At 70.9% G+C, this 115,343-nt stretch carries 92 protein-coding genes and 4 pseudogenes (2 of these 96 running past the window's edge); 59 read left to right on the top strand and 37 right to left on the bottom strand.

Features of this window, described 5'->3' with window-relative positions; genetic code table 11:
* From grpE to BLW82_RS09395, 3 genes are all read right to left on the bottom strand, one after another.
* A protein-coding gene (gene grpE, locus BLW82_RS09405; protein WP_093498353.1) for a nucleotide exchange factor GrpE crosses the window boundary here: on the bottom strand, positions 1–590 show its 5' portion. Its footprint begins 19 nt before the window's first position; 590 of the gene's 609 nt are visible here — the first part of the coding sequence; the start codon lies at positions 588–590; the stop codon falls past the left edge of the window.
* 8 nt (positions 591–598) lie between these two features.
* Positions 599–2,500 (bottom strand): molecular chaperone DnaK, encoded by a 1,902-nt coding sequence (dnaK, locus tag BLW82_RS09400; RefSeq protein ID WP_093498352.1) that lies wholly within the window; start codon positions 2,498–2,500, stop codon positions 599–601.
* Positions 2,501–2,583: 83 nt separating this feature from the next.
* On the bottom strand, positions 2,584–3,105 hold the full coding sequence (locus BLW82_RS09395) for a YflT domain-containing protein (protein WP_177232894.1): 522 nt from the start codon (positions 3,103–3,105) through the stop codon (positions 2,584–2,586).
* Positions 3,106–3,593: 488 nt separating this feature from the next.
* Here BLW82_RS09395 and BLW82_RS09390 point away from each other — a divergent pair, with 488 nt between their 5' ends.
* Positions 3,594–4,256: an SDR family oxidoreductase gene (locus BLW82_RS09390; RefSeq protein WP_093498351.1), complete on the top strand. Its 663-nt coding sequence runs from the start codon at positions 3,594–3,596 to the stop codon at positions 4,254–4,256.
* Between the two features lie 146 nt (positions 4,257–4,402).
* A complete protein-coding gene (locus tag BLW82_RS44350; RefSeq protein ID WP_177232893.1) occupies positions 4,403–4,567 on the top strand; it encodes a hypothetical protein in 165 nt (54 codons plus the stop codon).
* On the opposite strand, the gene BLW82_RS09385 is transcribed toward BLW82_RS44350, so the two are convergent.
* Positions 4,564–4,788: a hypothetical protein gene (locus BLW82_RS09385; protein ID WP_093498350.1), complete on the bottom strand. Its 225-nt coding sequence runs from the start codon at positions 4,786–4,788 to the stop codon at positions 4,564–4,566. The genes BLW82_RS44350 and BLW82_RS09385 overlap by 4 nt on opposite strands.
* A 507-nt stretch (positions 4,789–5,295) precedes the next feature.
* Between BLW82_RS09385 and BLW82_RS09380 the strand changes: the two genes are divergently transcribed.
* The 4 genes from BLW82_RS09380 (at position 5,296) to BLW82_RS09365 (ending at position 8,848) form a co-directional block, all read left to right on the top strand.
* Complete coding sequence (locus BLW82_RS09380; RefSeq protein WP_093507954.1) at positions 5,296–5,994, top strand: HAD family hydrolase; 699 nt, start codon at positions 5,296–5,298, stop codon at positions 5,992–5,994.
* Between the two features lie 130 nt (positions 5,995–6,124).
* A complete protein-coding gene (locus BLW82_RS09375) occupies positions 6,125–6,346 on the top strand; it encodes a hypothetical protein (protein ID WP_093498349.1) in 222 nt (73 codons plus the stop codon).
* 205 nt (positions 6,347–6,551) lie between these two features.
* Positions 6,552–8,333 (top strand): PucR family transcriptional regulator, encoded by a 1,782-nt coding sequence (locus BLW82_RS09370; protein ID WP_093498348.1) that lies wholly within the window; start codon positions 6,552–6,554, stop codon positions 8,331–8,333.
* Positions 8,334–8,467: 134 nt separating this feature from the next.
* On the top strand, positions 8,468–8,848 hold the full coding sequence (locus BLW82_RS09365) for a DUF2267 domain-containing protein (RefSeq protein WP_093498347.1): 381 nt from the start codon (positions 8,468–8,470) through the stop codon (positions 8,846–8,848).
* 47 nt (positions 8,849–8,895) lie between these two features.
* Here the strand turns inward: BLW82_RS09365 and BLW82_RS09360 are convergent, their stop codons facing one another.
* A complete protein-coding gene (locus BLW82_RS09360; RefSeq protein WP_093498346.1) occupies positions 8,896–9,804 on the bottom strand; it encodes a LysR family transcriptional regulator in 909 nt (302 codons plus the stop codon).
* A 407-nt stretch (positions 9,805–10,211) separates the two neighbouring features.
* Here BLW82_RS09360 and BLW82_RS09350 point away from each other — a divergent pair, with 407 nt between their 5' ends.
* The 3 genes from BLW82_RS09350 to BLW82_RS09340 all read left to right on the top strand — a co-directional run bounded on the left by BLW82_RS09350 (position 10,212) and on the right by BLW82_RS09340 (position 12,978).
* Positions 10,212–11,405 carry an MFS transporter gene (locus BLW82_RS09350; RefSeq protein WP_093498345.1) on the top strand — a complete coding sequence of 398 codons (1,194 nt, stop codon included), beginning with the start codon at positions 10,212–10,214 and terminating at the stop codon, positions 11,403–11,405.
* 102 nt (positions 11,406–11,507) lie between these two features.
* The gene (locus BLW82_RS09345) at positions 11,508–12,353 is read left to right on the top strand and encodes an aldo/keto reductase (RefSeq protein WP_093498344.1); all 846 of its coding nucleotides are present in this window, start codon (positions 11,508–11,510) and stop codon (positions 12,351–12,353) included.
* A gap of 13 nt (positions 12,354–12,366) precedes the next feature.
* On the top strand, positions 12,367–12,978 hold the full coding sequence (locus BLW82_RS09340) for an NADPH-dependent FMN reductase (protein WP_093498343.1): 612 nt from the start codon (positions 12,367–12,369) through the stop codon (positions 12,976–12,978).
* Between the two features lie 56 nt (positions 12,979–13,034).
* Here BLW82_RS09340 and BLW82_RS09335 read toward each other — a convergent pair whose 3' ends face one another.
* A complete protein-coding gene (locus BLW82_RS09335) occupies positions 13,035–14,090 on the bottom strand; it encodes an LLM class oxidoreductase (protein ID WP_256215728.1) in 1,056 nt (351 codons plus the stop codon).
* A 405-nt stretch (positions 14,091–14,495) separates the two neighbouring features.
* Between BLW82_RS09335 and BLW82_RS09330 the strand changes: the two genes are divergently transcribed.
* Both BLW82_RS09330 and BLW82_RS09325 read left to right on the top strand, forming a co-directional pair.
* On the top strand, positions 14,496–14,945 hold the full coding sequence (locus BLW82_RS09330; protein ID WP_093498342.1) for a DUF1931 family protein: 450 nt from the start codon (positions 14,496–14,498) through the stop codon (positions 14,943–14,945).
* 117 nt (positions 14,946–15,062) lie between these two features.
* Positions 15,063–15,629: a type 1 glutamine amidotransferase domain-containing protein gene (locus tag BLW82_RS09325; RefSeq protein ID WP_093498341.1), complete on the top strand. Its 567-nt coding sequence runs from the start codon at positions 15,063–15,065 to the stop codon at positions 15,627–15,629.
* A 146-nt stretch (positions 15,630–15,775) separates the two neighbouring features.
* Here the strand turns inward: BLW82_RS09325 and uvrA are convergent, their stop codons facing one another.
* Positions 15,776–18,244 (bottom strand): excinuclease ABC subunit UvrA, encoded by a 2,469-nt coding sequence (uvrA, locus tag BLW82_RS09320; protein ID WP_093498340.1) that lies wholly within the window; start codon positions 18,242–18,244, stop codon positions 15,776–15,778.
* Between the two features lie 437 nt (positions 18,245–18,681).
* Between uvrA and BLW82_RS09315 the strand changes: the two genes are divergently transcribed.
* From BLW82_RS09315 to BLW82_RS09300, 4 genes are all read left to right on the top strand, one after another.
* Positions 18,682–19,857: a glutathione-independent formaldehyde dehydrogenase gene (locus BLW82_RS09315; RefSeq protein WP_093498339.1), complete on the top strand. Its 1,176-nt coding sequence runs from the start codon at positions 18,682–18,684 to the stop codon at positions 19,855–19,857.
* Between the two features lie 315 nt (positions 19,858–20,172).
* Complete coding sequence (locus BLW82_RS09310) at positions 20,173–22,344, top strand: FUSC family protein (RefSeq protein ID WP_093498338.1); 2,172 nt, start codon at positions 20,173–20,175, stop codon at positions 22,342–22,344.
* Between the two features lie 558 nt (positions 22,345–22,902).
* Positions 22,903–23,826 (top strand): permease, encoded by a 924-nt coding sequence (locus BLW82_RS09305; RefSeq protein WP_093507952.1) that lies wholly within the window; start codon positions 22,903–22,905, stop codon positions 23,824–23,826.
* Positions 23,823–24,569, top strand: coding sequence for a TIGR03943 family putative permease subunit (locus tag BLW82_RS09300; protein ID WP_093498337.1), 747 nt, complete (start codon positions 23,823–23,825; stop codon positions 24,567–24,569). The genes BLW82_RS09305 and BLW82_RS09300 overlap by 4 nt, the downstream gene beginning before the upstream one ends.
* Before the next feature lie 239 nt (positions 24,570–24,808).
* On the opposite strand, the gene BLW82_RS09295 is transcribed toward BLW82_RS09300, so the two are convergent.
* Positions 24,809–25,252, bottom strand: a complete 444-nt coding sequence (locus BLW82_RS09295) for a hypothetical protein (protein ID WP_256215727.1) — start codon at positions 25,250–25,252, stop codon at positions 24,809–24,811.
* Positions 25,253–25,705: 453 nt separating this feature from the next.
* On the opposite strand from BLW82_RS09295, the gene BLW82_RS09285 reads away from it, so the two are divergent.
* The 6 genes and pseudogenes from BLW82_RS09285 (at position 25,706) to BLW82_RS09255 (ending at position 33,647) form a co-directional block, all read left to right on the top strand.
* The gene (locus BLW82_RS09285; protein WP_093498336.1) at positions 25,706–26,479 is read left to right on the top strand and encodes a GNAT family N-acetyltransferase; all 774 of its coding nucleotides are present in this window, start codon (positions 25,706–25,708) and stop codon (positions 26,477–26,479) included.
* Positions 26,480–26,647: 168 nt separating this feature from the next.
* Complete coding sequence (locus tag BLW82_RS46240; RefSeq protein WP_371131482.1) at positions 26,648–27,103, top strand: transposase; 456 nt, start codon at positions 26,648–26,650, stop codon at positions 27,101–27,103.
* Between the two features lie 362 nt (positions 27,104–27,465).
* Complete coding sequence (locus tag BLW82_RS09270; RefSeq protein ID WP_093498335.1) at positions 27,466–28,974, top strand: CoA-acylating methylmalonate-semialdehyde dehydrogenase; 1,509 nt, start codon at positions 27,466–27,468, stop codon at positions 28,972–28,974.
* Between the two features lie 469 nt (positions 28,975–29,443).
* Positions 29,444–30,448 carry a GlxA family transcriptional regulator gene (locus tag BLW82_RS09265; protein WP_177232892.1) on the top strand — a complete coding sequence of 335 codons (1,005 nt, stop codon included), beginning with the start codon at positions 29,444–29,446 and terminating at the stop codon, positions 30,446–30,448.
* A gap of 247 nt (positions 30,449–30,695) precedes the next feature.
* Positions 30,696–31,830, top strand: a pseudogene (locus BLW82_RS09260) (IS630 family transposase).
* 110 nt (positions 31,831–31,940) lie between these two features.
* Positions 31,941–33,647, top strand: coding sequence for an IS1182 family transposase (locus BLW82_RS09255; RefSeq protein WP_256215724.1), 1,707 nt, complete (start codon positions 31,941–31,943; stop codon positions 33,645–33,647).
* Between the two features lie 131 nt (positions 33,648–33,778).
* Here the strand turns inward: BLW82_RS09255 and BLW82_RS09250 are convergent, their stop codons facing one another.
* Positions 33,779–35,173 carry an outer membrane protein assembly factor BamB family protein gene (locus BLW82_RS09250; protein ID WP_093498334.1) on the bottom strand — a complete coding sequence of 465 codons (1,395 nt, stop codon included), beginning with the start codon at positions 35,171–35,173 and terminating at the stop codon, positions 33,779–33,781.
* A gap of 558 nt (positions 35,174–35,731) precedes the next feature.
* Positions 35,732–35,929, bottom strand: a pseudogene (locus BLW82_RS09245) (CorA family divalent cation transporter); the annotation flags it as partial.
* 441 nt (positions 35,930–36,370) lie between these two features.
* Here BLW82_RS09245 and BLW82_RS09240 point away from each other — a divergent pair.
* Complete coding sequence (locus BLW82_RS09240) at positions 36,371–37,180, top strand: COG4705 family protein (protein ID WP_093498333.1); 810 nt, start codon at positions 36,371–36,373, stop codon at positions 37,178–37,180.
* Between the two features lie 109 nt (positions 37,181–37,289).
* On the opposite strand, the gene BLW82_RS09235 is transcribed toward BLW82_RS09240, so the two are convergent.
* Together BLW82_RS09235 and BLW82_RS09230 are read right to left on the bottom strand one after the other, a co-directional pair.
* Positions 37,290–37,484: a hypothetical protein gene (locus tag BLW82_RS09235; RefSeq protein WP_093498332.1), complete on the bottom strand. Its 195-nt coding sequence runs from the start codon at positions 37,482–37,484 to the stop codon at positions 37,290–37,292.
* A 107-nt stretch (positions 37,485–37,591) separates the two neighbouring features.
* A pseudogene (locus BLW82_RS09230) lies at positions 37,592–37,831 on the bottom strand (DUF302 domain-containing protein); the annotation flags it as partial.
* A 181-nt stretch (positions 37,832–38,012) separates the two neighbouring features.
* Here BLW82_RS09230 and BLW82_RS09225 point away from each other — a divergent pair.
* From BLW82_RS09225 to BLW82_RS09215, 3 genes are read left to right on the top strand one after another with little or no spacing between them, the layout of a single operon-like run.
* Positions 38,013–39,374 carry an MBL fold metallo-hydrolase gene (locus BLW82_RS09225; RefSeq protein ID WP_093498330.1) on the top strand — a complete coding sequence of 454 codons (1,362 nt, stop codon included), beginning with the start codon at positions 38,013–38,015 and terminating at the stop codon, positions 39,372–39,374.
* 52 nt (positions 39,375–39,426) lie between these two features.
* Complete coding sequence (locus tag BLW82_RS09220; RefSeq protein ID WP_093498329.1) at positions 39,427–39,813, top strand: rhodanese-like domain-containing protein; 387 nt, start codon at positions 39,427–39,429, stop codon at positions 39,811–39,813.
* Positions 39,810–40,556: a sulfite exporter TauE/SafE family protein gene (locus BLW82_RS09215; protein WP_093498328.1), complete on the top strand. Its 747-nt coding sequence runs from the start codon at positions 39,810–39,812 to the stop codon at positions 40,554–40,556. The genes BLW82_RS09220 and BLW82_RS09215 overlap by 4 nt, the downstream gene beginning before the upstream one ends.
* 19 nt (positions 40,557–40,575) lie before the next feature.
* Here BLW82_RS09215 and BLW82_RS09210 read toward each other — a convergent pair whose 3' ends face one another.
* Positions 40,576–40,863: a metal-sensitive transcriptional regulator gene (locus BLW82_RS09210; RefSeq protein WP_093507948.1), complete on the bottom strand. Its 288-nt coding sequence runs from the start codon at positions 40,861–40,863 to the stop codon at positions 40,576–40,578.
* Positions 40,864–40,944: 81 nt separating this feature from the next.
* On the opposite strand from BLW82_RS09210, the gene BLW82_RS09205 reads away from it, so the two are divergent.
* The gene (locus BLW82_RS09205) at positions 40,945–41,532 is read left to right on the top strand and encodes a rhodanese-like domain-containing protein (protein ID WP_093498327.1); all 588 of its coding nucleotides are present in this window, start codon (positions 40,945–40,947) and stop codon (positions 41,530–41,532) included.
* Between the two features lie 49 nt (positions 41,533–41,581).
* On the opposite strand, the gene BLW82_RS09200 is transcribed toward BLW82_RS09205, so the two are convergent.
* The gene (locus BLW82_RS09200) at positions 41,582–41,848 is read right to left on the bottom strand and encodes a thioredoxin family protein (protein WP_371131317.1); all 267 of its coding nucleotides are present in this window, start codon (positions 41,846–41,848) and stop codon (positions 41,582–41,584) included.
* 96 nt (positions 41,849–41,944) lie between these two features.
* On the opposite strand from BLW82_RS09200, the gene BLW82_RS09195 reads away from it, so the two are divergent.
* The 6 genes from BLW82_RS09195 (at position 41,945) to BLW82_RS09175 (ending at position 46,434) form a co-directional block, all read left to right on the top strand.
* Positions 41,945–42,760 (top strand): NAD(P)/FAD-dependent oxidoreductase, encoded by an 816-nt coding sequence (locus BLW82_RS09195; protein WP_256215723.1) that lies wholly within the window; start codon positions 41,945–41,947, stop codon positions 42,758–42,760.
* Positions 42,761–42,816: 56 nt separating this feature from the next.
* The gene (locus BLW82_RS45300) at positions 42,817–42,942 is read left to right on the top strand and encodes a hypothetical protein (RefSeq protein WP_256215722.1); all 126 of its coding nucleotides are present in this window, start codon (positions 42,817–42,819) and stop codon (positions 42,940–42,942) included.
* A gap of 283 nt (positions 42,943–43,225) precedes the next feature.
* Positions 43,226–43,453, top strand: coding sequence for an SHOCT domain-containing protein (locus tag BLW82_RS09190; protein WP_093498326.1), 228 nt, complete (start codon positions 43,226–43,228; stop codon positions 43,451–43,453).
* 146 nt (positions 43,454–43,599) lie between these two features.
* Positions 43,600–44,928, top strand: coding sequence for a multicopper oxidase family protein (locus tag BLW82_RS09185; RefSeq protein WP_218162359.1), 1,329 nt, complete (start codon positions 43,600–43,602; stop codon positions 44,926–44,928).
* A 108-nt stretch (positions 44,929–45,036) separates the two neighbouring features.
* Positions 45,037–45,222, top strand: coding sequence for a hypothetical protein (locus BLW82_RS09180; protein ID WP_093498324.1), 186 nt, complete (start codon positions 45,037–45,039; stop codon positions 45,220–45,222).
* A 423-nt stretch (positions 45,223–45,645) separates the two neighbouring features.
* Positions 45,646–46,434 (top strand): Scr1 family TA system antitoxin-like transcriptional regulator, encoded by a 789-nt coding sequence (locus tag BLW82_RS09175; RefSeq protein ID WP_256215721.1) that lies wholly within the window; start codon positions 45,646–45,648, stop codon positions 46,432–46,434.
* Between the two features lie 19 nt (positions 46,435–46,453).
* On the opposite strand, the gene BLW82_RS09170 is transcribed toward BLW82_RS09175, so the two are convergent.
* A complete protein-coding gene (locus tag BLW82_RS09170; protein ID WP_177232891.1) occupies positions 46,454–47,638 on the bottom strand; it encodes a magnesium and cobalt transport protein CorA in 1,185 nt (394 codons plus the stop codon).
* A gap of 203 nt (positions 47,639–47,841) precedes the next feature.
* On the opposite strand from BLW82_RS09170, the gene BLW82_RS09165 reads away from it, so the two are divergent.
* Together BLW82_RS09165 and BLW82_RS09160 are read left to right on the top strand one after the other, a co-directional pair.
* Positions 47,842–48,984: a winged helix DNA-binding domain-containing protein gene (locus BLW82_RS09165; protein WP_093498323.1), complete on the top strand. Its 1,143-nt coding sequence runs from the start codon at positions 47,842–47,844 to the stop codon at positions 48,982–48,984.
* Positions 48,985–49,183: 199 nt separating this feature from the next.
* The gene (locus BLW82_RS09160; protein ID WP_371131481.1) at positions 49,184–49,378 is read left to right on the top strand and encodes a tautomerase family protein; all 195 of its coding nucleotides are present in this window, start codon (positions 49,184–49,186) and stop codon (positions 49,376–49,378) included.
* Between the two features lie 52 nt (positions 49,379–49,430).
* Here the strand turns inward: BLW82_RS09160 and BLW82_RS09155 are convergent, their stop codons facing one another.
* The 3 genes from BLW82_RS09155 to BLW82_RS09140 all read right to left on the bottom strand — a co-directional run bounded on the left by BLW82_RS09155 (position 49,431) and on the right by BLW82_RS09140 (position 54,212).
* Positions 49,431–50,222, bottom strand: coding sequence for a S1 family peptidase (locus tag BLW82_RS09155; RefSeq protein ID WP_093498322.1), 792 nt, complete (start codon positions 50,220–50,222; stop codon positions 49,431–49,433).
* A 204-nt stretch (positions 50,223–50,426) separates the two neighbouring features.
* Positions 50,427–53,228 carry a helix-turn-helix transcriptional regulator gene (locus BLW82_RS09145; protein ID WP_093498321.1) on the bottom strand — a complete coding sequence of 934 codons (2,802 nt, stop codon included), beginning with the start codon at positions 53,226–53,228 and terminating at the stop codon, positions 50,427–50,429.
* A 144-nt stretch (positions 53,229–53,372) separates the two neighbouring features.
* A complete protein-coding gene (locus BLW82_RS09140; RefSeq protein ID WP_093498320.1) occupies positions 53,373–54,212 on the bottom strand; it encodes a helix-turn-helix transcriptional regulator in 840 nt (279 codons plus the stop codon).
* Between the two features lie 128 nt (positions 54,213–54,340).
* Between BLW82_RS09140 and BLW82_RS09135 the strand changes: the two genes are divergently transcribed.
* Together BLW82_RS09135 and BLW82_RS09130 are read left to right on the top strand one after the other, a co-directional pair.
* Entirely contained in the window at positions 54,341–56,023 is a 1,683-nt protein-coding gene (locus BLW82_RS09135; RefSeq protein WP_093498319.1) for an AMP-binding protein, read from the top strand.
* Positions 56,020–57,648, top strand: coding sequence for an AMP-binding protein (locus BLW82_RS09130; protein ID WP_093498318.1), 1,629 nt, complete (start codon positions 56,020–56,022; stop codon positions 57,646–57,648). The genes BLW82_RS09135 and BLW82_RS09130 overlap by 4 nt, the downstream gene beginning before the upstream one ends.
* Positions 57,649–57,694: 46 nt before the next feature.
* Here the strand turns inward: BLW82_RS09130 and BLW82_RS09125 are convergent, their stop codons facing one another.
* Positions 57,695–58,372, bottom strand: a complete 678-nt coding sequence (locus BLW82_RS09125; RefSeq protein ID WP_093498317.1) for a hypothetical protein — start codon at positions 58,370–58,372, stop codon at positions 57,695–57,697.
* A 233-nt stretch (positions 58,373–58,605) separates the two neighbouring features.
* Between BLW82_RS09125 and gcl the strand changes: the two genes are divergently transcribed.
* Positions 58,606–60,390, top strand: coding sequence for a glyoxylate carboligase (gcl, locus tag BLW82_RS09120; protein ID WP_093498316.1), 1,785 nt, complete (start codon positions 58,606–58,608; stop codon positions 60,388–60,390).
* 199 nt (positions 60,391–60,589) lie between these two features.
* Here the strand turns inward: gcl and BLW82_RS09115 are convergent, their stop codons facing one another.
* The 4 genes from BLW82_RS09115 to BLW82_RS09100 form a co-directional block, all read right to left on the bottom strand.
* Positions 60,590–60,832: a hypothetical protein gene (locus BLW82_RS09115; protein WP_093498315.1), complete on the bottom strand. Its 243-nt coding sequence runs from the start codon at positions 60,830–60,832 to the stop codon at positions 60,590–60,592.
* Between the two features lie 352 nt (positions 60,833–61,184).
* Complete coding sequence (locus BLW82_RS09110; RefSeq protein ID WP_093498314.1) at positions 61,185–62,642, bottom strand: catalase; 1,458 nt, start codon at positions 62,640–62,642, stop codon at positions 61,185–61,187.
* 172 nt (positions 62,643–62,814) lie between these two features.
* Entirely contained in the window at positions 62,815–63,705 is an 891-nt protein-coding gene (locus tag BLW82_RS09105; RefSeq protein ID WP_093498313.1) for a 2-hydroxy-3-oxopropionate reductase, read from the bottom strand.
* Positions 63,706–63,848: 143 nt separating this feature from the next.
* Complete coding sequence (locus BLW82_RS09100) at positions 63,849–64,688, bottom strand: TIM barrel protein (RefSeq protein ID WP_093498312.1); 840 nt, start codon at positions 64,686–64,688, stop codon at positions 63,849–63,851.
* Positions 64,689–64,821: 133 nt separating this feature from the next.
* Between BLW82_RS09100 and polX the strand changes: the two genes are divergently transcribed.
* The 8 genes from polX to BLW82_RS09060 all read left to right on the top strand — a co-directional run bounded on the left by polX (position 64,822) and on the right by BLW82_RS09060 (position 72,336).
* Entirely contained in the window at positions 64,822–66,561 is a 1,740-nt protein-coding gene (gene polX / locus BLW82_RS09095; protein ID WP_093498311.1) for a DNA polymerase/3'-5' exonuclease PolX, read from the top strand.
* Between the two features lie 47 nt (positions 66,562–66,608).
* A complete protein-coding gene (locus BLW82_RS09090) occupies positions 66,609–66,863 on the top strand; it encodes a YkoF family thiamine-binding protein (RefSeq protein ID WP_093498310.1) in 255 nt (84 codons plus the stop codon).
* Complete coding sequence (locus BLW82_RS09085) at positions 66,860–67,228, top strand: helix-turn-helix domain-containing protein (RefSeq protein WP_093498309.1); 369 nt, start codon at positions 66,860–66,862, stop codon at positions 67,226–67,228. Before BLW82_RS09090 ends, BLW82_RS09085 begins: the two co-directional genes overlap by 4 nt.
* Before the next feature lie 128 nt (positions 67,229–67,356).
* Positions 67,357–67,869 (top strand): 2-oxo-4-hydroxy-4-carboxy-5-ureidoimidazoline decarboxylase, encoded by a 513-nt coding sequence (gene uraD / locus BLW82_RS09080; RefSeq protein WP_093498308.1) that lies wholly within the window; start codon positions 67,357–67,359, stop codon positions 67,867–67,869.
* A gap of 4 nt (positions 67,870–67,873) precedes the next feature.
* Positions 67,874–68,269 (top strand): hydroxyisourate hydrolase, encoded by a 396-nt coding sequence (gene uraH, locus BLW82_RS09075; RefSeq protein WP_093498307.1) that lies wholly within the window; start codon positions 67,874–67,876, stop codon positions 68,267–68,269.
* Positions 68,270–68,275: 6 nt separating this feature from the next.
* Entirely contained in the window at positions 68,276–69,199 is a 924-nt protein-coding gene (gene pucL / locus BLW82_RS09070) for a factor-independent urate hydroxylase (RefSeq protein ID WP_093498306.1), read from the top strand.
* A 123-nt stretch (positions 69,200–69,322) separates the two neighbouring features.
* Positions 69,323–70,699, top strand: coding sequence for an 8-oxoguanine deaminase (locus BLW82_RS09065; RefSeq protein WP_093498305.1), 1,377 nt, complete (start codon positions 69,323–69,325; stop codon positions 70,697–70,699).
* A gap of 230 nt (positions 70,700–70,929) precedes the next feature.
* Positions 70,930–72,336, top strand: a complete 1,407-nt coding sequence (locus BLW82_RS09060; RefSeq protein WP_093498304.1) for a nucleobase:cation symporter-2 family protein — start codon at positions 70,930–70,932, stop codon at positions 72,334–72,336.
* Positions 72,337–72,364: 28 nt separating this feature from the next.
* Here BLW82_RS09060 and BLW82_RS09055 read toward each other — a convergent pair whose 3' ends face one another.
* The gene (locus BLW82_RS09055) at positions 72,365–73,162 is read right to left on the bottom strand and encodes a helix-turn-helix domain-containing protein (RefSeq protein WP_093498303.1); all 798 of its coding nucleotides are present in this window, start codon (positions 73,160–73,162) and stop codon (positions 72,365–72,367) included.
* A 93-nt stretch (positions 73,163–73,255) separates the two neighbouring features.
* Between BLW82_RS09055 and BLW82_RS09050 the strand changes: the two genes are divergently transcribed.
* Positions 73,256–74,119, top strand: a complete 864-nt coding sequence (locus tag BLW82_RS09050) for an SDR family NAD(P)-dependent oxidoreductase (RefSeq protein WP_093498302.1) — start codon at positions 73,256–73,258, stop codon at positions 74,117–74,119.
* Between the two features lie 43 nt (positions 74,120–74,162).
* On the opposite strand, the gene BLW82_RS09045 is transcribed toward BLW82_RS09050, so the two are convergent.
* Positions 74,163–75,596 (bottom strand): MFS transporter, encoded by a 1,434-nt coding sequence (locus BLW82_RS09045; protein WP_093498301.1) that lies wholly within the window; start codon positions 75,594–75,596, stop codon positions 74,163–74,165.
* A gap of 131 nt (positions 75,597–75,727) precedes the next feature.
* Here BLW82_RS09045 and BLW82_RS09040 point away from each other — a divergent pair, with 131 nt between their 5' ends.
* Entirely contained in the window at positions 75,728–76,129 is a 402-nt protein-coding gene (locus BLW82_RS09040; protein WP_177232890.1) for a winged helix-turn-helix transcriptional regulator, read from the top strand.
* A gap of 33 nt (positions 76,130–76,162) precedes the next feature.
* Here BLW82_RS09040 and BLW82_RS09035 read toward each other — a convergent pair whose 3' ends face one another.
* The 5 genes from BLW82_RS09035 to BLW82_RS09015 all read right to left on the bottom strand — a co-directional run bounded on the left by BLW82_RS09035 (position 76,163) and on the right by BLW82_RS09015 (position 79,801).
* Entirely contained in the window at positions 76,163–76,585 is a 423-nt protein-coding gene (locus BLW82_RS09035) for an acyl-CoA thioesterase (RefSeq protein WP_093498300.1), read from the bottom strand.
* 57 nt (positions 76,586–76,642) lie between these two features.
* The gene (locus tag BLW82_RS09030) at positions 76,643–77,260 is read right to left on the bottom strand and encodes a hypothetical protein (RefSeq protein ID WP_093507944.1); all 618 of its coding nucleotides are present in this window, start codon (positions 77,258–77,260) and stop codon (positions 76,643–76,645) included.
* A 156-nt stretch (positions 77,261–77,416) separates the two neighbouring features.
* Positions 77,417–78,016 (bottom strand): histidine phosphatase family protein, encoded by a 600-nt coding sequence (locus BLW82_RS09025; RefSeq protein ID WP_093498299.1) that lies wholly within the window; start codon positions 78,014–78,016, stop codon positions 77,417–77,419.
* Positions 78,017–78,019: 3 nt separating this feature from the next.
* Positions 78,020–78,535, bottom strand: a complete 516-nt coding sequence (locus BLW82_RS09020) for an HAD domain-containing protein (RefSeq protein WP_256216194.1) — start codon at positions 78,533–78,535, stop codon at positions 78,020–78,022.
* A 57-nt stretch (positions 78,536–78,592) separates the two neighbouring features.
* The gene (locus BLW82_RS09015) at positions 78,593–79,801 is read right to left on the bottom strand and encodes a pyridoxal phosphate-dependent aminotransferase (RefSeq protein ID WP_093498298.1); all 1,209 of its coding nucleotides are present in this window, start codon (positions 79,799–79,801) and stop codon (positions 78,593–78,595) included.
* Between the two features lie 82 nt (positions 79,802–79,883).
* Here BLW82_RS09015 and BLW82_RS09010 point away from each other — a divergent pair, with 82 nt between their 5' ends.
* On the top strand, positions 79,884–80,510 hold the full coding sequence (locus tag BLW82_RS09010; RefSeq protein ID WP_093498297.1) for a winged helix-turn-helix transcriptional regulator: 627 nt from the start codon (positions 79,884–79,886) through the stop codon (positions 80,508–80,510).
* 54 nt (positions 80,511–80,564) lie between these two features.
* Here BLW82_RS09010 and BLW82_RS09005 read toward each other — a convergent pair whose 3' ends face one another.
* The 3 genes from BLW82_RS09005 to BLW82_RS08995 form a co-directional block, all read right to left on the bottom strand.
* Positions 80,565–81,392, bottom strand: a complete 828-nt coding sequence (locus BLW82_RS09005) for a hypothetical protein (RefSeq protein ID WP_093498296.1) — start codon at positions 81,390–81,392, stop codon at positions 80,565–80,567.
* Positions 81,392–82,654: a VWA domain-containing protein gene (locus BLW82_RS09000; RefSeq protein WP_093498295.1), complete on the bottom strand. Its 1,263-nt coding sequence runs from the start codon at positions 82,652–82,654 to the stop codon at positions 81,392–81,394. Before BLW82_RS09000 ends, BLW82_RS09005 begins: the two co-directional genes overlap by 1 nt.
* 74 nt (positions 82,655–82,728) lie before the next feature.
* Positions 82,729–84,234: an IucA/IucC family protein gene (locus BLW82_RS08995; RefSeq protein ID WP_093498294.1), complete on the bottom strand. Its 1,506-nt coding sequence runs from the start codon at positions 84,232–84,234 to the stop codon at positions 82,729–82,731.
* Positions 84,235–84,327: 93 nt separating this feature from the next.
* Between BLW82_RS08995 and BLW82_RS08990 the strand changes: the two genes are divergently transcribed.
* Both BLW82_RS08990 and BLW82_RS45295 read left to right on the top strand, forming a co-directional pair.
* Complete coding sequence (locus tag BLW82_RS08990) at positions 84,328–85,830, top strand: IucA/IucC family protein (RefSeq protein WP_093498293.1); 1,503 nt, start codon at positions 84,328–84,330, stop codon at positions 85,828–85,830.
* A 54-nt stretch (positions 85,831–85,884) separates the two neighbouring features.
* A pseudogene (locus tag BLW82_RS45295) lies at positions 85,885–86,107 on the top strand (SDR family oxidoreductase); the annotation flags it as partial.
* A gap of 432 nt (positions 86,108–86,539) precedes the next feature.
* Here BLW82_RS45295 and BLW82_RS45290 read toward each other — a convergent pair.
* The gene (locus tag BLW82_RS45290; protein WP_143063653.1) at positions 86,540–92,659 is read right to left on the bottom strand and encodes a LamG-like jellyroll fold domain-containing protein; all 6,120 of its coding nucleotides are present in this window, start codon (positions 92,657–92,659) and stop codon (positions 86,540–86,542) included.
* Between the two features lie 510 nt (positions 92,660–93,169).
* Here BLW82_RS45290 and BLW82_RS08975 point away from each other — a divergent pair.
* From BLW82_RS08975 to BLW82_RS08950, 6 genes are all read left to right on the top strand, one after another.
* Entirely contained in the window at positions 93,170–99,811 is a 6,642-nt protein-coding gene (locus BLW82_RS08975; protein ID WP_256216193.1) for an RHS repeat domain-containing protein, read from the top strand.
* A 206-nt stretch (positions 99,812–100,017) separates the two neighbouring features.
* Entirely contained in the window at positions 100,018–100,173 is a 156-nt protein-coding gene (locus BLW82_RS44340; RefSeq protein ID WP_177232889.1) for a hypothetical protein, read from the top strand.
* A gap of 529 nt (positions 100,174–100,702) precedes the next feature.
* Positions 100,703–107,740: a polymorphic toxin-type HINT domain-containing protein gene (locus BLW82_RS08965; protein WP_093498290.1), complete on the top strand. Its 7,038-nt coding sequence runs from the start codon at positions 100,703–100,705 to the stop codon at positions 107,738–107,740.
* Between the two features lies 1 nt (position 107,741).
* Positions 107,742–108,050 carry a nitroreductase family protein gene (locus BLW82_RS08960; RefSeq protein ID WP_093498289.1) on the top strand — a complete coding sequence of 103 codons (309 nt, stop codon included), beginning with the start codon at positions 107,742–107,744 and terminating at the stop codon, positions 108,048–108,050.
* 461 nt (positions 108,051–108,511) lie between these two features.
* Positions 108,512–109,417, top strand: coding sequence for a HipA family kinase (locus BLW82_RS08955; protein ID WP_093498288.1), 906 nt, complete (start codon positions 108,512–108,514; stop codon positions 109,415–109,417).
* Positions 109,414–109,701 carry an Rdx family protein gene (locus BLW82_RS08950; RefSeq protein ID WP_093498287.1) on the top strand — a complete coding sequence of 96 codons (288 nt, stop codon included), beginning with the start codon at positions 109,414–109,416 and terminating at the stop codon, positions 109,699–109,701. The genes BLW82_RS08955 and BLW82_RS08950 overlap by 4 nt, the downstream gene beginning before the upstream one ends.
* Before the next feature lies 1 nt (position 109,702).
* Here BLW82_RS08950 and aceB read toward each other — a convergent pair whose 3' ends face one another.
* Both aceB and BLW82_RS08940 read right to left on the bottom strand, forming a co-directional pair.
* Positions 109,703–111,325, bottom strand: coding sequence for a malate synthase A (aceB, locus tag BLW82_RS08945; protein ID WP_093498286.1), 1,623 nt, complete (start codon positions 111,323–111,325; stop codon positions 109,703–109,705).
* 184 nt (positions 111,326–111,509) lie between these two features.
* Positions 111,510–112,109 carry a nucleotidyltransferase family protein gene (locus tag BLW82_RS08940; RefSeq protein ID WP_093498285.1) on the bottom strand — a complete coding sequence of 200 codons (600 nt, stop codon included), beginning with the start codon at positions 112,107–112,109 and terminating at the stop codon, positions 111,510–111,512.
* Positions 112,110–112,290: 181 nt separating this feature from the next.
* Between BLW82_RS08940 and BLW82_RS08935 the strand changes: the two genes are divergently transcribed.
* A complete protein-coding gene (locus BLW82_RS08935) occupies positions 112,291–112,578 on the top strand; it encodes a DUF5955 family protein (protein ID WP_256216192.1) in 288 nt (95 codons plus the stop codon).
* A gap of 95 nt (positions 112,579–112,673) precedes the next feature.
* On the opposite strand, the gene BLW82_RS08930 is transcribed toward BLW82_RS08935, so the two are convergent.
* A complete protein-coding gene (locus BLW82_RS08930) occupies positions 112,674–113,462 on the bottom strand; it encodes an IclR family transcriptional regulator (protein ID WP_093498283.1) in 789 nt (262 codons plus the stop codon).
* 273 nt (positions 113,463–113,735) lie between these two features.
* On the opposite strand from BLW82_RS08930, the gene allB reads away from it, so the two are divergent.
* Together allB and alc are read left to right on the top strand one after the other, a co-directional pair.
* Positions 113,736–115,076: an allantoinase AllB gene (gene allB / locus BLW82_RS08925; protein ID WP_093498282.1), complete on the top strand. Its 1,341-nt coding sequence runs from the start codon at positions 113,736–113,738 to the stop codon at positions 115,074–115,076.
* A gap of 52 nt (positions 115,077–115,128) precedes the next feature.
* A protein-coding gene (gene alc / locus BLW82_RS08920; RefSeq protein ID WP_093498281.1) for an allantoicase crosses the window boundary here: on the top strand, positions 115,129–115,343 show its beginning. It continues 898 nt past the right edge of the window; 215 of the gene's 1,113 nt are visible here — the first part of the coding sequence; the start codon lies at positions 115,129–115,131; its stop codon lies off the right edge, out of view.

Genomic DNA, 115,343 nt, shown 5'->3' with positions numbered 1-115,343 from the left:
GTCACGGCGGCGGGCCTGAGCTGCCGTTCGCCGTCACCGTAGCCGGGGCGCAGCACCTCGACGACGGTGCCCGGTGGGGCGTCGGGGTCCTGGACGACGCCGACCACCTCGTGCCGGGCCGGGTCGAAGGGGACGCCGGTCTCCGCGTGCCGCGGGTAGCCGAGCAGTTCGAGGACGTTCACCGCTTGGTCGCGTACGGCTCGGATGCCCTCCACGATCGCGCCCGGATCGGCGCCGGCGTGGGTCAGGGCGAGTTCGAGGTTGTCGAGGACGGGCAGGAAGGCGGCCGCCGTGCGGGACCGCTCGACCGCCCGTTCGCGCTCCAGTTCCCTGGCGTGACGCTTGCGAAGGTTGTCGAGGTCGGCGAGTGCGCGCCGCCAGCGGTCCTCCAGTTCCCGGATCGCGGTCGTGTACTCGTCCTCGGCAGGCGTGGGGCCGGCGGCATCGGGTCCCGGTTCACCGTTCGCCGCTTCGGGCCGGGGCGGGCCCGGTCGGGGCAGATCCTCGCGAGGAGGAGGTCCGGCGCTTTCCGGGACCCGCACGTCCGGATCCGACGCGGCCCGGCCGGGTTCCTGAGGGTGGGCGGGCATGGCGCGCCTCAGCCCTTGTCGAACTCGGCGTCGATGACATCATCGGCACCGCGACCGTCGGTCGTGGGACCACCGGTGTCGGTGTCCTGGCCGGGACCGCCGCCCGTGGCGGAGGCGCCCTGATGGGATGCCAGCCCGGCGAGCACCTGCTGGAGTTCGGAGGTCAGAGGCCGCACGCGCTCCACGCCCGCCTCGTCCTTGACCGCCGCCCGGGCGTCGGCCACGAGCATCTCGGCGCGTGCCTTCTCGTGCGCGGGCGCCGCGTCGCCCAGTTCGGCGAGACGCTTCTCGACCTGGTACGCGACGGCGTCGAGTTCGTTGCGGGCGTCGACGGCCTCGCGGAGTGCCTGGTCCTGGCCCTGGTTGCGCTCGGCCTCCTGGACCATGCGTTCGACCTCGCTGCGGTCCAGGTTGGAGCTCTCGCTGATGGTGATGCCCTGTTCCTTGCCGGTGTCCCGGTCGCGGGCCTTGACGTCGAGGATGCCGTTGGCGTCGATGTCGAAGGTGACCTCGACCTGTGGTTCGCCCCGCGGCGCCTGCCGGATGTCGGTGAGCTGGAACCGGCCCAGCGCCCGGTTGTCGGCGGCGCGCTCGCGCTCGCCCTGGAGGACCACCACGTCGACGGCCGGCTGGTTGTCCTCGGCGGTGGAGAAGGTCTCGCTGCGGCGCACCGGGATGGTGGTGTTCCGCTCGACGATCTTCGTCATCACTCCGCCTCGCGTCTCCACGCCCAGCGACAGAGGTGTGACGTCGAGCAGCAGGACGTCCTTGACCTCGCCCTTGAGCACCCCGGCCTGGATCGCGGCGCCCAGGGCCACGACCTCGTCGGGGTTGACGCTCATGTTGGGTTCCTTGCCGCCGGTCAGCCGGCGGACCAGAGCCTGGACGGCGGGGATGCGGGTGGAACCGCCGACGAGGATGACCTCGTCGATGTCGTTTTCGCCGACCTTCGCGTCGGCCATCGCCTGCTCCACCGGTCCGAGGCAGCGCTCCACCAGGTCGCCGGTGATCTGCTCGAACGTGGACCGCATGATCGAGTCGGTGAGGTGCTTGGGGCCCGAGGCGTCGGCGGTGATGAACGGCAGGCTGACCTGAGTCTGCGTCACCGAACTGAGCTCGGTCTTGGCCTTCTCCGCCGCCTCGAACAGTCGTTGCAGCGCCTGCGGGTCCTTGCGCAGGTCGATGCCGTTGTCCTTCTGGAAGTCGTCCGCGAGGTAGTCCACCAGACGCCGGTCGAAGTCGTCGCCGCCCAGGTGGCTGTCGCCGGCGGTGGAGCGCACCTCCACCACGCCGTCGCCGACGTCGAGGATGCTCACGTCGAAGGTGCCGCCGCCCAGGTCGAAGACGAGGACGGTCTCGTGCTCCTTCTTGTCCATGCCGTACGCGAGGGCGGCCGCGGTCGGCTCGTTGATGATCCGCAGCACCTCCAGTCCGGCGATCCGTCCGGCGTCCTTGGTGGCGGTGCGCTGGGCGTCGTTGAAGTAGGCGGGCACCGTGATGACCGCCTCCGTGACCCGTTCGCCCAGCTGCTTGGACGCGTCGTCGGCGAGTTTGCGCAGCACCAGAGCGCTGATCTCCTCAGGTGCGTACAGCTTGTCGCGCACCTTGAAGCGGGCCGCCCCGCCCTCGCCCTCGACGACGTCGTACGCCACCGCCCTGGCCTCGTCGGAGACCTCGTCGAAGTGCCGGCCGATGAACCTCTTGGCCGAGTAGATGGTGCCCTTGGGGTTGAGGATCGCCTGGCGCCGGGCCAGCTGGCCCACCAGACGTTCCCCGGTGTCGGTGAAGGCCACCACGGACGGTGTCGTGCGGTTGCCCTCGCTGTTGGGCACGACGGACGGCTCGCCGCCCTCCCACACGGCGATCACCGAGTTGGTGGTGCCCAGGTCGATGCCCACTGCCTTGGCCATGAGGAACTCCTTCCGCGGCGGTCGACGTCCGTCGGCGACCGTTCTTCCTCCGGGCCCTGTGTCCGCCCGGCTTCGAAACTCGTTCAGCTGGGGGCGGGCCCGTTGCGCGGGCCCCTGGAGGAGGCGCTCGCCGTGTTCGTGCCGGCCCAGCTGTTCAGCCCGGCGACCAGCCGGGCGGCCTCATCGGCCACGTCCTCGTCCGCCACGACGTCGTACCGGCTGGGCTCGATCGAGCGGACCGACGCGAAGTCCCGGTGGCCGCCCTGCGCCGCGTACAGCAGCACGCCGAGCAGCGCACCGACGACCGCTCCGAAGATCAGCCCGTACAGGGCGAGGAGCAGACCGGAGACGACCGGGTTCAGCCAGTTCAGCAACCCGAAGATCCAGCCGATGAGTACGCCGGGCAGCGCTCCGGCGGCTGCGCCGTGGAAGGCGGCGTCGCCGTACCCCATTCGACCGATCACTTGTTCGACCAGGCGCATGTCCCGACCGATGATCGCGATCTTCTGGACGGGAAAGCCCTGGTCGACGAGGCGATCCACGGCGCGTTCGGCTTCCTGGTACGTGGAGTAGGAGGCAACGGCCCTGCGGGCCGGCTCGGTCATGGGCACTCCTTCCGCCGACGGACCGCCGAGCGGTCCCGACAGCCCCAGAGTGGCTGTTCGCCCGGTCACCCCGCCTGCTCCCGGCGGGTCGAAATGTGGCACCCGCGGTCGGTCTGCGAGGACAGGAGGCGGGACGAAGCCCCTTGCTCCCGGCGGGCTGCCTCTGGGACGTGCTTCTTGGGGGCCCGGAGAACACCGGGTTGCCGGCACGGCCGACCGCGAGGGGCTCTCTCTCCCCGCTTCGGCGCTCAGGAGGCGGGGCGGCATCCTGGACACCACCGCGCCTCGACGACACCGCGCCGAGGCGCGACCGCGGAAACCGGCGACCGGCCCCCGTGACCGGGCCGGTCGCCGCGCCGCTCCGGCCCGGTGGTCTCGCGCGCCGGCGCCGTGCGCGAGTGCGCCGACGTCACGGCAACCGCGGGACACGACTGCCGCGGCAGTCCCGCAGCCCGGCGTGAGCGGTGGCGTGTGGCAAGAATGATCCCATGCACACGGTGATCGCAGGTGGACACGGAAAGATCGCGCGCCGGCTGACCCGGCTGCTCTCGGCGCGCGGCGACAACGTCACAGGGCTGATCCGCAACCCGGCACACGCCGACGACCTGCGGGCGGACGGCGCGGAACCGGTGGTGTGCGATCTGGAGCAGGCCTCGGTGGACGAGGTGACCGGCCACCTCCGCGGCGCCGACGCGGCACTGTTCGCCGCGGGCGCCGGACCGGGCAGCGGCGCGGCTCGCAAGCAGACGGTGGACCGGAACGCGGCCATCCTCCTCGCCGACGCGGCCGAGCGCGCCGGGGTGCGCCGCTTCCTGGTGATCTCCGCGATGGGCGTGGACAGCCCGCCGCCGCCCGGCACGGACCCGGTGTTCGCCGCCTACCTGAAGGCCAAGGGCGAGGCGGACGCCGACATCGCCTCGCGCCCGGGACTCGACTGGACGATTCTGCGCCCGGGGATGCTGACCGACGCCCCCGGTAGCGGCCGCGTCCGGCTCGCCGAGCACACGGACCGCGGCCAGGTGCCCCGCGATGACGTGGCTGCGGTACTCGCCGCCCTGCTCCACGAGCCCAGGACCGCCGGGCGCATCCTCGAGCTGATCAGCGGGTCCACCCCGGTCGAGGAGGCGGTGCGCGCCGTGGCCGGCGGCTGACGCCGCACTCCGCGCTCCTCCGGGTGCGGGTGATTCCCCGCATCCAGGCGCTTGGATTTCTGTTCGAACGGTGCGGCCGCGGACGCCGCATCACGGCCTGAGAGGGGGAGGATGGAGGTGAGCGCCGCGACGGAAGGAGGCCCGTCATGAAATCCCGGTCCCCTGATTACGACGCGTGGTACTCGCGCACACCCTCGCAGGCCGAGGGCGAGCGGGACGAGCCGAGTGAGCGTGCCGCAACGGAACAGCACCCGGACGTCCCCCGGAGCGAGCCGTCCCAGGCGGAGGGCGAGCGGGGCGACGACGCCTAGCGCCAGTCGACGACGCCGTCGCCGGGGGCGGGTGGGGGTTGTGCGTTTTCCGCCGCTGTCACCGGTCCCCGGCCCGCCTGCCGTCGAGCGAGGCAGGCACGCTCGTCCGCTGGAGATGGCCGGTGCTCGCTCCACTCGTCCCGGTCGCCCAGGACGATGCGGCCCTCTTCGGTCAGTTCCTTGGCGTGGTCGAACGCCATCGCGTTCAGTTTCACCGTCATGGCCCCCCGACCCGTTGCCTGACGTCCAGCGGGTGCGGATCGTGCAGCTTCCGGTGGGTCGGTCACTCTGTGCCTGACCAGGAACCGCCGCGCAGCGGATCTGCGGCGGCGGCCGGTCGGCAGCCCGAGAACCGTCGGCTCGGCTGCGGTGTCTCGGCCCGCTGGGTCGATTGAGACCGCGTGATTTGGTCACCGTGCACCGATGCCGATCCCGCGCTCGGAGCACAGCATGTCGTTCACCGACCGTCGAGTCGACCGCAGCGCACCCCCACCGACGCCGGCCCCGAACATCGCCCGACCACTGAACGCCGAGGAGACCGGGTCCGCTACGGGCCCGCTGGTCGGCAGGCACCTGAACAGGCCGCCAGGGGCTCGCCCGGGGGTTCCGGCCCCTGCGTACCGCCTTGAACGGTCGTGGAGTTGCCGGGCGCAGGGCCGCCCTAGGTGCCTGTGACCCGCCGGCCCGCACCGGCGCTGACGCTGACGCTGACAGGAAGGATGCGGGAGATGTCCGAGGGTACGGCCACCCGGCCTGCGGCGTTCGTCTTCGACCTGGACGGGACCCTCGTCGACAGCGTCTACCAGCACGTCATCGCCTGGCAGCAGGCATTGAGCGAGATGGGCATCGGCCTGGCGGTCTGGCGGGTCCACCGGAGGATCGGGATGAGCGGTGGCCTGCTCGTGCGGGCCGTGATGCGCGAGACCGGCGTACGGCTGACGCCGAAGGAGGCCGATGAACTGCAGGGCGCCCACCACCGCCACTTCGAAGGCTGGACGAACGCCATCCGGCCGCTGCCAGGAGCCGCCGAACTGCTCCGGACGCTGACGGACCGCGGCGTGCCCTGGACGATCGCCACCAGCGCCCACAGGGACGACGCCACACCCATGTTCGAGAAACTCGCCGTGCCGCCTGAGGTGCCGACGGTCACCCGCGAGGGCGTCAGCCGCGCCAAACCCGACCCCGATCTGTTCCTGGCGGGCGCGGCGCGGCTCGGAGTCCCCGCCCGCGACTGTGTCGTCGTCGGAGACAGTGTGTGGGATCTGCTGGCCGCACGGCGGGCGGAGGCGCTCGGAGTGGGGCTGCTGTCCGGAGGTTACGGGCAGGACGAACTGGAGCGGGCCCAGGCGTTCCGGGTGTACGCCGACCCCCTCGACCTGCTGGAGCACATCGACGAACTCGGCGTCCGGGACGCGCACGGCGCCTGAGTGCGACGCCGTCCCGGGGCACTTCGTACCGGCTCGCGCATCCGTGGCGTTCCCGGAGAAGTCCGGCCGGCCGGGACATCCTGTCATTTCGGAAATTCTGTGCCCAGCGGCCGAATCCAGGGGAGAACACATGCCCGGCAATATCGAACGTGCCGCCTTGCGCGCCGCGGCTCAGGCCGCCGAACGTGTTCTGGCGAACGCCACCGAGCAGGCAGAGCAGGCCGAGCCGCAGTCCCCGCAGGACCGGTATGCCCGGCGCGTCGCCGAGGTCGGGGCGCTCACCGGTGCGTTGAGGGTCCTGCTGGACGCGGTGCGTCCCTTTATCGAGGAGGGTGACGAGGACCGAAAGTGACCCCTGGACGCCTGGTGCGCGGGAACAGCGCCGCCTGCCGGGTGGAGCTGCCCCTCGGCCGGCCAAGGCGACGCGAGCCCGCCGGCTGCGGAACGAGGCGGGCCTGGTCTCGAAAGAATCCGTGCATCTCGGGTAGGCCGGACCGTGAGCGGGTACGCGACATGCCGCTCGGTTCTCTGCAGGCGTCGAGGGACGGAGTGACCCCATGGCCAGCAGTCGGGCGCACAGCCTGCACCGCCGCCCCTCCCCCCGGAAGGGCAGCCTTCCACGGGGCAGCGTCGGACGGCGCCCCAGGGCCGCGCGCGGAGAGCCCCATCCGCCCGCCCGCACCCCGCCCGACCCAGCCCTCCACGATCTGGTCGCGCTCTCCCGCGCCCTGTTCGGCGCTCCGGACGAAGTCGAGATCCTGCGCCTGGCCATGGACCACATAGCCGCCGCGGGGCCGTACAGCGCCGAGGCCGGATACCTCCAGGTGGGCGGCGACCTGGTGCCCAGTCCGAGGAACGGGCAGACGCATGCCTCGGCCGTGGACCGGAGGGTGCGGGAGCTGGCCGGGCAGGACGGTGACGTGGCCTTCCCCGGCAGGCGCTGGGGCTGGGCCCTGGGGCTACGCGGACCTGCGGGACTCCACGGCTACCTCGTGGTCACGTCCCGCTCCCGGCCCACCGGGGCCGAGCTGGCCCTGCTCGCCCTGCTCGTCCGGCACACCGCCGCCGCGCTGTCCGCCGTGTGCGCGCACCGTCGCCAGAGCGAGGACGCGCGGGAGCTGTGCCGGCTGAGGGAGGAACGCACAGCCCTCCAGGAGCAGCTGATCTCCGTGATGGCCGAGCTGGCCTACGAGCGAGCCGTTCACGCTGTCATGGCCGACGTCGCTGCCTCGGATGACGGCGAGGACTCCGTCACTCGGGCACTGCACAGGCTCACCGGACTTCCCGCGCTGGTCGAGGACCGCTTCGGTCGGCTGAGGTCCTGGTCCGGCCCCAGCCGCCCCGCCCCCTATCCCGAACCGAACCCCGTGCGCCGGGACGAGATGCTGCACGCCGTCGCCTGTCAGACCGGGCCCGTGCGGATAAAGGACCGGCTGATCACCCTGATCCGCCCGCACGGCGAGATCCTGGGCGTGCTGGCCCTGGTCGATGCCCAGGACGAGGCCGACGAGCACACCGTGCTCGCTCTGGAACACGCCGCCGCGTCGCTCGCCGCGAAGCTGACGCACGTGCGCGATCTGGCCGAAGTGGAGCTGAGACTGCACCGCGAGTTGGCCGACGACCTTCTGTCGGGGACGGACGCGTCGAGTGCCTACGCCCGGTCCGAGGCCGTCGGCCACGACCTGCACCGCGTCCACTACATCGTCGTTGTGCGGTGGTCGAACCGGACTGCGGACGATCTCTTCGCGCGGACCGTGAGCCGGGCGGCCGCTGCCGTGGGCATGCGCTCGCTGTTGACCCGACGTGCCGACCACGTCGTCCTCATCACCGACGACAGGCCGCACACCCGCGCGTTGTACGAGGAGCTCGCCCGCGAGACCGGGACACGGTCCGGGACGATCGGAGTGAGCGCCCCCTGCGACTCCGTGAACGACATCCCCCGCCGTTACGAGGAGGCGCAGCGCGCCCTGGAGGTGCGCCGCCACTGCCGCGATCGCTACGGCACGTCGTTCTTCGACGAGCTCGGCCTCTACCGCATCCTGGAACCCGGCAGCGATTACCGGGAACTGGAGACATTCGTACAGGAGTGGCTCGGGCAGCTCATCGACTACGACTCCCGGCACCACGCGACCCTGGTGGAGACCCTGTCCCGGTACTTCGACTGCGGCGGCAACTACGACGAGACCGCCGACTCCCTCGCGATCCACCGCAGCACCCTGCGCTACCGGCTCCAGCGCATCCGCGACATCAGTGGCAACGACCTCGCGAACGTCGAGGACCGGCTGAACCTCCAGGTGGCGACCCGAGTGTGGAGGATCGTGCTGGGCGGGCCGGGCTGACGCCTCGCCGGAACCCCTTGGGAGCGGTGTCGGCTACGTCGGCGTCCGTGCGCGGGCGCGGCCCGGGTCGGTGTGACAGGCTTGCAGGGGGTCCGCGCCGTTCGTCGCACCACAGCAGCGAAGGAGGACCACACATGGATGAGCACGAATTCGTCCGTACCGTCGCCGAGCGCACCGGACTGGGCCGGCAGGAGGCGGCGGACCTGACCTGGGCGACGCTCGAGACGCTGGCCCACAGGCTGAGTTCGGGGGAGGCCAGGGACCTGATCATCGAGCTCCCCGAGGGCCTGGCGGAAGCGGTGCGCCGGGGAACCACGGACCGCATCGAGCGCTTCGACCGCGACGACAGCGTGCGGCGCGTCGCCGAACGCACCATGCTCAAGCGGGAGGAAGCCGACCGGGGTGTGCGGACCGTACTGGCCGTGCTCCGGGAGGCGATCAGCGAGAAGGAGTTCAACGACCTGATGTCGCAACTCGGAACGGACTTCTCCCAGGCCCTCGAGTCCGGCCGGTGACTGTGGATCCTGCGGCCGACGCATGACGCCCGGGGGCGGCCCGGGCGTCACATGGCGATGACGTGGAGATCGACCAGGTCGAGCAGCGCCCGCAGAGCCGAGCTGGGCCGCCGGGTCGACGACGTACCGAGATGCATGCTCCAGCGGAGCGTGGTCTCGTCGACGTCCAGGACGTCCAGGACGTCCAGGACGTGCAGTCCGGGGGTGCGGGCCACGGCGAACGCGGGCAGGAAGGCGATGCCCAGACCGTGCCGCACCAGTGCCGCTCCCATGTCGATGTCGGGCACTTCCAGTGCCACCCGGCGTACGACGCCCGCCGCCGCGAACGCCCGGTCGACCACCTCGCGGTTGCCGTAGCCCGGCGGGAAGTCCACGAAGGGCTCTCCCGCGAGGTCCGCGAGTGCCACCTTTCCCCGTCGCGCGAGCGGGTGGGCGGCGCTCACCGCCAGGACGAGCGGCACGGTGGCCAGCTCCCGCGCGTCGATCCCGGCGGGCTTGCGTTCGGGCAGCGACAGGAAGGCCACGTCAAGGTCCCCGCCGAGCAGCGCGTGCGCCAGTCCCGCCGAGCCGGCCGTCGCCAGCCGCAGCCGGACGTCGATCGCCGGGTGCCGCGCGTGCAGCTGCCCGAGGAGCGCGGGCAGGTCCACCACCTCGACCGAGGCCATGGCGCCCACGTTCACCGTGCCGCGCACCGTGTCCTGTGCGGCGCGCACGGCGTCCTGGGCGGCCTGGGCGGCGTTCAGGGTGGCCCGGGCATCCGGCAGCAGCGCGGCGCCCGCCCCGGTGAGCCGGACCTGCTGCGACGTGCGCTCGAACAGCGTGCAGCCGAGCTCGCGCTCCAGTGAGCGGATCGCGGCGGACACCCCTGACTGCACCACGTGCAGCCGCCGGGCGGCACGCGTGAAACTCAGCTCCTCGGCGACCGCGACGAAGTGCTCCAGCTGACGTAGTTCCACACGATAAGTATCACTCTCATTGCTGGAGCTCAGCAAAAACATTCGTTGGCATTGATTCTGGCTGGTGGGGAGGATGGAAAGCGTCATCCGATTCTCCCCGAGGAGGGGTACCCCTGCCTGCCGTTCCGACGCCGCCGCTGAGCCGTCCCCTGGCCGACGCTCCCGGCGACCCGACCCACCTGGTCCCAGCCCATGCTCCCGCCGACCCGACGCTCCGCGCTCCCGCCGACCCGACGCTCCGCGCTCCCGCCGACCCGACGCTCCGCGCTCCCGCCGACCCGACGCTCCGCGCTCCCGCCGACCCGACGCTCCGCGCTCCCGCCGACCCGACGCTCCGCGCTCCCGCCGACCCGACGCTCCGCGCCCCCGTCCGGCGCCGGGCCTCGCACACGACCGGCTTCTGGTTCGTGGCGGTGGCCTTCACCGTGCTGATGGCCTTCGGCACCGCGCCGACCCCGCTGTGGCCGCTGTACGAGGCCCGGGACCACTTCGGCGCGACCACGGTCACGGTGGCGTACGCCTCGATGGTCGTGGGCGCAGCGGCCGCCTTCCTGGGGCTGGGACATCTGTCGGACCGGCTCGGCAGGCGGCGCATCATCGTCCCGGCGCTGCTGGTCGGCATCGTCGCGTCGGTCGTGCTGATCATGTGGCGGGACCTGCCGGGGCTGATCGCGGGCAGGATCCTGAACGGGGCCGGACTGGGGCTGATGGCCTCGACCGCGACGACGTACCTGCACGACCTGCACCACGAGGTCCGTCCGGAACGGACGGGTTCGGTGCTGCCCGGCATCGTGGCCACCGCCGCCAACCTCGGCGGCCTGGCCACAGGGCCCCTGGTCGCCGGAGCCGCCGCCGAGTGGCTTCCCGCGCCCCTGATCACCACCCAGGCGATCTTCACGCTCGCCATGACAGTGTGCCTGGCACTGGTGCTGTGCACCCCGGAGACCGTGGACCTGGAGTTGCCCGCGGCTCAACCGCCCAACAGGTTCGTCCTGCGTCCCGGCGGCCGGCGGTCGTTCGGTGCGGCCGGCGCGCTGGGCGCCTTCGCCTTCGCGATCCTCGGTCTGATCTCCTCCCTCGGGGCGAGCGTGCTGCACGGCACCCTGCACACCGACTCGCACCTCGTGGTCGGCCTGGCGGCCTTCCTCATGTTCGGTTCCGCGGCGGCCGCCCAGCTGGTGCTGGGCTGCCTCCCCGTGCCCCGGCTCCTGACCATTGGGGCAGTGGTCTTTCCGGTCGGCCTGGTCCTGTGCGCCGTCGCCCTCTACCACCCGGCGCTCTGGCTCTACCTGGTCGCCGTGTCCCTCTCGGGAGCCGGCTCCGGGCTGCTGTTCAAGGGAGGAGTCGAACGGGCCGGTTCAGCGGCCGAGCCCGCCTCACGCGCGGGGGTCCTCGCCGTGTTCTTCGTCATCGCGTACCTGGGCATGGGTCTGCCCTCCGTCCTGTTCAGCATCGCGCTGCGGCACTTCGCCGTGCAGACCGCGATGATCGGCTTCGCGGCGGTCCTCTCCTGCGGCGCCGCCGTGTCGGTGGTCGTCGCGTTGCGGGACCGCGCACCCGGCCCCGGCGAGCTCCCGGCTCAGTCCGCTCGCCCCTTCTGACCTCCCTTGGGATCATCCGGCACCGTTTGTCTGGTAGGCGTGGAACTGGGCACCCGGTGCGGGTGCGCGTGACGCCTACCCCCGGCGGTCAGGAGGCTCGAGATGTCTGCAGCATCGGCCAGGACGGTCGCGCTCCCCTCCGGTGAGGAGATCGCGGCGCTAGGGCAGGGCACTTGGTACCTGGGGGAGAAGCCGGCCCGGCGGGAACAGGAGATCGCGGCGCTGCGGCTGGGCGTGGACCTGGGCATGACCGTCGTCGACACGGCGGAGATGTACGGCGACGGCGCAGCCGAGGAACTCGTGGGGGAGGCTCTGCGGGGACGCCGGGAGGAGGTCTTTCTCGTCAGCAAGGTGCTGCCCGGCCACGCCGACCGCAAGGGCACCGTCGCCGCCTGCGAGGGCAGCCTGCGGCGGCTCGGTACGGAACGGCTGGACCTGTACCTGCTGCACTGGCGGGGACGGTGGCCGCTCGAGGAGACCCTTGCGGGATTCACCGACCTGATGGAGGCGGAGAAGATCCGTTACTGGGGGGTGAGCAATCTGGACGTCGCCGACATGACCGCGCTGACCACCCTCCCCGGCGGCGACGCAGCAGCCGTCGACCAGGTGCTCTACAACCTCTCCCGGCGCGGCATCGAGTGGGATCTGCTCCCCTGGTGCCGCCAGGCCGGGGTGGCGGTCATGGCCTACTCACCTGTCGAGCAGGGGCGGATCCTGGAGGCCGAGGCACTGGATGCCGTGGCCCGGGCCCTCGGGGCGACGCCGGCCCAGGTGGCACTCGCCTGGGTGCTGGAACAGGGGGTGGTCGCGATCCCGCGTTCCGGATCACCCGACCACGTTCGGGAGAACCGCGGCGCAGTGGACCTCCGCCTTCCTCCCGAGGCGCGCGACGCCCTCGACGAGGCGTTCCCGCCGCCCAGCGGGCCCACGCCCTTGGAGATGCTCTGAAGGAGTTGGCAGAATGACGCGGCCGCTCGTCGTCGGAATGGGGGGCTCGCTGCGCACACCGTCGACCAGCCTCACCGCACTGTGTGTGGCGGTCGAGGGGGCAGCCGATGCGGGCGCCGGCACCCTGGTGATCGACCTCAAGCAGCTGGCGCTTCCGTTCTACACGTCCGAGCACGGGGTCGTCCCCGCGTCCGCCCGCCGGCTTGCGGACACCGTCCAGGCCGCCGACGCCCTGCTGTGGAGCAGCCCGACGTACCACGGGTCGGTCAGCGGCGCGTTCAAGAACGCGGTGGACTGGCTCGCCCTGCTGGCCGACCACGACCCGCCCTACCTCAGCAACAAACCCGTGGGGATGCTGACGACCGCCGGGGGAGTGCAGGGCCTGCAGGCGATCAACGCGATGGAGTTCATCGTGCGGTCGCTGCGCGGCTGGGCCGTGCCGCTGGTGTTCGCGGTCCCGCGGTCCTCCAGGGTTTTCGACGGCGACGGACGCCTCACCGACCAGGCGGTCGCGGACCAGTTGCGCGGCCTCGGCGCGGAGGTGACCAGGGCGGCCCTGCAGTTCCGGGCGGAGGGCACGTGCGACTACGCGCAGGAGCTGTCTTCCGGGGCCGTCCGGGACTGAGGGGGCCGGGACTGAGTACGGCCCTGTCACGCAGAGGGCGCCGGGGTCGTGCCTCCTCAGCGCCCGGTCCGCTCCACGGGCCGCCGGTGCTCCCCGCGCGCCCCGGGACGCCCGGGCGGGAAGTGCGGCAGCACGTGTTCGGCCAGTTCGTCGATGACTTCGGCGACCGGACGGCGGCTGTGCTTGAAGTTGATCATCAGCTGGTCGATGCCGATGTCCTGCCAGGCCCGCATCATCGCCAGGAACGACACCCGGCCCACCGAGAAGCCCTGGTGGATGCGGCGGGGCAGGGCCAGCGGATCCTCGGTCAGATCCAGATAGGTGGCCTGCGCGTACGGCTTGAACCCACCGCCGTCGCCCCGGGTCAGCTCCCGCCACCGCTCGATGTTCTCGGCCTGCTGCTGGAGCGGCGGGGTGTAGTACAGCCAGCCGTCCGTGTTGTCGGCGATCCACCGGACGTCCTGCCTGCCGCGTCCCGTCATCAGTACGGGGATCCGCCGGTACACCGGCTTGGGCAGCAGATCGGTGCCGCGCATCAGGCCGAGCGGCGACTCCACGTGCGGGAAACGGTGCTCGAGGACGATACGGAAGTACTCCAGCGACTGCCGGAACCTCTCGGCCCGGCCGCCCAGATCCTGGCCGAAGGCGGGGAACTCCACGGGCCGGTCACCGGTGGCCACCCCGAGCAGGAGCCGTCCGCCTGACAGCCGGTCCACCGAGGCGGCCGCCTTGGCGGTGTGCAAGGGATGCCGCAGCGGCATGACGATGCTGGCGGTGCCCAGGGTGATCGAGGTGGTGCGGGCACTGAGGTGCCCCAGGTACACCCACGGGTCGAAGACCTGCCCGGCGTCCCCGAAACTCGGGTCCAGCAGCGGTACGTCACGGACCCACACCGAGGCGAAGCCGGCCCGCTCGGCCTGCTGGATCCGCTCGATGTGCCCGGCCAAGGACGGCACGGGCCCGTCGAAGCCCTCCAGGGGTGTGATGGCGCCCACGGTCATCCTGCCGCCGGGATACGCCCTGGCCATGGCCGCGTGCTCGGAGAACGGCCGCTGCGCCGCGCCTTCGACGTCCACGGGTGCGCCGGCTGAAGGAACTGTCGGTTGTGTCATGCGATCCTCCCTCGACCGATTCCATGGTCCGGATGTGGGCCACGCCCTGCCTGCTCCCGGCGGGCGGAAAAGCGTCCGGCTTCATGGACCTCCGAGCACAAGTGCGGACGGCCTCCGCCACGGGGACGGGGGAGACCGGCGCCGGAGGGGCGGCGGAGGCGCTGCCGGGCCGCCACGCGATGGTCGGGGTGGTGGCTGGTCCGGTGGGTTGCCGGCTTGTCGAGGGGCCGGGTGATGCCGTCTCGTGCTGCTCTGCCAGGGCAGGAGGAGTCGCCCATTTTCGGCCTGGAGTGCGGAGGCGCTCAGCAGGGGGTTCTGCGAATCTCGACCGGTAACAGCCGATGGCGACGCCGGCGGGAGCGAGGGACGCCGTCCGGTTCCCGGTGAGGTGAGGAGGCGAGAGGCATGACCGTGATGGGTGTGTCGAAGTTCGAGAGGTTCTTCCGCGCCGCAGCAGGCCTCGACGTGGACAAGAACGACCTGAAGCGGTACGGCGACTTCGTCGACGCCAAGCTCTACGACCTCCTGGTCGTCGGCCAGGCATCGGCCAAGGCCAACGGCCGGGACACCGTCGAGCCGTGGGACCTGCCGATCACCAAGGGCCTCCAGGAGAGCGTCCACCGGTTCCGGCGGCTCGACGAGGAGGTCGAGCTGAAGCCGATCCTGGAACAGCTCGCCGCGCACCCTCCCCTCGACAGGACACCCACCCAGGAGACCGAAGACCGCTACCCCGAGATCATCGGCGGGCTCAGCGTCGCCCTCGCCGAGACGTTCAAAATCATGTATCCGGACATCAAGAACCCGCAGACCAGCCACTGGGACGGCGTGACCGCGGTGTTCGACCGGCTCCTGTAGCAGTCGCGCTCCGTCGCATGTCACGGATCGTCTCCAACGAACTCGTCCTCACTCGGATGGCGGGGATGCGGACAGTCCCCGCCGGGTCCGCCGACCGCTCGTGAAGGGAGCCTTGCCATGACACAGGAACTCCGGGGAATGCGGGTGGGGATTCTGGCCACCGACGGCGTCGAGCGCGTGGAACTCGACCTGCCGCGCGGTGCGCTGCTGGGCTCGGGGGCGAAGACCGAGATCGTCTCGCTCCACCACGGCGAGATCCAGGCCCGCCAGTTCGACCTCAACGCGGCCGGAACCTTCCCGGTGGACCGCCTGGTCGCCGACGCCTCCGTCGACGACTACCACGCGCTGCTCCTGCCCGGCGGCACCATGAACCCCGACCAACTGCGGATGGACCGTGACGCGGTGCAGTTCGTCAAGGACTTCATGGCCAGCGGGAAACCGGTCGCATCGATCTGCCACGGCCCGTGGACCCTGGTCGAAGCCGACGCCGTGCGCGGCCGCCGCCTGACGTCCTGGCCCAGCATCCGCACCGACCTGCGCAATGCCGGCGCGGAGGTCGTCGCCGACGAGGAGGTGGTCATCGACGGACAGCTGATCACCAGCCGCGGCCCGGCCGACCTGCCCGCCTTCTGCGCCGCCGTCGTGGAACAGTTCGCCCAGGCACACCACCCCATGCCCGGCTGACCCGGCAGTCCGGTCGCGGGCGCCGCACAGTGGGGTGGGCCCGCGGCCTGCCGGACCCGCTCTCCAACCACGGCCCGATCAGCCGCGCGGTCGCCTGCCCTCGACTGCCGTTCCGTGGCTCGCGCCGCTCACCCCCCGCGCTGTCGTCAGGAGCGCGCGAGCCGGGCCGCGAGGTAGGGCGCGGTGGCGCTGCGGCGGACCCTCGCCACCTTGGCCGGCGGGCCCGCCGCGACCACCCGCCCGCCCGCGTCGCCGCCGCCCGGACCGAGGTCGATGACCCAGTCGGCGGTGGCGACCGTGTCCAGGTCGTGCTCGACGAGGACGACCGTGTTGCCGGCGTCCACCAGCCGGTGCAGCTGTCGCAGCAGCAGGGCGATGTCCGAGGGGTGCAGCCCCGCCGTCGGCTCGTCGAGCAGGTAGAGCGCGTGCCCGCGTCGGGCTCGCTGCAGCTCGGTGGCCAGTTTGATGCGCTGCGCCTCACCACCGCTGAGTTCCGTCGCGGGCTGGCCCAGCCGCAGGTACCCCAGTCCCACCTCGCGCAACGTCTCCAGACTCCGGGAGGCGGCCGGGACGGCGGACAGGAACTCGGCGGCGGCGTCGACGGACAGCGCCAGCACGTCCGCGATGTTCTTGCCTTGGTAGGTGACCTCCAGCGTCTCGGCGTTGTACCGGGCGCCGTGGCAGGTCGGGCACGGGGCGTAGGTGCCGGGCAGGAACAGCAGTTCCACCGCGACGAACCCTTCGCCCTGGCAGGTCTCGCACCGCCCTTCGGGCACGTTGAAGGAGAACCGCCCGGCCGCGTAGCCGCGCGCCCTGGCCTCGTCCGTCGCCGCGTACAGCCTGCGCACCGCGTCGAACATCCCGGTGTACGTGGCCAGGTTGGACCGGGGAGTCCGGCCGATGGGCCGTTGGTCGACCCGGACCAGCCGGTCGAACGACTCGACCCCCGACGCGTCCTGGACGTCGACCTCCAGCTGCGCCTCGTCGGGCTCCTCGGGCACGAGTCCGAGGTGGCCGCGGACGACCTCGGCGAGCACCTGTGTCACCAGCGTCGACTTTCCGGAACCGGACACGCCCGTCACCGCCGTCAGGACGCACAGCGGTACGTCGACGGACACGTCGCGCAGATTGTGGCGGGAGACCCCGCGCAGGCGCAGCCAGCCGTGCGGGGTGCGCGGGCGGTGGTCCAGCGGCTGGGCGCGCCCGAACAGGTACTGGCCCGTGGCCGACTCCCCGACCTGCTCGAGACCGGCGACCGGGCCGCTGTACAGCACGCGTCCGCCGCCCTCGCCCGCGCCGGGGCCGATGTCGACCACCCAGTCCGCCCGCCGTACGACGTCCATGTCGTGTTCCACGACGAACAGCGAGTTGCCCGCCGTCTTGAGGCGGTCCAGCACGTCCAGCAGGGGTTCCGCGTCGGCCGGGTGCAGGCCCGCTGAGGGTTCGTCGAGGACGTAGACGACGCCGAACAGCCCCGAGCGCAGCTGGGTGGCGATCCGCAGGCGCTGCGCCTCGCCCGGCGACAGGGTCGTCGAGCGGCGCCCGAGACTGAGATATCCGAGGCCCAGGTCGAGCAGTACGTCGATCCGCGCGACCAGATCGCCGCAGATCCGGACCGCGACCTCGGTCGTCTCCCCGGACCGGGCGGTCGACGTGGTCGCGTCGGCCTCGGACCGCCCCGCGACGGGCCGCAGCAGCACCACGACCTCGGTGAGCGGCATCGCGTTGATCTCGGCGATGGAACGTCCGGCGAAGGTCACCGCGAGCGCCTCGGGCCGCAGTCCGCTGCCGTGACACTCGGGGCAGGGCACACTCCTGACGAACCGGAGCGCCCGCTCGCGCATCTTCTCGCTCTTGGAATCGGCGAGGACGTGCATGACGTGCTTGCGGGCGCTCCAGAACTTGCCCTGGTAGCCGTAGTCGATGCGGTCCTCCTCCGGCTCGATGTACACGGAGGGCTGCTCGTCCGTGTACAGCAGCCAGTCCCGGTCCTTCTTCCTGAGCCTGCGCCACGGCCGGTCGATGTCGATCCCCAGGCCGTTCACGACACTGCGCAGGTTGGCGCCCTGCCAGGCGCCCGGCCAGGCGGCGATCGCACCCTCGCGGATGCTCAGCGAGGGGTCCGGGACGAGCAGGTCCTCGGCGACGTCGTGCACGACGCCCAGCCCGTGGCACTCCGGGCAGGCGCCGGCCGCGGTGTTGGGCGAGAACGACTCGGCGTCCAGCCGTGCGGCCCCGGGCGGATAGGTGCCGGCGCGGGAGTACAGGATGCGCAGCAGATTGGACAGCGTGGTGAGGGTGCCGACCGTCGAGCGGGAGCTGGGCGACCCGCGTCGCTGCTGCAGGGCGACGGCCGGGGGCAGTCCGGTGATCTCCTGCACGTGCGGTGCGCCGACCTGTTGCAACAGCCTTCGGGCGTACGGGGCCACGGACTCGAAGTAGCGCCGCTGGGCCTCCGCGTAGAGCGTGCCGAACGCGAGCGAGGACTTGCCCGAACCGGAGACGCCGGTGAAGGCGACCATCGCGTCCCGCGGAACATCGACGTCGATGTTCCGCAGGTTGTTCTCACTGGCGCCCCGGACATGCACGAAGGGGTCGGTCGCGTCCTTGTTCACCGTTCCTGACTACCTGATCGCGCCGGGAACCGCGCGACAGACGCCGTCACGGGGCCCGTTCGCCCGAGCGCCCCGCCGCGAGGCGACCGCCCTTCGCGCCCCCTCTCGTCCGGACCCCGGCTCGGGATCCCCCCGAACCGGTCGGGGCCCTCGCCTGCCCGCTGCCGCCCGGTGGCGGACGCAACCGTATGGTGGCTGATCGGTCGGTGTGTGGTTGTTTCGCCTCGGGGGGCGACGGGGACTCGGGGACAACGCCGCCGAAGCGCCGTAGTTGTGCCTGGCGGACCGGTGGCGGATGACCGACCCGTTCCATTTGATCCAGGTGGACGGCTCGCTGAGGCGTGCCGGAGTTCCGGACCCTGTCGCAGCACTTTTGAGAGTCAGGCTCTTCGCGCTCTCTCCATGACCGGCATGCCGCGATATCTAGGGAAGTCATCATGAGAGCAGCGGTATACGAGGGTCCGCGGACGGTCGCGGTGAAGGACGTACCGGACGCGAGGATCGAGCACCCCTGCGACATCATCGTCAAGATCACCACCACCAACATCTGCGGTTCGGACCTGCACATGTACGAGGGCCGTACCTCGTTCGAGTCGGGGCGCACGCTGGGGCACGAGAATCTGGGCCAGGTGGTGGAGGTCGGTTCGGCCGTCCGCAAGGTCCAGGTCGGCGAGTACGTGGTTCTGCCTTTCAACATCGCCTGTGGTTTCTGCAAGCAGTGCGAGCGAGGTCTGACCAACTACTGCCTGACCATGCAGCCGGAACCGGCCCTGGCGGGTGCCGCGTACGGATTCGCCGACATGGGCCCGTATCAGGGCGGTCAGGCGGAGCTGCTGCGGGTGCCCTACGGCGACTTCAACGCGCTGCGTCTGGGCGAGGACGCCGCCGAGCGGCAGACCGACTATGTGATGCTCGCCGACATTTTCCCCACCGGCTATCACGCCACCGAGATGGCGCACGTCAAGCCGGGCGATCAGACCGTCGTCTTCGGAGCGGGTCCGGTGGGGCTGATGGCGACTTATTCCGCCCTCCTCAGGGGTGCAGGACGGGTCTGGACGGTTGATCATCAGCCCGACCGGCTGCGCAAGGCGGAGGAGATCGGGGCGATTGCGATCAACACTGCCGAGCAGGACCCGGCGGAGGTGGTCAAGGAGGCCACTCTCGGTCTGGGTGCGGACAACGGCTGTGAATGCGTCGGCTATCAGGCGCACGATCCTCAGGGGCACGAGGACGCCAGTCTCACGCTCAACGGGCTGATCGACTCGGTCAGGTTCACCGGGGACATCGGTGTGGTGGGTGTGTTCCTGCCGCAGGATCCCGGGGGTGCGGAGGCCCAGGGGGAGCTGGAGGCCCAGGGGAAGGTTCCGATCGACTTCGGGATGATGTGGTTCAAGGGTCAGCACATGGGGACGGGGCAGGCGCCGGTGAAGAGGTACAACCGGGCGCTGCGGGACCTGATCGCGGGTGGGAAGGCGAAGCCGAGTTTCGTGGTCTCCCATGAGCTCGGTCTGGACGAGGCTCCTACCGCCTACGAGCATTTCGACGCTCGTGACGAGGGCTGGACCAAGGTGGTCCTGCACCCGAACGGACACGGCAACGGCCACAAGCGGTAAGGACACCCGGGGCCGCCGTGGCCCCTGTTTCACCTGCACCGGTCCGGCCGACGAGCGGCTACCTGCCCGTCCGCCGGACGGGGCCCGCGGCAATCGCCGCGCTCCGGCCGGACCTGAAGCGACGACGATCGCCCGCGCTTCGGCCGGAGGACGGACGGCGGACACTCAGCAGGGTCCGCAGAGGCAGACCCCGTCCAGCGGCTGCGGCCGCCGGCCGAGCAGCGGGCCGCGTGGGAGGCTCCCTTGCCCGACGGCTGCCGGACCTCAACAGGGGCGGACGCGACGCGGCAGAGCGTTCCGGCCAGGCGGACACCCGTGAGCTGGCTGCGGGCCTTCGGGGAGGTCGTGCGCTCCGGGCTCACGATCGAGGAGACGCGGCTGGAGCCCCTGCTCGCGCTGCGCGCGGCCGCCGGGGTGGCCATCGTCGTCGGGCCGACGCTGTGGCTGGTGTCCCCCGCGTACGCCGCGTCCGCGGCGCTCGGCGCCTTCTCCGCGGGCGGGGCCACGTTCCAGCGCAGCTGGCGTCCGCGCAAGGTGGTCGCGCTCGGCGCGGGCGCCGGTCTGGCGCTCAGCACCTTCGTGGGCTACCTGGCGGCGGGGCGACTCGTGACGTTTCTTCCGCTGCTGGCCGTATGGGCCTTTGCCGCGGGAATGGCGTGGGCCGTCGGAACCACCGCCGGGATCCTCGCGGCGACGACCGTGGGCAGCATGCTGGTGACCATCACCCTGCCCACGAGTGTCGGGCGCGCCCTGGAACACGCCGGCGTCATCGCGCTCGGGGGCGTGACGCAGGCCGTGCTGATCCTGGTGTTCCCGATCCGTCGCTGGGGAGCGCATCGTGACGCCCTCGCCGACGCCCTGGCCGCCGTCGCGGACTACGCCCGCCGGTTGCGGCACGACCCGACCGCCCCGTTCGATCCTGAGCCGTTGATGACGGCCCGGGACGCGGCTGCCGTGACGCCGTCACAGGCCCGCACCCGTCCCCCCGTCCTGCACGGTCCCCGGGGACTCGCCGAGCGCATTCGGCCGGTGGTCGCGGCACTCGCCGACCCGGACGTCGGCGCCCCGGCGGAGGGACCCGGGCGGGACCGCGCGCGCGAGTTGCTCGACGCGGCCGCCGACGTCCTGGACGCGGCCGCGCGCTCGATCCGCCGCGGCACTCCCGCCGAGGTGCGTCCCGAGAGCATGGACGCCCTGCGCGTCGACGAGGAGCACGAGGTGCTGGAGGGCCCCGCGCGGCAGGCCGCCGAGCAGCTCGTGGAACTGCTCGGCGAGGCGTTGGAGATCGCCGAGTGCGGCTGCGCGCCCGGGGGAAACCCCACGCCCGGCCACGCCCGCGCCCAGTTCCTCGTGCGCCCGACCATGCTCCGGCTGATCCCGGTCGTCGTCCAAGCGGTCCGCCGTGAGCTCCGCCCCGACTCGCCGGTCTTCCGGCACGCCGTCCGCCTGGCGGCGGTGGCCACGCTGGGCTATCTGATCGCCGCCCGGCTCCCCCTGGGCCACGGCTACTGGGCGCCCCTCGCCTCGGTGATGGTGATGCGTCCGGACTTCCACCGGACGTACGCGCGTGCGGTGGCCCGTTTCGCCGGGACCCTGGCGGGGGTCGCGCTCGCCACCGGGGTGGTGCGGGCCCTGGGCCCGGACGCCCATGCGTCCGCCGCGCTCGCGGTGGTCTCGGCGGGCCTGTCGTACACGCTGAACCGTACCGGCTACGCCTACTCCCAGTGCTTCACCGCCGCGTACGTCGTCTTCCTGCTCGGCATGGGCGGCCAGGCGTGGAAGCAGACAGTCCCGGAGCGGGTGGTGCTCACGCTGCTCGGCGGGGTCCTGGCGATGCTGGCGTACGTGGTGTTCCCCGCATGGGAGACAACCCGGCTGTCGGGCCGGCTTGCGGACTGGCTCGCCGCCAACGGCCGCTACGCGGCCGCGGTGCTCCGCGACTACGCCGAACCGACCCGGGAGCATCACGCCGCCATGCGCAGGGCACTGCTGGAGAGCAGGAAGGCACGTGCCACCTGGCAGGAGGCGTACGACCGGGCCAGGCAGGAACCCGTCCGCCCCCGGGGTCTGACGTCGCGCGAGGCGCAGGAGGCCCAGGAGGCGCTCAAGGCGTTCGGCCGGGCAGCGATGCTCATGGAGGGGCACGTCCCGCGGGCCGGCAACGGTTCCGTCCCCGAGGCGGAGCGATTCGCCGAGGCTCTGGAGACGGACACCGCGAAGTCGGCGGCCGCCGTGCGCGAGCACAGGAATCCGGACTGGGGACGCGTGGAGGAGGCGCTCCACGCGTGGGAGAAGGCGGCCGGCAAGGGGAGCCCGGCCGTGCGGCGCGAGGCGGAACTGCAAAAACGGGCCCTGGAAGACCTCGCGACGGCCGTGAGCCGCACACCCCTGGAACGGGACATCGGCTCCGCTCGCGAGGAGCAGCGGGTGCGGGCCGCCGCGGCGGCGGAAAGTGACGGATCAGGACCCGCGCACCGGGGTGGGTGACCAGTGCCGCGGCAGGCAACGTTTGCCCGTCAAGGAGCGGCGTCCGGTGCGTGCTCTCGGCGTGCCGGCCGGAAGTCCTCGTACTGGATGTACTTGGGCTTTCGGCTGGTGCGGCGAGAGTGCGTGCCGGGCGTCGTGACGGGGCGAACGTTGCCTGTTGCGGCACTAGGTCGGCGACGTGGAGCGCCTCGCCTCCTGGAGCGGCCTGCGGTTTTCCCGCCGCGTCGGGCGTCGCCGCCGCGGTGGGCATCTGGGTGGCGCGGGCCGGTGCCGGGCGCAAGGGGCCGCGGGCAGAGGCGCGTGGTGCGTCGTTGGACGCAACTCGTGGGGCGGAGTCCTGAAGGGGCGGCCGATCCGGTTTCTCGTCATTCATCCGTGGCGGCGTGTGGGCGCTGTGCGAGGCGCTTCCTCGCTTATCTTCGGCCTCAGCATCCGACATACGGAGTGAAAATGCTAAAAGCGGATGAACTCCTCGACGTGAAGGGTGGAGTGGCGGCCCCGCCCACCGCACTTCCCGCGCGGCGTGCCATCCCGTCGCCGTGGGCCGTCGGCGGTGTCATGGTCGCCGGACTGGTGTCCGCCCTCGTGTTCACCGGCACCGGGTGGCTGAGCGGTCCCGCTGTCTCGGCCTGGCGCACTGTCTTTCTGGCCATCACCGTCCAGGCGCTGCCGTTCCTCCTGCTCGGCACGGCACTGTCAGGGGCGATCAACGCCTTTGTCCCGGCGGGCCTGTTCACCAAGATCCTGCCCAGACGTCCGGCGCTCGCCGTCCCGGTGGCCGGTGCCGCCGGGGTCGTCCTGCCGGGCTGCGAGTGCGCATCGGTCCCCGTCGCGAACAGCCTGATCCGCCGCGGCGTCACCCCGGCCGCGGCCTTCGCCTTCCTCCTCTCGGCGCCCGCGATCAACCCTGTCGTGCTCACGGCCACGGCGGTCGCCTTTCCCGGCAGTCCGGCCATGGTCGTGGCCCGCCTGCTCGCCTCGCTCGCCACCGCCGCGGCCATGGGCTGGCTGTGGCTCTGGCTGGGGCGGGAGGAGTGGCTGCGGCCCACCGTCCGCCACACCGGTCACCAGCCGGGGCACCACCGCTGGACGGAGTTCCGCCGCGGCTTCCAGCACGACTTCCTGCACGCGGGCGGCTTCCTGGTGCTCGGCGCGATGGCGGCGGCCACCTTCAACGTGACCGTGCCCCGTTCCGTCCTGGACACCTTCTCCGGCTCACCCTGGCTGTCCGTCCTCTTCCTGACGGCGCTCGCCGTGCTGCTCGCGGTCTGCTCGGAGGCCGACGCCTTCGTCGCCGCCTCCCTCACCGGATTCTCGCCCGTCGCCCGGCTGGCCTTCCTGGTGGTCGGCCCGATGGTCGACCTGAAACTGATCGCCCTCCAGGCCGGCACCTTCGGCCGGGCGTTCGCACTCCGCTTCTCCACCGCGACCACGGTCGTGGCCGTGGTCACCAGCGTCCTGATCGGAGGAGCACTGCTGTGAAGCGCCCGGTCCAAGTCGCCCTGCTGGCCCTGACCGGCCTGGGTCTGCTGCACGCCGCCCTCTTCACCGACCTCTACCTGCGCTACGTCAAGGAGAGCCTGCGTCCGCTGCTGATCGCGTCCGGCGTACTCCTGCTGCTGCTCGGTCTGGCGGGCGCGGCTCTCGACCGGGACGGCCACCACGGCGACGGCCACGGCCACGAGAACACGCACGGGCACGACCACTCCGCCGCCCCGCGCATCGCCTGGCTGCTGTTCCTCCCCGCGTTCAGTCTCCTCCTCTACGCCCCACCCGCCCTCGGCGCCTACTCGGCCTCGCGTGGTAACGACAAGGCGGTGAAGCAGGAGAAGGAGTTCGACCCGCTGCCCGCTGTGACCTCGCCCCTGCCCATGACGCTCAGCGAATTCACCGCCCGGGTCCAGCAGGACCGCAAGCTGAGCATCAAGGGCCGTACCGTCCGGATGACCGGTTTCGTCACCCCGGTCGGCCAGGGCCGCGGCTGGTACCTGACCCGGATCATCTTCACCTGCTGCGCGGCGGACGCCCAGTCGGTCAAGGTCCGGATGTACGGCACCGACGCCCTCCCCGCGAACACCTGGGTGGCTGTCACCGGAAGCTGGCACCCCCGGGGCAGACTCGGCACGAAGTCCGCGGCGGCAGCTCTCGACGTGCGGCGTGCCGAGCAGGTTCCTCAACCGGTCAACGCCTACACGGACGACCTGCCGCTCACACCCTCCTCGTGAACGTCGTGGTGAAGACGTCACTCACCGAACAGGCCGTCCTGTACGTGCCGCACGACATTCGCCTTCGGACGGAACAGTCACCCTCGTGGCCCTGAGAATGCGGAACGTGGGCTCTTGTCCGTTTCGTGGTTGGGTGGGAAAGGACTGCTGGTCGCGGGTGGGGGGTGGCCCTCAGGCGTCGGGGCGGGCGAACAAGCCGGGTTCGGGTTCGATGAGGATGCCCCGGCTGACCAGACGTTTCAGTGTGCAGCGGATGCCTTCGGTGTTCTTCGGAAGGATCGGCAGGTCGAGGGCCTGGCAGAGGTCGCGGGCGCGCATCGGCCGGCCTCGCGGGCGCGCATCGGCCGGCCCGCGTCGGCCAGGGCGGTGAGGATCTGTTGGTAGGCGGGGTGGTCGGGGATCTCGGGGCGGTCCGGCCCGGTGGCGGGTGAGGGCAGCGGGAGCGTGAGGAGGGTCTTGCGGGTGATGCGCAGGTTCTCGCTCTCCGCGTCGAGTTCGCCGAGCTGCCGGGTGAGCTCTTCGATGCGGACCTGGAAGTGCCCGGCCTGGTCGGCCAGTTCACGATCGCGGGTTTCGATGTGTTCCAGGATGGCTTTGAGACGATGCCCCAACGTCACACCATCGAGCGACGGCAAGAACAGAACGCTACATCCTGCACTCTCCGAAGGGCCGGCGAATGCCATGGACAGTGAGCGCATCCGTGTAGCGCTCCAGCAGGGCGTCCACCTCCAGGGCATCGGGCTGGAAATGCTGCGGGCGTCATCCAGACCGCCCCGGTTGCAGGCCTGCACCAGTTCGGCGACGTCGGCTCGAAGTACGGACAGCGAGTCTCCCTCAATCAGGAGGCCGGGAACCGTCGCGAGGGCAGCCGGACCACTGCGTTGTTGCCGCTGTCACAGGGTGCGTCGCTGCCGATGCTCATGGCCAAGTCCCGGCACCGCAAGGCGGACAACGCCCGCCGCTACTTCAAGCCGTCGCCGGAGGCGATCGCTGAGGTGACCACCTTCCTCGCGCCGATCGGTGAGCATCTTTGACGGGGGTACGCCCCGGTGGCGCCAGGACCTGCACAGGCTGCTGGGGCATCACCCACCGGCCCGCCGTGTCGTCTCTTGCGCGGCGTCGCTTAGAGTCACCTTATGAGCCAAACAGATGACCCGTTGATGGCGGTTGTGTCGGCTTATGCCGCCACATTCGAGACCCTTGCCAGTGCCACCACGGGGCGCACGAGCAGAGGGTCGCGGGGCGCCGTGCTCGCAATCTCCGGCGCACCGATTGCGGCGCTGAACGCGATCATCAGTCCAAATCTGGAGCCGAACGCCAACGAGATCATGGCGTTGGCGGCCGAAGGGAGCCCGTGGGAGCTTCCCTGGAGCATCCACGTCCGGGGAGTTCCGGATCCGCTGGTCGCCGAGGTGGCAGCGCGACACGGGCTCACACATTTCGAGCGGGAGCCGCTCATGATCCGGCACTCCGACCAAGGACTGCCGGGGGAGCCGGCCGTTGACGGCCTGCGCATACGCGCGGTGCCGGGCGACGAACTGGGCCTGTGCGCCAGGACCATGGCGGAGGGCTTTGAAGCACCGCACGAGATGTTCCACGTCCTCGCAGATCCTTCCCTGGCGAAGATCGACGGGATGACGTTCTACCTTGCGGAGCTGGACGGCGTGCCCGTGGGAACGGGCCTGACGGCTACCTCAGGTGACCTGACAGGTCTTTTCAACATCACCACGCTGCCGGGCTACAGACGGCGTGGGTTCGGACGAGCCATCACGCTGGAGATGATCCGTTCGGGCTTCGCCGCAGGTGCCGGCACGGCCTACCTCTACGCGTCCGAGATGGGGGAGCCCGTGTACCGGTCGGTCGGCTTCCGCACCGAGGAGTACCTGACGGTGATCACCGCTCCGTCATAGCGCCTTCCGCCGGTCAGACAGCCTGCCGGTCCTGGGGCAGGCAGTCAGCCTTCCCCGTGCCCCGGCCTCCCGGGCGACGCGGACAGCCTCTCACTTGGGCCTTGACCCCTGATTTTGGACACACGAGACACTGGATCCTGAGGATCTGAGGACGGACATCTCGTGGTCATGAAGAACTATCCGCCGCAGTTCAAGGCGGACGCGGTCGCGCTGTACCAGTCGCGGCCCCAGGCGACGATCCGGCAGGTTGCCGCCGATCTGGGGATCAACCCCGAGACCTCGCGGAACTGGGTGCGGGCAGCCGGCGCGAGCCGGCCGCGTGGACGCCGGGCACGACACGCTACGGCCTCTTGGACCTCAACGACGTCACCGAGCCGTACGACACACCCCATGGCACGGCCGGTTCGACAACAGCCCGGCTTCTGCTGGAACAGGCAACCGAGCGCGACGTCGTACACCTCGATCCCGTCGTCGCCCTCGGTGGCGCGCGGCATCCGGCCCTGGTCCACACGGTCTGGCCGCACGCCCGCACGCCCGCACGCCGCTGCCGGGACACGCGGCATGGGCGAGCAGATGGCCCGCCTTGCGGCGATACGCCAAGGGCAAGCTCGGCACCAAGGGTGATGCCCTGTGCGCGGAGTCGGAGGGGATTCGGCCCTGAGCGGCCCTTTGAGCACCGGTCAACGGGCACAGCGATGCGCCTCAGCCGCAGAAGCAGGCCCCGCCCCGGGCCGTTTTCGACCACATGGCGAACACGGCGGCGCTGGGCATGGCGAACGCGGCGGCGCTGGGCAGGCGGGGTGGCCCACGCCACAACCGTACGGGACCTGAGGCAGGCACTTCGGGCCGGGAGGCTCCACAGCACCTGCATGTGCAAATCGGCTCGGTAGCTTCGATGTCAGCAGCCCTACCCACACGGGCGTGGTGGGGCGTCCGGACAAGAACCGCGCGGCCCGCCGCCGTCATCCTTTGAAGGAGTTCCGCCGATGAAGACCGTCACCCACTGGATCAACGGCAAGCCGTTCGGAGACGATTCAGGCGCCTACGGCACCTGGGGCTCCGTCACCGACCCCGCGACCGGGGAGGTCACCGCGCAGGTCGCGATGGCCGGCGCCGAACAGGTCGACACCGCGGTCGCCGCGGCGAAGCAGGCGTACGCCACCTGGTCCACGTCCTCGCTGGCGCACCGGATCACGATCCTCTACCGCTACCGCGAGCTGCTGAACGCGCGCCGCGACGACCTCGCCGCGCTGATCACCGCCGAGCAGGGCAAGACCCACGCGGACGCGCTGGGCGAGGTGGCCCGGGGCCTGGAGATCGTCGAACTGGCCTGCGGGCTCGGCACGGCACTCAAGGGCGAGACGTCCACGGGGGTGTCGAGCCAGATCGACGTGGCGTCGATCCGCCAACCTCTCGGTGTGATCGTCGGCATCTCGCCGTTCAACTTCCCCGCGATGATCAGCATGTGGATGTTCCCCATGGCGATCGCCTGCGGGAACACCTTCGTCCACAAGCCGAGCAGCAAGGCCCCGTCCGCGTCCATGCTCCTCGCGGAACTCGCGGCCGAGGCCGGCGTGCCCGACGGTGTGCTCAACATCCTGCACGGTGACGAGGTCGCGGTGAACGCGCTCCTCGACCACCCGGACGTGGCGGCCGTTTCGTTCGTGGGCTCCACGCCTGTCGCCCGCCACGTGTACACCAGGGCGTCCGCCAGCGGCAAGCGTGTCCAGGCCCTCGGCGAAGCGAAGAACCACATGCTGGTCCTGCCCGACGCCGACCTCGACGCGGCGGCCGACGCCGCCGTGACCGCAGCCTACGGCTCCGCAGGTCAGCGCTGCATGGCGGTCTCCGTGGTGGTCGCGGTCGGCTCGGCGGGCGACGCGCTGGTGTCCCGGATCGCCGAGCGGGCCACGAAGATCAAGATCGGCCCGGGCAACGACCCCACGTCCGACATGGGCCCGCTCATCACCAAGGCGCACCGCGACGAGGTCGCGGACTATGTCGCGGGTGCGGCCGCCCAGGGAGCCGACGTGATACTCGACGGCAGGGGCTTCACCGTCGAAGGCCTGGAGAACGGGCACTGGATGGGCATCTCGCTCCTCGACAAGGTCAGCACAGACTCGGACGCCTACCGGAACGAGATCTTCGGTCCCGTCCTGTGCGTGTTGCGCGCAGAGACCTACGAGGAAGCCATGGCCATCATCAACGGCTCCCCCTACGGCAACGCCAGCGCCATCTTCACCCGCGACGGCGGCGCGGCCCGCCGGTTTCAGCTGGAGGTCGAAACCGGCATGGTCGGCGTGAACGTGCCGATGCCCGTGCCGGTGGGCTACCACTCCTTCGGCGGCTGGAAGGACTCGGCCTTCGGCGACCACCGCATGTACGGCAGCGAAGCCACGCACTTCTACACGCGGGGCAAGGTCATCACGAGCCGCTGGCCGGACCCGGCCGAGACGCCGGCCGGCCCGGACCTGGGCTTCCCCGCGTCCCACTGACTGCCGCAGGCCCGCACGCGCTGGTCGCGCCGTGGCTGCGACTTCGGCCCTGCCCGACCGTGCGGTCAGCCGGGCTGCGACCAAGATTCGGAGCATTCCCGGACCACCCGGCACAACCGGGCATCTCAAGGGCGGAGCCGTGTGTCGGCGTGGAGATAACCGTCGCGGTCCCGCCGAATACGAGACCGCACTCGCAGCCCGACCACCACACCCATGGTGTCCGTCAAAGCTGAACAAGCTGATGTCCTCATCCGAGCGTGTTGTGACCGCATATACAGCCATGACGCCACTGCAGGCAACCGCTGAAAGCGGGTGAGGCGCCGAAACTCGACGCCTCGACCCACACATAAGGAACGCAGCATCATCCCGCGGCGACCCGGACGACGCTCAGCACGGGCGCGGACGGGGCTTCGCCGGGCGGATGATGGTGTCTTCCGATGTGGGTCCCAGTCCGTCCGGGAGGCACACGATGAAGGACAGGCCGACAGGCAGGAAGCCCCTGCTGGTGACCGTGCTGGTCTTCCCCGGCGTACGGCTGCTCGACGTCACCGGCCCGATCGAGGTGTTCACGACGGCCAACGACTTCGGCGGCCGGTACCGCGTGCGCACGGTCTCCCCGGACGGCGCCGACGTGGTCACCGCATCCGGCACCGGACTGCGCGTCGACCTGGCTGCCTCGCAGGTGCGGGAGGCCAGCGATGTGGTAGTCGTCCCCGGCGGCCCGGAGTGGCCGTCTCTCATCAAGGACGACGCCCTGCTGGACGCCATCAGGGCGCTCGACGCGCGCAGTTGCCGCACCGCGTCCGTCTGCACCGGGGCGTTTCTCCTCGCCGCGGCCGGACTGCTCGACGGACGCAGGGCGACCACGCACTGGCGCTTCGCCGACCAGCTGGCCCTGCGCTATCCGCGGGTGACCGCGGAGATGGACGCCCTGTTCGTGCGCGACGGCCACATCATGACCTCGGCCGGCGTCAGCGCGGGCATCGACCTCTCGCTCGCCCTGGTCGAGGAGCACCTCGGCGCCGACGTCGCCCGCGCCGTGGCCAAGGACATGGTCGTGTTCATGCAGCGGCCGGGCGGCCAGTCCCAGTTCAGTGTCCGCACCCACACGCCGCGTGCGAGGCAGGAGATGCTGCGCCGGGTCCTGGACACGGTCGCCGAGGACCCGTCCGCCCCGCACACCCTTGCCGCCATGGCGCGCCGGGCCGGCGTGAGCGCCCGCCACATGTCACGCCTGTTCCACGAGGAGATGAGCACGACCCCCGCCCGCTACGTCGAGCAGGTCCGCCTGGAAGCCGCCCGCGCGATGCTGGAGGAGGGTGACGGCCCGATGGCCACGGTGGCCCGGCGCACCGGCTTCGGGTCACCCGAGTCGCTGCGCCGCGCCTTCACGCGCCACCTGGGCGTCACGCCGGGGGTCTACCGGGCACGCTTCCGGACCACCCACACCGCGGGCGACGGCAAACGCGCCTGATGCCCTAGTGCCGCATCAAGCAACCTTCGCCCTGTAGGGCTTGGTGGTTGTCGCTAGTTAGGCTGTGGTCAGCCGTCGCGGGCAAAGGCGTGATGGGAAATCCGCTTCAATCTTCGAGATTGTGACCCTTTGTCGGTCTGAGCCGGTTCGAGTCCGGTAGTCCGCGGTGGTGCTGTTTTGCCCTGGCGTCGTGCAAGGGCGCGAGGTGTTTGTGCCTGGTACGCCCCGTAGTCGTCAGGCTGCGCCCGTGGCAGAGCGAGTGCGCGTTCGCGAGATCGATGACGATGAGGGCAGGCGGCTGCTGCGGATCATCCGCAGGGGCACCGGGTCGGTGGTGACCTGGCGGCGGGCCCAGATGGTGTTGTTATCCGCGCAGGGCCTGCCCGTGGCGAAGATCGCCGAGGTGACGTTCAGCAGCGCGGACCGGGTCCGGGACATGATCCACAACTTCGACGCCGACGGTTTCGGCTCCCTCTGTCCCAGGTACAGGGGCGGCCGACCGAGAACGTTCAGCCTGCCGGAGCGCCGGGAGATCAAGAAGATCGCCAAGTCCAGGCCGGCCGAGCACGGCCTGCCCTTCTCGACCTGGAGCCTGGCCAGGCTGGCCGACTTCCTGGTCGCCGAGGGGGTGGTCGACGACATCAGCCACGAGGGGCTTCGCCTCCTGCTCTGCGAGGAGGGCGTCTCGTTTCAACGCATAAAGACCTGGAAGGCCTCACGCGATCCGGACTACGCGGTCAAGAAGGCCCGGGTCGAGCACCTCTACGTGATCGCCGACGGCGAGGTCGCACCCGAGGAAGACGAGCCCGAGGTCGTCTTCTGTCTGGACGAGTTCGGCCCGCTCAACCTCCAGCCCCACCTCGGCCGGCAATGGGCCGAACGCGGCGACCGGAACAAGGACCCCGATCGCGGACCACGGCCCCGACGCCGGGCGACCTACACGCGCCCGCACGGGGCCCGGCACCTGTTCGCCGCCTACAACCTGGCCAAGGACCGGCTCTTCGGGCACATCAATGAAGACCAAGAACAGGTCGAAGTTCCTGGAGTTCTGCCGCTACTTGCGCTCACTTCACCCGGCGGACGTGCGGATAGCAATCGTCTGTGACAACTACTCCCCGCATCTGACGACGAAGCGTTGCCACCGGGTCGCGACGTGGGCAGCGGCGAACAACGTGGAGATCGCCTACACCCCGACGAACAACTCGTGGCTCAACCGGATCGAGGCCCAGTTCACCGCTCTGCGCTACTTCGCATTGGACGGCACGGACCACGCCAGCCACAAGGAGCAGGGCAGCGTGATCCGCCGCTGCATCATCTGGCGGAACAAGCACGCCGCCGACGAACGCCTCCGCGAGGTGGTCGACAGGGCGAACGTTGCTTGATGCGGCACTAGCTTGACTCTGTCGGGGATCTTGGAGTTTCCCGGTGCGGCAGCGTGGTCGACGGGATGATTAGGGAGTTCCGCCGACCGTTGCAGCTGTCGAGGTGCCCGTTGTCCCTGCGCCCCCGTTCCGGTGAGCACGTTCCGCCTCTGACCGCGCGGGTCGCGCGGGCGAGCAACCCGGGCGGCACGACGGCGATATGGGTGCGGGACCGGCTGGACGGGCTGTGGCGCGACGAGGACTTCGCGGACTGGTACCCCAGGGACGGGCGTCCGGGGCTCTCGCCCGCTCAGCTGGCCACCGTCTGTGTGCTGCAGTTCCTGCTCGGGCTGTCGGACAGGCAGGCCGCCGAGGCGGTCCGCTGCCGCATCGACTTCAAGTACGCGATGGCCATGGAGCTGGACGATCCGGGCTTCCACCACAGTGTGCTGGGCGACTTCCGTGATCGTCTCGCCGAGGACGGCCGTGCCGACCGCCTCCTCGACATCGCACTGGCCCGCCTGAAGGAGGCCGGACTGGTGCGCGAGCGCACCACGCAGCGCACCGACTCCACGCACGTCCTGGCCGCGGTGCGTGACCTGACCCGCCTGGAGCTGGTCACCGAGGCGGTTCGCGCCGCACTCGAAGAGGTCGCAGGTGTCTCTCCTCATCTGCTGGACGAGCTGGTCGACGAGGGCTGGGGGCTGCGCTACGGCCGGCCGGTCCGCCTGGGGAAGAACCCCATCAAGCCCATGACCAGGATTCTTGCCACCGGGAACGACGCCGTCCGGCTTCTGGAACACCTCTACCGGCATGGAGCGGACCGCATGTCTGGTCCTCGCATCCAGGCTCTGCGGCAGATCATGGTGCAGAACTATCACCGTGATGCCGCGGGACAGCTGCGCTGGCGCACCGCCGAGAAGGAAGGCGGGGCAGGTCTGCCGCCGTCGTCGAGGGCGATCGTCTCGCCCTACGACACCTCGGCTCGCTACGCGTGGCACGGACACATCATCAGCTGGAAGGGGTTTGCCGCTCATCTGACCGAGACCTGTGCTGCAGATGGCCCCAACGTGATCACGGATGTCGCCACCACCGCGGCCACCACCCACGACAGCCAGGTCCTGCCTGGCATCCACACCCGCCTCGCCCGACGCGGCCTGCTGCCCGCCGAGCACCTGGTCGACGCCGGCTACACCTCTCTGCCCCACCTGGAACAGGCCGCCCGTGAACACCAGGTCACCGTCTCCGGTCCGCTGAAGAGCAACCCCACCCGCCAGCACCGCCGAGGCGAGGGCTTCGCCCGGGACGACTTCCACATCGACTACGACCGCAGGCAGGTCACCTGCCCCCAGGGACAGGTCAGCGCGGGCTGGCACGGCCCTTACCCGACCTCCTCGCCCACCGCCGCCCCGCTGATCGTCGCACGGTTCACCAAAAGCCAGTGCCGCCCCTGCCCGGCCCGCACCCAGTGCACCAGCACCGCCGACAACGCCCGCACCGTGGGCTTCCCCCCACGAGAGCTCCGTGACCTGCAACTCCGCGTCCGCGCCGAGCAGCAGACGCCCGAGTGGAGGACGCGTTACGCGGTCCGCTCCGGAGTGGAGAGCACTGTCAACGAGTTCGCCCACGGGCACGGTATGCGGCGCTGCCGCTATCGAGGACAGGGGAAGGTCCATGTCCAGCACGTGTTGACGGCCATCGCCGTCAACATCGAGCGCCTCGGCGGACTGTCACCGGCTGAGGAAGCCCCCACACCCCGCCAGCCGACTGCCTTGCAGAACTACCTCGACCAGCGCGAGATCCCTCGCCCGAAGTCCTGGCGGACCCTGGGTAGTTGACTCCACCGACACCAAGATCCCCGACAGAGTCAAGCTAGTTGAGAGCAGCCGTGTACCGATAACACGGACTGACAGCGCGGCCGTCCGCAAGCTCCTTGCTTCCCGCGGGCCGCCCGGCCGCGGTCACTGCGTCAGTGCAGTACGCGCACCGGGGCACTCTTTTCGAGAATCTGCTCGGTGCCGTCCTCGCACACTATGACGAGGTACCCCGCCGGATCGTGCCACAGGTCGGCCTGACCGACCTGCCACACGTCGCGCAGGACGTAGCTGTGGGTGCGGTGGCCGGTCGCGGCGTCGACGCGTACCGCGGTGTCGACGGTGAGCGCCCATACGCTGCCGCCGTCGGCCGCGATGCCGTTGGCATGGTCGTCCAGCGACGAGGTCCACAGCCGTGCGCCGCTGGCCAGAGAGAACGCGACCAGGCGGCCCTTGGCGCTGCGGACCGGGCCGTGCGCGTTGCTGCTGTAGCTGATGTCGCCCGGCTTCTCGCCGGACGTGACGAGCGTGTCGCCGACTACGACCGCGCCGTACGCGGGCCGGGCCGAGAAGGTGAGCATGTCCGGCAGTTCGGTCAGCGGGATCGTCAGATCCATATCCGGCTGGGAGAGCGGGACGCGGGCCCGCAGCCGCCCGTCGTCGCCGTAGCTCAGTACGGCGTGCAGCCCGCGGGTGGCGTGCTCGTCGGCCCACACGGTCGCCGGCGCGGCGGACAGCACGGCGAGGTGGTCGAGATCGCCGGTCACCGGAAGCCCAGCCTGCCAACGGACTCGGCCGGTAGCGGCCGTCATCACGGTCAGCCGCGGCGCGCCGTGCGGGCACCGGTCGGCGGTCACGACCACGCCGGGGCCGCCACCGGCGACGAGCGGCACACAGCCGGACCCACTCGGCCCCCGCCAGCGGATGCTCCCATCGCTCAGGCCGGCCGCGTACCAGCCGCGCGCATCGTGCATCACGGCCACGTCGCCCGCGACCGCCATACCGCCCGGTCCTTCTGCCAGGTCGACCGTGTCGTCCTGCGGGTCACCGAGCCGCGCGGTCCACCGCGTGGTGCCGGTCGCCAGGTCCAGTGCGGCCGCCGTCAGGCACGGGTCGTCCTGGTGTGCGTAGCCGACCAGGCCGGTGCCGGAGCCGGTTTCGCGGCTCATCGCGCACACCACGTCGGTGCCGGGCGGCGACCATCGCCAGGCGACCGCGCCGGTTGCCACGCGGTAGGCCACGACCTGGTCCGAGCGCACCCGCATCACCAGCCCACCGTGCAGCCAGTCCCCGACCGCCTGCACATCGGCCGGGCGGTCGGCCGGGGCCGTCCAGACCGGGGTCATCTGCTCGAAGTCGGCCAACCGGTAGTCCAGCGCCGCCAGGAGCGCGCCCGCGACGAGTGTGCCGACCAGCGCCTTCCAATTGCGCCGCACCGCCTGGGGCGCCGCGGCGAGCACCGCCGCACCACCGGCCACCGCGGCGGCGGTAGCCGGCACCGTACGGTGCCACGTCCACCCGACGTACTCGCACACGACAAGCACGGTCATACCGATGAGTGCAAACCACCCGACGCCGGCCAACCGGCCCAAAACCGTGGCCTTCCCCGCCCCAGCGGCGCCCTTACGCATCTCCGTCAATGCGCCCCCTCCCCACCCTGGACCAGTCTCCCATCCCCTACCCACCCCCACCCCGCCTGGGCCCCACCTGCCCGTGCTGCCCAGGGACGCGGGGAACTGAGCGACCAGCACCACAGATGGCGATACATGATCTGCCGTAAGGCACCCAGAGCCTCCACGACCAGCACCCTTCACCCAGCACAACTCGTGAAACGGGCATCGACCCGCGTACCGCCCTCTGAGTCCTCCGCGACTGCTCCTGTCCCCACGGCGGAACGCCCAGTGGACTCCTTGGGCGAGGGGACGGTGCCGCGATCACGCCGCCGTCCTTCTCGTCCCGCAAGCTCATGGCGGACGGCAAGCGGCCGGTGTCGGTCGGCGTCTGGTTCGCGCTCGGTCACTTCAGCCTGGTCGTCGCGACGGCCACGGGCTCCCGGCGGTTGTGTCCGCCCCCGGGAGGCCTGGTGTGGGCCCTCGGCGGCCGGTTGCTCAGAGCCAGTCCTTCCGCTTGAAGATGAGGTACAGGCCGGTGCACACGACCGCCATCAGGACGACCGCGAAGGGGTACCCGAGGGCCCAGTGCAGCTCAGACATCTCCCGGAAGTTCATCCCGTAGATCGTCCCGACCAGCGTCGGGGCGAAGAGGATGGCCGCCCACGAAGAGATCTTCTTGAAGTCGTCTACCTGGTGGCGTTGACCTGCGGAGATGCGGCTCCAGTCGCCTCTGGCCTGCACGGATGACTCTTTCCGCGTCTTTCGGGGGCGTGCCGCGTTACGCAGTCGATTCTCCCCACGCGCTCCCCAGGGCGGCTCATACTCCCCAGATTCTCCCCAGCGGAGGTCTGCTGGAGGGCACACGTGATGCCGCGCCCATGCTTGGCTGACGCCGGACGGTAGTCACGGCGGGTGACTTGTGGTCTGTCGTCCGTCGGAGGCCAGCGGAAGGCGTGGGAGCGCAGCCCCCTCAGCGCACCGTTGACTGTGCGGGTGCTTCGTTCGGCTCCGACTGTCTGGCCGAGGCTGGTGCGCCGAGCGAGTCTGTCCACAAGCCTCTTTCTGCGTGGGGTGCGTCCGACTGTGTGTCACCGCGCGCCTGTGCATCTGGGAGCAGTGGTGAGCAAGGTTGCGGTGAGCAAGTTGCCGATGGTCGGCGTGCTTTTCTGGACGATCAAGATCGTGGCAACCACGTTGGGTGAGTCGGCATCGAACTTCGTGTCGATGGCGCCCCTGAACCTGGGCTACGCCACCGGCGCCGTCATCTTCCTGGTCGTCTTCGCCCTCACCCTGACGGTGCAGCTGAGGATCGACCGGTTCCAACCGGTGGTGTTCTGGTCGGTGATCCTGACGACCAGCATCGTGGGCACGGCCATGTCGGACTTCATGAACCGCACCGCCGGGTTGGGCTACGCCGGCGGCGCGGCCGTGCTGACCACCCTTCTGGTGCTCGTGCTGATCGGCTGGCGGGCGACCGGGCAGACCATGGACGTGGAGCGCATCGCCACCACCAAGGGCGAGATCCTGTACTGGACCGCCACCCTGGTGTCCAACACGCTGGGCACCTCCAGCGGTGACTTCCTCTCCGACGGTCTGGGCATCGGTTTCCGGGACAGTGCTCTCGTGCTGTCCGGGGCGATGCTGCTGATCCTCGCCGCCCACTACTTCACCCCGATCTCGGGCACGGTGTTGTTCTGGGCGGCCTACGTGCTGACCCGTCCCCTCGGTGCGGTCGCGGAGAACGCCGTGGAAAAGCCCGTCGCACAGGGCGGCCTCGGGGTGGGAACCACCATCACCTCCGGCGTTCTGCTGGCTGTACTGGTGATGCTGGTGGGCTACCAGCAGCTCACCCATCAGCAGAAGACGCGCACGTCGGAGGGCGTCCCACCGACCGGTGGTCGACACGATCACCGGCCTGGGAAGCGCGCCCCGAGCCGCAGATGACGATCGTTGCCCACCGTAGGAAGCGTTCGCACCGAAACGTCGGACTGACGGGTGAGTTCGCCGTCCGTCACCGCGGAACCAGTGCGGTACGGCATCGCGGGCATGAGCGTCAGGCGGCGGCCGGGTGCCGCCCGGGCACGGTGGTCAGGAGGTGGCCGATCCGGCCGTGGTAGCCGAGCAGGGTGCGGGGGGAGTCCAGGGCAGCCGCACCGACCAGGACCGCGGTGCCGTCGGGGCCGGGACGGGTGATCCGCAGTGGGCCGGCGGTCGTCTGGCAGCAGCATCCGCCCTGGCCAGAGGCCACGCGGCCGCAGGCGGTACGGGTTGTCCAGTCCTGTTGGGCCGCTGGGGCCGGCCCCCGGCGGCCGTGGTCCTTACCGCCCGCCGTCAGGCGGTCGGCTCGGCCGACATGAGCAGCAGGCCGATGGAGCGGTCTGTCTCCAGGGCGCGGTGGGCCAGGGGCGGGTTGCAGGCGCCGAGGATGACGTAGTCCTCCATGTCCTCTGCGGCGCGGCCGAGCTTGGCCTTGAGGGTCGCGGTGACGTCGATCTCGGTGAGGATGCCGAAGCCCTGGGCGGCGAGGGCGTCACGGGTGCGGGCGACGGCGGTGGCGAAGTCGGTGTCCAGGTGGACCGTGCGGTCGTAACGCATGGCGGTGATCCCTGCCTTCGTGTCGGCTCGCGTGGACGGGACGCGTGTCCCGTCTTGTGCGAGAGGCGCTCGTGTGAGGTCAGCCGCGCTCTCCTCGCCTCCAATAATACCCCCGGGGGTACTCGTGATACCGTCGAAGACATACCCCCTGGGGTAATTCTTCGCTGGATGGGAGTACCTCATGTTCTTCGTCGACACGATCGAGGTGTCGGGGCTCGGCAACCGCAGCTATCTCGCCGGTGGTGAGCGCTCGGCCGTGGCTGTCGACCCGCCCCGCGACGTCGACCAGGTCATCGCGGCAGCCGCCCGGCGCGGAGTGCGGATCGCGTACGTCGTCGAGACGCATGTCCACAATGACTACGTCACCGGCGGCCTGGAACTCGCCCGGGTCACCGGCGCCGCCTACCTCGTGCCCGCCGCGGCTCGCGTCTCGTTCGAGCGGGTGCCGGTGCACGACGGCGACCGTGCGGAGGTAGACGCCGATGCCGGCCTGGCGGTGCGTGCGCTGGCGACGCCCGGCCACACCCCGCACCACACCGCCTACGTGCTGGAGGAGAACGGCACGGCGGTCGCCGTGTTCACCGGCGGCTCGCTCCTGATAGGCAGCGTCGGGCGCCCCGACCTGGTCGAGCCCCGGCTGACGGAACACCTCGCCCGCGCCCAGCACGCCTCCGCGCACCGGCTGGCCGCCGAGCTGCCCGACGAGACGGCCGTGCTGCCCACCCACGGCTTCGGCAGCTTCTGCTCGTCGTCCCAGGCCGCGGGCAGCGACACGACCATCGGCAAGGAGAAGGCGTCCAACGAGGCCCTCACCCGGGACGTCGACACCTTCGTGGCCGGCCTGCTGGCCGGCCTGGACGACATCCCCGCGTACTACACGCACATGGGCCCGGCCAACGCCGCCGGACCCGCGCCGGTCGACCTGACCCCGCCCGCCGTCGCCGACGCCGACGAGATCGCCGCCCGGTTGGCCGCGGGGGAGTGGGTGGTGGACCTGCGCAACCGCGTCGCCTTCGCCGAAGGGCATGTCGCGGGCTCCTTCAACTTCGAGGCTGAAGGACAGCTCGCCACCTATCTGGCCTGGCTGATTCCGTGGGGCAAACCGGTCACGCTGCTCGCCGGGTCGCCGGAGCAACTCGCGGCGGCCCAGCGTGAGCTGGTCCGGGTGGGCATCGACCGCCCGGCCGCGGCGGCCACGGGCGGGCCGGCCGGCTGGGTGCGTGAGGGTGAGGTGCCGGCCTCCTTCCCGAGGGGCACCTTCGCCGACCTCGCGGAGCGCATCGCGGACGTCGTCGTCCTGGACGTGCGCCGGGCCTCGGAGCGGGCCGGCGGGTTCGTCGAGGGCTCGGTCCACATCCCGGTCCACGCCCTGCACCGCCGCCTGGACGAGGTGCCCGACGGCGAGGTGTGGGTGCACTGCGCGGGCGGCATGCGCGCCGCCGTCGCCGCCTCCCTGCTGGACGCCGCGGGCCGGGACGTCGTCGCGTTGGACGACTCCTTCGACATGGCCGAGCGGGCGGGACTCACCGTCCGCACGCCCTGACGCAACGACCGGACTTCCGTACCGACATGGGAAACAGGAGCGAGAGACCGAGATGGGCATATTCCGACGAGCCCGGGGCGGCCCGGGGCGCGTGAGCGTGCAGGAGGCGGCCGTGCGTACCGGGCACGGTGGCGCCGACGGCTCCGGTGACGCCGTACTGGTGGACGTACGCGAGCCGTACGAGTGGCAGGCGGGGCACGCGCCGCGTGCCGTGCACCTGCCGCTGTCCGCGCTGGCCGCCGGGGCGGGGCTGCCCGATCGCGCGCAGGCCCGGCCCCTGGTCGTGATCTGCCGCTCCGGCAACCGCTCGCTGCGGGCCGTCGAACTGCTCGTCGCCCGCGGCTCGGAGGCCGTGGACGTGATCGGCGGGATGCGGGACTGGGCGCAAGCAGGGCTGCCGGTGGTCGACGGGCGCGGCCGGGAAGGCACCGTGGCGTGAGCGCGGTCATACTCGCCCTGGCCGCCGGTGCCGTCATCGGCCTCGCGCTTGGCGCGCTCGGGGGTGGCGGCAGCGTGCTGGCCGTCCCGGCGCTGATCTATCTGCTCGACTTCAGCCCCGTCGCGGCGACCACCGCCAGCCTGGTCATCGTCACGCTCACGTCGGTCACCGCGCTGGTCGCGCACGCCCGTGAGGGGCACGTCCGGTGGCGTACGGGGCTGCTGTTCGCCGCGGCCGGGATCGGTCCGGCGCTGGTGGGCGGCGCGCTCGCCGCCCACATCTCCGCTGCCGTGCTGACGGCGGCCTTCGCCGTGGTCGCGGGAGCGGCCGCCGTGCGGATGCTGCGATCCCGACAGGCCGCGCAGGACACTGTGACGGTACGGCCGGGGCGCGCCGCGGCGGCCGGCGCCGGGCTCGGCGCGGTCACCGGTGTCCTCGGCGTCGGCGGGGGTTTCCTCGCCGTACCGGCGCTGGTGGGCGTGCTCGGCATGCGGATGCGCAACGCGGTGGGCACCAGCCTGCTGGTCATCACCGTCAACTCCCTCGCCGCGCTGACCAGCCGCGCCGGTACGGTCGAGGTGCTGGACTGGACGGTCGTCGGCCCCTTCGTCGGGGCCGCGATCCTCGGCGCCTGGGACGGCAAGCGACTGGCCGCGAAGGTCTCGGGACACACGCTTCAGCGGATCTTCGCCCTGGTGCTGCTGGCGGTGGCCGGCTTCATGCTCGTCGACGCGGTGCTGTGAGGCACACCGTGCCGCCTGCTCACGCCAGGGACAGGAACAGCTTCTCCAGCCGGGCCCGCATCGCCTCCGGGTCCTCGCCGTTGTTACGGCCGGACTCCATGTCCGCCACGCATCGCTGAAGGCCCGTCGCGATGATCGCGAACCCGGCGCGGTCCAGTGCACGGGAGGCGGCCGCGAGCTGCGTGACGACCTCCTCGCAGTCCCGCCCCTCCTCGATCATCCGGATCACTCCGGAGATCTGACCCTGTGCCCGGCGCAGCCGGTTCAGCACGGACTTCAGCTCCGCACCTGCAAGATCCAGTTCCACGATCACTCCTCAAGAAATACCCCTAGGGGTACTGTACGTCCCGGTTCGGGACGGCGTCGACCACCAAGGATCACACCTGCCATGACACATTCCCCCGCCCCCGTCGCCCTCGGCACCGACCAGGCCCGCACCCGGCTGCACGCTCTCACCGTCATCGACGTGCGTACGCCCGCCGAGTACGCCTCAGGGCACCTGCCCGGCGCCGTGAACATCCCTCTCGACCACGTCCGGCGGGCGCTGCCCGAGATACGGCACGCCGCCGAGCGCGGCGACGTCCTCGTCGTCTGTGCCTCCGGCGCCCGCTCCGAGAAGGCCTGCAAGCTCCTGGCTGAGCAGGGCATCACCACGACCACCCTCGCCGGCGGCACCAGCGCCTGGGCCGCCGAGGGGCACGACCTGCACACGCCGGCCGCCTGCGACACACGGGCCGCCTGGAGCATGGAACGCCAGGTGCGCTTCACCGCAGGCACCCTGGTCCTGCTCGGCGTCGTCCTCGGTGTCTTCGTGCACCCGGCCCTCCTGCTGATCTCGGCCGGTGTCGCGGGCGGCCTGGTCTTCTCCGCCGTCACGAACACCTGCGGCATGGCGGCCGTGCTCGGCAAACTGCCGCACAACCGCCCGCGCGCGACCGACCTGGACGCCGCGCGCGCTGCCCTCCGCAACCGCTGATCCCTGCGCTCCAGGGGCACCCTTGAAAACTCCGTGGGTGCCCCGAGCGTCAGTTTGCTCCCGCCGAGCCCGCGGCCTTCCGGCGCATGTCCTCCATGTCGGCGGCCCGGATCCCGGCGATGAGCTCCTCCAGCGCCCGAAGTGGAAGCGTGCCCGGCTGCGAATACAGGACGGTTCGGTCGCGGACGGCGACGAGGGTGGGGATGGATGAGATCCGGAACGCCCCGGTGACGGTGGGCTGCGCTTCGGTGTCTACCTTGCCGAAGACGATGTCCGGGTGGCGCTCGGCAGCCCGTTCGTAGACGGGGCCGAACATCCGGCAGGGTCCGCACCAGGCCGCAGCGGGCGGCTTGCGTACCGCCGTAGCCCCGCTTCGAGTCCGGCGAGGTCGACGTGCCCATCGGGATCCTCGGTGGCCGGCGCGACCGGGCTGCATGAGGCGCTGGAGCGGTTTGACGGCGGCCGCGTCGTGATCGACGTCGCCGATCTGCCGGTCAAGTGCCCTGTGGCGCCCTTGGAGTTCGCGTTCCTCGCCGACTGGTACTTCCAGCGGCGTGGCATCCGGGACCGGGTCGAGCTGACATACGCCACCCCGCTAGACGCGGCCTTCACCAAGCCGGTCGCCGCGAAGGCGCTGGGCGGGCTGCTGGCGGACAAGGGCATCGAGCTGGTCGCCGAGTTCACGCTCGGCCGGGTCGACGGCGCCGGCGGCCGGCTGGTGTCGTACGACGAGCGGGAGCTGCCGTTCGACCTGGCGGTCGTCGTTCCGCTGCACGGGGGCGCGGAGTACGTGGGCCGCTCCGAGGGGCTGGGCGACGAGCTGGGCTTCGTCCCCGTCGACCCGCACACCCTGGAGCACATCGACCGCCCCGAGGTGTTCGCGATCGGGGACGCGGCAGGTCTGCCGGCGTCCAAGGCGGGGTCGGTGGCGCACTTCGAGGGCGAGGTGCTGGTGCACAACATCGGCCGGTTCCTGGCCGGGCAACCGCTGGACGCCTCCTTCGACGGGCACACCAACTGCTTCGTGGAGACACTTTACCGGCGAGAGAAGCACGGTGGCTCGCGCGCGAGCCTTCGTCCTCGACCTCTGTCTCCCATACGGTCTCGTCGTACCACTGGGCACCGGTCGGGCAATACCACTGCCGGCTCGGCGATCCACCGTCACCCGTCCCTGAGCCCTTCGCCGGCATGCTGCTGGACTACCTGGGCCGGCGGCCGAACACCATGACCGCGACCAATCCGGGCGCCCGATGGCTCTTCCCAGGCCGACGGGCCGGACAACCCATGACCCCGGACACCCTCGAAATCCGCCTCCGCAACCTGGGCTTCCCCACCCAGCGAGGACGCATGTCGATCCGCCATCTCGTACTCCAGGCCCCCACCCCCGTGGTCGCCCGCATGCTCGGCTAGCACGACGACACCACCGCCCAACTCGCCGCCGAGAGCGGAGGGACCTGGCGGCACTATGCCCCCGGCGACCACTCACGGTGAGCATGAGCCCTCATCAAGCACGCGACTCACGAGCACACGAGGCCGCCAGATTTTTCTCGGGGAACCGCCTGGTACGCCCCGTCGCAGCCGTTGCCGAGACGTTGAACTTTGCAGGTCGGGGCCGTCGCCCCGACGGCGATCCGGCGGCGGTCTTAGCCTTGGGGTACGCGAGGCGTTTCCTGGGCAAGGAGCGTGATCGGCCATGACAGGCAGTGGTTGGATCATGGGCCTGATGTGGAGCTGGCCGGTGTTCATCGTGGCCGGCCTGCTTACCGGCTTCGTCGTGGTGCGGCTGATACAGGAGGGACTCACGTCCCCGCCCGCACCTCGTTCGGTCGGCTCGGCAGCACGGCGGATCCTCGACGAACGCCAGGCTCGCGGAGAAATCGACGAGGACGAGTACCGGCGTCGCCGGAGTCTGTTGCCGTGAGCGGCCGGCCGATCAGCCGACGCCAGGCGTTGGCGTTGCTCGGACTCGGTACAGCCGGCGTGGCGGCCGGCACCGCGGGGTGGGCAGCCGGTGCGGGCGCGCCCACCGACCGGAACCGCGCGCAACCTGGTGCCTCCGGGGAGCGTTTGCGTCAGCCGCAGGTGGCGGCCAGCCGCGGCGGGGTGCTCGACGTGACCCTCACCGCTGCCCCGGGAGCCCGACTGGCCGGCCGGGACACGTCGGCGTGGGCGTTCAACGGCACCTGCCCGGGGCCGACCCTGCGGGTGCGGCCCGGGGACCTGCTGCGAGCGCGGCTGATCAACCACATCGACCAGCCGACGAACCTGCACACCCACGGCCTGCATGTCTCCCCGCAGGGCAACAGCGACAACCCGTTCGTCACCGTCGAGCCCGGCGACAGCTTCGACTACGCCATCGCCGTCCCGACCGACCACCCGACCGGCACGTTCTGGTACCACCCGCACCACCACGGCACCGTCGCCGACCAGATCTTCGCCGGCCTGGCCGGAGCGCTGCTGGTCGGCGGCGGTCCCGACCCGGATGTGCCGGTGACCGACGACCTGGTCCTGCTGGTCACCGACATCACCCTGGACGGGGCCGGCCGGGTCGCCTCGCCGAACATGATGGCCAGGATGATGGGCCGCGAGGGCGAGCTGGTGCTGGTCAACGGCCAGCACCAGCCGGTCATCACCGCCGCGCCCGGGGCAGTGCAGCGGTGGCGGGTCATCAACGGCTGCGTCTCCCGGGTGCTCGCTCTGCGTCTGGAAGGTCATCGTGTGACTCAGGTCGCCCTCGACGGGGTGTTCCTGCCCGCCCCGGCCGATCGGGACCAGGTGGTGCTGGCTCCGGGAAACCGTGCCGACCTGCTCGTGCGTCCCACCCGCAGCGGCCGGTACGCGCTGGTCAGCGAACCGTACGACCGCGGCAGCCTGGGCATGATGGGCGGCATGACGGACAGCGGCCCCTCCGCCGGCGGCCCGGTCACGCTGGCGGCCCTGGCCGTGTCCGGAGCCGTCACGGCATCGGCCGCTTTGCCCGCGAGGCTGCCTGCCCCGTCGATCCCGTCGGACAGCGTGAGCAGACGGCGTCAGATCACCTTCGCGATGGGCATGGGCGGGATGGGCATGGGCGGCGGGATGGCCTTCACCATCGACAGGCGCACCTTCGACCCCGGGCGCGACGACCAGACCGTCGCGCTCGGCACCACCGAGGAGTGGACCGTGGTCAACACCAGCCCCATGGACCACGCGTTCCACCTGCACGCCTGGCCGTTCCACGTGCTGACCAGTGCACCTGCCGCAGGCGTGCTGCAGGACGTCGTCCTGGTGCCGGCCCGGAGCTCGGTGCGACTTCGTATCCCGTTCACCGACTACCCCGGCCGCAGCGTCTACCACTGCCATGTCCTCGACCACGAGGACCTCGGCATGATGGCCACCGTCAACGTCCGCCCCTGACGGGCTGACCTGCGCGTTGCACCGGCGACAGTCGGTTCGGCGATCCGCCCTCGTCCCAAGCCCTTCGCCGGGATCCTCCTGGCCCGCCTCGACCAGCGACCCAACACCATGACCGCCAGCAGTCCCACGCCCGATGGCTCGTCCCAGGCCGGCGGGCCGCACAGCACCCCAGACACCCTCGAACTCCGGCTCCGCTACCTCGTGCTCCAAACCCCCGCCCCCGTGGTCGCCCGTATGTTCGGCTACCACGACAACATCACCGCCCAGCTCACCGCCGAGGGTGGCGGAATCTAGAGGGGCACTAGGCCCCCGAAGATCACTCACGGTGACCACTCGCCCTCACCGGCCACGGAATACGCGACGACCGATTACGCGACGTCGCCAGTTCGATCCCCCAGATACCGGCGCAGCAGTTCGCGGATCTCCTTCTCGTCCTCGACGACGCGCACGGTGGCGGCCGGCGGCCATGTCCCGTACCTACGCGCCACGCGCACGTCCTCGGGAGGGGCCGAACGGCCCGGCCAGCCCACCGGTCGTCTCCATCCCGTCTCCACACGCAGCGCGCGGCGACTGCAGGGCCCGGCGCGACGGTGACGGTGCGGGAACGAAAGGCGCTCCCGCGGACCCGAGGAGGTTCGCCATGAAGCGCAACATCAAGATCGCGACGGCGGTCACCGTGGGTGCGCTCGCCATCGGCGGCGTGCTGGCCGTCGCCCGGTGACCGCGGACACGGGCGCTGCCACGACCGTGGTAGCGCGGATCACGTCCCTGAGTACCGATGCCCAGCAGCAGGCCCGCCACCACGGCGGCAACGAGATATGGTCGAGCAAATTGCTTGTAGGTGACGCGGAGAGCCTCAGACTGGCCACCATGCCAGAAGCGAAGACGCCGTGGTCGCTGACCCTCAGTGAAGTCGGCCTGCGCCTGGAGGAACTGCGCGAACGCCGGGGCCTCACGCAGGGCGACGTCGCTGGCCACGAGGTGCTGCGCCGGCGCGAAGTCAAGATCGACAACAGCGGGCTGAGCCGACTCGAACGAGGTCGGCGTCGACGTCTGGCCCGGGATCTCGTCGAGGCGCTGCTTGAGGTCTACCAGGCCAGCGACTCCGAGAGTTCAGAAATCCTGGCACTGCTGGGAGCGGACACCACTCCCGCTGGTCGACCGCGTCCTGCTCTGTGGCGACGCAACGCCCACTTGCTGGACCCCACGCAGTTCGAGGGCTTCCTGGAGATGGAGCGCCGGGCCGCCGTGCTGTCGAACTATGAACGGGACATCTGGCCGGGGCTGTGCCAGATCGAGGACTACGCCTACATCGTTATTGCCCAGTTGCGGCGCGATCTGCGTCCCTCCGAGGTCAAGGCGCTCGTCGACGTTCGCATGGATCGCCAGCAGCAGGTGCGAGAGGGTGCACTCGCCGAGTTCCGCGCCCTCGTGGACGAGAGTGCGCTCCACCACATCGCTGGGCCTTTTGACGACTACCTCGGCTCCCGCGAGGCCCTGGCGTAGGCCCTCGTCGACCGGTTGCTCAGAGCCAGTCCTTCCGCTTGAAGATGAGGTACAGGCCGGTGCACACGACCGCCATCAGGACGACCGCGAAGGGGTACCCGAGGGCCCAGTGCAGCTCAGGCATCTCCCGGAAGTTCATCCCGTAGATCGTCCCGACCAGCGTCGGGGCGAAGAGAATCGCCGCCCACGACGAGATCTTCTTGATCTCTTCGTTCTGTTCGAACCCCGCCTCCGCCAACGCCCGCATCTCCGCGTTCTGTTGCTGGGTGACCAGGGTCGCGTTGACCGTGAGGATCTCGGTGAGGGCCTGGCGGAAGCCGTCCACGCGTTCGCTGATGTGGGTGACGTGGTCGGCGACGTCGCGGAGGTAGCGCTGGAGTTCCTCGTCGGTCTCGTACTTGGTGAAGCCGGCCATCAGGCCGTGCAGCATGCCGACGAGGGGGCGGGTCGCGCGCTGGAACTCGACCATCTCGCGGGAGAGTTCGTAGATGCGGCGGGAGACGGACGGGTCGCCGCGGAAGACCTCCGTCTCGATCTCGTCGATGTCGTTCTGGACGCCCTCGACGACCGGGGCGTAGCCGTCGACCACCGCGTCGAGTATCGCGTAGAGGACGGCCTCCGGGCCGAGTTTGAGGAGGTCGGGGGAGTCCTCCATGCGGCGGCGGACCGCCGAGAGGTCGGGGGCCGCGCCGTGCCGGACCGTGATCACGAAGTCGGGGCCGACGAACACGTGCAGCTCGGCGAAGTCCACCTCCTCGGGCGCGTCCAGATAGCGGGCGGCGCGCAGGACCACGAAGAGCGTGTCGCCGTACCGCTCCAGTTTCGGCCGTTGGTGGGCCTCCATCGCGTCCTCGACCGCGAGCTGGTGCAGGTCGAACTCGCTGGCCAGGGAGAGGAGTTCGTCCGAGGTGGGGCGGGCAAGGCCGATCCACGCCATGCCCGAGGGCGTGTCGCGCAGTGCGCGGTACGTCTCCGCCAGGGTCGCCGGTGTCGACACCCGCACCCCGTCGCTGTACAGCGCCGCCTCCACGACGCTCGGCGGCTCGGCGGACTCCCCGCCCGGCCCGGACCCCGCCGCCGGCAGCTCGGCCGTGTCGTCCTGTTCCTGCGACAGGGCCCGGCGCCAGACCGACCTTCTGGTGCCCCGGCCCGTCCGGCCGTTCGTGGCGTTCTTCGACACTGGGCTGGGGCGTCGCTCGGACATCGCGGCCGCCTCTCGGTGGAGCCTGCATCGGCGTGAGCTGTGTGATCCGCGTGGTCGGAGTGATCACACGTGATCGGTGAGTCTCGTCGCAGGATATACGGGGCATACGGGCCCGGCGGAGGGAATCGAGGACGGGATTCGGTGAGAGAAACGGGGGACATCGAGGACAGGATCTGTCCTCGTTCGGCGTTAGCGTGCCCGGTATGAAGAACCAGCCGTCCGGCCCGGTCCTCGGCACCCGCGCCCTCAACCGCGCCACCCTCGACCGCCAGCTCCTGCTGCGCCGCTCACCCCGGTCGGCTAAGGAGGCCGTGGCGCACCTCGTCGGCCTCCAGGCGCAGAACGTCAGGCCGCCGTACTACGCCCTCGCCGCCCGCCTCGACGGCTTCGCCCCCGAGCAGCTCTCCGGGCTGATGGCGGACCGGGAGGTGGTCCGGATCGTCACCCTCCGATCGACCATCCACACCCACACCGCCGCCGACGCGCTGGCCCTGCGCCCGCTGGTCCAGCCCGCCCGGACCCGGGAACGGACCGCCTTTCGCAAGGGGCTTGCCGGTGTCGACCTGGACCGGCTCGCCGCGCTCGCCCGGGGTCTGGTCGAGGCCGAGCCGCGCACCATGGCCGGGCTGCGGGAGGCGCTGAGCGAGGAATGGCCGGACGCCGACCCGCAGTCCCTCGCCGTCGCGGCCCGCTGCACCCTGCCCCTCGTCCAGGTCACCCCGCGCGGACTGTGGGGGCGGTCCGGTCAGGTCGCCCTCACCACCGCGGAACACTGGCTCGGCCGGCCCGCCGAGCCGGCGCCGGCCGCCGAGGCCCTGGACGCCGCAGTCCTGCGCTACCTCGCCGCCTTCGGCCCGGCCTCCGTCAGGGACATGCAGACCTGGGCCGGACTGACCCGGCTCCGCCCGGCCTTCGAACGGCTGCGGCCCCGCCTCCTCACCTTCCGGGACGAGACCGGTGCCGAGCTCTTCGACCTCCCCGACGCGCCCCGCCCCGACCCCGCGACCCCGGCCCCGCCCCGCTTCCTCCCCGAGTTCGACAACCTGCTCCTCTCGCACGCCGACCGCACCCGTGTCGTCCCGCCCGAGCACCGGGGCCGCGCCTGGCGGGGCAACCAGGCCCACCGCACCCTGCTCGTGGACGGATTCCTGGCGGGTGTGTGGAAGCTGACGGAGGACGCCCTGGTGGTCGAGACCTTCGGGCCACCGGGCGGCGGGGCGGCGGCCGGCGGGGCGGCGGACCGGGCCGCGATCCTGGCGGAGGGCGAGCGGATGCTGGCCGCGCTGCACCCCGGCGAGCGGTACGACATCCGGTTCGGGACCGTCGTGGCCCCGGCAGGGCGATGAGTGTCGGCGCATCCGCCCGAACGCCTGGGCTCCGCCGGGTCGCGGGCGGCCGTCTGGACGCCGCGTTCGCCCGGGCCGTCGAGCCCGTGCCCGGCGTACGGATTCAGCCGCCGTGGCCCGGCGTACGGGTTCAGCCGCCGTGGCCCGGCGTACGGGTTCAGCCGCTGTGGCCCGACCCAGTGGTGGCCGCTCTCCCCGCCTGCCACCCCTGCGCGGCCGCGCCGAGATCGGCGTCGAAGAGACGGCGTTCGTCGACGCGTACAAGATCCCCGCCGAGACCGTGCAGGTCTGGATCCACGAGGTCCCGGCCGACAGCTGGGGCGCCGCGGGGAAGCTCACCGCGGACAAGTGGGCGCCCCCATGGATAGGGGGCGCTGCGGGCTGCTCGTGGTAGCCCGCAACGCCCCCTGGTCACTCACCCGAGGGATGCTCGGGAGACCTTCTGGTTACGAGTTGACCTGCGCGGTCACCAGGTTCGAGAAGGTGGTCAGCCGGGTGTAGACACCCGGGTAACCCGCCTCCGCGCACCCCTCTCCCCAGGAAGTGATCCCTGCCAGGACGCCCCCGATGAGCAGGGGACCGCCGCTGTCGCCCTGGCAGGTGTCTACGCCGCCGGACGTGTATCCGGCGCAAACCATGTCGGTCTGGACGAAGTCCGAACCGTAGGAGCTCTTGCAGCTGGAGTCGGACACGATCGGGACGGTCGCGGTCCGCAGCTGGTTGGAGGAGCTGCCGTTCTCCGAGGTGGTGCCCCAGCCGAGGATGCGGGCCGTGGCGCCGGCCGCGTACACGCTCGTCTGGGAGGACGTCACGTACGACGCCGGGGTGTACGACATCGCCGTCGACAGGGTGAGGACCGAGACGTCGTCGCCGTTGGTGGCGTCCGTGTAGTCCGGGTTGATCCAGATCTTGCTGACCTTGCTGACCGTGCCGTTGGTGCCGTTGAGGTACGTGCGGCCGCCGACCACGCGGACGCTGCTCGCCGACTCGCCCTCCATGCAGTGCGCGGCGGTCACCACCTTGGTGGCCGACACCAGGGTGCCGCCGCAGAACTGGCTGCCGGACGCGTCCGTGATCTGCATCATGAACGGGTACGCGGTCGTGGTCGTCGTGGTGCCGCCGACGATCGGCTGGGGGGCGGCTGACGCGGTGGGGGACGCGATCAGCGCGGTCGCCGCAGCGGCGGCGGTGGCCACCAGGACTGCGGCGGACTTTCTTGCGCGGTGGTGCCCGAACATGAGTCTCCTCAGTGGGGGTTGCCGGTGGGGGTCGCGCGGGTGTGGGGGGTGCAGCACGGGGGTCGCGGGACCGACCCCCGTATGCCCGGGCGAGCGGCACATCCATAAGCTAGGACCCGGAACCCCACCCTCCCAATGAGGGAACCCCCTAGGGGGATGGGGGAGGGAAAACCCTCGGTCCGCCTCAGTTAACCGGGAGCGTTCTCACTTCGCGCGTCGCCCCGCGGCCAAACGGACTATGTCCACGCGCGATCGGATGCCCAGCTTGCGGTAGACCCGGGTGAGCGTGGCCTCCACGGTCTTGACGCTGATGAACAGCCGGGCGGCGATCTCCCGGTTGGTGGCGCCCTCCATGACCAGCGCGGCGACCTGGCGCTCCATCGCGGCCAGCCCGTCCAGGGCGTCGAGCGCGGGGGGTGCCTCGACCGGTGGCTCCGGCGCGGAGACGGCCTCGTCCACCTGGCGCAGCCACGGCAGCGCCCGGCACCGCCGGAACAGCCGGGTGGCCTCGTCGAACGCGGCCGGGGAGCGCCTCTCGCGCAGCGCGGCCAGTGCGAAGGCGGCCCGCGCCTCCTCCAGGCCGTAGCCCAGTTTGGCGAACCGGTCCTGAGCCGAGGTCAGCAGGGTGACGGCAGGGTCGCGTTCCCCGTGCGCGGCCCGGACCAGCGCCTCGGCCCGGTCCAGCGCGGCGAGGACACTCTCCCGGCCGAGTCTGAGCGCGTGCTGACGGGTGACGTCGATGACGTCCTGCGCCTCAGCGGTTTCACCCACCCGGACGAGTGCCTCGGCCAGGTCGCCCTGCCAGCGGCCGCGGGCCGGGTCGGTGATGCCGAGGCTCTGCTCCAGCTCCCGCACCCGGCGCAGCGAGCGGACCGTGCCCGCCGGGTCGCCTGCCACCAACTGGGCGTACCCGAGGGCGCCCAGGGCCCTGGACAGGTACATCGTGTCGCCGTCCTGCTCGGCGTGCTCCACCGCCTCCCGGGCCAGCGCCAGGCCCCGGTCCACGTCGCCGCCGGACGCCTCGGCCAGCGAGGTGAGCATCGCGGAGGCGGTCTCGCCGATCCCGGAGTCGTGGGCGAGCCGCAGGCCCTCCCGGGCGAGGTCGAGGGCGCGGCCGCAGTGCCCGGAGCGCAGTTCGGTCTCGGCGAGCCCGCGCAGGAAGTGCACCTCGCTCTCCACCTGCCCGCGCCTGCGGACCTCGCGCAGCAGTGCGGTGACGGTGGTGCGTGCCTCGGCCAGCTGGTCGCCCATCACCAGCCAGCGGAACCTGGCGCTGCCCGCCCCGTTGTGGTGGCAGGCCACGTTCGGGTCCTGGGGCTCCTTCAGGGCGCGCTTGATGGTGGCGGGCGCCGCCGGATGGCCCATCAGGGTCTCGACCTGGGCCTGCAGGGACAGCGCGAGGAGTTCGGTGCGCCGGTCGCCGCCCTCGGCCGCGAGGCCGGCGGAGTGCGCCGCCGCCTGCCGGGCCTCGGTGAAGTCGCCGCCCACGATCAGGGCCCGCCAGGCCAGCTGGTAGTGGACCTTGCCGAGCAGCCGCGGGTCGTCGCCGGCGTCGGCGAGGGCGTGCGGGAAGGCCGCGTCCACCTCGGTCATGGTGTGGCCGGCCGAGTCGATCACCAGGATCCAGGCCCGCACCCGGTCCGCCGGGCGGGTGGCGTGGGTGAGCACCTCGCGGGCGATGTCCTGGGCGAGGTCGATCTCGCCCGCGCTGGTCGCGTCCTCGGCGGCCTGGAGCCGGCGCTCGACCGGGGTGGGCGTGTTGTCGCCGGGGGTGTGCCGGGCGGCGAGCAGGCCGATCTGCGCGGCCACCGAGGGGGCGCCCCGGTCCCGGGCCTCGGTCGCGGCCTCGGCGAGCCGGTCGGCGACCTCCGGGTCGGTGCCGGTGGTGGCCAGCGCCAGGTGCCGGGCCCGCTCGATCGGGTCGGAGGCGGCCGTGGACAGCGCCGCGTGCGCGGCCCGGCGCTCCTGGGCGGGCGCCTCCGCGTACAGCGCGGCGGAGATGAGGGGGTGTGCGAACCGTACGGCGGGTCCCTCCGGCTCGGTGGCCAGCAGCCCCAGTTCGGCCGCCTGGGCGCACTCGGCCTCGGCGTTCTCCCGGCCGGCCGCGTGCAGCAGGGCCTGGGTGGGGCGGGCGCCGGCGCTGGCCACCAGCAGGGTGCGGCGGGCCTCGACGGAGAGCATGTCGAGGCGGCTGAGCACCAGGGCGCGCAGCGAGGTCGGCACCGGCAGCGGTTCGCCGGGGCGGGGCGGGATCGGGTTCTCGGCGAGAGCGCGGCCGAGTTCGAGGGCGAACAGCGGGTTGCCGCCGCTGGTGCGGTGGATCTCCCGGACCGTGGACCGGCTCAGCCCGGTGTGGCCGCGGTGGTCGAGGAGCTCGGAGACCTGCTTGCGGTTGAGGGCGCCGAGCCGGACGGCGACGGTGTCCGGGGGCGACGCGCGTAGGTGACGGTCGTACTCCTGACCCTCGGTGCGGACCGCGCTGAGCAGTTGGACCGGGGTGCCGCCGAGGCGGCGGGCGGCGAAGCCGAGGAGTTCGGCGCTGGCCGGATCCAGCCACTGGAGGTCGTCGGCGACGATCAGTACGGGCCCCTCGGCGGCCAGCACGCGCAGCGTGGACAGCACGGCGAGGCGCAGGGCGAGGCCGTCGCGCCGGAGGGTGGACTCGCCGCGGCCGGTGAGGGCCGACTCCAGGGCGGTGCGCTGGGCGCCGGGCAGGTGGGCGGAGACGTCGTCGAGGACCAGGCCGAAGAGGTCGGCGAGGGCGAGAAACGGAAGGTGCGATTCGGACTCCGTGGCCGAGCAGCGCAACACGGTGCGGGCGGTGCCGGCGTATTCCGCGTCCAGCGCCCGCAGGACGGTCGATTTACCTATTCCGGCGGGCCCGTGCAGGAGGACGCTGCCTCCCGAGGAGAGCTGCTCCCGGGCGGCCGCGAACAGCTCCGCCCGGCCGATGACCAGGTCGGGGCGGCATCTGGCAGGCTCCTGGAAGTCCCGTCGCACGGTCACCGCTCCCCTCGTGTGTCGTGTCCGGGCCAAATTCTAGGCAATGAACCCCGAAATCCGGCCGAACGGCGTGGTGAGGGAAATAACAGGGGCTTCGCATATGGCAATTCACCGCGCGTCCGCATGAATGGCATGGGTCCCCTCCGGCTATGGCAACACCCCCGTCCGACGCGCCGCCGAGACCGCCTCCCCCCGGGTGTGGGCGCCCAGCTTCCGCATCGCCGAGCGCAGGTAGCCCTTGACCGTCTCCGGCCGCAGGCCCAGCCGCTCGGCGACCACGGCGTTGGTCGCCCCGGCCGCCACCCACGCCAGCACGTCCACCTCCCGGGGTGCCAGCACCCCCTCGGCCTCCGGAACCGGCGCCGGCGCGGTCAGCAGCCCGCAGGCGGCCAGCAGTTCGGCGCGCAACTCCGGGTCGGGGATCCGCGGCGCCAGAGCCCGCAGCGCGGCATGCGCCTCCCGCACCTGTTCCCAGGCGGCCCCCGGATCCGCCACCGCGCCCGGTGCCGGCCGCGCCGCCGCCAGCAGCCCCCTGGCCTCGTCCTGGACGACCAGCGCCTGCTCCACGTCCCGGGCCGCCGCCACCGCCGCGCCCAGCGTGCGGTCGCCCAGCGGCTGGGCGGTGCGCAGCGCGCCGTACAGCACCCCCCGCACCCGGCGCCGTACCACCACCGGTACCGCCAGCACCGAGCGGAGGCCCTCGGCCGCCACCGGGATGTCGTACTCGTGGCTGATCTGCTGCGAGGCCGAGTAGTCGACGACCGCGCAGGGGCGGGCCAGGGCGACCGCCCTGCCGCCGAGGCCGTTCCCCGAGGTGACCGCGAGCGAGCGCAGCGACGCCGTGCTGGTCCCGTTCAGCTCGCTGATCCGGACCTGTGTCCGGCCCGCCTCGACCAGCCCGCCGAAGGCGATCGGAAGCCCGGTGGTGCGCCGGAGTCTGGACAGCGCACCACGTATCTCCACCGCCCCCGCGACCTCTGCTGCCACCTGTCCTGCCCCTTCGACCCCGGCCTTGTGCGGTCCACACCCCCGTTCGGGGGTAGTGAGACCTGCATCACGGATTACACGATGCCAGAGAGCCGCCCGGCAATGGTCCGGTACTGAAGGAGACGCGAATGACGAGTGCGACGGAGGACTTCCGCAGGGCACGGGACTTCCTGCTGGAACACCGTGCGGACTACGCCACCGCCTACGAGGGCTTCGCATGGCCGCGTCCGGACCACTTCAACTGGGCGCTGGACTGGTTCGACGTCATCGCCGAGGGCAACCGGCGCACCGCCCTGCACATCGTCGAGGAGGGCGGCTCGGAGACGAAGCTGTCCTTCGCCGAGCTGTCCGAGCGCTCCGACCGGGTCGCGAACCACCTGCGCGCGCGGGGCGTCGAGCCGGAGGACCGCATCCTGGTCATGCTCGGGAACCAGGCCGAGCTGTGGGAGACCGCGCTGGCCGCGATGAAGCTGCGGGCCGTGGTCATCCCGGCCACCCCGCTGCTCGGCCCGGCCGACCTGCGCGACCGCGTGGACCGGGGCCGGGTCAAACACGTGGTCGTGCGGGCCGAGGACGCCGCCAAGTTCACCGAGGTGCCGGGCGCGTACACCCGGATCGCGGTGGGCGGGCTGCCGCCGTCGGAGGCGGGGCCCTGGGAGCCGTACGAGGACGCGTACACCGCCGCGGCCGGCTTCGTCCCCGACGGCCCCACCCTCGCGGACGACCCGCTGATGCTCTACTTCACCTCGGGCACCACGGCCCGTCCCAAGCTGGTCGAGCACACCCACACCTCGTACCCCATCGGGCACCTGGCCACCATGTACTGGATCGGCCTCAAGCCCGGTGACGTGCACCTGAACATCTCCTCGCCGGGGTGGGCGAAGCACGCCTGGTCGAACCTCTTCGCCCCCTGGAACGCCGAGGCGACGGTCTTCATCCACAACTACGCGCGCTTCGACGCGGGCCGGCTGATGGCGGAGATGGACCGGCACGGCGTGACGTCCTTCTGTGCCCCGCCGACGGTGTGGCGGATGCTCATCCAGGCGGACCTGAGCCAGCTGGCGACCCCGCCCCGCGAGGTGGTGGCGGCGGGCGAGCCGCTCAACCCCGAGGTGATCGAGCAGGTGCGGCGGGCCTGGGGCGTGACCATCCGGGACGGGTTCGGGCAGACCGAGACGGCCGTGCAGGTCTCCAACAGCCCCGGGCAGCAGCTGAAGACCGGGTCGATGGGCCGGCCCAGCCCGGGGTACCGGGTGGAGCTCCTGGACCCGGTCAGCGGCGCCCCTGGCGCGGCGGAGGGCGAGATCGCGCTCGACCTGTCGGCGCGGCCGGTCGGTCTGATGACCGGCTACCACGGGGACGCCGACCGTACGGCGGAGGCGATGGCCGGCGGCTACTACCGCACCGGCGACATCGGCTCCCGCGACGAGGACGGCTACATCACCTACGTCGGCCGTGCGGACGACGTGTTCAAGGCGTCCGACTACAAGATCAGCCCGTTCGAGCTGGAGAGCGCGCTCCTGGAGCACGAGGCGGTGGCCGAGGCGGCCGTCGTGCCCGCGCCGGACGACCTGCGCCTCTCCGTACCCAAGGCGTACATCGTCCTGGCGGCGGGCTGGGAGCCGGGCCCGGACACCGCGAAGGTGCTCTTCGAGCACTCCCGTCAGGTCCTCGCGCCCTACAAGCGGGTCCGGCGGCTGGAGTTCGCCCCGCTGCCCAAGACCGTGTCCGGGAAGATCCGCCGGATCGAGCTGCGCGAGGCCACGGCCGCCGGCTCGGCCGCCGAGTACCGCGAGGAGGACTTCCGGTGAACTCGTCGTACGCACCAGGGTCCTACACCCACGGCACGAGCGGCACCACGCTGCTGGGCGACACCATCGGCGCCAACCTGGACCGGGCCGTCGCCGCCTGGCCGGACCGCGAGGCGCTGGTGGACGTACCGGCCGGCAGGCGCTGGACGTACGCGCAGTTCTCCGCCGACGTCGACCGGCTGGCGTACGCGCTGCTGGCGAGCGGGGTCGCCAAGGGCGACCGGGTGGGCATCTGGGCGGTCAACTGCGCCGAGTGGGTTCTGGTGCAGTACGCCACCGCCCGGATCGGCGCGATCATGGTCAACATCAACCCGGCCTACCGCACCCACGAGGTCGAGTACGTCCTCAACCAGGCCGGGATCTCCCTGCTGTTCGCCTCGCTCCGGCACAAGACCAGCGACTACCGGGCGATGGTGGAGGAAGTGCGGGGCCGCTGCCCCGAGTTGCGGGAGACCGTCTACATCGGCGACCCGAGCTGGGACGCCCTGACCGCGCGCGGGACCGTCGACCGGGCCCCCGAACTGGCGGCCCGCGCGGCCGAGTTGTCCTGCGACGACGCCATCAACATCCAGTACACCTCGGGCACCACCGGCTTCCCGAAGGGCGCCACCCTCTCCCACCACAACATCCTCAACAACGGTTATTTCGTCGGGGAGCTGGTCGCCTACACGGAGCAGGACCGGATCTGCGTCCCGGTGCCCTTCTACCACTGCTTCGGCATGGTGATGGGCAACCTGGCCGCCACCTCGCACGGCGCCTGCATGGTGATCCCGGCCCCGTCCTTCGAACCGCGGGCCACCCTGGAGGCGGTCCAGCGGGAGCGCTGCACCTCCCTGTACGGCGTCCCGACCATGTTCATCGCGGAGCTGAACCTGGCCGACTTCGCGTCGTACGACCTCTCCACCCTGCGCACCGGCATCATGGCGGGCTCGCCCTGCCCGGTCGAGGTGATGAAGCGGGTGGTCGCGGAGATGCACATGGCGGAGGTCTCCATCTGCTACGGCATGACGGAGACGTCACCGGTCTCGCTCCAGACCCGGATCGAGGACGACCTCGAACACCGCACCGGCACGGTCGGCCGGGTGCTGCCGCACCTGGAGGTCAAGGTCGTCGACCCGGCCACCGGGGTCACCCTGCCGCGGGGCACCTCGGGCGAGCTGTGCACCCGCGGCTACAGCGTGATGCTCGGCTACTGGAACGAGCCCGAGAAGACGGCGGAGGCCGTCGACGCCGGTCGCTGGATGCACACCGGCGACCTGGCGCTGATGCGCGAGGACGGCTACGTGGAGATCGTCGGCCGCATCAAGGACATGATCATCCGGGGTGGCGAGAACGTCTACCCGCGCGAGATCGAGGAGTTCCTGTACGCCCACCCCAAGGTCCGGGACGTCCAGGTGGTCGGGGTGCCGCACGAGAGGTACGGCGAGGAGGTCCTCGCCTGCGTCATCCCGCACGACCCGGCCGCCCCGCCCACCCTGGACGACCTCCGCGCCTTCTGCGAGGGCCGCCTCGCCCACTACAAGGTGCCGACCCGCATCCAGATCCTGGCCGACTTCCCGATGACCGTCTCGGGCAAGGTCCGCAAGATCGAACTGAGGGAGACGTACAGCGCCGGCGCCCCGTAGGGGCGCGGGGAACCGCGCGATCGGCCCCCACCGGCCCGCAGTCGGATCACGCGCCTGAACCGCGCAGTTCGTCGGCATGCCCGTTGACCGGCTGAGGCGTCCCCGTGAAGTCCAGCACGAACAACGGCACCCCCAGCGCGTCGGCCCGCTCACGCGCCTCCTCGGCGTACCCCGCGAGGGAGAAGTACACGCACCCCGAGTCCTCCGTCATCGCCGTCAGCCACAGGCACTCCACGTCCCGCGGCGAGGCCGGCTGCACGGTCGGGTCCACCTGGGCCACCAGCCCCCGGGCGGCCAGCCCGATGCCGGACGGCGGCCGCTGGTCGGCCCGCCGTATGTCCCGGAAGCCGAGCCAGCGCAGGTAGAGCGCGGCCGCGGTGACCGCGTCCCGCGCGGTGCGGATCGTCACGGGACGGAAGGCGGCCCGCGGCTCGGGTCCGGCCTCGGCCGGCGGCGCGGACACGGCGTCGGCGACCGCGATGCGCAGCACCGCCCCGCACGGGCAGCCCAGCTCCGGCTGCGGCCACTGGTCCCGCCGTCCGCAGGACCCGCAGCTCACCGTCACCCAGTCCGCGTCCCAGGCGCGGTGCGCCACCGGCGTCGGCCCGGCCGTGCCGTCGAGGTCCGGGGTGACCGGCGCGCCGCAGGCGCACGGGTACGACGGCGCGGTGTAGACGTGCTCGCGCCGGCAGGCCGGACAGCGCACCGGCAGGCTCTCGGACATGGCCCCACCTCAGGCGTTGCGTCGCTTCAGCCGTCCCATGGTGCTCCCGCCGGGGCCCGGTTGTCCGTCCCTTGACGACGTTCGTCACCGCACCTACATTGATTTCAGATAGTAGAAGTTACTTTCCGCTATGCGGAATAAGTGTGGATCAACTCGAACGAACAACTGGAAACGATGCTCACCGCGGGGCGCGACGGGAGCAGGCATCCGACAGCCGAAAGCAGGAGTTCTCGATGGCTCGTATGACCGCTGCCCGCGCGGCAGTTGAGATCCTCAAGCGCGAGGGCGTCACCGACGCGTTCGGTGTGCCCGGCGCGGCGATCAACCCCTTCTACGCGGCGCTCAAGGCCTCCGGCGGCATCCACCACACCCTCGCCCGTCACGTCGAGGGCGCCTCGCACATGGCCGAGGGCTACACCCGTACGCACCCCGGCAACATCGGCGTCTGCATCGGCACCTCGGGACCGGCCGGCACCGACATGATCACCGGCCTCTACTCGGCCACCGGCGACTCCGTCCCGATCCTGTGCATCACCGGCCAGGCGCCGACCGCGGTGATCCACAAGGAGGACTTCCAGGCCGTCGACATCGCCTCGATCGCCGGGCCGGTCACGAAGATGGCGGTCACCGTGCTGGAGGCCGCACAGGTCCCGGGCGTCTTCCAGCAGGCCTTCCACCTGATGCGCTCGGGCCGTCCCGGCCCGGTCCTGATCGACCTGCCGATCGACGTGCAGCTCACCGAGATCGAGTTCGACCCGGACACGTACGAGCCGCTCCCGGTCTACAAGCCGGCCGCCAGCCGCACCCAGATCGAGAAGGCGATCGGGATGCTGAACGCGTCCGAGCGTCCGCTGATCGTCGCCGGCGGCGGGGTCATCAACGCCGACGCCGCCGGACTCCTCGTCGAGTTCGCCGAGTTGACCGGCACCCCGGTCGTCCCGACCCTGATGGGCTGGGGCGTCCTGCCCGACGACCACGAGCTGAACGCCGGCATGGTGGGCCTGCAGACCTCGCACCGCTACGGCAACGCGACCTTCCTGGAGTCCGACTTCGTCCTCGGCATCGGCAACCGCTGGGCCAACCGTCACACCGGCAGGCTGGACGTCTACACGGCCGGCCGCACCTTCGTCCACGTGGACATCGAGCCCACCCAGATCGGCAGGATCTTCGCCCCCGACTACGGTTTCGCCTCCGACGCGAAGGCCGCCCTGGAGCTCTTCGTCGAGGTGGCACGGGAGTTGAAGGCGTCGGGCGGTCTCCCGGACCGCTCGCGCTGGGCGGCCGCGGCGCAGGAGAAGCGGGCGACCCTCCAGCGCCGTACCCACTTCGACGACATCCCGATCAAGCCGCAGCGCGTCTACGAGGAGATGAACAAGGCCTTCGGCCCGGAGACCCGGTACGTGTCCACGATCGGCCTCTCGCAGATCGCCGGCGCCCAGATGCTGCACGTCTTCCGGCCCCGGCACTGGATCAACTGCGGCCAGGCGGGCCCGCTCGGCTGGACGGTCCCGGCCGCGCTGGGCGTCGCCAAGGCCGACCCGGAGGCGTCCGTCGTCGCCCTCTCCGGCGACTACGACTTCCAGTTCATGCTGGAGGAGCTGGCGGTCGGCGCGCAGCACAAGATCCCCTACGTGCACGTCCTCGTCAACAACTCCTACCTGGGCCTGATCCGGCAGGCGCAGCGGGCGTTCGACATCGACTTCCAGGTCAATCTGGAGTTCGAGAACATCAACTCGCCCGAACTGGGCGTCTATGGCGTCGACCACGTCAAGGTCGCCGAGGGCCTGGGCTGCAAGGCGATCCGGGTGACGGACCCGGCGGAGCTGGGCGCGGCCTTCGAGGAGGCCAAGAAACTGGCCGCCGAGCACCGCGTGCCGGTTGTCGTGGAGGCGATCCTGGAGCGGGTCACCAACATCTCCATGTCGACCACCAACGACATCTCCCGTGTCGTGGAGTTCGAGGAGATCGCCACCGAGCCCGGTCACGCGCCGACGTCCGTCAGGACGCTGAAGGTCTGAGCCGGCGCGGACGAAAGCGGGCGGCCCCTCCTGCGGAGGGGCCGCCCGCTTCGCGTCGCGGACGACCGGGTGCCCGCCGCCCCCGTGCCGGCGGGCACCTGTGTGGTGTGAATATGCCCTCTGACTCGGGCCGTTGAAGCATGGGGAACAGAGTTCAGAGCTTGATTTGAGGATCGGCCGGCCCCTTCGTCCCGGTACCTCAGCTTTCGGGGTGCTCGGTCAGGCCCGGCCAGTCGTCCGGGCCGCCGCCCTGCCACTCGATGAGGTCGCTCTCCTCGACCTCGATCCGGTCCAGGTCGGCCAGCCGCAGGATCTCGATCACGTCGTCGAGGTGGGAGGCGATCCCCAGGGTCACGTCGCCCTCGGTGACCCGCCGGGAGCCGTCCAGGGCCGGGGCGTGCACGACGATGTGCGGGAACTCGGTCGGTGGATGTGCAGTCATGCCACAAGGCTCCTGCGGCGGGGCAGGAAACGCACGCCGAAGCGCCGGACGCGGGCGGTTCCGCATCCGGCGCTCGGGGAGCCCGTGGGGCTCTGTGCCGCTGTGGCCGTCCGACGGCGCGAGGCTGGGCGCGACGGGACGTTCGCGCCGCCGGACGGGGTTCAGGGGTATGGCTGGGACCGCGGCGGGTGCGACGGAGCCCGGGGCGTCCTTCCCTCTGGTCGAGAAGGGCGCCCGGTTCCTTCACCACCGCACTGGCTCGCACGCCGCCGCGGTCCTCGCCCCGCCCGCGCAGGCACCGGCCGGCCACCCCTCATCCGGGCCGGTCGGCCGCCGCGGGCCGTCGGTGGGGTCAGTCCTCGCGCAGGGCGCGGACCGCCTCCGCCACGCGCCTGCCGTACTCCGGGTCGGCGGCGTGGAAGTGGGCCAGGTTCTTGTCGATCACGTCGTCGCGGGAGACCTGCGAGAGGCTGCCGGCGATGTTCGCCACCAGCCGCCGCCGCTCCTCCGCGGACATCAGCCGGTACAGCTCGCCCGCCTGGGCGAAGTCGTCGTCCTTGGTGTGCAGTGGGGCCTCGTGGGTGCCCGTGTGGCCGGTCACGGCGAGGGGCGCAGACAGGGGGCGGCCGGTCTGCGCCGGGCCGTCGTAGGAGTTCGGCTCGTAGTTCCTGGCGTGCCGGCCCTGGGCGTTGGCCGCCATGAGGCCGTCCCGGCCGTAGTTCTGCGCGGTCGTCGCCCGTGGGGCGTTGACGGCCAGCAGGGTGTGGTTGACGCCCAGGCGGTAGCGGTGCGCGTCCGCGTAGGCGAACAGGCGGCCCTGGAGCATCTTGTCGGGGGAGGGGCCGATGCCCGGCACGAAGTTGTTCGGGGAGAAGGCGGCCTGCTCGACCTCGGCGAAGACGTTGTCCGGGTTGCGGTCCAGGACCAGGCGGCCCACCCGCTGGAGCGGGTGGTCCCGGTGCGGCCACACCTTGGTCAGGTCGAAGGGGTTGAAGCGGTACTCCGCCGCCTCGGCCGCCGGCATGACCTGCACGTACAGGGTCCAGGACGGGTGCACGCCCCGCTCGATGGCCTGGAGCAGGTCGGTCTGGTGCGAGTTAGGGTCCTTGCCCGCCAGCTCAGCCGCCTGCTCGGCGCTCAGACTGCGCACGCCCTGGTTGGTCTTGAAGTGGTACTTGACGAAGAAGGCCTCGCCCTCGGCGTTCGTCCACTGGTAGGTGTGCGAGCCGTAGCCGTTCATGTGGCGGTACGACGCCGGGATGCCGCGGTCGCCCATCAGCCAGGTCACCTGGTGCGTGGCCTCGGGCGAGTGCGCCCAGAAGTCCCAGACGTTGTCCGGCTCCTGACGGCCCGTGAACGGGTCCCGCTTCTGCGAGTGGATGAAGTCGGGGAACTTGATCGGGTCCTTGATGAAGAACACCGGGGTGTTGTTCCCGACGAGGTCGTAATTGCCCTCTTCGGTATAGAACTTGACGGCGAAGCCGCGGGAGTCGCGGACGGCGTCGGCGCCGCCGAGGGAGTCGGCGACCGTCGAGAACCGCAGGAAGACCTCGGTGCGCCGGCCGACCGTGCTCAGGAAGTCGGCGTGGGTGAAGCCGGTGACGTCGTCGGTCACCTCGAAGTGGCCGTACGCGCCGCTGCCGCGGGCGTGCACCACGCGCTCCGGGATCCGCTCGCGGTTGAAGCGCGCGAGCTTCTCGAGGAGGTGCTGGTCCTGGAGGAGGAGCGGGCCGCCGACGCCGGCGGAGGCGGAGTTCTGGTTGTCGGCGACGGGGGCGCCGGACTCGGTGGTGAGCACGCGCTTCGACATCGTGGGCCTTCCGTGCGGGTGTCAGCGGAAATTCATTTCCGCTTCGTGGAGCCTAGGATCGGGTCGACTGAGGCGTCAACGGTTTGTTGAAGTGGTTCCGGGCGGTGCCGGAGCCTGGGCGCGACAGGACAGGTGTCGGCGCCGGCACCGCCCGGAAGTCATACGGTCCGGCTCAGACCTGCGCGCCGGACAGGCGCTCCACCGCGCGCAGCAGCGCGGAGTGGTCGAGGCCGCCGTCGCCCTGCGCGCGCAGGGACGCGACCAGCTGGGCCACCACGGCGCCGACGGGCAGGGCGGCGCCGACGTTGCGGGCCGCGTCCGTGACGATGCCCATGTCCTTGTGGTGCAGGTCGATCCGGAAGCCCGGCCTGAAGTCGCGGCTGAGGAAGTTGTCCTTCTTCCGCGTCAGCACGGTCGAGCCGGCCAGGCCGCCGTTCAGCACGTCCAGCGCGGCCGTCAGGTCCACGCCGGACTTCTCCAGGAAGACCACGGCCTCGGCGCACGCCTGGATGTTCACGGCGACGATCAGCTGGTTGGCGGCCTTCACGGTCTGCCCGGAGCCGTGCGGACCGCACAGCACGATGGTCCTGCCCAGCGCCTCGAAGATCGGCCTCGCGGCGTCGAAGTCGGCCTGCTCGCCGCCGACCATGATGGACAGCACGGCCTCGACGGCCCCGGCCTCACCACCGGACACCGGCGCGTCGAGGACGCGGATGCCCTTGGCCCCGGCCGCCTTCGCCAGGTCGACGGACGTCTGCGGGGTGATGGACGACATGTCGACGAGGAGCGCGCCGGACCGCGCGTTCTCCAGGATGCCGTCCGGGCCGTACGCGATGGCCTCGACCTGCGGGGACGCGGGGACCATGGTGACGACCACGTCCGCGTCCCGCACCGCCTCGGCGATCGAGCCGGCCGCGGTGCCGCCGGCGGCGGCCAGCCGGTCCAGCTTGTCCTGCTCCAGCGTGAAACCGGTGACGTCGTAACCCGCCTTGACCAGGTTCTCGGACATCGGGGAGCCCATGATGCCGAGGCCTATCCAGGCGATCTTGGGGAGGGTGCTCATAAGGGGTGCCTCTCTGACTGCTGTGATACGTCTGCTGCTCGGCGGGCGTCGCGTTGCCGGAAGGAGCCCGTCCGGCGGTCGAGGACGAGGCCGTTCGGGCCGGAGCGGGGGTCTGGGGGCGGCGGCCCCCGGCGGCGGTCACCTCAGCGGGCGCCGCGCCGCTCCACCGGCAGCCAGCCGAAGGCCTCCGCGCTCGGCGAAGCCCCCGCCTTGTACTCCAGGCCCACCCAGCCGTCGTAACCGGCCTTCCGCAGCTGGTCGAGGAGGTCTTCCAGGGGGAGTGAGCCCGTGCCCGGGGCGCCGCGGCCCGGGTTGTCGGCGATCTGGACGTGGCCGGTCTTCGCGGCGTACCGCTCGATCACCGACGGCAAGTCCTCGCCGTTCATCGACAGGTGGTACAGGTCCATCAGGAAGCGGGCGTTGCCGAGTCCCGAGGTCTCGTTCACCTTGTCGACGACCGCGACCGCGGCCGGCGCCGACACCAGCGGATACCGCGGCGACTCCGGCTCGTTGAGCGCCTCGATCAGCAGGGCCGCCCCGTTGCGGTCGGCCGCCTCCGCCGCCCGGACCAGGTTCTCCAGGGCCAGCGCGTCCTGCTCGGCCGGATCCACCCCGTCCACGCGGTTTCCGTACAGGGCGTTGAGCGACCGGCAGCCCAGGGTGCGGGCGAAAGCGGCCGCCACGTCGATGTTGGCGCGGAACCGCTCCGACTCCTCGCCCGGGACCGACAGGGCACCCCGGTCGGGGCCCGGCAGCTGTCCGGCGTAGAAGTTCAGTCCGGTCAGCCGGACGCCCGCGGCCGTGATCGCCTGGCGCAGCGCGTCGAGTTCCGACCGCGCGGGGGTGGGGGAGTCGACCCAGGGCCACCACAGCTCGACCGCGGTGAAGCCGGCCGCGGCGGCGGCCGCGGGGCGCTCCAGGAGCGGGAGTTCCGTGAAGAGGATCGACAGGTTGACGGTGAAGCGCTGCTCTGCAAATCCCATGGGGGTGGGCGCTCCCTTCCACTGTCTCTGTTTCCACATTATGGAAGTTAATTTCTGCTTAATGGAAGACTGCCTGTGGCCGGGGAGAGCTGTCAAGAGCGCCCGCGCAAAACGGGCGCCCTACCCTGAAGGCATGGCTCGGTCCAACGACGAGGTGGCGGCGCTGCTCCAGGAGTACGCGGACCTGATCTCGATCACCGGCGGCGACGCCTTCAAGGCGCGTGTCTACGAGAAGGCCGCCCGGTCCGTCGGCGGCCACCACGCCGACGTCGCCACGCTCGACCTCAAGGGGCTGCAGGAGATCCCGAACGTCGGGAAGTCCATCGCCCAGAAGGTCCGCGAGTACCTCGACAGCGGCGCGGTGGCCGCCGTCGAGGAGCTGCGGGCGAAGATCCCTGACGGGGTCCGGCGGCTGACGGCCATTCCCACCCTCGGCCCGAAGAAGGCCATGGTGGTCTACGAGGAGCTGGGCGTCTCGTCGGTGGACGAACTCGCCGCCGCCATCCGCGACGAACGGCTGCGCGACCTCAAGGGCTTCGGGCCGAGGACCGAGGAGAACATCCTGCACGGCATCGAACTGCTCCGGTCCTCCGGCGGACGGGTGCGGATCGACGTGGCCATGGAGCTGGCCGAGGACATCGTCGCCGAACTCTCCGCGGTGACCGGCTGCGAGCGGTGCGCGTACGCCGGGTCGCTGCGCCGGATGCGCGAGACCATCGGCGACATCGACATCCTCGCCGCGGCGGAGGACTCCGCCCCGCTCATGAAGGCGTTCACCGGACTGCCGTACGTCACCGAGGTCATCGGGCAGGGCGGGACCAAGACGTCCGTGCGCACCGGCAAGGGGCTCAACGTCGACCTGCGGGTCGTGCCGCCGGACTCGTGGGGCGCCGCGCTGCAGTACTTCACCGGCTCGAAGGCCCACAACATCCGCACCCGCGAGATCGCGGTGCACCAGAAGCTCAAGCTCTCCGAGTACGGCCTCTTCGACGCCGCGAGTGGCGAGAAGATCGTCTCCAGGACCGAGGAGGAGGTGTACGCGCGCCTCGGCCTGCCCTGGATCCCGCCGCCGCTGCGCGAGGACCGCGGGGAGATCGAGGCCGGGCTCCGCGGCGAGTTGCCCGAGCTGGTCACCGAGGCCGACCTCCGCGGCGACCTGCACACCCACACCGACCTCACCGACGGGCTCGCCCCGCTGGAGGAGATGGCCGAGGCGGCCGCCGCACGCGGCTACGCCTACTACGCGATCACCGACCACGCGCCCGACCTGGCCATGCAGCGCATGACCGACGAGCGGATGCTGGCCCAGCGCGAACGGGTGCGCGAGCTGGACGGCGCCTACCCCACCAGGGGGCGGCGCGGCGGGCTGCGGCTGCTGCACGGCACCGAGCTGAACATCGGCCCCGAGGGCGAGGTGGACTGGCCGGACGACTTCCTCGCCGGGTTCGACCTGTGCGTGGCCTCCGTGCACTCGCACTTCAGACAGGGCCGCGAGCAGCTGACCCGGCGGCTCGTCCGGGCCTGCGAGAACCCGTACGTGAACGTCATCGGCCACCCCACCACCCGTCTCATCGGCAGGCGGCCCGGCATCGACGCCGACCTCGACGCGGTCTTCGCCGCCTGCGCCCGCACCGGCACGGCCCTGGAGATCAACGCCCACCCGGACCGCCTCGACCTGCGCGACGAGGACATCCTGCGGGCCCGCCGGCACGGCGTGCGGTTCGCCGTGAACAGCGACGCGCACGCCGTGCCGCACCTTGCCAACATGCGCTACGGCATCGGCACCGCCCAGCGTGGCGGGCTCACCGCCGACGACGTGATCAACACCTGGCCCGAGCGGCGGCTGCGGAGCTTCCTGCGCAAGGGCCGGTGATCCCGGAGGGCTGCCCGAACGTCGGTGCCGCGCGTTAGGTTGAGCGCGTGCGATTGAGAGTGGAGTTCACGACCGAGCCCTTCGACCTCGACGAGGCCCCCGCGCACGCGCTGGTCGCCCGTGAGGTCATCGAGGCGGCCGAGCTGGACGCGGTGGACGTCGGGCCGTTCGGGAACACGGCGGAGGGCGGCTCCGACGCCGTCCTCAGCGCCGTGGACGCGCTGCTGCGCCGGGCCCTGGAGGCCGGGGCCACCCGGATCTCGCTCCAGGTCAACGTGGTGGGGGAGGGCGGCGACAAGTGACCGGAAACGCGGACGAGCCCTTCATCACCGCCGTGAAACCGCTGGTCGACGCCATGGGCGGGGAGATGCTCCCGCCCGACGAGGCCGGCCCCGACGACGTCGTGCTCGCCTGGGAGGGCGTCGACGTGGTCGCCGTACGGCTGCCGCAGCTCGCCGACTCCCTCGACCACATCCTGGCCGCCATGGAGCGCAAGCAGGGCAGGCCGCTGGCCGACTTGGACCGCAAGGCGAAGCAGGAGGTCGTGCGCATACTCGAGGCGCGGGGCGCCTTCTCGGTGCGGCACGGCGTGGAGACCGTGGCGAGCGCGCTCGGCGTGAGCCGCTTCACCGTCTACAACTACCTCAACCGCGAGAAGGAGAACTGACCCTCCCGGTGTGCCCCGGGGGGTTGTTACGCGGAATTTTCAACAAAGTGTTGACGCTGGGTTCCGGAGGGCGTTAGCTGACGGCAGCCCGTTCAGCACGAAGGCCGCATACGGCCACGGAGGCTCCCGTGACGTCGACTTCCACGCCCCCGGGCCTGGCCCGGTTCAACGAACTGGAGGAGCACGCGGCACTGGCCGCCCTCCACGAGGCGTGCGCCTCCGCGGCCTGGGGCCGGCACCTGCTCGCCGCCCGCCCCTACGCCACCCCCGAGTCCCTCTACGCCGCCAGCGACGCCGCCATGGCCGAGCTGGGCGAGGCGGACCTCGCGGAGGCCATGGCCGGGCACCCGCCGATCGGCCGCCCCAGGCCGGGCGACCCCACCTCGGCCCGGGAACAGTCCGGCATGGCCGGCGCCGCGGACGGCCTCAGGGCGGAGATGCTCGAACTGAACCTGGCCTACCAGGAGCGGTTCGGCCATGTCTTCCTGATCTGCGCCACCGGCCGCACCGGCGAGGAGATGCGGGACGCGGTCAGGGAGCGGATCGGCAACCCGCCGGAGCGGGAGCGGGAGATCGTCCGCACCGAGCTGGGCAAGATCAACCGCATCCGGCTCGCCCGACTCGTCGAAGAGGACGCCTGAGACCATGAGCACCAGCGCCACCGCCTCCGTGTCCACGCACATCCTGGACACCAGCGCCGGCCGTCCCGCCGAGGGCGTCGCCGTCCGGCTCTCCGCCCGCCCCGCCCGGGAAGCGGAGTGGCAGGAGCTCGGCGGCTCCGCGACCGACGCGGACGGCCGGTGCAAGGACCTGCCGGCGCTGCCGGCGGGCACCACACACGTACGGCTCGACTTCGCCGTGGAGCCGTACTTCGAGAAGAAGCAAGCCGATGCGCAGCAGGACGCCCCCGCGAATCGGGACAGCGGACCGGCCGTGTTCTTCCCGGAGGTGGCGATCACGTTCGCCGTCGTACCGGGCGAGCACTACCACGTGCCGCTGCTGCTCAACCCGTTCGGCTACTCCGTTTACCGAGGGAGCTAGCTACACATGCCTACGATTCTTGGACAGAACCAGTACGGCAAGGCCGAGAACCGGGTCGTCAAGATCACGCGGGACGGCGCCACCCACCACATCAAGGACCTCAACGTGTCGGTGTCGCTCTCCGGCGACATGGACGAGGTCCACTACTCCGGCTCCAACGCCAACGTCCTGCCGACCGACACCACCAAGAACACGGTGTTCGCGTTCGCCAAGGAGCACGGCATCGAGTCGGCGGAGCAGTTCGGCATCCACCTCGCCCGCCACTTCGTGACCTCGCAGGAGCCGATCCACCGGGCCCGGATCCGCATCGAGGAGTACGCCTGGGAGCGCATCGAGGCCTCGGACGCCAACTCGAAGTTCATCGGCGCCGACGAGGTCAGGCACTCGTTCGTGCGCAAGGGCCAGGAGACCCGGCTCACCCAGATCACCTACGACGGCGAGCAGTGGGAGGTCGTCTCCGGGCTCAAGGACCTCGTCGTGATGAACTCCACCAACTCGGAGTTCTGGGGCTACGTCAAGGACAGGTACACCACCCTCCCCGAGGCCTACGACCGCATCCTGGCGACCCAGGTCTCCGCCCGCTGGCGGTTCAACTGGACCGACGACGAGCAGAAGATGCCCCACTGGGAGAAGTCCTACGAGCAGACGAAGAAGCACATGCTCCAGGCCTTCGCCGAGACGTACTCCCTCTCGCTGCAGCAGACGCTGTACCAGATGGGTTCGCGCATCATCGACAACCGCGGCGAGATCGACGAGGTCCGCTTCTCGCTCCCCAACAAGCACCACTTCCTGGTCGACCTGGAGCCCTTCGGCCTCAAGAACGACAACGAAGTGTACTACGCCGCCGACCGGCCCTACGGCCTGATCGAGGCGACCGTCCTGCGGGACGGCTGCGAGGCGAGGATCCCGGTGGACCTCACCAACCTCTGACCTTCCCCTCATCGGCACCCTCGGCCGGGGTACCGGGCCTTGCCGGCTCCCCGGCCGCGGCACTCAAATCCCCGGGTCCTGCCGTGCCCTCCTCACAAGTCCACTGAGCGAAAAGGACGAATCATGGCAGCAGACCAGCGCATCGTCATCGAGAACTGTTCGATCGCGACCGTCGACGCCCACGACACCGAGTACGCCAACGGGTACGTCGTCATCGCCGGCAACCGCATCGAGTCGCTCGGCGCGGGCCGTGCTCCCGAGGGCCTGGAGAACGTCGTACGGCGTGTCGACGCCACCGGCCACCTGGTGACCCCCGGCCTGGTCAACACCCACCACCACTACTACCAGTGGATCACCCGGGGCATGGCCACCGACCACAACCTCTTCAACTGGCTGGTCGCGCTCTACCCGACCTGGGCGCGCATCGACGAGCCCATGGTGTACGCGGCCGCGCAGGGCTCGCTCGCCATGATGGCCCGCGGCGGTGTCACCACCGCCATGGACCACCACTACGTCTACCCGAAGGACTCCGGCGACCTCTCCGGCGCCATCATCCGCGCCGCCCGCGAGACCGGCGTCCGTTTCACCCTCGCCCGCGGCTCCATGGACCGCAGCGAGAAGGACGGCGGACTGCCCCCGGACTTCGCCGTCGAGACCCTCGAAGGCGCCCTCACCGCCACCGAGGCGACCGTCAAGGAGCACCACGACCCCTCCTTCGACGCCATGACCCAGGTGGCCGTCGCGCCCTGCTCGCCGTTCTCCGTCTCCACCGAACTCCTGCGCCACGGCGCCGAACTGGCCCGCCGGCTCGGAGTGCGCCTGCACACCCACGGCTCGGAGACCGTCGAGGAGGAGCAGTTCTGCAAGGAACTGTTCGGGATGGGCCCGACCGACTACTTCGAGTCCACCGGCTGGCTCGGCGAGGACGTGTGGATGGCGCACTGCGTCCACATGAACGACTCCGACATCGCCGCGTTCGCCCGCACGAGGACCGGCGTCGCCCACTGCCCGTCCTCCAACGCCCGCCTCGCGGCCGGCATCGCGCGCGTCCCCGACATGCTCGCCGCCGGCGTCCCGGTCGGCCTCGGTGTCGACGGCACCGCGTCCAACGAGTCCGGTGAACTCCACACCGAACTGCGCAACGCACTGCTGATCAACCGCCTCGGTCCGCACCGGGAAGCGGCCCTGAACGCCCGCCAGGCACTGCGCCTCGGCACCTACGGCGGCGCCCAGGTCCTCGGCCGCGCGAGCCAGATCGGCTCCCTCGAACCCGGCAAGCTCGCCGACCTGGTCCTCTGGAAGCTGGACACCCTCGCCCACGCCTCCATCGCCGACCCGGTGACCGCCCTGGTCTTCGGCGCGGCCGCCCCGGTCACCGCCTCCTTCGTGAACGGCCGTCAGATCGTCGAGGACAACCGGCTGCTGTACGTCGACGAGGACGCGATCGCCCGCGCGACACGGGCCGAGGCCCAGCGGCTGGCGCAGCTCGCCGGGCGGTAACCCCGCTTTTCCGTGAACCACTTGAGCTCCGGTCGGGAGGGACGGCTCCCGGCCGGTGGCCGTGGACCCCGAAAGGGCCCACGGCGGCCGCCTCCCGGGCGCGCGCTGCCCTGCGCGCGCCCGGGAGAACGGTCACCGTCCTTCGGTCCCTTCCCCACTCTCGACTTCGCTCGAGCGGGAGGCACCGCCATGACCGCCGCACCACCTCCCTGAAACCCGCGTCAGAGCCGATGCGTAACCGACCGGAGGAGCCGCCCGTGTCCGCGTATCCCGTGCACCCCGTCGACGAGAAACTCCCCGCCCTGAAAATGGCCGCCACGGGCCTGCAGCACGTGGCCGCCATGTACGCGGGAGTGGTCGCCCCGCCCCTGATCGTCGGCGCGGCCATCGGCCTCACCGGCACCGAACTGACCTTCCTCACCGCCGCCTGCCTCTTCACCGCGGGCCTCGCCACCTTCCTCCAGACCCTCGGCGTCTGGAAGATCGGCGCCCGGCTGCCCTTCGTCAACGGCGTCACCTTCGCCGGGGTCGCCCCGATGACCGCGATAGCCGCGTCCACCCACGACAAGTCCGACGCCCTGCCCGTCATCTTCGGCGCGGTGATCGTCGCGGGCCTGCTCGGCTTCCTCGCCGCCCCCTTCTTCAGCAAGGCGATCCGCTTCTTCCCGCCCGTCGTCACCGGCACGGTCATCACGCTCATCGGCGTCTCCCTGCTCCCGGTCGCCTTCGGCTGGGCGCAGGGGCCCGACCCGGCGGCGAAGGACTACGGTTCGGCCGAGTATCTGGGACTGGCCGCGGCGACGCTCGTCATCGTCCTGCTGCTGCGCCGCTTCACCCACGGCTTCGTCAAGCAGATCGCCGTGCTGATCGGCCTGGTCGCCGGCACGGTCGTCGCGATCCCGCTCGGCGTCACCGACTTCGGGCCGGTCGCGGACGCCGACGTGATCGGCTTCCCGGCGCCCTTCCACTTCGGCGCCCCGCAGTTCCAGCTCGCCGCGATCCTGTCCATGTGCGTGGTGATGGTGGTCTCGATGACCGAGTCGACCGCGGACATGCTGGCGCTCGGCGAGATCGTCGAACGGCCCGCCGACGAGCGGACCATCGCAGCCGGGCTGCGCGCCGACACCCTCGGCTCGGCACTCAGCCCGCTCTTCAACGGGTTCATGTGCAGCGCGTTCGCGCAGAACATCGGCCTGGTCGCGATGACCCGGATCCGCAGCCGGTTCGTGGTCGCGGCCGGCGGCGGCTTCCTGGTGCTGATGGGGCTGTGCCCGATGGCAGCCTCGCTGATCGCCGTCGTGCCCCGGCCCGTCCTGGGCGGCGCGGGCGTGGTCCTGTTCGGCTCGGTGGCGGCCGGCGGCATCCAGAGCCTGGTCGGGGCCGGCCTGGAGAAGGGCGAGAACGTCCTGGTCCTCGCCGTCTCCCTCGCCGTCGGCGTCATCCCGGTCACCGAGCCGGACTTCTACCACGCCTTCCCGGAGACCGCCCGGATCGTCCTGGACTCGGGGATCTCGACGGGATGCATGACGGCGGTGGTGCTCAACCTCGTCTTCAACCACCTGGGCCGGCGGCGCGCAGAAGCGGGGGAACCGGAGGAGACCACCGCACCGCTCGCCGCACCCCAGCCGCTCACGTGATGCCACGGCTTCGGCGTGCCGCCCCCGTTCAGGGCCGCCGGATCCGGATCGCCTGGCAGGGCGTGGTCCCCGGCAGCCGGTCCGTGAAGTACGAGCGGGGCGGGACTCCCATCAGGGCGCGGAAGTCGGCGGTCATGTGCGACTGGTCGAAGTAGCCGGTGGCGGCGGCGAGTTCGGACCATCCGACGCTGCCCCCGCGGGCGGCGACCGTGCGGACCCGGTCGATACGGGCGTAGTGCTTGGGGGAGACCCCGACGCCGTCGGTGAACAGGTTCCGCAACTGGCGCTCGCTGACGGCGATTTCGCGGGCCACGTCGCGTACCTGCGCGGGTCCCCGGTCCAGCCGCACGGACAACGCGTCGACGCCCGCCCGCAGCAGCGCCGTCCGGCCTGGATCCGTCCGTTCGGTCAGCAGTCCGGGCAGCACCTCGGCGATCCGCGGCAGCGCCGCCGACGGCTCCAGCCACCGCACCTCCCGCGCGAACCGGCGGGCCACCCCGCCCGGCAGGGCGTCCAGCGGCACCACCCGGCCGACCAGCTCGGCGGCCGGCACGCCCAGCAGGGGCCGGGAGGTGCCCGGCGCCAGCCGCAGTTCCACGCACGAGATGTGCGGCTTCCCCTCGTGGTAGGCCGCCCGCACCCGCGGCCCGACGGCCAGGACGTCACGCTGCCCGTCCGCCGTCACCCGCAGCACCACCTTGGTCAGCGCGTCCGGCAGCTGCACGAACGTCCCCTCGGGCGGCTCGGCGAAGGACATGGTCCGTACCCCGGCGAGCCACGGGCGCAGTACGTCGGGGATGGTGGCGAGCGGCTCGGCGATGGTCATCGGCACCCTTCCACCGTAAGCGGCCCGCGCCGCCGTCCGGGCGGCTCGGCCGTGCCGGAATTTCCAAGAGCCGGCCGCCCCGGCAGGCCCACCGTGGACCGCATGATTCTGGTGACGGGTGCCACGGGCACCATCGGACGTGACGTCGTACGACAACTCGCGGCACGCGGCGCGAAGGTGCGCGCGCTCACCCGCGACCCGGCGAGGGCGACGGTGCCCGCCGGGGTGGAGGTGGTGCGCGGCGACCTCGCCGACCCCGCGTCCCTGGCAGCCGCGTCGGCCGGTGCGACGGCCGCGTTCCTGCTCCGGCCGCCCGGCCCCGACGCGGGAGAGGACGCGGCGCTGGTCGCCGCGGCCCGGGAGGCCGGCGTGGAGCGGTTGGTGAAGCTCTCCGCCATCGCCACCGGCGAGGCGGCCTCCGGCCCCTCCGCGCAATGGCACGTGGCCGGCGAACGGGCCGTGCGGGAGAGCGGGCTCGCGTGGACCGTGCTGCGGCCGTCGTCGTTCGCCTCCAACACGCTGACGTGGCTCAAGGCGCTCCGGGCGGGCGAGCCGGTGCCCAACATGACCGGGGACGGCGCGTCCGGTGTGATCGACCCCCGCGACATCGCCGAGGTGGCGGTACGGGCACTGCTCGACGCCGGGCACTCGGGGCGGACGTACACCCTGACCGGTCCCGAGGCGATCACCGTCCCCGGCCAGGCCGCCGCGCTCGCCGAGGTCCTGGGCCGACCGGTGCCGACCCGGGACCTGTCCCCGGACGAGACCCGGGACTTCCTCCGCACGGCCTGGGGCATGGAGGGGGGCCGGGCCGACGGTGTCCTGACCGGCCTCGCGTTCGTCCGCTCCGGTGGGAACGCGGTGGTCACCGAGGACGTCCGTGAGGTGCTCGGGCGGCCGGCGCGGACCTTCCGGGAGTGGGCCGAGGACCACCGGGACGCGTTCGCGGCGGCCTGAGCGGCCGGCCCCGTCCGGTCCTTGCGCGCCGCCTCCGCCCGGCTCAGGTGCGCCCTGGCCGCAGTGCGGTCGCCGCCAGCGCCAGGGCTCCCGCGGCGATCACCGCGGCCACCCGGAACGCCAGCCGGTAGCCCTCGGCCGTGGCCGGGACCAGCTCGGCGCCCGCGTGCAGCAGGCCGTCGGTACGGCTCGCCGCGAGGGTGGACAGGGCGGCCAGGCCGAGCGAACCGCCCACCACCTGCGTGGTGTTGAAGAGACCGGAGGCCAGTCCCGCGTCCGCCTCGCCGGCGCCGGCCATGGCGAGGCCGGTGAGCGGGGGCATCGCCGCGGCGAAACCGGCCGCCATGAGCAGCATCGGGGGCAGTACGTCGGCCGCGTACGAGCCGGCCGCGGGCGCCCGGGTCAGCAGGGCCATCCCGGCGGTGACGAGGACCAGCCCGGTGAGGAGCACGTGGTACGCGCCGAAGCGGGCGGTCGCGCGCGCCGAGAGCCCCAGCATCAGGGCGCCGATCGCGAGCGGTGCCGGCAGGAAGGCGAGGCCGGTCCGCAACTCGCCGAAGCCCAGCACGCGCTGGATGTAGAGCGCCCCGATGAACTGGAAGCCGTACATCGTCGCGATCAGCAGGACCTGCACGCCGTTCGCGCCGCTCAGCGTCCGGGAGCGCAGCAGCCGCAGCCGCAGCAGCGGGTGCTCGGCCCGGGCCTGGCGGACGGTGAACGCCACGAGGAGCGCGAGGGCGAGCGCGGCCAGGAGCCAGGTGGCGGCCGGGCCCCGGTCGCCGGAGCCGACGATGACGTACACGGTGAGCATCAGCGCACCGGTGACTAGGGCCGCCCCCGGACCGTCGGCGCCCCTGCGGAGCCCGGCGCCGGGCTCCGGGACCAGGATCCGTACCGCGGCGAGCCAGGCCGCCAGCCCGATCGGCAGGTTGATCAGGAAGATCCAGTGCCAGCTCAGCGCCTGTGTCAGCGCGCCGCCCAGGAAGGTGCCCAGGGTGGCGCCCACGGCCCCCACCGCGCTGAACGCCGCGATGGCGCGCGCCTGTTCGCGCGGCTCGGGGAAGAGCGACACCAGCATGCCGAGCACGACGGCCGAGGTCATCGCGCCGCCCGCGCCCTGCACCGCCCGCGCCGCGATCAGCGCGCCCTGGCTCGTCGCCAGCCCGCACGCCACGGAGGCCGCGGTGAACAGGGCGAGCCCGGCCGTGAACATCCGCTTGCGGCCGATCAGATCACCCAGACGGCCGAACAGCAGAAGCAGTCCGCCGAACGGGATCAGATAGGCGTTCACCACCCAGGCCAGCCCCGGGCCGCTGAAGCCCAGGTCGCGTTGGACGGCCGGCATCGCCACGGTGACGATGCTGCCGTCCAGGACCGTCATCAGCGCGCCCGCGCACAGGACGGCGAGGGACGCCCGCCGCGGGTATGTTCGGGAAGGAGTCACCGGTGCGGCCGGTGTGCCGGTCGTGGTCGACATGGCCTCGTGGCCTCCGCAATCGCCGTAGCTCGCCGTGGACATCAACAGGAACCGATCGTGCGCCTGGTGCACGACTTGTAACGGGGTTCATGGTGAGTGACCATGAGAGGACGGCGTAAGGAGGCAGCTCGATGTCCCAGAGGAACACCGGTGTTACCAGCCAGGTCGTGAACGCGCAGGCCTGCCCCGTCCGCGAGGTTCTTGACAGGGTGGCCGGCAAATGGAGCGTGCAGATCCTGGTGGCGGCCTCGCACGGGCCCATCCGCTTCACGGAACTGGAGCGCGGCATCGAGGGGATCAGCCGCCGGATGCTGACCCTCACCCTGCGCAACCTGGAGCGCGACGGCCTGGTGACCCGCACCGTGCATGCGACGGTGCCGCCGCGCGTCGAGTACGAACTCACACAGGTGGCGATGGAGTTGCACGAGACCCTGCAGCGGCTGACCGACTGGGCCGAGCACAACCGCCACTACATCGCGAAGGCCCGTGCGGCCTACGACGCCGAGCACCAGCCGGAACTGCTCGACGTGTAGACGGCGCTGGTGACGCGGTCGGTGTGGACCGCGTCAGAACCCGAACAGCTCCGGGGCCGAGGTGAGTTCCTCGAAGACCTCGCGGGGGTCGGCGACCAGCTTCCGGGCCTTCAGGTCCAGCAGGCCGCCGACCGCGTCGACCTCGGCGGCCGGCGTGCCGTCCGCTTTGGTGATCTTCTGCAGCATGCGGAACGTCTTGCCGGCTCCCCACTCGAACGCGCAGGTCACGTCGACCTCGTCACCGGCGAGCAGCTCCCGCTTGTAGCGGATCGTCGTCTCCAGCGCGACCGGGCCGACCCCCCGCCCTATCAGCCCGGCCTGGCTGACCCCCGCCGCCTGGAGCAGTGACCAGCGGGCGTGCTCGGCGTAGTTGAGGTACACCGCCTGGTTCAGGTGCCCCTGCACATCGGTCTCGTAGCCACGGACCGTGACGCGGACGGAATACGGTTCGCTCACGACTTCCCCTTCTCGTGTACGACGCACTGATCCTTTGACGGCATCCTGACACGCCCGTCACACCCGGCGCGGCGATGCCAGCAGATAGCGCGTTCTGGTACGCGGCTCCGTGTACTCGCCGGTCTGCCAGCCCGCCCGCTCCAGGGTGGCCGCGCACGCCCGCAAGGGCTCGCCCTCCGGCGCGTACACCGCGACCGCCTCCGGCTGCGGGGTCGCCCGCACCCGGTAGCCGGGGACGTCCGGCCCCTCCGGCGGATGCCCGGCCGCCTCGAGGGCGAGTGCGGCGGCCCGCACCAGATGCGCGCGCTCCCAGCCGCAGGGCCGGTCCGTGGCGCCGTCGGGATTGGTCATCCGGCGCAGTTCGAGCAGCCCCTGCCAGGCGCTGTGCACCTCACGGGCGCGGGCCGGACCGGCGTCCGCGGATCCCTCGCCACCGACGCGCGCGGCGAAGCCCTGGGCCTGCTCGGGCTCCGTCGCGGCGCGGGGCTCCGGAGCCTCCCGCAGCCGGTGCCCGGCAGGCGTCAGGAAGTGGTCGTGCGGCGGGCGCGGGTGCCGGAAGGCGAGCCCGTGCTTCACCAGTGCCGCCAGCTGCGCCTCGGTACCCCGCAGCCGCCCGGTGACCGGGTCCGCGGCGTCGACGACCCGCCGCTGCGCGGCGGTGGGCGGTCGGGTCACGGTGCACACCTCCCCGGTGTCGAGCGCGGCGCTGATCCCTTGCCCGGATCCCCTCCCCGGACCCCTTCTCCGGACCCCTTCTCCGGATTCCTTCTCCGGATTCCTTCTCCGAAGGCTACGACCGGGCACTGACAACGCGCCGACGACGGGGTCCCGCTACCCGCCGGGCCGGATGTTCCAGCCCGCGATCACCGGCCGGTCGTGCTCCGTGCCCAGCCGGCACAGTGTCCCCGTGGCCAGCTGGAACAGGGCCCCGGCGGACGGCGGCAGGCCCAGTCGGCGCGCGGTCAGGACGCGCAGGAAGTGCCCGTGGGCGACCAGCAGCACGACCCCCTCCGTGTCGGCGAGGGCCGCCTCGACCTTGGACAGCATCCGGTCGGCCCGCTCGCCGACCTGCTCCGGGCTCTCCCCGGGATGGTCCGGCGGGCCGGGCGCGACCCCGTCCGTGAACAGCAACCAGCCGGGCCGGGTGCGCTGGATCTCCACGGTGGTCACGCCCTCGTAGCCGCCGTAGTCCCACTCCCGCAGGTCGGCGTCGACCCGGGCGTCGGGCACCCCGATCAGCTCGGCGGTCTCGCGGGCCCGCTGGAGCGGGCTGACGAAGGCGGCACCGATGCGGTGCGAGCGGATCAGCGGCATCAGCCGGCGCGCCTCCTCCCTGCCGTGTTCGGTGAGCGGCACGTCGGTCCACCCGGTATGCCGTCCGGACCGCGACCACTCGGTCTCACCGTGCCGGACGAGAAGGACATCAGCCATACGTCAGAGGCTAAGAGCCCAGCGCTCCAGTTCGGCGAAGTCACGCGCCCGCAGACCGTGCCGCGGGTCCACCGGATGGAGCAGCGCGGGCCCGTCGTGGTGCTCGGCGACATGGCGGACGTCGAGTTCGGTGACCATGTCGTCCACCCACGCGAACGGCCGACCGGCCGCCCACGCCAGGACGGTCCGCGTCTTCCAGTACAGGCCGTCCGGATCCTTCGCGAACAGCTCCGGCCACTCGATGACGGGCAGCTCGGGCAGCCCGACGACCGGCCCGATCATCTCGTTGGCCTGGTGCGTCCACGTGGTGGCCCAGACCGGCTCGTACGGCAGCGCGAGCAGCCGGGCCCCGTGCCCCGGATGCAGCCGCACCCGCAGCCCCCGGCGCAGCGCCCGGGAGCCGGGCCGCCGGCGGGCGGACCAGTTGGCGGGTCGCAGCCTGCGGGTCACGTACCCGCGGTGCGGCAGGAACCGGGCCCGGAAGGGGTTCAGGGGGCCGTCGACGTCAAGGAGGAGCAGAGGCCGTCAGGTCATGGGGACGGCATACCCGGACGGCCCCGGACGACTGCCGCGCGCCTACTGCCGATAGCCGCTCAGGAACCGCCCGATCCGGCCGATCGCCGTCTCCAGGGTCTCCGCGTGGGGCAGGGTGAGGATGCGGAAGTGGTCGGTGGTGGGCCAGTTGAAGCCGGTGCCCTGGACGACCTGGATCTTCTCCTGGAGCAGCAGGTCCAGGACGAACCTCTCGTCGTCGTGGATGGGGTGCACCTTGGGATCGATGCGGGCGAAGGCGTACAGGGCGCCCTTCGGCTTGACGCACGAGACACCGGGGATCTCGTTGAGCTTCTCCCAGGCCACGTTGCGCTGCTCGTACAGCCTGCCGCCGGGGGCGACCAGTTCGCGGACGGACTGGCGGCCGCCGAGCGCGGCCTGGATGGCGTACTGGGCGGGGGCGTTGGCGCACAGCCGCATGGAGGCCAGCATGGTGAGGCCCTCCAGGTAGTCCTTGGCGTGCTGCTTCGGTCCGGTGACGACCATCCAGCCCGAGCGGAAGCCCGCCACGCGGTAGGTCTTGGACAGGCCGCAGAAGGTGAGGACCACGAGGTCGGGGGCGAGCGCCGCGGTGGAGTGGTGGACGGCGTCGTCGTACAGGATCTGGTCGTAGATCTCGTCCGCGAAGACCATCAGGCCGTGCCGGCGGGCCAGGTCGAGGATGCCCTCCAGGATCTCCTTCGGGTACACCGCGCCGGTCGGGTTGTTGGGGTTGATGATGACGACGGCCTTGGTGCGGTCCGTGATCTTCGACTCCAGGTCGGCCAGGTCCGGGTACCAGTCGGCCTGTTCGTCGCAGAGATAGTGCACCGCCTTGCCGCCGGCGAGGGTGGTCACCGCGGTCCAGAGCGGGAAGTCCGGGGCCGGGATGAGGATCTCGTCGCCGTCCTCGACGAGCGCCTGTACGGCCATGGAGACCAGCTCCGAGACGCCGTTGCCGAGGAACACGTCGTCGACGCCGACCTCCAGACCCAGCGTCTGGTAGCGCCCGGCGACCGCCCGGCGGGCGGAGAGGATGCCGCGCGAGTCGGTGTAGCCGTGTGCCTGCGGGAGCATCCGGATCATGTCCTGGAGGATCTCCTCAGGGGCTTCGAACCCGAAGAGCGCCGGGTTGCCGGTGTTCAGGCGCAGCACGCTGTGGCCCGCCTCCTCCAGCGCGTTGGCGTGCTCGATCACCGGTCCGCGGATCTCGTAACAGACCTCGCTGAGCTTGTTGGACTGCCGGAACTCCATTGCGCCCCTCCGGAAACTCGTGTTGCTTGGTTTTACCAAGTGGGAGCTTGGAAAGTCCAACATCTTGTCTAGACTGCGTCGCATGCCACCTCGCCGAAGCTACGACCAGTACTGTTCCGCGGCCCGCGCCCTCGACGTCGTCGGCGACCGCTGGACCCTGCTGATCGTCCGGGAGCTGCTCGCCGGTCCGCGCCGCTACACGGACCTGCACGCGGATCTGCCGGGGGTCAGCACGGACGTCCTCGCCTCCCGGCTGAAGGACATGGAGCGGGACGGGCTCACCACCCGGCGGCGGCTGCCCCCGCCGGGCGCCGCGTACGTCTACGAACTCACCGCCCGCGGACGGGAGTTGCTGCCCGTGTTGCAGGCGCTGGGCCGGTGGGGCGAGCCCGAACTGGGCGAACGCCGGCCCACCGACGCGGTACGCGCCCACTGGTTCGCGCTGCCGTTGCTGCGGGCCCTGACGGGCGAGGGGCTCGTCGAAGTCCGGCTGGGGGAGGGGCACTTCCACCTGCGCGTCGGCGCAGAGGAGGGGCCGGTGTACGGCGACGGCCCGGCACCGGCCGAGCCCGACGCCCGGCTCGTGCTCGACGCCGGGACGGGTGCGGCACTGGCCCGGGGCGAGTCGGGCCTGGCGCAGGCAGTGCGGGACGGGCGGATCACCGTGACGGGGGACGGGCCCTTGGCCAAGGAACTGCGGGAGGCCTGAAACGACGACTGGGCCGCCGCGAACGGGGGCCCAGTCACCGGTCTTCGTGTCGGGTCACATGTCCGGCGGCACTCGCCTCGGCCGTCCCGAGCCCCGGGTCAGCGCGTACCCGCCGATCCCCGCCAGCGCGGCCAGCACGCCGCCTGTTCCGGTCCACACCCAGCGGTCGCTCCACCAGCCGGAGGACCAGCCGTCGTCGGGCTCGATGCTGGACAGCACCGCCGACTTCGTGGACGAGGAGCTGTCGTCGGATGACGAACCGCTCCCGTCCGACGCGGACGTGACCGCGATCCCCGGCACCAGCGGCTGGGCCAGTGAGCCGTCCACCGCCGCCGAGCCGCCGATGTCCTTGGAGTCCACCTTCACCTCGGCGCTCACCGGCTGGCCGAGGTCGGCCGAGGTCAGGTCCACCACCGTCAGCCGGATGTAGTACGTGCCGGGCAGCGGATCGTCGGCCCACGGCTCCGACCAGGCGCGCACGGTACGCATCACGCAGGCCAGCTCCACCGAGGCGGCGCCCTGCGCGGCCGTGCGGGTCTGCGCGCCGTACTGGCAGGCCTGCCGGCGCCGCAGCCCGTCGTACACGTCGAGCTGCCAGGTCTGTCCCGCGTGCGCGTCGGGCAGCTTCACCGTCGCCTTGACGTCGGGGCGCTGGCCGGCGTCGGCCGGGAAGGACCAGTACAGGTAGTCGCCGGTCGACCCGCTGGCCGTCGCCCGCTGCCCCTGGTCGATCTCGGCCGCGGTGCGGAAGGACGTGCCCGCCTGGGTGGGGGCGCCACTGTCCTGCGAGGCGCTGGGGGAGGGGGAGGAGTCCGCGGCCGCCGGACCGGCCGCCAGGCCCACCGCCAGCAGGGCGGCGCTCAACACACGTGTGATCGACATCAGTTGGTCCTCCAGACCGCGACCCGCCACCGCGACACCCAGCCCCACAACAGACCCGCGAGGAAACCGGTCAGCACCAGCGCCCCGAGCAGCCACCAGCCGCGGCCGAGACCGAAGGAGGCGACGTCGCTCGCCTTCGCCGGCCCGTCCACCACGTCGACCGTCAGCTCGACCGGCAGACCGGGGCTGGTCTTCACCCCGGCCGTGGCCGAAAAGGAGTTGGTCACCTGGAGGCAGACGGTCTCCGGGGTGGTGTCCTCGTCGTCGCTTTCGGCCTTCGGATACCGCAGTCCGGTCGAGATGACGTCCGTACGGCCCGTCCCCGAGGCCTCGCCGCGCACGATCTCACGGCCGTGCACGGTCACCGCGCGCAGCAGCACGCCGTAGTCGGGGTTCACGGCCCGGTCGGCCGCGACACTCACCGAAGCGCGCAGCTCCTTGCCCGGCTCGACGTCGACCTTGTACCAGCGCTGCTGCCCGAACTCCTCGCGGTCGGTGTACAGCCCCGACTTCAGCGCGGGCGCGGACGAGCACTGAGCCGCCCCCTCGGTGGCCACCGGCGTGACCACGGGGTCCGCCGCCCGGTCCACCAACTGGCCGACCCGGTCCGTCAGTTCCTCCTTGTGCTGGACGGAGGTGTAGGTGCCGCCGGTCGCGTCCGCGATGCAGCTGAGCTGGTCGCGGGTCTTGGCGTCCGGCACCAGACCGAGGGTGTCGATGGTCAGCCCGACGCCCTTGGCGGCGATCTCGCGGGCCACCTCGCACGGGTCCAGCGGCTGGCAGGTGTCCTCGCCGTCGCTGATCAGGACGATCCGGCGGGTCCCGGCACCGCCCTGGAGGTCGTCGGCCGCCTTGAGCAGCGCGGGGCCGATCGGGGTCCAGCCGGTCGGCGAGAGCGTGGCGACGGCGGTCTTCGCCTCGGTGCGGTCCAGGGTGCCGACCGGGTAGAGCTGCGCGGTGTCCTTGCAGCCCTCCTTGCGGTCGTTGCCGCGGTAGTTGGCACCCAGGGTGCGGATGCCGAGCTGGACCCCCTCGGGTGTCGCGTCCAGCACCTCGTTGAACGCCTGCTTGGCCGCGGCCATGCGCGTCCCGCCGTCGATGTCCGCCGTCCGCATGGAACCGCTGACGTCCAGCACGAGCTCCACCTTGGGAGCGGCCTGTTCGGTCTCGTCGGCGACCGCATGGCCGGGGAACGCGATCCCGGCCGCCAGGGCGGCGAGCAGGGCACAGACTCCTGCCGCCGGCCGATGTGTTCTGATCATCGGCGGATCCTATTGATCAAAGGCGCCGGGCTCCAAAACGGGGTCCGCACCGGTGCATCAGGGTGGCCGGCAGGTCAACGCACGGCGGCGAGCGGGTTCGGCAGGGCCGTCCACTGGTCGCCGGGCACCTGCGGGGAGAGCCGCATCAGGGTCAACGCCTTGGTGGGCAGCGGGCCTTCGCGGAGTGCCGTCAGGTCGGGGGTGGCGGGCAGGTGCCGTACGGCCGCCTCCAGGGCCGTCGCCAGGGCCGGTCCCGAACCCGCCGTGCTCGCGAGGGCGCCCCCGACCAGGGAGCCGAACAGCTTGCGGCGCAGGGCGGTTTCGTCGTCCGTGACCAGGCGGCCCGTCAGATCGGGCGGGGTGATGCCGTGGCGGCGCAGGCGGGCGGGGCTGAGCCGGATGTCGGCCAGGTCGCGGTAGACCAGGCGGAGCGGGGCGCCGGTCCCGGAGAGCACGACCAGGAGGTTCTGGCCGTGCGCCTCCAGGGCCACGCCCAGGTCCAGCAGCCGCAGCCCCACCGTCAGCGCGAGCCGGGTGAACCCGGCCAGCCAGGACGGTGATTCGGGGAGCGTGGTGGTGGCCAGCGCGGCAACCGGGAGGACCCGCTCGCCCGGTGCCGCGTACGCCTGCGGAGACTCGCGCAGCAGCGCCGCCAGGTCGGGGGACCCGGCGGTCACCGCGCCCAGCGTGCGGGTGATGTGCAGGAGCCCGTCCGTGCGGTCCGCCAGGTCGGTGGCGAACGACGACAACGTCACCGCGGCGCCCACCGAATACGTCGAGATGTCCCGCACGGACGAGGTCAGCCGGGCACTGAGCGCGGTCTTCACATGTGTCCCGCCGTCAAGGGCGAGCGTGCGCAGGGACATCAGCGGGTGCGCGTCCCGCCAGGGCCCGGCCGGGCCGCCCTTGAGGACGTGGGCGTGCTGCCAGGGGTGCACGGGAATCAACAGACGCTGTCCATAGCGGAGTTCGGCCGGCCAGTCGCCGGTCAGCAGGCAGTCCCCGGCCGCGGCCGGGACCGTCTCCAGCCGCACGGCCTGCCGGTGCTCCGGCCCGTACGCGAGCTGCTCCGCCGCCGAGAAGCCCGGCCTGGAACGGCAGTTGGGGTGGAAGGGATGGCCGTCGACGACCCGCTGCTCCCACTCCCAGTCCGACCCGGGCCACTCCGGGGAACCGGCCTCCTGACCGGCGCGCGAGAGCGCCAGCGAGGCCGCGCTGTGGCCGAGCTCGGCCGCGAATCCCGTGGAGTGCGGCCAGCCCAGCTCCGTCATCAGCCGCGCCGGATCGTCGTAGGCCTCCCCGTCCAGACGTACGGCGGTCACATACGCTCCCGTCGCGTACGGGTCCGCCCGCGGCCCGTGCAGCGCCCGCCCGTCGGCCAGCCACACGGCGAGGCTGTGCGCCCCGCGCACCCGGCGCGCCACCCACGGCAGCGGCTCGTGCGCCAGCGCCCGCCACAGCCGGGTCAGCACCGCCGCCCGCGCACCGGGCAGCTCGGCCGTGTACCGGTCGACGAGGTCCGGCCGCACCTCGGCCAGCTCCGCGGCCAGCCGGGTCTCGATGGGGGAGGGACGGCGCACGGGAAGGCTCCTCGGGGACGGGTACCACGGACATGATGACCGATGACGGGCGACATACTGATCAGGAACGGACTGTGTGGACGTAGCGAACGAATGGAACGTGTGGACCTCATGCCCCTCAGCGACGCGGTCGGCGAACGCGCCGACGCGTATGCTGCCGCGCCCCTGCTCAACTGCCTGCTGCGGGAGGTGGCCCACCCGCTCCCGGACGCCGGGGAAGGGCCGTGGCGGGTCCACCGGCTGCCCGGCGGCGGACGGCTGCTGCGGGTGCGCGGCGAACGCCGGCCGAGCGCGCCCGAGGTGTACGCGGACGGTACCTGGCACCGTCTCGGCCACGCCGAACTCGTGAAACTCGTCGCCGAGGAGCTGCGCATCCACACCGGGCTCTCCAACGGGGACCTGCCGGCCGAGATGCTCGACAGCCGGGACACGGTCGCCGCGCTGCTCACGGCACGCGCCCGGGCGACGGCGCCCGACGACCCGTACCTGCGTTCGGAGCAGTCCCTCATCACCGGCCATCCCTACCACCCGGCCCCCAAGGCACGCGGCGGCGGCCCGGCCACCGCCTGGCTGCCGTACGCCCCCGAGGCGCACGCCCGGTTCCCGCTGGTGCTGCTCGCGGTCCGCGAGGACGAGGTGGCGGAGGAGGGCGACACGACGGCGCTGGACCGGCTGGCCGCCGTACCGCCCGGCTACCGGCTGCTGCCCGCCCACCCCTGGCAGCTCGACCTGGCCGGCCGCGGCCTCGCCCCCGCCTTCGCGGACGGACGGCTGCTGCGCCTCGGCGAGAGCGACTTCGCCGCCTGGCCGACGGCGGCGATCCGCACGGTGTACGAGCCGGAGCGCGATCTCTTCCTGAAATTCAGCCTGGATGTCCGGATCACCAACGACATCCGCCGCCTCTGGGCGCACGACCTGCGGAAACTGGGCCGTACCAACGCGGCCGTCACCGCCGCGTTCACGGCGATGGGCGGGCCCGCGGGCTGGCTCGGCGACCGCGGCTACCGCACCGCCCGCTTCGCCTTCGAGGAACTCGCGGTCATCGTCAGGGACGGGCTGCACGGACCGCTGCTCCCCGGGGCGACCCCGCTGCTCGCCGCCGGTCTGGTGGAGGGCTTCGACGGCGACCCGCTGGCCGCGGCGGCGGACCCCGGCGCCTGGTGGGAGGCGTATCTGCGGGCGGTCGTCCCCCCGGCCCTGACCGCCTTCGCGGAGCACGGCGTCGTCCTGGAGGCGCATCTGCAGAACACCCTGGTCGCCGTCGACGCCGACGGCATGCCCGTGCAGGCGCTGTACCGGGACGCCGAAGGGGTCAAGCTGCGGGCCGACGTGGACCGGGCCGCCGGGTGGGAGCGGCTGGTGTACTGCCTCGTCGTCAACCACCTGACCGAGGTCGCCGCCGCGCTCGCCGAACACCACCCCGGCTTCGACCCCTGGCCCGCGGCCCGGCGGGAGCTGGCCCGGCATCCGCTCCCGGAGGCGGCCGACCTGCTGGCCTCCCCGACCCTGCCCGGCAAGACCAACCTCCTGCTGCGCTGGACCGGGGCGGACGGCGCCGACGCACGCTATCTGCCGCTGCCGAATCCGCTGGCCTGAAACCGGCGGGGACGAAGGGGCGCCGGCCTACGATCACAGCGCCCGGAGGGCATGGCCGGCGGGATCGAGGAGGCCTACGCGGAGGCGACGCGCCTGGCGCCCGCCGGCCGCCCGGCCGACCCGGCCGAGGTCGCCGAGGCGATCGCCTGGCTCGCTCTCGCCCGCCGCGTCCTTCGTCAACGGCGCGGCCCTCACCGTCGACGGCGGGATCACCGCCCTCGACCCGGGCACCGTGCCGTTCGGATTCCGCGTCGAGAACCGCGAGAGCGGTCACTGAGTTCCGGCGCTGACGGCCGTGCCCCCGTGGGACGGCGGAGAGAGCGAGCGGTGCCGACGGAGACGCCGAACCGTTGCGAGGGTGCCGTGCCGCCACGGGCGCAGCAGGGGCGACCGGGGCGGCCTGGTGTCAGGGGATCTTGCAGCGTCGGTAACCCTGGTGGGTGACGATGAACAGACTTCGGACACCTCTTCCGATGGCACGGGAGCCTCATGCGGTGCGGGCAACGATCCCGTCCCCCGATCAGTCGCCACGCCAAAGAGCTCACCGCGCCGACGATCACCAGGTCGGCGCGCGCCGGTCACGCTGCTGTCGGCTTGCGCGGGGGCGGGCTGTTGTTGATCCACCCCCCCCCACGCGGAAGAAGGCCCCCGCCGAGTGGCGGGGGCCTTCGACCTCTTGGAGACTCCTAGCCTTCCAATGCCGTACGGGTCAGTGCAGTGCGCTGACTTCGGTCGCCGAGAGTGTCCGGGGGTAGACGTGGACGTCGGCGACGGAGCCGGGGAAGGCCAGGTAGGGGGTGGAGGCGGAGGCGCTGTTGACGCAGCCGCCGATGGTCAGGGGCAGGGAGGAGTCGTACTGGGGGCTGAGGTTGGTGGCGGTCCCGACCAGGGTGCCGTTCTGGTAGAGCGCCATGTTGCCGGTGGTGGAGGCTCCGGGGACCGGTGCCCGGAAGGTGGCGACCAGGTGGGTCCAGGTGCCGACCGGGCCGGAGTTGTTGTCTCCTTCGGCGGTGGGGAAGTCGGAGTTCTCGTCGTTGGTGGTGGTGGTCTGGAACATCCAGGCGGCGCTGGGTTTGTCGTAGGAGAGGTAGAAGGACTGGTGCTGGGTGGTGCCCTGGCAGACAGCGGTGGTTCCGAGGGCTGAGTTGATCTTCACCCAGGCGGAGACGGTGTAGTCGCCGAGGGTGTTGACCGCGCTCTGCTTGCTCTTGAGGAAGCCGGTGCTGCCGTCGAAGGCGACACTGCCGGACAGCCCGCTCGGCGCGTCGCTGCCGTAGGTGGCGCCGCCGGTCGCGGTGAGCGGGTTGAGAGAGGCGGTGTCGGCGCCGTTGGCGGCGAGCTTCCAGTCGTCCTCGGGCATGCCGTTCTGCCAGCCGGCGGGCACGATCACGCTGTTCGCGCCGGCGTCACTCGCCGTCATGGCGTAGGGGTAGACCTGGACGTCCGAGACGGACCCCGGGAACGCGTTGTACGGCGAGGTCGCGGCGGGATCGTTGACGCAGCCGCCGACGGTCAGGGGCATGGAGGAGTCGTACTGCGGGGTGAGGTTGACGGCGGTCCCCATGAGGGTGCCGTTCTGGTAGATGGACATCACGCCGCTGTTGCCGTCGCCTTCCACGGGTGCGGTGTAGGTGACCAGGAGGTGGGTCCAGGTGCCCAGGGCCCCGGTGTTGGTGTCTCCTTCCGCGGTGGGGAAGTCGGCGCTGTCGTCGTTGGTGGTCGTGGTCTGGAACATCCAGCCCTTGTTGCCCCGGTCGTAGCCGATGTAGAAGGCCTGGTGCTGGCTGGTTCCCTCGCAGATGGCGGTGGCCGGGTTGTCCGCGGAGTCGAGCTTCACCCAGGCGGAGACGGTGTAGTCGGCGAGGGTGTTGACCGCGGTGTGGTCGCTCTCCAGGAAGCCGGTGCTGCCGTCGAAGGAGATGGCGGTGTCCGGGGCGTTGACCGCGTCGGCGCCGGTCGAGCCGAAGCTCGCACCGCCGACCGCGGTGAACGGGTTGTCCCCGCGTGCGTCGGTGCCGTCGGCGGCCAGCTCCCACTCGTTGTCGGGGGTGTCGCCGCCGGTGGCCTCCGGGACGATCAGGTTCGGCGCGATGCCGACGACCTGGGTGTTGGTGTCGTTGAGGTAGCGGGCGGCGAGGTCGTCGTAGTACGTGTTCGACGGGTTGCCGCTGGAGAGGTCCGCCGCCTTGACGGTCGAGGAGGTGGCCGTGCCGTCCGTGGAGACGGCCGCCGCGAAGTCGATGACCTGGGTCGGGAAGTTGTCGAGCAGGTACTGGTTCACCTGCTCACGCGCTGCCTCCTGGGTCGCCGTGCCCGGGTGCGCGGCGGTGAACGGCGGGACGGTGGTGAGGTAGACGGTGATGTTGGAGTTCTGGGTGACCGGCTGCCCGTTGATGTAGGCCTGTCCGTCGTCGGTGTAGTACGAGCTCAGCTCGCTGTTGAGCGCGGCCAGTCCGGTCTCGACGCCGGTGGCGCAGGCGTCGGCGGTGCCGGTGCAGTTGAGCAGGTCGGCGGCGCCGGTGGAGACGAGCACGGTCCGCACGTTGCCCTGTGCCAGGACGTTGCGGTCCAGCGGGTTGAGCGCGTTGGTCGGGGTGTCGCTCGACGTGCCCTGCGGCAGCAGGTTGTTGCTCAGACTGGTGCTGTTGGTGCCCGCGTTGAGCACGCCGTAGTCCACCGAGGAGTCCCCGTTGGCGTCGCCCACGATGGCGCCGGTGATGGCGTCGCTCAGGTGGTGTTGTCCGTCGCCGCTCGCGGTGTCGCCGTTGACGCTCTGGTCACCGTAGAGGACCAGGGAGCCGGTGGGGGCGGAGGTCGGCGTGGTGACGTCGATGCCGGCCAGGTACGGCAGACCGGTGTACGTGGTCTGCGTGAACTTGGTGGCCGCGGTGTCGCCGGTGCGGTTGGCCGCGTCGCTGACCCAGACCGGGGTCTGGGCCGTGGCGTGGCCGGGCAGGGCGGACACCGAGCCGTGCACCTGGAGGGAGACCAGGACCGTCGCCTGCTGGTCGACGTGCAGGGTCACCGGGTCGCTGGTGACGTCGCCGCCCGCCGGGATCGTGACCGTGGCGGCGCCGCCGAAGGCCAGCGCCACCGGTGCCGCGGCCGCCGCGGCGCCGCCGCCGGCGGTGGTGTCCTGCAGGGCGACGGAGGCCGCGTCGAAGGTCACCGGGCCGCTGCCCATGGCGTTGGACAGGTGGACGCGGACGCCGTTGCCGTCGTCCGTGCCGATGCTGACGTGGGCCGGGACGCGCAGCGTCTGCCCGTTGACGGTGGCGGCGCTGCCGCCGGACTGCGTCACCTTGGCGGTGTCCTGGACGGAGGACCAGGTGCCGACCCAGTGCTGGGCGCCGGCTCCGCTGCCGGTGGCGGTCAGCGGCCGCAGGCCCATGCCCAGGATGTGCAGTGCCGGCTGGCCGGCCTGGACGCCGTTGGTGAACAGCGGCAGGGAGATGCTGCTGATGACCGAGCCGGGGCAGGCCAGCGGGACGCTGACGGCGTAGACCTTCGGGCCGGGGCTAGGGCTGGTCTGGGTGTTGTTGCTGTGGTTCTGGTGGACGAGGGTCAGTGTGGCCCCGGAGGCCGGGCCGCTCAGCCAGTCGGGCACGGTGTCCAGCGTGTACGACTGGTCGGCGGGGGCGCCGTTCGGGTCCAGGCAGTTGTTCTTGGCGTAGGTGACGGTGCCGGTGGCGCCCTTGGCCGCGCCGCCGGTGGCGAAGGCCAGGAAGACCACGGCGCCGCCGGTGTTCACCGTGCCGCTGCTCGGCACGGTGACGGTCTGCCCGGAGGCCAGCATGTTGTCGTAGGTGCCGGTGCCGAACTTCGGCAGCGCGATGCTCGTGCCGTCGACGGTCACCGACTTGCCGCTCTGCCAGCCCGAAGTGCCGGTCAGGTCGGTGGAGTTGATGCTGTTACCGGAGCCGTCGGCGTCGGCTGTGCTGGTGGTGGTGGTGAAGGTGCTGGTCGCGGTGTTGTTCAGGCAGCTGCCCGTGCTGTTGATCGCGCAGGTCAGCGCCGGCGCCAGGCGCAGCACGTCGAGGCCGGCCTGGTAGCCGGCGGAGCTGGGGTTCTTGCCGGTCAGGGTGAGGGTCAGGGTGTGCGCACCCTGCTTGAGGGTGAGCAGCTGGCCGTTCGCGTCCTTGGGGATGCCGAGGTTGACGAACCGGGTGGTGGTGTACGAGCCGTAGGCGTCGAAGCCGCTGAGCAGGGTGGCCTGGGTGGACTTGCCCGCGTCCAGGACCAGGTTGTAGATGCCGTAGTCCTTGGCCTTGGTCAGGTTGGCCCCGAAGCTCCAGGGACCGTCCTTGGGGATGTCGAAGCCGAACGTCGCGGTGTCACCGCTGACCACCTTCGAGGTGGTGCTCTTGTTGGCCAGCATGGCCTGGTAGCCGTCGGCGAACTCGTAACCGCTGAAAGCGGCCTGGCTGATCAGCTGACCGCCCTTGGACGTGGTGGTCGCCTTGGGCACGGCGGTGGTCGTGCCGTCGGTGTTGGTCGCCGTCCAGCCGGTGATCATCTTGTCGCCGTAGGCGTACGTCGGGGTGCTGGTGCCGGCGTAGAAGGCGTAGCTCGTCTGCGTGATGGACGTCGAGCCCGCCTGGTCCACCGCCTTGGCGTACAGCGTGTGCGGTCCCGCCTTGGCGGGCGCGAAGGCGGGGGAGGCGCTGCCGTTGAGGACCGCGGTGCCGGTGCCGGGGCCGTTGTCCGAGGTGGCGTAGTAGACGTGGCCCGGCGCGATCGTCGTGCTGGTGGTCCAGTGGGTGACGGTGCTGCTGTAGACCGTGTTGCCGAGCGTGGCGTCCAGCGCGAAGAGGTAGCCGGTGATGTTGTTGGTGTGGTTGTTGCTGATCGTGAAGGTGCCCTTGTCGCCGTAGGCGGCACCGATCTGCTTGGCCGGGAACTGACTTGAGGTCACCGTGGGCGCGGGAGGCGCGCTGGTGTCCACCGTGAAGGTCTGCGTCTTGGTCCAGATGCCCGATCCGGTGCCCGCCCAGTAGCCGGCCGCGTTCTGTGCGGTGGCCTTCCAGGTGTAGGTGCCGTCCGGCAGACTCGGCGTGGTCCAGTCACTGCCGTTGGTGTTGTACCTGGCGCGCTTCTTCGAGTCCGTGCTGGGTCCGAAGCCCTGGTGGATCAGGGTGCCGGAGGAGTTGTAGACGTTGTACTCGATGCGCACCAGTTCGCTTCCGCCGGCCAGGTCGGGGTCGACCGCGCGCGCGGACAGCGTCGGGGTGTGGGTGGTGGTCATCGTCTTGCCCAGGTTCACCGTGGACGGCTTGATGGCGGGGGTGCCGGTGCCGTTCTTGAGCTTGGGCCGGTAGCTGTAGGTGACCGACATGGTGGCGCCGCCGCCATAAGCGAGCTGCTTCCACTGCGTGGCGTCGTTCATGTCGGGCGACTGGACCATCAGCGTCATGCTCTTCCAGCCACCGGCCGCCGCGCTCTGCGCCCGGGAGGTCACGTCGAACTCCAGTGACGGCGGGCTGACCCAGGAGTTGGCACCGTCGGTGACCGGGCAGGTACCGGCCTCGTGGCTCTTGGGGTTGGTGCCCAGCGAGCCGGTGCGCCCGCCGGGCTCATGACCCCAGTACAGCGACGACGAACTCCACCCGGCGGGGCGGTCGGTGCCGTAGACGGCGGCCGGGGTGTCCGAGCAGGAGGCGGCGGAGAGCTGCTTCACGTACAGCGAGGCGTGTGTGACCACCGCGCCTTTGATGCCGCTCGTGTTCATCTGGTAGTAGGTGCGGGCCCGTTCTCCGTTGCCGGGGGAGGAGTTGTCCCAGCCCTCGCGGGCGTTGGTCGCGCCCGAGGTGGACGTCGAGTTGTAGACGTTCCACCCGTTGTCCGAGATCCGCGCCCAGTCCAGCTGGGAGGGCCTGCCGCTCCACTCGGGGTCGACGTAGACCGGGTAGGTGGTGCTCTTGGCGGTCAGCAACTTCTGGTCCAGGCGCAGCAGTTGCCTGCCGTCGTGCAGGCTCACCCGCACCTGGGCGCGGTGCCTGCCGACCTTGGCGGCTGCCTTCTGTTCGGCACGGGCCGAGGAGACGGTCGCCGTGTGGGCCGTCGGCGCGCCGGAGGACTTCTTGCCGGCGCTGTCCCACATCAGCGCGGTGTCACTGTGGAACACCGTCTCGCCGGTGCGCTTGTCTGTGGCCCGGGTCCCACCGTCACGGGTGGGAGTCACCGCGACATGGGAGGAGGTGGTATTCAACGTGAGGCTCCGCAGGCGCGGATCGGCCGCCGCCTTACGGGACTTGACCACGAGGATTGAGGAGTAACCAGAGGCGTCCGCGGTCAGCTGCAGGTCCACCTGCGGCAGGACGTCGGGGTAGGTGGCGGTGGCGCCGGAGATCACCGGCTCAGGCAGCTTGCCCGGCCAGGAGAAGCCCAGCTGGTCACTGCCGCTGCGCATCGTGACCAGCGCGCCCGAACCGCCGTCGGAGAACGTCACGTCGGTGACGGCTGCCCTGGGCGCCCAGGTTCCGTTCGCCTGCCGCACCAGCTTCGTGTCGATCGGCACCCACTTCCCGTGCTGCAGCGTGCGCTGCGGCATCGAGGAGTCGGTGCGGGTGAAAGTGCCGTTCGGATTGGCCACCACCAGCGTTCCGGTGTCGGTGAGTTGGTCGATCGTCACCGGCTTGCCGGTCGCCTTCGCCCGCGCGGACGCCGCCTCCGTGGCGTTGAGACGCCGGCCGGCGGACTGGGAACGCGGGCTGTGCGATTTCGGGTGCGACGACTGGGCGGCGGCAGGCGCCGCGTGGGCCGTCACCGTGGCGGTCAGCGAGCCGGCGGCCAGGGCCGCGACGACAGCGACGGCGACGGGTCTTGGCACGGGCCGTCTGGACGCGGGCATGCGTGTGCGGAAGGCGGACATTCGAAGTCGGGATCCTTTGCAGGTCTCGGGCGGTCCCCCCGTGGGCCCCGCGCCGAGGTGCATTCTGTGGGGCCGGTGTGAGCCGGGTCCATCGTCGATTGATCGCCTGGTGACCGAACGAGGTCCGTTTTTGACGTATGCAAGTCAAATTGGGTTCAACCCTGGGGGATTCCTTTGCAATCCATGTGCGTGCGCTTTGCAAGCTGTGTTGATCCCAGGATCTAGCGTGAAGCTTCCGTGGGGGCTTGATCAACTGTGTCCCCGCTTTGGCGTGCGCTCAACCGGCCCTGACCGAAGGCCACTTGGGTGCCCACAGCAACACCCGGGGGCGGCTTCGCCGTGCCCTGGGCCGGGAACGGGGGAGGGCTCACCATGACACGAACGGCCGGGTTGGGAAGACGGATACGACGGGGCGTCAGACGGTTCCGTGGCCTCAGCCTCGCGACGACGGGTGTCCTCGTGGTGACCATGCTCGCCCCCGCGGCGGACGCGATGGCCGCGCCGGGTTGGCATCGGCACGTCTCCGCCCCAGCCGTGGCCAAGGACAAGCGGATTCCCTTCACGCACGCGAAGCCGAAGGCGGCAGCGGCGTCGAAGGGGTTCACACGGTTCGATCCCGCGGGGCACGCGTCGTTGCCGGGTGCGGGGAGCTCGACGGTGTCGCTGACCGCTCCGCCCACCGGCGGGCGCTCCGCGCACGCGGCGGCCGGTTCGGCGTCCTCGCAGCGGACGGTATCGCGCGTACGGGCGGGGTCGTCGCCGGTGCTGCTGTCGGCGGTGCGTTCGGGCACCACGGCGCGCCGGGTCCAGGTGACCACGGTCGACCAGAAGACCGCGCGGGCCGCCGGAGTGCACGGCGTGCTGTTCACCCTGCGCAGCATGGGCGGTACCGGCTCCGGCAGCGTCGAGGTCGACGTGGACGACGCGACCTTCCGCAACGCCTTCGGCGGCGACTACGCCTCCCGGTTGCACCTGGTGCGGCTGCCGGCCTGCGTGCTGACGACCCCTCGACTGCCACGGTGCCAGTCGCAGACCCCGTTGCGCACCAAGGCCGGCGCGTCGTTGTCGGCCCAGGTCTCGCTGCCGGCGACGACGACGTCCAAGACCCTTTCCGCACACACCGCCGCGGCCTCCGGCGGCCTGGTGGCGCTGGCCGCGACCTCGGGTACGAGCGGCTCGTCCGGCGACTACACGGCGACCAGTCTGTCGTCCGGTGGCACGTGGTCCACTGCGGGCAACACCGGCGCCTTCACCTACAACTACCCCATCGCCGTGCCCGGAGCCATCGGCGGTTCGGCACCCACGCTGACCCTGAACTACAACTCGGCGACCCAGGACGCGCGTACCGAGGGCACCAACAACCAGTCCTCGTGGCTGGGTGACGGCTGGTCGACCTCGGACAACTACATCGAGCGGACCTACAAGTCCTGCAAGGACGACTCGTCGTCGGACGCGCCCAAGAACGACGGCGACGAGTGCTGGGCCGGCCAGATCCTTACCCTGTCGCTGGACGGGAAGTCCACGCCGATCGTCTACGACGACAGCACCAGGACGTTCCGCCCCGCGCAGGACGACTCCACCACGAAGATCGAGGATCTGACCGGCGCGACCAACGGCACCGACAACGGCGAGTACTTCAAGGTCACCGAGAACGGCATCCAGTACTACTTCGGCTGGAACCGCCTGCCAGGCTGGAGTTCCGGCAAGGAGGAGACCAGGTCGGCCTGGACGATGCCGGTCTACAAGGCGCACGGCGGGGTGTCGGACTGCCCGGCGGGCACCGACTTCGCGTCCAGCTCCTGCACTCTGGGCTACCGGTTCAACCTGGACTACGTCGTGGACCGCCACGGCAACGCGATGGCGTACTACTACGCGCCCGAGACGGGTTACTACGGCCCGGACATGAAGAACACCGCGGTGGCCTACACCCGCGGTGGGACGCTGAAGCGCATCGACTACGGCACGACCTCGTCCACGGTCTACTCGGGTACCGCACCGGAGCAGATCCTGTTCGACGCGACGGCGGAGCGTTGCATCGCGGGCACGCCCGCGGGCAACACGTGCTCGGACTCCCAGTTCACCAAGTCCAACCCGGACTACTGGCCGGATGTGCCGGTCGACCTGAACTGCGCCAAGGACGCGACGGACTGCACCAACCACGGGCCCAGTTTCTGGTCACGCAAGCGTCTGACCTCGATCACCACGCAGGTGCAGGTCGGCGGGGCGACCAAGCAGGTGGACCGCTACGACTTCGCGCAGTCCTTCCCCGACGGCGGGGACCACGCCCCGACCCTGTGGCTGGACAGCATCAAGCACACCGGCCTGGACCTGCTCGGCGGGGCCTCCGCCAGTGCCTCCACCCCGTCGGTCAGCTTCGATCCGCCGTTGCAGCTGGCGAACCGGGTTGGGACGATCCCGCAGATGCCGTTGATGTACCACGACCGGATCCAGACGGTCACCACCGAGACCGGTGCGCAGACCACGGTGGCCTACGACACCCCGGACTGCTCCAGCGCCCCGGCAAGTGATCCGTCCGACCCGGCGGACGCGGCGGCGAAGGGGTTCGCCTCGACGAACAAGCTGCGGTGCTTCCCGTCGTACTGGACGCCGGACGGACAACCCGCGCCGATGCTGGACTGGTTCTATCTGCACCCGGTCAAATCGGTGACCACCATCGACCCGCACAACAACTACCAGGACGGCACCGAGCCGGAGTTGCTGACGGAGTACTCCTACAAGGGGAATCCGGGCTGGCACTACGACGACAACGAGACGGTCAAGAGCAAGAACCGCACCTGGGGCCAGTTCCGCGGCTTCCCGGAAGTGGACGTCACCACCGGTGACCCGAACGTCTTCCACTACACCGACGGGGCCAAGGTCTACGACCGGAAGACCCTCACCAAGACCTATTACTTCCTGGGCATGAACGGCGACACCATGCCGTCGGGGACTCGTAGCGTGCCCCCGCTCACCAGTCAGGACGGCAGCGTCAGCGTCGCCGACGACAACCCGCTGGCCGGGCAGGTCTTCGAGACCGACACCTACACCGGTGTGAACGGCGACATCGACAAGGCCGTCGTCAACGTTCCCAAGATCATCGGCCCCACCGCCACGCGGTCCCGGACCGGAATCGCGGACCTGACGGCGAACATGGTCCGTCCCGCCAGAACGCTGACCCGCCAGGCCGTCTCCTACGGCTGGCGCAAGACCGAGACCGACTCCTTCTACAACACGACACTGGGCCAGACCACCACCGGAATGGCTGTCCAGAGCGACGACCGGGGTGAGGTGGGTGCCACCGGCAACACCGCCAGGTGCACCTTCACCCGCTACCTCGACGGCACCCACGCGACCGTGGTGGTCACCGCCGAGAAGATCGTCACCGACCAGGACTGCAACAGCTCCGGGGCCACCCCCTCTGGAAACCTGGTCTCCGACACCCGCACGTCGTACGACGGGCACGCCTTCGCGTACAACGGCGACGGTCAGGCCAACCCGGACCTGCCGAGCACGGGCGACGCCACGCTCGTCCAGAAGGCGTCGGCGTCCAGCGGGGCGAGTGCCACCAAGTTCGTCGACCAGACCCAGAGCACGTACGACTCCTACGGTCGAGTCGTACTGGCCACCCGGACGCCGCATTCGACCGCCCAGGACGGCAGCAGCCTGGCCCAGACGGTGGCGACCTCGTACACACCGGCCGCCGGCGCGCTGCCGACCAGCACCACCACCGCCACACAGGTCGCCCCGGGCGCGACCTGCACACCGGCCACCGCCTCGTCCAAGGACTGCCAGGTGGCGACCTCCGACCTGGATGCCGCCCGTGGCCTGCCCGTCACCAAGACCGATGTCGCCGGTCTGGTCACCTCGTTGTCCTACGACGCGCTCGGCCGGCTGACCGGTGTCTGGCTGCCCAACGCGAACAAGGCGTCCGGTGCCGCCGCCAGCATGACCTACAACTACGCGCTGTCCGCCACGGCTCCTTCGGTGGTGTCCACCGGCACCTTGCTGGACAACGGCAGCTACAGCGTCAACGAGACGCTGTACGACGCCATGCTGCGCAGCCTGCAGACCCAGGTGACGGCGGAGAACGGCAGCACCACGGTCTCGGACACCCAGTACGACTCGCACGGCTGGACCGTGGTCACCAACAACAGCTACGCCATCTCAGGGAACCCGGGCTCCAGCCTGGTGTCGGTCTCCCAGGTGACCATCCCCGCCACCACCGTCACCGACCACGACGCGATGGGACGCACCACCCGGAGCACCGAGGAGCACGACGGGGCCCAGACCTGGAACACCCGCACCGCCTACACGGGGGACAAGACCACCGTCATCCCGCCCACCGGTGCGGTCGCCACCACCACGGTGACCGATGCTCGCGGTCAGAACACCGAGCTCGACCAGTACACCGCGGCACCGACCGTCAGCGGCAACGCGACCGACGGCTTCACCACCACCGGCGGGACCTCCCAGGCCACGCGCTACGGCTACAACGCGGCCGGCCAGCAGAACAAGGTGACGGGCCCCGACAACGCGGTGTGGTCCTTCGGCTACGACCTGCTGGGCCGCAAGACCTCGCAGGCGGACCCGGACGCCGGCACCAGCCGCTACGGCGTCGACGACGCCGGGAACCTCTTCTCCACCACCGACTCACGCGGCGACGAACTGGACTTCACCTTCGACCTGCTCGGCCGCAAGCTGACCGAGACGGACAAGGCGAAGAACTTCAAGGTCGCCTCCTGGCTGTACGACACCCTGCGGATCGGCCAGCCGACCTCGTCCACCAGCTATGTGCAGGGCGTGACGGGCGGATACACGGTCGCGACGACCGGCTACACCACACTGGGCAAGTCGACCGGCACGAAGATCACGCTGCCCGACAGCGAGGCGCCGCTGCCGACCAGCTACCAGACCACCTACACCTACACCCCCAAGACGCAGTTGCTGGCCTCCCAGGTCGACCCGCGTACCCAGGGCCTGATCGGCGAGACCATCACCTACGGGCACGACGTGCTCGGCAACCCGACCACGACCGCGAGCAGCGCCCAGACCTACGTCGGCGGCACCGTCTACACCAACTACGGCCAGCCCTCGCAGCTCACTCTGGGCGCGTCCAGCAACCCCGCCTGGATCACCTACTCCTACGACGACCAGACCCGCAAACCCACCGAGCGCCTCATCTCGCGCACGCAGGCCCCCGGGCCGCAGGTGGACGACACCACGTACTCCTACGACGCCGCCGGCAACCCGCTGTTTGCCGCCGACCAGCAGTCCGAGACCGGGAACACGGTCACCGACACCCAGTGCTACCGGTACGACGCGCTGGCCCGGCTGTCCCAGGCATGGACGGCGAAGGCCGCCTGCCCGGCGCAGGGCACCGACCCCACCGCCGCGACCGTGGCCGGTACGGCCGGGTCGTACTGGCAGTCGTACAGCTACAACGCCATCGGTGACCGCACCCAGGTGGTCGACCACTCCACCACCGGTGGAGCGGACGACACCACCGGCTACGTCGAAGGATGCACCACCGGTTGCAACGCCACCGGCGCCCAGCCGCACACCCTCACCAAGACCACCGGCGGGAGCAATCCGGCCGACTTCGTCTACGACGCCGCGGGCAACCTGCTCACCCGCACGCCCACCGGCGGCGGCGCCGGCCAGAACCTGACCTGGGACGACGAAGGCCATCTGGCCGAGGTCGACACCACCGGAAGCAGCCCCACCACCACCAAGTACGTCTACGACGCCGACGGCAACCAGCTGATACGCCGCGACCCCGGGAAGACCACGCTGTTCGCGGGCGACACCGAGATCGTCGTCAACACCGGCGTCACTCCGAACGTCCTGCTCGGTGCCGTACGCACCTACGCGCACGGTGGCGCCGGCAGCGCGGTGGCGGTTCGCTCCAGCCTGCCCGGCGGAGGCACCGACTACCTCTTCGACGACCCGCACGGCACCGGCACCATGGCCATGGACACCACCACGCAGAAGGTGTCCCGTCAGCAGTACACGCCCTACGGTCAGCAGCGGGCCAACGCGAACGGCACCGCGTGGCCCGACCCCGCCCACTCGTACCTCGGCAAGTCCCAGGAAGCCGCCACCGGTTACACCGACGTCGGCGTCCGCAAGTACGACCCGGCGCTGGGACGCTTCATCAGCGTCGACCCCAAGTTCGAGGCCACCGACCCGCAGCAGCTCGGCGGCTACGCCTACGCCGGTGACAACCCCGTCACGAACGCCGACCCGAGCGGCCAGATGTACCCGGCTGACATGGGCCCCGGGCCGGACTACCGCCCGCCGACGGACGCGACGGACTGGCTCTTCCGCGGTTCCACGGAGGGTTTCGGCGGTTCGGAGAACATCCAGTCCACCGGCTTCACCCCGACCTCCTCGGACCCCGGTGTCTCCACCCACTTCGCCACCCAGGCCGCGAACGACTACCACGGGCAGGGCGTGCTCCACATCCTGAACCGGCAGGACCTCGTCGACCTGGAGATCGTGGACAACTACTACCAATCGATTCCGCACGAGAGCGAGGTGTGGGTCGGGACGTCCGCCGGCGACATCGCCAAGCGGGCCCGGGTGACGATCCCGGTCGAGCAGGCGCGGAGCATGCTGTCCAAGATGGGGATCGACGTCGATCCGTCCACCAAGCAGCCGGACCTGGACGCCAACCTCATCGCGACCCGCAAGCTGACCCCCGCCCAGATCGAGGAGTTCGCCAAGAACGCTGGGGCCAGTGGCGGTTCCGGCGGCGGTGCCGCCTCGACCGCGAGCAAGCTGGCGGACTCGGCCGGCGGCGACGCGGGCTTCATCACGGTCGGAGGCGCGCTCAAGGGAAGCCTCTTCGTCGGAGCGGTGGCGCTCTCCGCCTACGACGTCGCCAAGGCACCGCCGGCCCAGCGGCTCCACACCGCCACACGGGACGCCGCGGGCCTCGCGGGCGGCCTCGCGGGCGCAGCCTACGGCGCGGAGGTGGGTGCGGCCATAGGCTCGGCCATACCCGGAGCGGGTACCGTCGTGGGCGGTGTCGTCGGGGGTGTCGTCGGAGGCATCATCGGCAGCGGTGTGGCGTCCGATGTGGCCGACAAAGTCATGAATTGGTTCTGACCCTGGATGGAGGCCTCCTCAGCATGAGTAGTACCGAGCCTGTGGGACTACTGCGAGTGGTGATCGTGTACGAGCGGCCCTCGGCGCACAAGGTGGTCTGTCATGCTCGTTGCATCAGTGTGGGGAAGAGCGTTTTCCCTGGCGATTCGGTGCTTCCGGAGGACAGCCCGCCGGATGACCGGACTTCCCCGGCCCGGGTGCTCCGGATGTACCGGGAGCCCGTCGGGGAGTTCACCGAACTGACTCCCGGTTGGAGCGCCGTCGTCGAACTCGAGGGCACGGACCTTTCCTGGGTGCAGCCCATGGCGAGCCTCCGAGTGGTCCCGCCGACGACCGGCACGGAGCAGGGGCAGGCGGGCTGAGGATCTCTCCTCCGAGATCCTCAGCGCGTCGGGCCGCAAGGGCTGGACGAGCCGGGCGGCCGCCGTAGAGCACGGACGGTCGTGTGGTACTCGATGCCAGGCGAGTCGACGGATGTGGGGAGCCCCGTCCGTCGGCGCGCTGGACACCGCGTGTGCTGGTGCCGTCTCGGCCAGTGCCTCGGCGACAGGTCTCGACGCGGGGCATCCGGTCACTGGATGGCCAAGTGCCCGCTCGGAGTTGGATTTTGACGAATTGATGTCAACTTGCGTTCCAGCATGGGTAGTTCCTTTGCCTTTTCTGTGGAGATCCTTTGGGATCGGGGTCGGCCTCGAGTCCTAGCGTGATCTCCCGCGGGGGGACGTGATCGACGCGTGCCTCCGTGCGGTTGTGCACTCAAATCGCCACAGGTGAAGGGGACTTGGGCGATCCGGGACGGGGGAAGGGACGCACAGCATGGTGCGGAGTGCGGGGCGGAGACGCGGTCGGGTGGCCTGGGCCACTCGCAGGGTTCGTCGCACGGCAGCGGTGATGGCCGGTGCCTTGGTGGTGGGCCTGCTGCCCGCCGGCGTGGCCACGGCGGCCTCGTCGGTGAAGGAACATGTGGCGGCTCCCGCCGTTCCGCGCAACAAGCGGGTCCCCGTCATTCATGCCAGGCCCAAGCGGAACTCCACGTCCAAGAGTTTCAAGCACTTCGATCCCAATGGGCATGCGAAGCTTCCCGCAGCGGGCAGTGCCGTGGTCACTCTGCCGATTGCCACCGCCTCCGCGCGGCTGACGTCCAAGGCGACCCAGCTGCGGGCCAAGGGCACGCCGGTCCTGCTGGGAGCCGTGGCAGGAGCCGGGTCCAAGGCGGGCGCCGTCACCGGATCGCAGCGGGTGCGGGTGACCGTGCTGGACCAGAAGGCCGCGCGGGCGGCCGGTGTTCACGGTGTGCTCTTCACTCTCCAGCGCACCAGCCCCGGTGCCGGAAGGGTCGCGCTGCAGGTAGACGACTCGGCGTTCCGCTACGCCTTCGGCGGTGACTTCGCCGCCCGCCTGCACCTGGTCCAGCTGCCCGCCTGCGCCCTGACCACGCCGAAGCTGTTCAAGTGCCAGTCACAGAGCGCCGTGCGCACCGCCGCCGGAACACCGTTGTCCGCCCAGGTCACCGTTCCGGGCCCGGGCGTGGTGTCGTCGGGTGCCGCCGGCGCTGCCCGCTCGGCGACGACGTCGTCCGGTGCGACGGTGGTCATGGCGGCGACCTCGGGCACCTCGGGTGCGTCGGGTGACTACTCGGCGACCAGCCTGTCGCCCGGCGGTTCCTGGTCGACTTCCGGGAACACGGGCGCGTTCACCTACAGCTATCCGATCTCGGTGCCGCCGGCGATCGGCGGCGCGGTCCCGAACGTCGATCTCGCCTACAGCTCCGCCGGCCAGGACGCACGCACCGAGGGGACCAACAACCAGTCCTCGTGGCTGGGTGACGGCTGGACCTCGGCGGAGAACTACGTCGAGCGTACGTACAAGTCCTGCAGGGACGACTCGTCGTCCGGGGCGCCGAAGAACGACGGCGACCAGTGCTGGGCGGGACAGATCCTCACCCTGTCGCTGAACGGCAAGTCCACCGACATCGTCTACGACGACTCGACCAAGACCTTCCGCCCCGCCGACGACAGCTCCACGACCAAGATCGAGGACCTGACCGGCGCCACGAACGGTACGGCGAACGGGGAGTACTTCAAGGTCACCGAAGGTGGCGTGCAGTACTTCTTCGGCCGTAACCGCCTGCCTGGCTGGAGCAGTGGCAAGGACGAGACGAAGTCGGTGTGGACCGAACCGGTCTACCACGCGCACAGCGGCGTGTCCGACTGCCCGGACAGCACCGACTTCGCCGCCACCTCCTGCACGCTGGGCTACCGCTTCAACCTGGACTACGTGGTCGACACCCACAGCAACGCCACCGCCTGGTACTACACGCCGGATACCGGCTACTACGGCGCGGACATGAAGGACACCGCGGTGTCGTACACCCGCAGCGGCACTTTGTCCCGCGTCGACTACGGCATGACCTCCTCGACGATCTACTCGGCCACCGCGCCGGAGCAGATCGTCTTCGACACCGCGGAGCGGTGCATCGCCGGCACTCCGTCGGGCAACACCTGTGCGGACAGCCAGTTCACGCCCGCCAACGCCGCGTACTGGCCGGACGTGCCGATCGACCTGAACTGCACCAAGGACGCCAGCTGCACCAACCACGGCCCGAGCTTCTGGTCCCGTAAGCGCCTGACGTCGATCACCACCCAGATCCAGTCGGGCGGGGCGACCAAGCAGGTCGACAAGTACACGTTCACCCAGTCCTTCCCCGACGGCGGCGACCACGCCCCCACGCTCTGGCTGGACTCCATCCAGCGCACCGGCCTGGACACCCTGGGCGGAGCCTCCGGCAGCACCTCGACTCCGGCGGTGAGCTTCGACCCGCCGCTGCAGCTGCCCAACCGGGTCGGGACGATCCCGCAGATGCCGCTGATGTACCACGACCGGATTCAGGTGGTCACCAGCGAGTCCGGCGCGCAGACAACGGTCAGCTACGACCGACCCAACTGCTCCAGCGCCCCGGCCAGCGACCCGGACGACCCCACGGACGCGGCTGCCCAGGCCTTCGCCTCCACCAACACGCTGTCGTGCTTCCCGGTGTACTGGACCCCTGACGGGCAGCCCGCGCCGTGGATGGACTGGTTCTACAAGTACAAGGTCACCTCGGTCGTCACCGAGGACCCGAACAACTCCTACCAGGACGGCACCCAGCCCAAGCTGGAGACGGACTACGCCTACAAGGGCAACCCCGGCTGGCACCATGACGACAACGAACTCGTCAAGGCGAAGAACCGTACCTGGGGCCAGTTCCGGGGCTTTCCGGAAGTGGACGTCACCACCGGCGACCCCACCGTCTTCCACAAGACGGACGGCGCCGATGTTCACGACCAGAAGACGCTGACGAAGACGTACTACTTCCTGGGCATGAACGGCGACACACTGCCCGGCGGCAAGACCCGCTCGGTACCGGCGCTGACCAGCCAGGACGGCGCCACCTCGGTCGCCGACGACAACGCTCTGGCGGGGCAGACCTTCGAGACCGACACCTACACCAGTGCCGCGGGCAGCCTGGACAAGGCCGTCGTCACGGTTCCCACGATCATCGGTCCCACGGCCACCCGCGGCCGCAGTGGCGTGCCGGATCTGACGGCGCAGATGGTCCGCACCGCCAAGACGCTGACCCGCCAGGCCGTGTCCTACGGCTGGCGCAAGACCGAGACCGACACCTTCTACAACACGGCGTTGGGCAAGTCGACCACGGGCATGTCCGTGCAGGCCGACGACCGCGGTGAGCCCACGGCGGGCGACAACGTCGCCAAGTGCACCTATACCCGCTACCTCACCGGTAGTACGGACACCGTGGTGGTGCCGGCCGAGACAATCACCACGGCGCAGGACTGCTCGACCGCAGGTGCCACCCCCGGCGGCACCCTGATCTCCGACACCCGCACCTCCTACGACACCAACGCCTTCGCCTACGACGGTGACGGGCAGACGAGTCCGGCCCTGCCCAAGACCGGTGACGCCACCCTCGTCCAGGTGGCATCCGCCGCCAGCGGTGCCAGTGCGACCGCCTTCGTCGACCAGACCGCCACCAGGTACGACTCCTACGGCCGCACGGCGAAGGTCACCCGGACCCCGAACTCGACCTCGCCGGACGGCAAGAGCCTCGCCCGGACCGTGTTCACCTCCTACACCCCGGCGAGCGGCGCGCTGCCCACCGGCAGCACGGTCATCACCCAGGTCACGCCCGGCACGGACTGCTCCACGGCCACCGCTTCCTCCAAGGACTGCGAGCTCGCGAGCAACACCCTGGACCCGGCCCGAGCCCTGCCCACCGCCAAGACCGACGCGGCCGGCCTGCTCACCTCACTTACGTACGACGCGCTCGGCCGTCTGATCGGGGTGTGGCTGCCCAACGAGGTCAAGGCCAACAGCGCACCGGCGAACACGACCTACACCTACAGCATGTCCCAGTCGGCACCGTCGGTTGTCGCCGCCAACACGCTGCTCGACAACGGCAGTTACTCGACCAGCGAGACGCTGTACGACGCGATGCTGCGGCCCCTGCAGGTCCAGGCGACGGCGGAGAACTCCAGCACCGCGGTCTCGGACACCCAGTACGACTCCCACGGCTGGACGGTCGTCACCAACAACAACTACAGCGTCTCGGGCAGCCCCCGCAGCACCCTGATCCCGGTCTCCCAGGTGACCGTCCCCGACACCACCGTCACCGACTACGACGGGCAGGGCCGGACCGACCTGGTCACCGAGGAACACAACGGGTCCAAGACCTGGAACACGACCACTGCCTACACCGGAGACAAGACCACCGTCCTGCCGCCCAAGGGCGGGGTGGCCTCCACCAAGGTCGTCGACGCACGCGGCCAGACCACCGAACTCGACCAGTACAGCGCCCCGCCCACCGTGTCCGGGTCCGCGGCCGCCGGCTTCACCGCCACTGGCGGCACCCCCTCGGCCACGACCTACGGATATACGGCCGGGGGCCAGCTGCACCAGGTCACGGGCCCTGACAAGGCGGTGTGGACGTTTGACTACGACCTGTTGGGCCGCAAGAGGAGCCAGTCCGACCCGGATGCGGGAAAGAGTAGCTATGGCTACGACGACGCCGGCAACCTCGTGTCCACCACCGACGAGGCCAAGCAGGTCGAACTCGACTACACCTACGACCTTCTAGGCCGCAAGCTCACCGCCACCGACAAGTCGAAGTCCAACTTCCAGTTCGCCTCATGGGCCTACGACACGCTGCGGATCGGTCTGCCGTCCTCCTCCACCCGCTACGTCCAGGGCACAACCGGCGGCTACACGGTCGCCGCCACCGGCTACACCACCCTCGGCAAGCCGATCGGCACGAAGATCACCCTGCCCGACTCCGAGGCCCCGCTGCCCTCGACCTACACCACGACCTACACCTACACTCCCCGCGACCAGTTGCTCGCCTCGCAGAGCGATCCGCGCACCCAGGGACTCAACAACGAGGTCATCACCTACGCCCACGACGCGCTGGGCAACCCGACCGAATCCAGCAGCAGCGCCACCATCTATGCGGGCTCGACCGTCTACACGGACTTCGGCGCGCTGTCCCAGGTCACCCAGGGCGCCTCGACCAACCCGGCCACGACCACCTACGACTACGACGCCCAGACCCTCCGGCTGACGGACCGTGTGATCAGCCGGACCCAGGCGCCCGGCCCGACGGTCGATGACACCAAGTACGCCTACGACGCCTCCGGCAACCCCACCTCCATCACCGACCAGCAGTCGGAGACCGGCACCACCGTCACCGACCAGCAGTGCTTCACCTACGACGCCCTGGCCCGGCTCACCGACGCCTGGACCGCCAACGACAACTGCACCGCAAAACCGCCCACCAGCACCACCCTCACCACGGCGCCCGGCTCGTACTGGCAGACCTTCAGCTACGACGCCATCGGCAACCGCCACCAGAGCATCGATCACGCCATCGGCACCACCAGCAGCACCGTCACCACCACCTACACCGACGGCTGTACCGCCAACTGCAACTCCACCGGCGCCCAGCCCCACACGCTCACCGCCACGACCGGCGGTACCAACCCCACGGCCTTCGGCTACGACGAGAACGGCAACCTGCACACCCGCACCCCCACCAGCGGCCCAGGCCAGACCCTGACCTGGGACGACGAAGGTCACCTGGCCCAGGTGGACACCACCGGCGCCAGCCCTACGAGCACGAAGTACCTCTACGACGCCGACGGCAACCAGCTCATCCGCCGCGACCCCGGCCAGACCACGCTCTTCGCCGGCGACACCGAGATCGTCGTCAACACCAGCGTCACCCCCAACACCCTGCTCGGGGCCGTCCGCACCTACAGCCATGGCGGCGCAGGCGCCCCCGTGGCCATCCGCTCCAGCCTCGCGGGTGGCGGAGTGAAGTACCTCTTCAACGACCCCCACGGCACCTCGACCCTGTCGATGGACACCACCAGCCAGCAGGTCGCCCGCCAGCAGTACACCCCCTACGGCCAGCCACGCAGCAGCGCCAACACCGTCACCTGGCCCGATCCCACCCACTCATATCTGGGTTCGCCACAGGACAAGAGCACTGGCTACACCGACGTCGGCGCCCGCAAGTACGACCCCACGCTGGGCCGTTTCATCAGCATCGACCCGGTATTGGAGGCCACCGACCCCCAGCAACTCGGCGGCTACACCTACGCCGCCGACAACCCCGTCGCCTCAGCGGACCCGACCGGTCTCGAATCGTGCTACCCGAGCGCCTTTTGCTCCGGCAGCAACGGCACCTACGGGACCTACAAGTCGCACAACGATCCCCAGTCGCCCGACTACGACGGAACCAGCTACGACGCACCCGGAGACGAAGGCACACTGCCGCCGATGAAGCTCATGAAGAGCTTCAACAGCGCGCATCCGGTACCCACCATCAAGATGATGGTGAACTACGGGACGTACCGTTCTGACCTTTCCCCGGCGAGAAACGTCGAACTGTACTTCCGGGAACGGTGCACCGGTGAAGATCTTCTGTGGACCAGTTCGTGCCAGGGATTCCAGCAGTACTACCACACCTGGGCCGACATCAAGGATGTGCCGAGCAACCCTTGCGAGGCTGTGAGTCTGTGCCAGTCCCTCGGTGATCTGGCTGAGGGAATGTTCGCCAAGGGGGGCTTGGCGGAGGAGGCTGCTGAGGAGGGTGTGCCCCTCTGCAGCTTCGATCCGCAGACACCGGTCCTGATGGCGGGCCGGAAGGCAAAAGCCATCGGCAGCATCAAACCCGGTGACCGGGTGGAGAGCGCCGACCCTGTCACCGGTAAGCACCGCGGCTCGCGCAAGGTCACAGCCCGCCTGGTTCACCACGACGACGACCTTGTCGATGTGACGATCCGCGGGGCAGACGGTCACGAAGCGACGCTCCACACCACGTCCCGTCACCCCTTCTGGGACGACACTCTCCATACCTGGATCCCCGCCGGCAAACTCAAGACCGGTCACGTCCTCAACACCGTCACCGACCACCACGTACGCATCGACGCCGTCATTGCCCGCCCCGGTGCCGCGGACATGTACAACCTCAGCGTCCAGCAACTCCACACGTACTATGTGCTGGCGGGGAACATACCGGTTCTGGTTCACAACTCCGGTGGTTGTATTCCGTGGTCGAGCGGAAGCGTTTCCAGAGCGTTCAAATCTCTGGCTGATGGCGCGACGAGCGTCACGGTAAAGAGTCGTGCTGAAGCGGAAGAACTCTTCTTTCGGACGTATCAAGGGGAAGGGTACAGGAACGCATCCGGAATGGACGGCGTCGGAACAAAGCAGTACTTCGGAACCAAGCGCGGCACGTATCACTGGGATGACCAGCTCGGGGAGGACGGCCGAGTCCTTGGGCACGGTGAAGGAAACCGTGACGGGGATCTTCCGCATCTTCAAGTCCATACCTTCGACGGTCCGATCGTTCGAATCTTCTGGGAGCCCTGACATGCAGATTCAGGCGATGAACCGGCTTCTCATGTCCAAATCGGAGATCGCTGCTCGCAGGGCGCCCAGCTCCGCAGAGAGCGAGTCGTGGATCTGGGTTATACCGCTTCGATCCGGAGAATTCAGAGTTCGTGCATTCGAAGTTCTTCGTGACCTGTTGGCCGACGGCAATGACATCTATGACGGGAACATGTCGATCGTCCATGACGAGGTCGTCTCGTCGATCGACGATGTTGACGAGTCGGTCATCCGGGCGGGTGCCGACCCCGAAGAGCTGGATGTTCCATGGAAATGTGATTTTCCGCTTTAGTCGTACGGTCACCCATTTCGTGAAGGCCGAGTGGTGACGTACAAGAGTGGGTCTTTCGGTGGCTGAGCCAAGATATTTCCGAGTGAGGCACCCCGCTCATCGTCGCCCGCGAGGGTGACCGCCGCTGCGAACTCCCGCCGTGTCGGCGGGGCCGACTTCTCCCGCCGGCACCGCTGACACGGCGCTACGGAACACCTGTGCATCGAATGTGCTGGGGGCCTGAAAGTCAGTCGTGAGAGTGCACGGTGGCGATCACCCTCGGTTACTATGTTCACTTCATACCGGAGGCCGGCGCCAAGGGGCGGAAGGCCGTGGACGGACTGCTGGAGAGGCGAGGAGGTCTGCATGCCGGTCGACACTCTCCAGATTCTGCGGGGACTGACGGGGGGCAGTTCTCACCGCTGCGCGCCTCCGGGGCAGGCCATGGATTGCAAGGTCAATGAAGTGGGTGGCCCGTCAGAATGCTGAGAGAGGTCACCGCAACCCGCTATGTCGCGCCCCTGCACACCGGCGGCTCCGTGCCCGGCATCGTCGAGGCCGACGACCTGGGGACGTACGTCGTGAAGTTCACCGGGTCCGCGCAGGGGCGCAAGGCGCTGGTCGCCGAGGTGATCGTGGGGGAGCTGGCGCGGGCGCTCGGGCTGCGGTTCCCTGAGCTGGTCCTGGTGCACTTCGACCCGGTGATCGCCGGGGACGAGCCGCACCAGGAGGTGCGCGACCTGCACGCGGCCAGTGGCGGGGTGAACCTCGGGATGGACTTCCTGCCCGGCGCGGAGGACTTCACCCCCGAGGTCGCCGAGGTCTTCCCGGTGGACCCACTGGAGGCCGGCCGCGTCGTCTGGCTGGACGCCCTCACCGTCAACGTGGACCGTACGGTGCACAGCTCCAACCTCATGGTCTGGCCGACCCTCGGCATCGCACCCCCGCGCCTGTGGCTCATCGACCACGGTGCCGCGCTCGTCTTCCACCACCGCTGGGACACCTCGGCCCCCGGGAAGCCGTACGACTTCCGGCACCACGCCCTCGGGCGGTACGGCCCCGACACCCGGGCCGCCGACGCCGAACTCGCGCCCAGGGTGACCGAGCAGCTGCTCCGGGACGTCCTCGCCGAGGTCCCGGACGCCTGGCTCACCGGCTTCGGGACGCCCGAGGAGATGCGCGAGGCTTACATCGGCTACCTGCTGGCCCGCGTGCGGGCCTCCGCCGAGTGGCTCCCCACCGATTTCCCGGGCCGTGACCAGCTCGCGGCCGAGGAGGCCGCGCGCGCGGCCAGAACCCGGCGGGGCCGCCCGGCCTGGCTGCAACAGGTCCCCGACCTGCACGGCAAGCCGGCGGCCCAACAGGATTGGTCGGTGCACCTCGGATGAATGACAGCCGACGGGTCGAGATCGAGTACTGCACCCAGTGCCGCTGGCTGCCGCGGGCGGCCTGGCTGGCGCAGGAGCTGCTGACCACCTTCGAGACCGAGCTGACGGAGCTGGCGCTGAAGCCGGGCAAGGGCGGCGTCTTCGTCGTACGGGTCGGTGACGAGGTGGTCTGGGACCGGCGCGAACAGGGGTTCCCCGAGCCCACGGCCGTGAAGCAGGCCGTACGCGACCGAGTGGCCCCGGGGAAGTCCCTGGGCCACTCGGACAAGCCGGCGCCGGAGTAGCTCAGCCGCGCAGCTGCTGGTACGCGGGCAGGGTCAGGAAGTCCGCGTAGTTCTCGTCGAGGGCGACGGTGAGCAGCAGGTCGTGGGCCTGCTGCCAGTGGCCGGCCGCGAAGGCCTCGTCGCCGATCTCCGCGCGGACGGCGTCGAGTTCCTCGGCGGCGATCTTGCGGGCCAGCTCCGGCGTGGCCTTCTCGCCGTTCTCGAACTCGACACCCGCGTTGATCCACTGCCAGATCTGCGAGCGCGAGATCTCCGCGGTGGCCGCGTCCTCCATGAGGTTGAAGATGGCCACCGCGCCGAGCCCGCGCAGCCACGCCTCGATGTAACGGATGCCCACCTGGACGGCGTTGACCAGACCGGCGTAGGTCGGCTTCGCCTCCAGCGAGTCGACCGCGATCAGGTCGGCGGCCTCGACGTGGACGTCCTCGCGCAGCCGGTCCTTCTGGTTGGGCCTGTCGCCGAGCACCCGGTCGAAGGACTCCATGGCGATCGGGACCAGGTCGGGGTGGGCGACCCAGGAGCCGTCGAAACCGTCGTTCGCCTCACGGTCCTTGTCGGCGCGGACCTTCTCGAAGGCGACCTTGTTGACCTCGGGGTCGCGACGGGACGGGATGAAGGCCGCCATGCCGCCGATCGCGTGCGCGCCGCGCTTGTGGCAGGTGCGGACGAGGAGTTCGGTGTAGGCCCGCATGAACGGAGCCGTCATGGTGACCGCGTTGCGGTCCGGGAGGACGAACCGGGGCCCGCCGTCACGGAAGTTCTTCACGATGGAGAACAGGTAGTCCCAGCGGCCGGCGTTCAACCCCGAGGCGTGGTCGCGCAGTTCGTAGAGGATCTCCTCCATCTCGTACGCGGCCGTGATCGTCTCGATCAGCACGGTGGCGCGGACGGTGCCCTGCGGGATGCCGACGTAGTCCTGGGCGAAGACGAACACGTCGTTCCAGAGCCGGGCTTCGAGGTGCGACTCGGTTTTCGGGAGGTAGAAGTACGGTCCCTTGCCGAGGTCGAGCAGCCGCTGGGCATTGTGGAAGAAGTAGAGGCCGAAGTCGACGAAGGCGCCGGGCACCTGCTCGCCGTCCACCTCGACGTGCCGCTCGTTCAGGTGCCAGCCGCGCGGCCGCATGACGACCGTCGCCAGCTCCTCGTCCGGGCGCAGGGCGTACGACTTGCCGCTCGCCGGGTCCGTGAAGTCGATGTTCCGGCTGTAGGCGTCGATCAGGTTCAGCTGGCCCAGGACGACGTTCTCCCAGGTCGGGGCGGAGGCGTCCTCGAAGTCGGCGAGCCAGATCCGGGCGCCCGAGTTGAGGGCGTTGATGGTCATCTTGCGGTCGGTGGGACCGGTGATCTCGACCCGGCGGTCGTTCAGCGCCGCGGGGGAGGGGGCCACCCGCCAGGAGTCGTCCGCGCGGACGGCGGCGGTCTCCGGGAGGAAGTCCAGGGTCGAGGTACGGGCGATCTCGGCGCGGCGCTCGGCGCGGCGGGCGAGGAGTTCGGCACGGCGCGGCGAGAACCGCCGGTGCAGCTCGGCCACGAAGGCGAGCGCCGCGTCGGTGAGGACCTCCTCCTGCCGGGGCAGGGGCTCGGCGTCGACGATGGCCGGCGGAGACGGCGCTGGTGCGGACATGAGCTGTCACTTCCTTCAGCGGTGGCACCGGGTGCCAGGCGTTCCGGGTAGAGCGAAGCGCACCCGATCAGGGGACCGGAGCTTCTGATCGGTGGATACTAGTTTCCTCATCGTGGAAGTTCAATGGTTTGTTGACGTCGAGATTCTCCGGGTCGAGCAAAGGTGGCGCTCGGTGCCATCCCCTTCACTCAAGGTGGCCCAGGTCCGCCTCCGTGTCGATGTCGTACGGCTCGGCCACGTCCCCGCACTCGACGAGCGTGATCGCCTCCTCGTGGGCTCCGAGGTAGGCGCGGGCGCCCCGGTCCCCGGTCGCGCTCGCGGCGATCCCCGCCCAGTGGGCCGAGCCGAACAGGACGGGATGGCCGCGCATCCCGTCGTACGCGGCCGACACCAGCGAGTTCCCGTCCCGGTACCCGTCGAGCACCCGCGTCACGGCCGCGCCCCCGATCCCGGGCTGGTCCACCAGGGACACCAGGGCGGCCCGCGCCCCCGTCCCGGCGAGCGACGCCAGCCCCACCCGCAGCGAGGACCCCATGCCCTCGGCCCAGTCCGGGTTCTCCACGACCACGCAGCCGCCGAGCTCGGCCCGCTCCCGCACCTCGTCCGCGCGGGCCCCCAGGACCACGTGCACCGGCCCGCAGCCGCCCGCCCGCAGCACCCCGACCGCGTGCTCCACCAGCGGCCGCCCCCGGTGCGTCAGCAGCGCCTTGGGCCGCCCGCCGAGCCTTCTGCCACCGCCGGCGGCCAGCAACAGCCCGGCGATCTGGTCGTGCGTGTCCGTCATGCGTCCTGCATACCCGACGCCGGAGCGGGCGGCCGGTTCCGAAGGGCTGAAATTCGGTCCGCGCTGTAGCGCTTTCCGTGCGGGAGGGCGTTTACTGACCCGCGTCGCCGGGCGCCCGACCATCGTTCAGGGCACCTGGAGAGGGGGGAGAGCTGTGTTGCGGAGCTTGGGGCAGAGGCCAGTGACCGGCAGCGACGAGGATCCGAGGGTGACGGAACTACGCACGGCGGTCTCCCGGCTGCGCCGTGAACTGGCCGCGCATCCGGCCGAGTTCCCGGACCGCGCGATAGCCGAGGACGAGCTGGCGGCCCTGGCCGCGATGGCCACGGGCGGCATGCCGGAGATCCCCCGCCTGCGCCGCTCCCTGTTACTGATCGCGGGCGCGATCGGCTCGATGAGCGCCCTGTCCCGGGGCCTGACGGAGGTACGCCAGGCGGTGGACCTGTTCGGCGAGACGCCGAGACGCTGAGCGCCCCGTCAGGGGCGCGGGAACCGCGCGACCAGCCACGGCGCACCCGCACCCGCCAGCGGTCGAGCGGCCCCTGCCCCGCAGGCCCCCGCCTCTCAGGCCCCTGAACTCGCCAGCGCCTGAGACAACTCCACGGCCACCTGCTGCAGCACCGGCACGATCTTCGCCGTCGCCGCCTCCGTCACCCGCCCCGCGGGCCCGGAGATCGAAATGGCGGCCGCGGTGGGCGAGTCCGGCACGGACACCGCCAGGCACCGCACCCCCACCTCCTGCTCGTTGTCGTCCACGGCGTAACCGAGCTCCCGCACCTCCGCCAGCGCGGCCAGGAACCCCTCCGGCGTGGTGATCGTCCTCTCGGTCGCGGCCGGCATCCCGGTCCGCCCCAGCAGTGCCCGCACCTCGGCGTCCGGCACGTTCGCCAGCAACGCCTTCCCCACGCCCGTGGAGTGCGGCAGCACCCGACGCCCCACCTCGGTGAACATCCGCATCGAATGCTTCGACGGCACCTGTGCCACGTACACGATCTCGTCCCCGTCGAGCAGCGCCATGTTCGCCGTCTCCCCGGTCTCCTCGACCAGTCGCGCGAGGTACGGCCGAGCCCAGGTGCCGAGCAGCCGGGACGCCGACTCGCCGAGCCGGATCAGCCGGGGGCCGAGCGCGTACCGCCGGTTCGGCTGCTGGCGTACGTAGCCGCAGGCGACCAGCGTCCGCATCAGCCGGTGGATCGTCGGCAGCGGCAGCCCACTGCTCGCGGACAGCTCGCTGAGGCCCACCTCGCCGCCCGCGTCCGCCATCCGCTCCAGCAGATCGAAGGCGCGCTCCAGGGACTGGACGCCGCCAGCGGATTTGGCGGAGTCGGGGGTGCTGGCGCTGGACGTCGGCACGGCGCGGTCCTTTCGGGGCTGGCGGAAGGGCAGAAGCCTACCCGGCAGTCGGTTGACTCCCTGGTTGTGCATAGCTACGTTCTGCTTGCCGGAAGTGTAATTCCGCTTTGTGGAAACGTCCAGAGTGGGCGCCTGTCGACGTCCTGAGATGCAGTGTGCCCTTGACGGCGCGGGAGCGGGAGTGAAGACTCCTTCAACAGAACGTTGAATTCCGTTGCGTGGGTGTAAATCCCGTTTCGCGGAAGTAAATCGGCGGCAGAGAGAGGGGTCCGGGTGTCCGACGCTGAACTGGTGCTGCGCTCGACGCGCGTCATCACCCCGGAGGGGACACGGGCCGCCTCGGTCGCCGTCTCCGCCGGGACGATCACGGCCGTACTGCCCCACGACGCCCCCGTCCCGGAGGGTGCACGCCTGGAGGACCTCGGTGACGACGTCCTGCTGCCCGGCCTGGTCGACACCCACGTCCACGTGAACGACCCCGGCCGTACCGAGTGGGAGGGCTTCTGGACCGCCACCCGCGCGGCGGCGGCCGGCGGCATCACCACCCTGGTCGACATGCCGCTCAACTCCCTGCCGCCGACCACGACCGTCGAGAACCTCGGCGTCAAGCAGCGGGTCGCGGCCGACAAGGCGCACATCGACGTCGGCTTCTGGGGCGGCGCGCTGCCCGGCAACGTCAAGGACCTCCGATCGCTGCACGAGGCCGGCGTCTTCGGCTTCAAGGCGTTCCTGTCGCCGTCCGGCGTGGACGAGTTCCCGCACCTCGACCAGGAGCAGCTGGCCCGCTCCCTGGCGGAGATCGCCTCCTTCGACGGCCTGCTGATCGTGCACGCCGAGGACCCGCGCCACCTGGCCGCCGCCCCGCAGCAGGGCGGCCCGAAGTACGCCGACTTCCTCGCCTCCCGCCCGCGCGACGCGGAGGACACGGCGATCGCGCAGCTGATCGCCCAGGCGAAACGCCTGCACGCGCGCGTGCACGTCCTGCACCTGTCCTCCTCAGACGCGCTGCCGCTGATCGCGGCGGCCAAGGCGGACGGCGTCCGCCTCACCGTCGAGACCTGCCCGCACTACCTCACCCTCACCGCGGAGGAGGTCCCGGACGGCGCCAGCGAGTTCAAGTGCTGCCCGCCCATCCGGGAGGCGGCCAACCAGGACCTGCTCTGGCAGGCGCTGGCCGACGGCACCGTGGACTGCGTGGTCACCGACCACTCGCCCTCCACGGCCGACCTCAAGACGAACGACTTCGCGACCGCCTGGGGCGGCATCTCCGGCCTCCAGCTCAGCCTCGCCGCCGTGTGGACCGAGGCCCGCAGGCGCGGCCACGGCCTCGAGGACGTGGTCCGCTGGATGTCGGCCCGCACCGCCGCGCTCGTCGGCCTCGACGACCGCAAGGGCGCCATCGCGGCAGGCCGCGACGCCGACTTCGCCGTCCTCGCGCCCGACGAGACCTTCACCGTGGACCCGGCGGGCCTGCAGCACCGCAACCGGGTCACCGCCTACGCGGGCAAGACCCTGTACGGCGTCATGCGGTCCACCTGGCTGCGCGGCGAACGCATCGTCGCGGACGGCGAGTTCACGCCCCCGAAGGGCCACCTCCTCACCCGCACCCCCTGACTCCCTTCCGCTCCGCCCGCACCCGCAGCGGCCGACACCGAAAGGAACACCTTTGACGGCGATCCCGACCTTCACCGGCGACGCGCACCCCTACTCCGGCGGCGACCCGTACGCGGACTACCGCACCGCCGACTTCCCCTTCACCCAGTACGCCAACCTCGCCGACCGGCAGCTCGGGGCCGGTGTCATCGCCGCCAACGACGAGTTCTTCGCCCAGCGGGAGAACCTGCTGGTGCCGGGGCGGGCCGAGTTCGACCCCGAGCACTT

Source organism: Streptomyces sp. Ag109_O5-10, assembly GCF_900105755.1.
Lineage (GTDB): Bacteria > Actinomycetota > Actinomycetes > Streptomycetales > Streptomycetaceae > Streptomyces.
Note: the sequence above shows the minus strand (reverse complement) of the source record. Positions and strands in the feature narration are given on the sequence as shown.

Coding starts and splice junctions, on each gene's coding strand:
- BLW82_RS08955 (WP_093498288.1), top strand. CDS start 108,512: ATGCTGAGAGAGGTCACCGCAACCCGCTATGTCGCGCCCCTGCACACC.
- BLW82_RS08975 (WP_256216193.1), top strand. CDS start 93,170: ATGCTCGCCCCCGCGGCGGACGCGATGGCCGCGCCGGGTTGGCATCGG.
- BLW82_RS09105 (WP_093498313.1), bottom strand. CDS start 63,705: ATGAGCACCCTCCCCAAGATCGCCTGGATAGGCCTCGGCATCATGGGC.
- BLW82_RS09220 (WP_093498329.1), top strand. CDS start 39,427: ATGGGCATATTCCGACGAGCCCGGGGCGGCCCGGGGCGCGTGAGCGTG.
- BLW82_RS09190 (WP_093498326.1), top strand. CDS start 43,226: ATGACAGGCAGTGGTTGGATCATGGGCCTGATGTGGAGCTGGCCGGTG.
- BLW82_RS08940 (WP_093498285.1), bottom strand. CDS start 112,109: ATGACGGACACGCACGACCAGATCGCCGGGCTGTTGCTGGCCGCCGGC.
- BLW82_RS09250 (WP_093498334.1), bottom strand. CDS start 35,173: ATGACCGTGCTTGTCGTGTGCGAGTACGTCGGGTGGACGTGGCACCGT.
- BLW82_RS09015 (WP_093498298.1), bottom strand. CDS start 79,801: ATGGAGTTCCGGCAGTCCAACAAGCTCAGCGAGGTCTGTTACGAGATC.
- BLW82_RS09305 (WP_093507952.1), top strand. CDS start 22,903: ATGGTCGCCGGACTGGTGTCCGCCCTCGTGTTCACCGGCACCGGGTGG.
- BLW82_RS09055 (WP_093498303.1), bottom strand. CDS start 73,162: ATGACCATCGCCGAGCCGCTCGCCACCATCCCCGACGTACTGCGCCCG.
- BLW82_RS09180 (WP_093498324.1), top strand. CDS start 45,037: ATGACCGCCAGCAGTCCCACGCCCGATGGCTCGTCCCAGGCCGGCGGG.
- BLW82_RS09315 (WP_093498339.1), top strand. CDS start 18,682: ATGAGAGCAGCGGTATACGAGGGTCCGCGGACGGTCGCGGTGAAGGAC.
- BLW82_RS09060 (WP_093498304.1), top strand. CDS start 70,930: ATGCGTAACCGACCGGAGGAGCCGCCCGTGTCCGCGTATCCCGTGCAC.
- pucL (WP_093498306.1), top strand. CDS start 68,276: ATGCCTACGATTCTTGGACAGAACCAGTACGGCAAGGCCGAGAACCGG.
- BLW82_RS09380 (WP_093507954.1), top strand. CDS start 5,296: ATGTCCGAGGGTACGGCCACCCGGCCTGCGGCGTTCGTCTTCGACCTG.
- BLW82_RS09330 (WP_093498342.1), top strand. CDS start 14,496: ATGACCGTGATGGGTGTGTCGAAGTTCGAGAGGTTCTTCCGCGCCGCA.
- BLW82_RS09025 (WP_093498299.1), bottom strand. CDS start 78,016: ATGGCTGATGTCCTTCTCGTCCGGCACGGTGAGACCGAGTGGTCGCGG.
- BLW82_RS09325 (WP_093498341.1), top strand. CDS start 15,063: ATGACACAGGAACTCCGGGGAATGCGGGTGGGGATTCTGGCCACCGAC.
- BLW82_RS09000 (WP_093498295.1), bottom strand. CDS start 82,654: ATGATCAGAACACATCGGCCGGCGGCAGGAGTCTGTGCCCTGCTCGCC.
- BLW82_RS09040 (WP_177232890.1), top strand. CDS start 75,728: ATGTCCCAGAGGAACACCGGTGTTACCAGCCAGGTCGTGAACGCGCAG.
- BLW82_RS09125 (WP_093498317.1), bottom strand. CDS start 58,372: ATGTCCGAGAGCCTGCCGGTGCGCTGTCCGGCCTGCCGGCGCGAGCAC.
- dnaK (WP_093498352.1), bottom strand. CDS start 2,500: ATGGCCAAGGCAGTGGGCATCGACCTGGGCACCACCAACTCGGTGATC.
- BLW82_RS09010 (WP_093498297.1), top strand. CDS start 79,884: ATGCCACCTCGCCGAAGCTACGACCAGTACTGTTCCGCGGCCCGCGCC.
- BLW82_RS09385 (WP_093498350.1), bottom strand. CDS start 4,788: ATGACGGTGAAACTGAACGCGATGGCGTTCGACCACGCCAAGGAACTG.
- BLW82_RS09045 (WP_093498301.1), bottom strand. CDS start 75,596: ATGTCGACCACGACCGGCACACCGGCCGCACCGGTGACTCCTTCCCGA.
- BLW82_RS08960 (WP_093498289.1), top strand. CDS start 107,742: ATGCAGATTCAGGCGATGAACCGGCTTCTCATGTCCAAATCGGAGATC.
- BLW82_RS09370 (WP_093498348.1), top strand. CDS start 6,552: ATGGCCAGCAGTCGGGCGCACAGCCTGCACCGCCGCCCCTCCCCCCGG.
- BLW82_RS09335 (WP_256215728.1), bottom strand. CDS start 14,090: ATGACACAACCGACAGTTCCTTCAGCCGGCGCACCCGTGGACGTCGAA.
- BLW82_RS09135 (WP_093498319.1), top strand. CDS start 54,341: ATGACGAGTGCGACGGAGGACTTCCGCAGGGCACGGGACTTCCTGCTG.
- BLW82_RS09295 (WP_256215727.1), bottom strand. CDS start 25,252: ATGGCATTCGCCGGCCCTTCGGAGAGTGCAGGATGTAGCGTTCTGTTC.
- BLW82_RS08965 (WP_093498290.1), top strand. CDS start 100,703: ATGGCCGGTGCCTTGGTGGTGGGCCTGCTGCCCGCCGGCGTGGCCACG.
- BLW82_RS09200 (WP_371131317.1), bottom strand. CDS start 41,848: ATGTTCGGCCCCGTCTACGAACGGGCTGCCGAGCGCCACCCGGACATC.
- BLW82_RS09390 (WP_093498351.1), top strand. CDS start 3,594: ATGCACACGGTGATCGCAGGTGGACACGGAAAGATCGCGCGCCGGCTG.
- BLW82_RS09345 (WP_093498344.1), top strand. CDS start 11,508: ATGTCTGCAGCATCGGCCAGGACGGTCGCGCTCCCCTCCGGTGAGGAG.
- aceB (WP_093498286.1), bottom strand. CDS start 111,325: ATGTCCGCACCAGCGCCGTCTCCGCCGGCCATCGTCGACGCCGAGCCC.
- BLW82_RS45300 (WP_256215722.1), top strand. CDS start 42,817: ATGACCCCGGACACCCTCGAAATCCGCCTCCGCAACCTGGGCTTCCCC.
- BLW82_RS44340 (WP_177232889.1), top strand. CDS start 100,018: ATGTACCGGGAGCCCGTCGGGGAGTTCACCGAACTGACTCCCGGTTGG.
- BLW82_RS08950 (WP_093498287.1), top strand. CDS start 109,414: ATGAATGACAGCCGACGGGTCGAGATCGAGTACTGCACCCAGTGCCGC.
- BLW82_RS09365 (WP_093498347.1), top strand. CDS start 8,468: ATGGATGAGCACGAATTCGTCCGTACCGTCGCCGAGCGCACCGGACTG.
- BLW82_RS09285 (WP_093498336.1), top strand. CDS start 25,706: ATGAGCCAAACAGATGACCCGTTGATGGCGGTTGTGTCGGCTTATGCC.
- BLW82_RS09100 (WP_093498312.1), bottom strand. CDS start 64,688: ATGGGATTTGCAGAGCAGCGCTTCACCGTCAACCTGTCGATCCTCTTC.
- BLW82_RS09155 (WP_093498322.1), bottom strand. CDS start 50,222: ATGTTCGGGCACCACCGCGCAAGAAAGTCCGCCGCAGTCCTGGTGGCC.
- BLW82_RS09375 (WP_093498349.1), top strand. CDS start 6,125: ATGCCCGGCAATATCGAACGTGCCGCCTTGCGCGCCGCGGCTCAGGCC.
- polX (WP_093498311.1), top strand. CDS start 64,822: ATGGCTCGGTCCAACGACGAGGTGGCGGCGCTGCTCCAGGAGTACGCG.
- BLW82_RS09395 (WP_177232894.1), bottom strand. CDS start 3,105: ATGACCGAGCCGGCCCGCAGGGCCGTTGCCTCCTACTCCACGTACCAG.
- BLW82_RS09225 (WP_093498330.1), top strand. CDS start 38,013: ATGTTCTTCGTCGACACGATCGAGGTGTCGGGGCTCGGCAACCGCAGC.
- BLW82_RS08990 (WP_093498293.1), top strand. CDS start 84,328: ATGGAACGTGTGGACCTCATGCCCCTCAGCGACGCGGTCGGCGAACGC.
- BLW82_RS09110 (WP_093498314.1), bottom strand. CDS start 62,642: ATGTCGAAGCGCGTGCTCACCACCGAGTCCGGCGCCCCCGTCGCCGAC.
- BLW82_RS09170 (WP_177232891.1), bottom strand. CDS start 47,638: ATGTCCGAGCGACGCCCCAGCCCAGTGTCGAAGAACGCCACGAACGGC.
- uraH (WP_093498307.1), top strand. CDS start 67,874: ATGAGCACCAGCGCCACCGCCTCCGTGTCCACGCACATCCTGGACACC.
- gcl (WP_093498316.1), top strand. CDS start 58,606: ATGGCTCGTATGACCGCTGCCCGCGCGGCAGTTGAGATCCTCAAGCGC.
- BLW82_RS09005 (WP_093498296.1), bottom strand. CDS start 81,392: ATGTCGATCACACGTGTGTTGAGCGCCGCCCTGCTGGCGGTGGGCCTG.
- BLW82_RS09270 (WP_093498335.1), top strand. CDS start 27,466: ATGAAGACCGTCACCCACTGGATCAACGGCAAGCCGTTCGGAGACGAT.
- BLW82_RS09115 (WP_093498315.1), bottom strand. CDS start 60,832: ATGACTGCACATCCACCGACCGAGTTCCCGCACATCGTCGTGCACGCC.
- BLW82_RS09205 (WP_093498327.1), top strand. CDS start 40,945: ATGACACATTCCCCCGCCCCCGTCGCCCTCGGCACCGACCAGGCCCGC.
- BLW82_RS09065 (WP_093498305.1), top strand. CDS start 69,323: ATGGCAGCAGACCAGCGCATCGTCATCGAGAACTGTTCGATCGCGACC.
- BLW82_RS46240 (WP_371131482.1), top strand. CDS start 26,648: ATGAAGAACTATCCGCCGCAGTTCAAGGCGGACGCGGTCGCGCTGTAC.
- BLW82_RS44350 (WP_177232893.1), top strand. CDS start 4,403: ATGAAATCCCGGTCCCCTGATTACGACGCGTGGTACTCGCGCACACCC.
- BLW82_RS09340 (WP_093498343.1), top strand. CDS start 12,367: ATGACGCGGCCGCTCGTCGTCGGAATGGGGGGCTCGCTGCGCACACCG.
- BLW82_RS09265 (WP_177232892.1), top strand. CDS start 29,444: ATGAAGGACAGGCCGACAGGCAGGAAGCCCCTGCTGGTGACCGTGCTG.
- BLW82_RS09165 (WP_093498323.1), top strand. CDS start 47,842: ATGAAGAACCAGCCGTCCGGCCCGGTCCTCGGCACCCGCGCCCTCAAC.